105 protein-coding genes, 4 tRNA genes, 1 other RNA gene and 1 riboswitch (1 of these 111 running past the window's edge) are annotated in these 113,552 nt (G+C 62.3%); of the genes, 64 read left to right on the forward strand and 46 right to left on the reverse strand.

Annotated features, from left to right (window positions below):
* Nucleotides 1-192 precede the first annotated feature (192 nt).
* Nucleotides 193-789: a hypothetical protein gene (locus PQR40_RS05340; RefSeq protein ID WP_408508569.1), complete on the reverse strand. Its 597-nt coding sequence runs from the start codon at nt 787-789 to the stop codon at nt 193-195.
* Between the two features lie 248 nt (nt 790-1,037).
* On the opposite strand from PQR40_RS05340, the gene PQR40_RS05345 reads away from it, so the two are divergent.
* The 3 genes from PQR40_RS05345 to PQR40_RS05355 all read left to right on the forward strand — a co-directional run bounded on the left by PQR40_RS05345 (nt 1,038) and on the right by PQR40_RS05355 (nt 3,168).
* A complete protein-coding gene (locus PQR40_RS05345) occupies nt 1,038-2,258 on the forward strand; it encodes a Bcr/CflA family multidrug efflux MFS transporter (RefSeq protein WP_408333765.1) in 1,221 nt (406 codons plus the stop codon).
* 201 nt (nt 2,259-2,459) lie between these two features.
* A complete protein-coding gene (locus PQR40_RS05350; RefSeq protein ID WP_054037416.1) occupies nt 2,460-2,690 on the forward strand; it encodes a hypothetical protein in 231 nt (76 codons plus the stop codon).
* Nucleotides 2,691-2,763: 73 nt separating this feature from the next.
* Complete coding sequence (locus PQR40_RS05355) at nt 2,764-3,168, forward strand: RidA family protein (protein WP_408394160.1); 405 nt, start codon at nt 2,764-2,766, stop codon at nt 3,166-3,168.
* 27 nt (nt 3,169-3,195) lie between these two features.
* Here PQR40_RS05355 and PQR40_RS05360 read toward each other — a convergent pair whose 3' ends face one another.
* The 6 genes from PQR40_RS05360 to rph form a co-directional block, all read right to left on the reverse strand.
* Nucleotides 3,196-3,654 carry a FapB/FapC family functional amyloid domain-containing protein gene (locus PQR40_RS05360; RefSeq protein ID WP_408333771.1) on the reverse strand — a complete coding sequence of 153 codons (459 nt, stop codon included), beginning with the start codon at nt 3,652-3,654 and terminating at the stop codon, nt 3,196-3,198.
* Between the two features lie 145 nt (nt 3,655-3,799).
* Nucleotides 3,800-3,973, reverse strand: a complete 174-nt coding sequence (locus PQR40_RS05365; protein ID WP_408222512.1) for a hypothetical protein — start codon at nt 3,971-3,973, stop codon at nt 3,800-3,802.
* Nucleotides 3,974-4,177: 204 nt separating this feature from the next.
* Nucleotides 4,178-4,267 (reverse strand) — tRNA-Ser (locus PQR40_RS05370).
* Nucleotides 4,268-4,322: 55 nt separating this feature from the next.
* Nucleotides 4,323-5,552: a radical SAM family heme chaperone HemW gene (hemW, locus tag PQR40_RS05375; protein ID WP_408222510.1), complete on the reverse strand. Its 1,230-nt coding sequence runs from the start codon at nt 5,550-5,552 to the stop codon at nt 4,323-4,325.
* Nucleotides 5,549-6,196 carry an RdgB/HAM1 family non-canonical purine NTP pyrophosphatase gene (gene rdgB, locus PQR40_RS05380; protein ID WP_408388507.1) on the reverse strand — a complete coding sequence of 216 codons (648 nt, stop codon included), beginning with the start codon at nt 6,194-6,196 and terminating at the stop codon, nt 5,549-5,551. The genes hemW and rdgB overlap by 4 nt, the downstream gene beginning before the upstream one ends.
* Nucleotides 6,189-6,929, reverse strand: a complete 741-nt coding sequence (gene rph / locus PQR40_RS05385; protein ID WP_408508570.1) for a ribonuclease PH — start codon at nt 6,927-6,929, stop codon at nt 6,189-6,191. Before rph ends, rdgB begins: the two co-directional genes overlap by 8 nt.
* 269 nt (nt 6,930-7,198) lie before the next feature.
* Between rph and PQR40_RS05390 the strand changes: the two genes are divergently transcribed.
* The 5 genes from PQR40_RS05390 to PQR40_RS05410 all read left to right on the forward strand — a co-directional run bounded on the left by PQR40_RS05390 (nt 7,199) and on the right by PQR40_RS05410 (nt 12,166).
* A complete protein-coding gene (locus tag PQR40_RS05390) occupies nt 7,199-8,122 on the forward strand; it encodes a YicC/YloC family endoribonuclease (protein ID WP_408222504.1) in 924 nt (307 codons plus the stop codon).
* 18 nt (nt 8,123-8,140) lie between these two features.
* Nucleotides 8,141-8,821 (forward strand): guanylate kinase, encoded by a 681-nt coding sequence (gmk, locus tag PQR40_RS05395; RefSeq protein WP_408206404.1) that lies wholly within the window; start codon nt 8,141-8,143, stop codon nt 8,819-8,821.
* Between the two features lie 60 nt (nt 8,822-8,881).
* Nucleotides 8,882-9,085: a DNA-directed RNA polymerase subunit omega gene (gene rpoZ / locus PQR40_RS05400; RefSeq protein ID WP_073427086.1), complete on the forward strand. Its 204-nt coding sequence runs from the start codon at nt 8,882-8,884 to the stop codon at nt 9,083-9,085.
* Between the two features lie 108 nt (nt 9,086-9,193).
* Nucleotides 9,194-11,548 carry a RelA/SpoT family protein gene (locus PQR40_RS05405; protein ID WP_408333777.1) on the forward strand — a complete coding sequence of 785 codons (2,355 nt, stop codon included), beginning with the start codon at nt 9,194-9,196 and terminating at the stop codon, nt 11,546-11,548.
* Nucleotides 11,549-11,677: 129 nt separating this feature from the next.
* The gene (locus PQR40_RS05410) at nt 11,678-12,166 is read left to right on the forward strand and encodes a phage protein NinX family protein (RefSeq protein WP_408222500.1); all 489 of its coding nucleotides are present in this window, start codon (nt 11,678-11,680) and stop codon (nt 12,164-12,166) included.
* Nucleotides 12,167-12,277: 111 nt separating this feature from the next.
* On the opposite strand, the gene PQR40_RS05415 is transcribed toward PQR40_RS05410, so the two are convergent.
* Together PQR40_RS05415 and PQR40_RS05420 are read right to left on the reverse strand one after the other, a co-directional pair.
* Nucleotides 12,278-12,354 (reverse strand) — tRNA-Arg (locus PQR40_RS05415).
* Between the two features lie 79 nt (nt 12,355-12,433).
* Nucleotides 12,434-12,510 (reverse strand) — tRNA-Arg (locus tag PQR40_RS05420).
* Between the two features lie 120 nt (nt 12,511-12,630).
* Here PQR40_RS05420 and greB point away from each other — a divergent pair.
* Nucleotides 12,631-13,200 carry a transcription elongation factor GreB gene (gene greB / locus PQR40_RS05425; RefSeq protein ID WP_408508571.1) on the forward strand — a complete coding sequence of 190 codons (570 nt, stop codon included), beginning with the start codon at nt 12,631-12,633 and terminating at the stop codon, nt 13,198-13,200.
* Nucleotides 13,201-13,363: 163 nt separating this feature from the next.
* Here the strand turns inward: greB and PQR40_RS05430 are convergent, their stop codons facing one another.
* Both PQR40_RS05430 and PQR40_RS05435 read right to left on the reverse strand, forming a co-directional pair.
* Complete coding sequence (locus tag PQR40_RS05430) at nt 13,364-14,509, reverse strand: porin (RefSeq protein ID WP_408222496.1); 1,146 nt, start codon at nt 14,507-14,509, stop codon at nt 13,364-13,366.
* A 531-nt stretch (nt 14,510-15,040) separates the two neighbouring features.
* The gene (locus PQR40_RS05435; protein WP_408333780.1) at nt 15,041-15,292 is read right to left on the reverse strand and encodes a hypothetical protein; all 252 of its coding nucleotides are present in this window, start codon (nt 15,290-15,292) and stop codon (nt 15,041-15,043) included.
* A gap of 438 nt (nt 15,293-15,730) precedes the next feature.
* Between PQR40_RS05435 and PQR40_RS05440 the strand changes: the two genes are divergently transcribed.
* Nucleotides 15,731-15,934, forward strand: coding sequence for a cold-shock protein (locus PQR40_RS05440; RefSeq protein ID WP_054037310.1), 204 nt, complete (start codon nt 15,731-15,733; stop codon nt 15,932-15,934).
* 352 nt (nt 15,935-16,286) lie between these two features.
* Complete coding sequence (locus PQR40_RS05445; protein WP_408222492.1) at nt 16,287-17,441, forward strand: exonuclease domain-containing protein; 1,155 nt, start codon at nt 16,287-16,289, stop codon at nt 17,439-17,441.
* A gap of 111 nt (nt 17,442-17,552) precedes the next feature.
* Here the strand turns inward: PQR40_RS05445 and PQR40_RS05450 are convergent, their stop codons facing one another.
* From PQR40_RS05450 to PQR40_RS05460, 3 genes are all read right to left on the reverse strand, one after another.
* Nucleotides 17,553-18,149 (reverse strand): chorismate mutase, encoded by a 597-nt coding sequence (locus PQR40_RS05450; protein ID WP_408222490.1) that lies wholly within the window; start codon nt 18,147-18,149, stop codon nt 17,553-17,555.
* A gap of 288 nt (nt 18,150-18,437) precedes the next feature.
* Nucleotides 18,438-18,587, reverse strand: a complete 150-nt coding sequence (locus PQR40_RS05455; protein ID WP_028200145.1) for a hypothetical protein — start codon at nt 18,585-18,587, stop codon at nt 18,438-18,440.
* Nucleotides 18,588-19,092: 505 nt separating this feature from the next.
* Nucleotides 19,093-20,208, reverse strand: coding sequence for an aldo/keto reductase (locus PQR40_RS05460; protein ID WP_408508572.1), 1,116 nt, complete (start codon nt 20,206-20,208; stop codon nt 19,093-19,095).
* A gap of 127 nt (nt 20,209-20,335) precedes the next feature.
* Here PQR40_RS05460 and PQR40_RS05465 point away from each other — a divergent pair, with 127 nt between their 5' ends.
* The gene (locus PQR40_RS05465) at nt 20,336-21,247 is read left to right on the forward strand and encodes a LysR family transcriptional regulator (protein ID WP_408333789.1); all 912 of its coding nucleotides are present in this window, start codon (nt 20,336-20,338) and stop codon (nt 21,245-21,247) included.
* A gap of 21 nt (nt 21,248-21,268) precedes the next feature.
* Here the strand turns inward: PQR40_RS05465 and PQR40_RS05470 are convergent, their stop codons facing one another.
* Nucleotides 21,269-21,400: a hypothetical protein gene (locus tag PQR40_RS05470; RefSeq protein ID WP_408333792.1), complete on the reverse strand. Its 132-nt coding sequence runs from the start codon at nt 21,398-21,400 to the stop codon at nt 21,269-21,271.
* 159 nt (nt 21,401-21,559) lie between these two features.
* Between PQR40_RS05470 and PQR40_RS05475 the strand changes: the two genes are divergently transcribed.
* Nucleotides 21,560-21,760 carry a hypothetical protein gene (locus PQR40_RS05475; RefSeq protein ID WP_408508573.1) on the forward strand — a complete coding sequence of 67 codons (201 nt, stop codon included), beginning with the start codon at nt 21,560-21,562 and terminating at the stop codon, nt 21,758-21,760.
* Nucleotides 21,761-21,947: 187 nt separating this feature from the next.
* Here the strand turns inward: PQR40_RS05475 and PQR40_RS05480 are convergent.
* The 5 genes from PQR40_RS05480 to pepN all read right to left on the reverse strand — a co-directional run bounded on the left by PQR40_RS05480 (nt 21,948) and on the right by pepN (nt 26,874).
* Nucleotides 21,948-22,023, reverse strand: a tRNA-Thr gene (locus PQR40_RS05480).
* 55 nt (nt 22,024-22,078) lie between these two features.
* Nucleotides 22,079-23,095 carry a class 1 fructose-bisphosphatase gene (locus PQR40_RS05485; RefSeq protein ID WP_408222480.1) on the reverse strand — a complete coding sequence of 339 codons (1,017 nt, stop codon included), beginning with the start codon at nt 23,093-23,095 and terminating at the stop codon, nt 22,079-22,081.
* 120 nt (nt 23,096-23,215) lie between these two features.
* Nucleotides 23,216-23,671, reverse strand: a complete 456-nt coding sequence (locus PQR40_RS05490; RefSeq protein WP_408334094.1) for a HigA family addiction module antitoxin — start codon at nt 23,669-23,671, stop codon at nt 23,216-23,218.
* Nucleotides 23,672-23,687: 16 nt separating this feature from the next.
* Complete coding sequence (locus PQR40_RS05495) at nt 23,688-23,969, reverse strand: type II toxin-antitoxin system RelE/ParE family toxin (RefSeq protein ID WP_408388511.1); 282 nt, start codon at nt 23,967-23,969, stop codon at nt 23,688-23,690.
* Between the two features lie 208 nt (nt 23,970-24,177).
* Entirely contained in the window at nt 24,178-26,874 is a 2,697-nt protein-coding gene (gene pepN, locus PQR40_RS05500; protein WP_408508574.1) for an aminopeptidase N, read from the reverse strand.
* A 216-nt stretch (nt 26,875-27,090) separates the two neighbouring features.
* Between pepN and PQR40_RS05505 the strand changes: the two genes are divergently transcribed.
* A complete protein-coding gene (locus tag PQR40_RS05505; RefSeq protein ID WP_408508575.1) occupies nt 27,091-27,798 on the forward strand; it encodes a DUF4136 domain-containing protein in 708 nt (235 codons plus the stop codon).
* 125 nt (nt 27,799-27,923) lie between these two features.
* On the opposite strand, the gene PQR40_RS05510 is transcribed toward PQR40_RS05505, so the two are convergent.
* Nucleotides 27,924-28,496: a TMEM165/GDT1 family protein gene (locus PQR40_RS05510; protein ID WP_408222473.1), complete on the reverse strand. Its 573-nt coding sequence runs from the start codon at nt 28,494-28,496 to the stop codon at nt 27,924-27,926.
* An 11-nt stretch (nt 28,497-28,507) separates the two neighbouring features.
* Nucleotides 28,508-28,725, reverse strand: a riboswitch (yybP-ykoY riboswitch).
* 593 nt (nt 28,726-29,318) lie between these two features.
* Between PQR40_RS05510 and PQR40_RS05515 the strand changes: the two genes are divergently transcribed.
* The 18 genes from PQR40_RS05515 to PQR40_RS05600 are packed head-to-tail and all read left to right on the forward strand — an operon-like array spanning nt 29,319 to nt 46,466.
* On the forward strand, nt 29,319-30,053 hold the full coding sequence (locus PQR40_RS05515) for a beta-ketoacyl synthase chain length factor (protein ID WP_408508576.1): 735 nt from the start codon (nt 29,319-29,321) through the stop codon (nt 30,051-30,053).
* Nucleotides 30,037-30,831, forward strand: coding sequence for a lysophospholipid acyltransferase family protein (locus PQR40_RS05520; RefSeq protein ID WP_408333801.1), 795 nt, complete (start codon nt 30,037-30,039; stop codon nt 30,829-30,831). The genes PQR40_RS05515 and PQR40_RS05520 overlap by 17 nt, the downstream gene beginning before the upstream one ends.
* Nucleotides 30,806-31,105, forward strand: a complete 300-nt coding sequence (apeE, locus tag PQR40_RS05525) for an ApeE family acyl carrier protein (protein ID WP_408222468.1) — start codon at nt 30,806-30,808, stop codon at nt 31,103-31,105. Before PQR40_RS05520 ends, apeE begins: the two co-directional genes overlap by 26 nt.
* 2 nt (nt 31,106-31,107) lie before the next feature.
* The gene (locus PQR40_RS05530) at nt 31,108-31,359 is read left to right on the forward strand and encodes an acyl carrier protein (RefSeq protein WP_020069032.1); all 252 of its coding nucleotides are present in this window, start codon (nt 31,108-31,110) and stop codon (nt 31,357-31,359) included.
* On the forward strand, nt 31,359-32,021 hold the full coding sequence (locus PQR40_RS05535; protein WP_408222466.1) for a COG4648 family protein: 663 nt from the start codon (nt 31,359-31,361) through the stop codon (nt 32,019-32,021). The genes PQR40_RS05530 and PQR40_RS05535 overlap by 1 nt, the downstream gene beginning before the upstream one ends.
* A complete protein-coding gene (locus PQR40_RS05540; RefSeq protein ID WP_408508577.1) occupies nt 32,018-33,730 on the forward strand; it encodes an ApeI family dehydratase in 1,713 nt (570 codons plus the stop codon). The genes PQR40_RS05535 and PQR40_RS05540 overlap by 4 nt, the downstream gene beginning before the upstream one ends.
* On the forward strand, nt 33,730-35,499 hold the full coding sequence (locus tag PQR40_RS05545) for a glycosyltransferase family 2 protein (protein ID WP_408508665.1): 1,770 nt from the start codon (nt 33,730-33,732) through the stop codon (nt 35,497-35,499). Before PQR40_RS05540 ends, PQR40_RS05545 begins: the two co-directional genes overlap by 1 nt.
* The gene (locus tag PQR40_RS05550) at nt 35,486-37,093 is read left to right on the forward strand and encodes an HAL/PAL/TAL family ammonia-lyase (RefSeq protein WP_408508578.1); all 1,608 of its coding nucleotides are present in this window, start codon (nt 35,486-35,488) and stop codon (nt 37,091-37,093) included. Before PQR40_RS05545 ends, PQR40_RS05550 begins: the two co-directional genes overlap by 14 nt.
* Complete coding sequence (locus PQR40_RS05555; RefSeq protein ID WP_408508579.1) at nt 37,090-37,521, forward strand: acyl-CoA thioesterase; 432 nt, start codon at nt 37,090-37,092, stop codon at nt 37,519-37,521. Before PQR40_RS05550 ends, PQR40_RS05555 begins: the two co-directional genes overlap by 4 nt.
* On the forward strand, nt 37,509-38,195 hold the full coding sequence (gene apeL / locus PQR40_RS05560) for an ApeL family LolA-like protein (RefSeq protein WP_408508580.1): 687 nt from the start codon (nt 37,509-37,511) through the stop codon (nt 38,193-38,195). Before PQR40_RS05555 ends, apeL begins: the two co-directional genes overlap by 13 nt.
* On the forward strand, nt 38,195-40,660 hold the full coding sequence (gene apeM, locus PQR40_RS05565) for an ApeM family transporter (RefSeq protein ID WP_408508581.1): 2,466 nt from the start codon (nt 38,195-38,197) through the stop codon (nt 40,658-40,660). Before apeL ends, apeM begins: the two co-directional genes overlap by 1 nt.
* Nucleotides 40,657-41,841 carry a beta-ketoacyl-[acyl-carrier-protein] synthase family protein gene (locus PQR40_RS05570; protein ID WP_408388526.1) on the forward strand — a complete coding sequence of 395 codons (1,185 nt, stop codon included), beginning with the start codon at nt 40,657-40,659 and terminating at the stop codon, nt 41,839-41,841. The genes apeM and PQR40_RS05570 overlap by 4 nt, the downstream gene beginning before the upstream one ends.
* A gap of 8 nt (nt 41,842-41,849) precedes the next feature.
* Nucleotides 41,850-42,335 carry a hotdog family protein gene (locus PQR40_RS05575; RefSeq protein ID WP_408222454.1) on the forward strand — a complete coding sequence of 162 codons (486 nt, stop codon included), beginning with the start codon at nt 41,850-41,852 and terminating at the stop codon, nt 42,333-42,335.
* The gene (locus PQR40_RS05580) at nt 42,332-43,057 is read left to right on the forward strand and encodes a 3-ketoacyl-ACP reductase FabG2 (RefSeq protein ID WP_408222452.1); all 726 of its coding nucleotides are present in this window, start codon (nt 42,332-42,334) and stop codon (nt 43,055-43,057) included. Before PQR40_RS05575 ends, PQR40_RS05580 begins: the two co-directional genes overlap by 4 nt.
* On the forward strand, nt 43,057-44,283 hold the full coding sequence (locus PQR40_RS05585; RefSeq protein ID WP_408388528.1) for a beta-ketoacyl-ACP synthase: 1,227 nt from the start codon (nt 43,057-43,059) through the stop codon (nt 44,281-44,283). Before PQR40_RS05580 ends, PQR40_RS05585 begins: the two co-directional genes overlap by 1 nt.
* Nucleotides 44,280-45,509, forward strand: coding sequence for a beta-ketoacyl-[acyl-carrier-protein] synthase family protein (locus tag PQR40_RS05590; RefSeq protein WP_408508582.1), 1,230 nt, complete (start codon nt 44,280-44,282; stop codon nt 45,507-45,509). Before PQR40_RS05585 ends, PQR40_RS05590 begins: the two co-directional genes overlap by 4 nt.
* Before the next feature lie 37 nt (nt 45,510-45,546).
* Nucleotides 45,547-45,969: a signal peptidase gene (locus tag PQR40_RS05595; protein ID WP_408222446.1), complete on the forward strand. Its 423-nt coding sequence runs from the start codon at nt 45,547-45,549 to the stop codon at nt 45,967-45,969.
* Nucleotides 45,970-46,022: 53 nt separating this feature from the next.
* The gene (locus PQR40_RS05600) at nt 46,023-46,466 is read left to right on the forward strand and encodes an excinuclease ABC subunit A (protein WP_408222444.1); all 444 of its coding nucleotides are present in this window, start codon (nt 46,023-46,025) and stop codon (nt 46,464-46,466) included.
* A gap of 63 nt (nt 46,467-46,529) precedes the next feature.
* Here the strand turns inward: PQR40_RS05600 and PQR40_RS05605 are convergent, their stop codons facing one another.
* A complete protein-coding gene (locus PQR40_RS05605) occupies nt 46,530-47,258 on the reverse strand; it encodes a class I SAM-dependent methyltransferase (RefSeq protein ID WP_408508583.1) in 729 nt (242 codons plus the stop codon).
* 106 nt (nt 47,259-47,364) lie between these two features.
* Here PQR40_RS05605 and PQR40_RS05610 point away from each other — a divergent pair, with 106 nt between their 5' ends.
* Complete coding sequence (locus PQR40_RS05610) at nt 47,365-48,618, forward strand: NAD(P)/FAD-dependent oxidoreductase (RefSeq protein WP_408508584.1); 1,254 nt, start codon at nt 47,365-47,367, stop codon at nt 48,616-48,618.
* Nucleotides 48,619-48,723: 105 nt separating this feature from the next.
* Here PQR40_RS05610 and guaD read toward each other — a convergent pair whose 3' ends face one another.
* The 10 genes from guaD to PQR40_RS05660 all read right to left on the reverse strand — a co-directional run bounded on the left by guaD (nt 48,724) and on the right by PQR40_RS05660 (nt 61,935).
* A complete protein-coding gene (gene guaD / locus PQR40_RS05615; RefSeq protein ID WP_408222438.1) occupies nt 48,724-50,088 on the reverse strand; it encodes a guanine deaminase in 1,365 nt (454 codons plus the stop codon).
* Nucleotides 50,089-50,193: 105 nt separating this feature from the next.
* A complete protein-coding gene (locus tag PQR40_RS05620; RefSeq protein WP_408508585.1) occupies nt 50,194-51,246 on the reverse strand; it encodes an adenosine deaminase in 1,053 nt (350 codons plus the stop codon).
* A gap of 96 nt (nt 51,247-51,342) precedes the next feature.
* Nucleotides 51,343-52,356 (reverse strand): xanthine dehydrogenase accessory protein XdhC, encoded by a 1,014-nt coding sequence (gene xdhC / locus PQR40_RS05625; RefSeq protein WP_408388534.1) that lies wholly within the window; start codon nt 52,354-52,356, stop codon nt 51,343-51,345.
* Nucleotides 52,357-52,448: 92 nt separating this feature from the next.
* Entirely contained in the window at nt 52,449-54,884 is a 2,436-nt protein-coding gene (xdhB, locus tag PQR40_RS05630; protein WP_408508586.1) for a xanthine dehydrogenase molybdopterin binding subunit, read from the reverse strand.
* Nucleotides 54,884-56,431 carry a xanthine dehydrogenase small subunit gene (gene xdhA / locus PQR40_RS05635; RefSeq protein ID WP_408508587.1) on the reverse strand — a complete coding sequence of 516 codons (1,548 nt, stop codon included), beginning with the start codon at nt 56,429-56,431 and terminating at the stop codon, nt 54,884-54,886. Before xdhA ends, xdhB begins: the two co-directional genes overlap by 1 nt.
* Nucleotides 56,432-56,926: 495 nt before the next feature.
* Complete coding sequence (locus PQR40_RS05640; RefSeq protein ID WP_153134790.1) at nt 56,927-57,436, reverse strand: disulfide bond formation protein B; 510 nt, start codon at nt 57,434-57,436, stop codon at nt 56,927-56,929.
* Between the two features lie 121 nt (nt 57,437-57,557).
* Nucleotides 57,558-58,937, reverse strand: coding sequence for an amidase (locus tag PQR40_RS05645; protein WP_408508666.1), 1,380 nt, complete (start codon nt 58,935-58,937; stop codon nt 57,558-57,560).
* A 125-nt stretch (nt 58,938-59,062) separates the two neighbouring features.
* Nucleotides 59,063-59,743, reverse strand: a complete 681-nt coding sequence (locus PQR40_RS05650) for a GntR family transcriptional regulator (RefSeq protein WP_408333848.1) — start codon at nt 59,741-59,743, stop codon at nt 59,063-59,065.
* Between the two features lie 142 nt (nt 59,744-59,885).
* A complete protein-coding gene (locus PQR40_RS05655; protein ID WP_408508588.1) occupies nt 59,886-61,238 on the reverse strand; it encodes an MFS transporter in 1,353 nt (450 codons plus the stop codon).
* A gap of 7 nt (nt 61,239-61,245) precedes the next feature.
* Entirely contained in the window at nt 61,246-61,935 is a 690-nt protein-coding gene (locus PQR40_RS05660) for a DUF2848 domain-containing protein (RefSeq protein ID WP_408222424.1), read from the reverse strand.
* Nucleotides 61,936-62,144: 209 nt separating this feature from the next.
* Here PQR40_RS05660 and PQR40_RS05665 point away from each other — a divergent pair, with 209 nt between their 5' ends.
* The 3 genes from PQR40_RS05665 (at nt 62,145) to PQR40_RS05675 (ending at nt 66,696) form a co-directional block, all read left to right on the forward strand.
* On the forward strand, nt 62,145-63,902 hold the full coding sequence (locus tag PQR40_RS05665; RefSeq protein ID WP_408388542.1) for a cation:proton antiporter: 1,758 nt from the start codon (nt 62,145-62,147) through the stop codon (nt 63,900-63,902).
* Between the two features lie 128 nt (nt 63,903-64,030).
* Nucleotides 64,031-65,554 carry a gamma-glutamyl-gamma-aminobutyrate hydrolase family protein gene (locus tag PQR40_RS05670; protein ID WP_408508589.1) on the forward strand — a complete coding sequence of 508 codons (1,524 nt, stop codon included), beginning with the start codon at nt 64,031-64,033 and terminating at the stop codon, nt 65,552-65,554.
* 425 nt (nt 65,555-65,979) lie between these two features.
* On the forward strand, nt 65,980-66,696 hold the full coding sequence (locus tag PQR40_RS05675; protein WP_408333857.1) for a DUF2968 domain-containing protein: 717 nt from the start codon (nt 65,980-65,982) through the stop codon (nt 66,694-66,696).
* Between the two features lie 73 nt (nt 66,697-66,769).
* Here PQR40_RS05675 and PQR40_RS05680 read toward each other — a convergent pair whose 3' ends face one another.
* The gene (locus PQR40_RS05680; RefSeq protein WP_408508590.1) at nt 66,770-67,951 is read right to left on the reverse strand and encodes a hypothetical protein; all 1,182 of its coding nucleotides are present in this window, start codon (nt 67,949-67,951) and stop codon (nt 66,770-66,772) included.
* 279 nt (nt 67,952-68,230) lie between these two features.
* Nucleotides 68,231-68,755, reverse strand: coding sequence for a GNAT family N-acetyltransferase (locus PQR40_RS05685; RefSeq protein WP_408334101.1), 525 nt, complete (start codon nt 68,753-68,755; stop codon nt 68,231-68,233).
* Between the two features lie 307 nt (nt 68,756-69,062).
* On the opposite strand from PQR40_RS05685, the gene PQR40_RS05690 reads away from it, so the two are divergent.
* The gene (locus PQR40_RS05690) at nt 69,063-70,364 is read left to right on the forward strand and encodes an MFS transporter (RefSeq protein WP_408508591.1); all 1,302 of its coding nucleotides are present in this window, start codon (nt 69,063-69,065) and stop codon (nt 70,362-70,364) included.
* 123 nt (nt 70,365-70,487) lie between these two features.
* Here the strand turns inward: PQR40_RS05690 and PQR40_RS05695 are convergent, their stop codons facing one another.
* A complete protein-coding gene (locus tag PQR40_RS05695) occupies nt 70,488-72,335 on the reverse strand; it encodes a tetratricopeptide repeat protein (protein ID WP_408508592.1) in 1,848 nt (615 codons plus the stop codon).
* 140 nt (nt 72,336-72,475) lie between these two features.
* On the opposite strand from PQR40_RS05695, the gene PQR40_RS05700 reads away from it, so the two are divergent.
* The 3 genes from PQR40_RS05700 (at nt 72,476) to PQR40_RS05710 (ending at nt 75,920) form a co-directional block, all read left to right on the forward strand.
* Nucleotides 72,476-72,823 carry an ArsR/SmtB family transcription factor gene (locus PQR40_RS05700; protein WP_408222409.1) on the forward strand — a complete coding sequence of 116 codons (348 nt, stop codon included), beginning with the start codon at nt 72,476-72,478 and terminating at the stop codon, nt 72,821-72,823.
* A complete protein-coding gene (locus PQR40_RS05705) occupies nt 72,820-74,127 on the forward strand; it encodes a cation diffusion facilitator family transporter (RefSeq protein ID WP_408508593.1) in 1,308 nt (435 codons plus the stop codon). Before PQR40_RS05700 ends, PQR40_RS05705 begins: the two co-directional genes overlap by 4 nt.
* 68 nt (nt 74,128-74,195) lie before the next feature.
* Nucleotides 74,196-75,920, forward strand: a complete 1,725-nt coding sequence (locus tag PQR40_RS05710; RefSeq protein WP_408508594.1) for an FAD-dependent monooxygenase — start codon at nt 74,196-74,198, stop codon at nt 75,918-75,920.
* Between the two features lie 109 nt (nt 75,921-76,029).
* Here PQR40_RS05710 and PQR40_RS05715 read toward each other — a convergent pair whose 3' ends face one another.
* The 4 genes from PQR40_RS05715 to PQR40_RS05730 are packed head-to-tail and all read right to left on the reverse strand — an operon-like array spanning nt 76,030 to nt 81,306.
* A complete protein-coding gene (locus PQR40_RS05715) occupies nt 76,030-76,281 on the reverse strand; it encodes a formate dehydrogenase subunit delta (RefSeq protein WP_408222403.1) in 252 nt (83 codons plus the stop codon).
* Between the two features lie 8 nt (nt 76,282-76,289).
* Nucleotides 76,290-79,238: a formate dehydrogenase subunit alpha gene (gene fdhF / locus PQR40_RS05720; protein ID WP_408508595.1), complete on the reverse strand. Its 2,949-nt coding sequence runs from the start codon at nt 79,236-79,238 to the stop codon at nt 76,290-76,292.
* Between the two features lie 14 nt (nt 79,239-79,252).
* Complete coding sequence (locus PQR40_RS05725; protein WP_408508596.1) at nt 79,253-80,824, reverse strand: formate dehydrogenase beta subunit; 1,572 nt, start codon at nt 80,822-80,824, stop codon at nt 79,253-79,255.
* Nucleotides 80,821-81,306, reverse strand: coding sequence for an NAD(P)H-dependent oxidoreductase subunit E (locus tag PQR40_RS05730; protein ID WP_408222397.1), 486 nt, complete (start codon nt 81,304-81,306; stop codon nt 80,821-80,823). Before PQR40_RS05730 ends, PQR40_RS05725 begins: the two co-directional genes overlap by 4 nt.
* A gap of 133 nt (nt 81,307-81,439) precedes the next feature.
* Between PQR40_RS05730 and PQR40_RS05735 the strand changes: the two genes are divergently transcribed.
* The gene (locus tag PQR40_RS05735; protein ID WP_408222395.1) at nt 81,440-82,519 is read left to right on the forward strand and encodes a substrate-binding domain-containing protein; all 1,080 of its coding nucleotides are present in this window, start codon (nt 81,440-81,442) and stop codon (nt 82,517-82,519) included.
* A 109-nt stretch (nt 82,520-82,628) separates the two neighbouring features.
* The gene (locus tag PQR40_RS05740; protein WP_408222393.1) at nt 82,629-82,895 is read left to right on the forward strand and encodes a hypothetical protein; all 267 of its coding nucleotides are present in this window, start codon (nt 82,629-82,631) and stop codon (nt 82,893-82,895) included.
* A gap of 128 nt (nt 82,896-83,023) precedes the next feature.
* Here PQR40_RS05740 and PQR40_RS05745 read toward each other — a convergent pair whose 3' ends face one another.
* From PQR40_RS05745 to ompA, 5 genes are all read right to left on the reverse strand, one after another.
* On the reverse strand, nt 83,024-83,392 hold the full coding sequence (locus PQR40_RS05745) for a COG4315 family predicted lipoprotein (RefSeq protein ID WP_408508597.1): 369 nt from the start codon (nt 83,390-83,392) through the stop codon (nt 83,024-83,026).
* A gap of 246 nt (nt 83,393-83,638) precedes the next feature.
* Nucleotides 83,639-84,008, reverse strand: a transfer-messenger RNA (tmRNA) gene (ssrA, locus tag PQR40_RS05750).
* A 174-nt stretch (nt 84,009-84,182) separates the two neighbouring features.
* The gene (locus tag PQR40_RS05755; protein WP_408222377.1) at nt 84,183-84,896 is read right to left on the reverse strand and encodes an HAD-IA family hydrolase; all 714 of its coding nucleotides are present in this window, start codon (nt 84,894-84,896) and stop codon (nt 84,183-84,185) included.
* 32 nt (nt 84,897-84,928) lie between these two features.
* A complete protein-coding gene (gene ubiG / locus PQR40_RS05760; protein WP_408222375.1) occupies nt 84,929-85,627 on the reverse strand; it encodes a bifunctional 2-polyprenyl-6-hydroxyphenol methylase/3-demethylubiquinol 3-O-methyltransferase UbiG in 699 nt (232 codons plus the stop codon).
* 221 nt (nt 85,628-85,848) lie between these two features.
* The gene (gene ompA, locus PQR40_RS05765) at nt 85,849-86,496 is read right to left on the reverse strand and encodes an outer membrane protein OmpA (protein WP_028200089.1); all 648 of its coding nucleotides are present in this window, start codon (nt 86,494-86,496) and stop codon (nt 85,849-85,851) included.
* Between the two features lie 488 nt (nt 86,497-86,984).
* Here ompA and gyrA point away from each other — a divergent pair, with 488 nt between their 5' ends.
* The 17 genes from gyrA to cysM all read left to right on the forward strand — a co-directional run bounded on the left by gyrA (nt 86,985) and on the right by cysM (nt 106,617).
* On the forward strand, nt 86,985-89,621 hold the full coding sequence (gyrA, locus tag PQR40_RS05770; protein WP_459251788.1) for a DNA gyrase subunit A: 2,637 nt from the start codon (nt 86,985-86,987) through the stop codon (nt 89,619-89,621).
* A 121-nt stretch (nt 89,622-89,742) separates the two neighbouring features.
* Nucleotides 89,743-90,345: a DUF2059 domain-containing protein gene (locus PQR40_RS05775; protein WP_054037403.1), complete on the forward strand. Its 603-nt coding sequence runs from the start codon at nt 89,743-89,745 to the stop codon at nt 90,343-90,345.
* A 313-nt stretch (nt 90,346-90,658) separates the two neighbouring features.
* A complete protein-coding gene (serC, locus tag PQR40_RS05780) occupies nt 90,659-91,741 on the forward strand; it encodes a 3-phosphoserine/phosphohydroxythreonine transaminase (protein ID WP_408222373.1) in 1,083 nt (360 codons plus the stop codon).
* Nucleotides 91,742-91,819: 78 nt separating this feature from the next.
* A complete protein-coding gene (gene pheA, locus PQR40_RS05785) occupies nt 91,820-92,902 on the forward strand; it encodes a prephenate dehydratase (RefSeq protein WP_408222371.1) in 1,083 nt (360 codons plus the stop codon).
* A 64-nt stretch (nt 92,903-92,966) separates the two neighbouring features.
* Nucleotides 92,967-94,079, forward strand: a complete 1,113-nt coding sequence (gene hisC / locus PQR40_RS05790; protein WP_408222369.1) for a histidinol-phosphate transaminase — start codon at nt 92,967-92,969, stop codon at nt 94,077-94,079.
* Between the two features lie 51 nt (nt 94,080-94,130).
* The gene (locus PQR40_RS05795) at nt 94,131-95,072 is read left to right on the forward strand and encodes a prephenate dehydrogenase (protein WP_408333880.1); all 942 of its coding nucleotides are present in this window, start codon (nt 94,131-94,133) and stop codon (nt 95,070-95,072) included.
* 18 nt (nt 95,073-95,090) lie between these two features.
* Nucleotides 95,091-96,395 carry a 3-phosphoshikimate 1-carboxyvinyltransferase gene (gene aroA / locus PQR40_RS05800; protein ID WP_408222365.1) on the forward strand — a complete coding sequence of 435 codons (1,305 nt, stop codon included), beginning with the start codon at nt 95,091-95,093 and terminating at the stop codon, nt 96,393-96,395.
* Nucleotides 96,396-96,430: 35 nt separating this feature from the next.
* Nucleotides 96,431-97,117: a (d)CMP kinase gene (gene cmk, locus PQR40_RS05805; protein ID WP_408222363.1), complete on the forward strand. Its 687-nt coding sequence runs from the start codon at nt 96,431-96,433 to the stop codon at nt 97,115-97,117.
* A 163-nt stretch (nt 97,118-97,280) separates the two neighbouring features.
* Nucleotides 97,281-99,014 (forward strand): 30S ribosomal protein S1, encoded by a 1,734-nt coding sequence (rpsA, locus tag PQR40_RS05810; RefSeq protein ID WP_408222361.1) that lies wholly within the window; start codon nt 97,281-97,283, stop codon nt 99,012-99,014.
* Between the two features lie 127 nt (nt 99,015-99,141).
* Nucleotides 99,142-99,468, forward strand: coding sequence for an integration host factor subunit beta (locus tag PQR40_RS05815; RefSeq protein WP_028200079.1), 327 nt, complete (start codon nt 99,142-99,144; stop codon nt 99,466-99,468).
* Between the two features lie 379 nt (nt 99,469-99,847).
* A complete protein-coding gene (locus tag PQR40_RS05820; RefSeq protein WP_074282569.1) occupies nt 99,848-100,141 on the forward strand; it encodes a LapA family protein in 294 nt (97 codons plus the stop codon).
* Nucleotides 100,142-100,210: 69 nt separating this feature from the next.
* Nucleotides 100,211-101,386, forward strand: coding sequence for a lipopolysaccharide assembly protein LapB (gene lapB / locus PQR40_RS05825; protein WP_408222359.1), 1,176 nt, complete (start codon nt 100,211-100,213; stop codon nt 101,384-101,386).
* Between the two features lie 126 nt (nt 101,387-101,512).
* Nucleotides 101,513-102,928 carry a UDP-glucose dehydrogenase family protein gene (locus tag PQR40_RS05830; RefSeq protein WP_408333889.1) on the forward strand — a complete coding sequence of 472 codons (1,416 nt, stop codon included), beginning with the start codon at nt 101,513-101,515 and terminating at the stop codon, nt 102,926-102,928.
* Complete coding sequence (rfaE1, locus tag PQR40_RS05835; protein ID WP_408222355.1) at nt 102,882-103,889, forward strand: D-glycero-beta-D-manno-heptose-7-phosphate kinase; 1,008 nt, start codon at nt 102,882-102,884, stop codon at nt 103,887-103,889. The genes PQR40_RS05830 and rfaE1 overlap by 47 nt, the downstream gene beginning before the upstream one ends.
* 98 nt (nt 103,890-103,987) lie before the next feature.
* Nucleotides 103,988-104,980 (forward strand): ADP-glyceromanno-heptose 6-epimerase, encoded by a 993-nt coding sequence (gene rfaD, locus PQR40_RS05840; protein WP_408222353.1) that lies wholly within the window; start codon nt 103,988-103,990, stop codon nt 104,978-104,980.
* Between the two features lie 77 nt (nt 104,981-105,057).
* On the forward strand, nt 105,058-105,441 hold the full coding sequence (locus PQR40_RS05845) for a ComEA family DNA-binding protein (RefSeq protein ID WP_408222351.1): 384 nt from the start codon (nt 105,058-105,060) through the stop codon (nt 105,439-105,441).
* A 273-nt stretch (nt 105,442-105,714) separates the two neighbouring features.
* On the forward strand, nt 105,715-106,617 hold the full coding sequence (gene cysM, locus PQR40_RS05850) for a cysteine synthase CysM (protein WP_408222349.1): 903 nt from the start codon (nt 105,715-105,717) through the stop codon (nt 106,615-106,617).
* Nucleotides 106,618-106,748: 131 nt separating this feature from the next.
* Here the strand turns inward: cysM and mltB are convergent, their stop codons facing one another.
* Nucleotides 106,749-107,936 (reverse strand): lytic murein transglycosylase B, encoded by a 1,188-nt coding sequence (gene mltB, locus PQR40_RS05855; RefSeq protein WP_408222347.1) that lies wholly within the window; start codon nt 107,934-107,936, stop codon nt 106,749-106,751.
* A 244-nt stretch (nt 107,937-108,180) separates the two neighbouring features.
* On the opposite strand from mltB, the gene PQR40_RS05860 reads away from it, so the two are divergent.
* Both PQR40_RS05860 and PQR40_RS05865 read left to right on the forward strand, forming a co-directional pair.
* Nucleotides 108,181-109,104 (forward strand): histone deacetylase family protein, encoded by a 924-nt coding sequence (locus PQR40_RS05860; protein WP_408222345.1) that lies wholly within the window; start codon nt 108,181-108,183, stop codon nt 109,102-109,104.
* A gap of 78 nt (nt 109,105-109,182) precedes the next feature.
* On the forward strand, nt 109,183-109,983 hold the full coding sequence (locus PQR40_RS05865) for an enoyl-CoA hydratase (RefSeq protein WP_408333900.1): 801 nt from the start codon (nt 109,183-109,185) through the stop codon (nt 109,981-109,983).
* A 148-nt stretch (nt 109,984-110,131) separates the two neighbouring features.
* Here the strand turns inward: PQR40_RS05865 and PQR40_RS05870 are convergent, their stop codons facing one another.
* Nucleotides 110,132-111,058, reverse strand: coding sequence for an alpha/beta hydrolase (locus PQR40_RS05870; RefSeq protein ID WP_408508598.1), 927 nt, complete (start codon nt 111,056-111,058; stop codon nt 110,132-110,134).
* A 251-nt stretch (nt 111,059-111,309) separates the two neighbouring features.
* Here PQR40_RS05870 and PQR40_RS05875 point away from each other — a divergent pair, with 251 nt between their 5' ends.
* The 3 genes in view from PQR40_RS05875 to PQR40_RS05885 are tightly spaced (at most 25 nt apart) and all read left to right on the forward strand, a layout consistent with a single transcriptional unit that may run on beyond the window.
* Nucleotides 111,310-112,344: a methionine ABC transporter ATP-binding protein gene (locus PQR40_RS05875; protein WP_408508599.1), complete on the forward strand. Its 1,035-nt coding sequence runs from the start codon at nt 111,310-111,312 to the stop codon at nt 112,342-112,344.
* The gene (locus PQR40_RS05880; RefSeq protein ID WP_054037200.1) at nt 112,334-112,987 is read left to right on the forward strand and encodes a methionine ABC transporter permease; all 654 of its coding nucleotides are present in this window, start codon (nt 112,334-112,336) and stop codon (nt 112,985-112,987) included. The genes PQR40_RS05875 and PQR40_RS05880 overlap by 11 nt, the downstream gene beginning before the upstream one ends.
* A gap of 25 nt (nt 112,988-113,012) precedes the next feature.
* Nucleotides 113,013-113,552 carry the 5' portion of a MetQ/NlpA family ABC transporter substrate-binding protein gene (locus PQR40_RS05885; RefSeq protein ID WP_408222337.1) on the forward strand. Its footprint extends 261 nt past the window's final position, so only the first 540 of its 801 coding nucleotides appear in the window; its start codon is at nt 113,013-113,015; its stop codon lies beyond the right edge, outside the window.

A 113,552-nucleotide genomic window follows, 5' to 3' on the forward strand; every position in this document is an offset into this window, starting at 1 on the left:
ATGCCGCAAAGAAAAGATAGGCAAAAGAAAGCGGCTCAAACCGCTAACTCTTAAGCGGGTCCCTCGCGCAGCCACGGTAGTGGTGCATCTGGAATCTGTGTTTTCGCACACTCCGCCCTGGTGACAAGGGCGTCATACTTCCAGCGGCGCTACGCGCGCTGCGGCGGTATTTCATCAACCCCCGGCCGGCGCTTAGACCTTGTGCGCGTCTTTTGCTGCTGGTTTCTTCGTCGCAGGCTTCGTCCTCGTCCTCGTGTGACCTTCTGCCGCGGTTTCTTCCGCTGCCGCCTTGTGGGCCGTTACCTTGCTGGAGCGAATGGGGCCTCTCGGGGCGTCAAGCTTCGGTGGCTTGCGCTTGCCGGTGAGCTCTGCCCAGCGCTTTTCGAGCGCGCCTTCGGCGATCGGCTTGATCACGGTGCCCGAGCTCTGGGCGTCCCATGTCTGCACCGAAAACGGATGCGTGCGCAACATCTCGCGTGGAATCACCACGCCCTCGTGCGCGTCGACCACCCAGTCGTACACGAAGTCGATGCACAACCGGTAACCGCGTTTCGTCGCGGGATCCGGGACCTCGTACGGCGCGCGCGTCACGTAGCCGGAGCCGAAAATGCCCTTCGGTTCCTGTGCGACGCGGTGCAGGAACACGCGGTCGCCCGGCAGGATGCTGCGGGCAAATCCGCAACCCCAGACGTCAGCCACCGCTACGCCTGCGGCGACCCGCTTCGCTACGTCCGGCAACTCGGGCCACGGCCATTTCTTGGGGCTCCAGATCAACAGGAAGGCAGTCATGGCAGGGTCGGGCAGGGCAGTGTGGAAGGGCGCAGCGGACAGGTTGGTGTCACGCCAGGAAGCGTTCTCGCGGCAGCTTAACCGATCGGCGGCGCGCTTGTCGCGGCGCCTCAGTGATCCGCGGCTACGCATGCCTGGACGCAACGGATGGTTTAACCGTCGCGTACAATTGGGGCCGTCATTTGCTGCTTTCCCCGTTTCACCGCGTTTCGCTGCCGATGACGGCGCGGCGCCTCATCTGGATTCCCATGTCTCACGTCACCAGAAGCCGGCCCGATGGCCGGCTGATTCTGTTGCTCGGTGCGCTTGCCGCATGCGGGCCGATTTCCATCGATATGTATCTGCCGAGCCTGCCGACGATCGCGCAGGCATTCGCCATCAGCACCGGCGCCGCGCAAACCACGCTTACGAGCTTCATGTTCGGCTTTTCGATCGGCATGCTGCTCTATGGTCCGCTGTCGGATACCTATGGCCGCCGCCCTGTGTTGCTCGGCGGCATCATCATGTACGCGCTGGCCAGCGTGGCATGTGCGCTGTCGTTTTCGATCGGCTCGCTGGTGACGTTTCGTTTCGTGCAGGCGCTCGGTGCGGGCGCGGCCTCGGTGCTGGCGCGCGCGATTGCCCGCGACGCGCACGGGCCGACCGATGCCGCGCGCGTGCTGTCGATGCTCGCCATCGTCACGTCGATCGGGCCGTTGCTCGCGCCGCTAATCGGCGGCCAGTTGCTGTTGCTTGGCGGCTGGCGCGTCGTTTTTATTGTGCTGACGCTATTCGGTACAGTGTGCGCGGTGACCGCGTTCCTCAAGGTGCCGGAAACGTGGCCGCGTGAAAAGCGTGCGCATTCGGCGCTGCTGAAATCGTTCGGTGCCTATGGCAAGTTGTTGCGCGATCCGGTCGCGTGGGGGCACATGCTGTGCGGCGGTATGGCGTTCGCGTCGATGTTCGCGTATATCACCGCGACGCCGTTCGTGTACATCGAATATTTCCATGTATCGGCACAGCATTATGGCTTTTTGTTCGCGCTGAATATCGTCGGCATCATGTTCGGTAACTTCATGAATACGCGGCTCGTCGGACGGCTCGGTTCGCTGCCGATCATTTCGTTTGCCGCGACCGTGAGTTGCATCGCGTCCTTGTTCGTCTGTCTCGTTTCGCTGACGGGGTGGGGCGGGTTGTGGTCGATCGTATTCGGATTGTTCTTCGTGGTCGGGGTCGTGGGGTTGTTGTCCGCTAACTGCACGACCGATCTGATGCATCGGTATCCGATGAATGCCGGCGCTGCGGCTGCCGTGTTCGGCGCTGTGCAGCTTGCGCTCGGCGCGCTGTCGAGTCTCGCGGTTGGGCTCTGGCAGGATGGCTCGCCCAAGGGCATGGGCGTCGTCGTGGGTGTCGCGGGCATGCTGTGTTATGTCGGCCGGATTCTGGTTGTCAAATGGCATGGAATGAAGGTGCCCGTCGCGGCCGCTTGAAGCTGCGCGAGGCGTATTTGCCGCTGAATGGTGCATACAGTGCGGTTGGTTGCCCGGCGTGGAGCGCGCGGCACACCCGCTTGCATGCTTCGCGCTAACTAACTCACGCGACTACGGAAAACACCAGGTGTTGCGTGCGCGCGACCGTGCGTTTCAATTTGCATTGCTATGATGGAGTTACTGTTCCTCGGAGCGGCAATCATGGCGATCAGAGATTTGATGAACGGCGAGCGGCAACATGCAGCTTTCGCCGAAGCGCAGAAGCTGGCAGACAGCGGCGCCTATCACGATTACACAGACATCGAATACGTCTTGCGCTTTGATTACGGTTTGTCTGATGTATCGGCGCTGCTCGACAGCCAGTTGATGCATCGCGACCTGAATCGCCGTTGCGCCGACGCGCGCGAGAAGCTGGACGCGCTTAGCGTGTGATGCGTCTCACGCGTATGGCACCATGCGCGTCATTACCCGCCACGTAGGCGCGATCCCCTTTGGAGTTTCACTCATGGCTGTTAGCCAGCACGATCCGCGTCTGCCGCACATGGACAATCCAGCTGCTTTGGCAAAGCCGGGCGGCCACTACAGTCACGTCGCGATTGCGAATGGTTTTGTTTTCGTCTCGGGACAGTTGCCGATCAACGCGCAGGGCGAGAAGCTCGCTGAAGCCTCGTTCGAGGTCCAGGCAGAACAGGTGCTGGCCAACCTGCAGGCTGCGCTCGAAGGCGTTGGCAGCAGCATTGCGCAACTGGTGCAGGTGCGCGTCTATATCGCCGATGTCGAACATTGGGGGAGCTTCAACCGGATCTACGCGGGTTGGGCAGGCGAAGCGCGGCCGGCGCGGGCCGTCGTGCCGGTTCCACATCTGCATTACGGCTTGAAGGTCGAGGTCGAGGCGACCGCGCTGATTTAAGTCGTGGCGGTGTCGAGGCGTTTCGACTCAGTGAATGATGAGCCCGTTGAGCTGGGCATTGCCCACCCCGGACGCGATATTCACACCGACGTTGCCGCTCGCCGCCGTCAGCGAGCCGGCACCGAGTTTGGCGGAGGCGCTGCCCGTCACTTGCGCGGCGGTATGCACATTCTGTTGCGAGACGATCGCGGCTTGCGATGTGGTGACGAGGGCGATCTGGTTGGCCTGCGCATTCAGGGCACCGGCTGAGAGATTCACGCCGATGTTGCCGCTTGCGCCTCTGAGCGCATTTGCTCCTACGATAGCGGCGGACGCACCAGCTTTTGCGCTGCCGCCGACGTCCTGCAGATTGGACAACCGGGCTGAGCCGAACACTGCCGCGCTGTCGTCGTCGGACAGCGCCGTTGGTGTGCCTGCAAGCGCGGACGACACGCCCGTGCTCGCGGCAACCCAAATCAGTGCAACGGCTAAAGTGCGGAATTTCATGAGCAACTCCCTGGCGTGCTGAAGGCACAGATAGTCTTGATATCGACCATGGGAGCGAGATGTTGAGGGAGGGGTTCCCCTTAATGCGGGTGGTGCCGAGATATTGACTGATACAAACTTGGCCAAGGGCGAGCTTGGCCCGAAATTACCACCTGCCGCGGCCGCCGTAATAACCGCCCACACCAACACCCACGCTGACGCTCGGGGCGGCGTAGTAGCCGGGGGCATATCCGTATGCCGGTGCGTAGCCATAGGGCGGCGCGACGATACATCCGGAAAGACCCACTGCGAAACCTATCGTTAACAGTAATTTGAGCATGGTTCCTCCCTCTTCACGAGTTGGAGGCGCCGGAAGCCGTATTCGTTCGGCCTGCCTTGTGACGGCAAATTACGAAGCCTCGGTTTAATCGGGCTTTATTTACAGTTGCTTACCCGTTCGACACTTTGGGCATTCGCCGATTGGCGGGTTCTTTGATGGCCAGAAATGAAAAACGGGCCGAAAGGCCCGTATTCATTGATTGTCTGGCGGAGGCGGTGAGATTCGAACTCACGGAAGGATCACTCCTTCGCCGGTTTTCAAGACCGGTGCCTTAAACCGCTCGGCCACACCTCCAAGCCCTAAATTGTAACCTGAAAAATCCTTGTTGCGGCGCTCAGCGGGTCTGTAATCACTGCGGATCTTTCAGAAACAGCGCCTGCAGATCATTCAGGAAGGCCTGGCCAAGTGGCGTCGGCGCGATCTTTTCGTGGTCGCGCGTAATCAGCTTGCGCCGTTCCGCCTCCTGCAAAGCCGGCTCGATGGAGGTCATCGACATCCCCGTGCGCTCGATGAATCGGTGCACTGGAAACCCTTCCACCAGCCGCAGCGCGTTCAGCATGAACTCGAACGGTAGATCGCGGGTCCCGACCTCATTCTCTTCCTGCACTGCCGTGCCGGCCAATGCCCGCTCGATGAAGGTGGTCGGGTGCTTGTAGCGCACCTGACGCAGCACGCGGTTCGGAAACGACAGTTTGGTATGCGCGCCCGCGCCGATGCCGAGATAGTCGCCGAAGCGCCAGTAGTTCAGATTGTGCTTGCTCTGCCGATGCGGCTGCGCATACGCGGACACCTCGTAGCGTTCATAACCGGCGGCCGTGGTGCGTTCGTGAATCCAGTCCTGCATGTCGGCCGAAGCATCGTCGTCGGGGAGCGCAGGCGGGAATTTCGCAAACAGCGTGTTCGGTTCGAGTGTGAGGTGGTATAGCGACAAATGCGGCGGCGCGAACGACAACGCCGTTTCCACGTCAGCCTGACATTGCGCGAGCGTCTGCTGAGGCAGCGCGAACATCAGATCGAGGTTGAAGTTGTCGAAGGTGGTCGCGGCCACTTCGACCGCGTGGCGTGCTTGTGCCGAGTCGTGAATCCGGCCGAGCGCCTTCAGATGCGCTTCATTGAAACTCTGGATACCCACCGACAGGCGATTCACGCCGCTTGCACGAAACTGCGCGAACTTGTCGGCTTCGAAGGTGCCCGGGTTGGCTTCGAGCGTGATTTCCGCGTCGGCGTCGAGCGGCAGCAGCGCGCGCACGTCGGACAACATGCGGTCTAGCCCCGCCGCCGACAGCAAGCTGGGTGTGCCGCCGCCGATGAACACCGTGTGCACCTGGCGGCCCCACACGAGCGGCAGCGCCAATTCGAGGTCAGCGCGCAGCGCGTCGAGATATTCAGTCTCCGGGAACGTATCGCCTTTCCATTCATGCGAGTTGAAGTCGCAGTACGGGCACTTGCGCACGCACCACGGAAAGTGCACATACAACGCCAACGGCGGCAATGACGTCAGGCGAATGCTGCCTGGCGACGTGAATGCCTTGATGACGCCGTTGCCGATATCGGCCGGCGCCGGTTTGATCGGAATCACGCTTCCTCCGTCAAGCGCGCGAGCAGTTGGCGCAAAGCAATCGCGCGGTGGCTGCTGGCGTTCTTCACCGCCGGTTCGAGTTCCGCGGCACTTGCATTCAGCGACGGCAGGAAGAAGTACGGGTCATAGCCGAAGCCGTGCTCGCCGCGTGGTGCGTCCAGCATTTCGCCGTGCCAGCGACCTTCGGCGATCAGTGGTTCGGGATCGTCCGCATGACGCACGAGCGCCAGCACGCAGTAGTAATACGCGCGACGATCGGTTTCACCCTGCAAGGCTGAAACGAGCTGTGCATTGTTCGCCGCGTCGCTCCTTTCACCCCCTGCACGCTGCGCGTAGCGCGCCGAATAAACGCCCGGCGCGCCGCGCAGAACACGCACGCACAGACCGGAATCGTCGGCGAGCGCGGGCAGGCCAGTGAGCTTCGCCGCGTGACGTGCCTTGGTCAGCGCGTTTTCGACGAAAGTCGGATAGGGCTCTTCCGCCTCCGGCACGTTGAGCTCGCCCTGCGGAATCAGGTCGATGCCGGCCGCACCGAGCAGTGCGGCGAACTCGCGCAGCTTGCCCGCGTTGTTCGACGCCAGCACGACCTTCTTCAATGGCGAACCGGACGCCGCAGCGCCATTGCCCTGGCGAATCTCACTCACTCTTTTGCTCCAACGCTTCTTTCTGCTTCGCGATCAGCGTGTTGATGCCGTCGCTCGCCAGATCGAGCAGCGAATTCATTTCATCGCGCGAGAAAGGCACGCCTTCGGCCGTGCCCTGAATTTCGACGAAACCGCCCGCGCCCGTCATCACCACGTTCATGTCGGTGTCGCATTGCGAATCTTCGTCGTAGTCGAGATCCAGCACCGGAAGGCCGTTGTACACGCCGACCGAAATCGCCGCTACGTAGTCGCTGATCGGCGAGGTTTCGATGCGGCCCGTAGCCAGCAGTTTGGCTACCGCGTCATGGGCGGCCACGAACGCGCCGGTGATGCTGGCCGTGCGCGTACCGCCGTCGGCCTGGATCACGTCGCAATCGATATGCAGCGTGCGCGCGCCGAGTTTCTCGAGATCGAACACCGAGCGCAGTGCGCGGCCGATCAGACGCTGGATTTCCTGAGTGCGGCCGGTTTGCTTGCCGCGCGCGGCTTCGCGGTCGCTGCGGGTATGCGTGGCGCGCGGCAGCATGCCGTATTCGGCGGTCAGCCAGCCCTGGCCGCGGTCGCGCAGGAACGACGGCACGCTTTCGGCGATGCTCGCCGTGCAGATGACCTTGGTGTCGCCGAATTCGACCAGCACCGAGCCCTCCGCATGCTTGGTGTAGTGGCGCGTGATGCGCACGTCGCGCAGCTGATTGGCCTGGCGGCCGCTGGGGCGTTGGGTGTTGTTGGTCATGTTGGGATCGGTCTGGAAGAAAAGCAGGAGGGAAAGCGCAATTTTACCGCCGATCGCGTTGGGCGCGGGACAGCCTGTCCGTCGGACGGCTGCCCGCATGTGGCGGGGCTCTGCGCGGGATAGCATTTCGCGGGTGGCGGCGCCCGTGCAAAGCGGTCCCGTCGGTAAAAATGGGATAATGCGGATTCTCCGCCCCGCGTCTCGTACACGCCGGGCGATTCAACTCTCCGGCCATCGTCAAACGCATGGCCACAATCGCGAGAAATACGATGATCTACAGCATGACTGGCTATGCGAGCGCCACGCGCGAACTCGTCGCGGCCTCGGGCACAGGTGGCGTCAGCGTATCGGTCGAACTGCGCACGGTGAACTCGCGCTTTCTCGATCTGAATTTCCGGATGCCGGAAGACGTGCGCGTTTGCGAGCCGACCCTGCGCGAAATGCTGATGAACAAGCTCTCGCGCGGCAAGGTCGACATTCGTATCAATCTGCAACGCAGTGAGCAGTCGGCTAACGCGGGCTCGGTCAATCGCGATGCGCTTGCGCAACTGGCCCTGCTCGAACGCACCGTACTCTCGACGTTCCCGGAAGCCGGGCGCCTGCGTACCGGCGAAATTCTGCGCTGGCCGGGCGTGCTGGCCGAAACCGGCGTGGCGCCGGAAGTGCTGCGCGACGCGGTGCTCGCGTGCGGCAAGCAGGCGATTGTCGATCTGATCGACGTGCGCGCCCGCGAAGGTGCGCAACTGGCAACGATGCTGCTCGCCAACGTCACCGAGATGGAAGCGATCGTCACGAAGATCACGCCGCTCGTGCCGGAACTGATCGCGAAGCATCAGCAGAAGATCGTCGAACGTTTGCAGGAAGCGCTCGGCATCGCAGCGCCGGATACGGCAGCGACGATCGTCTCGCGCGAAGAAATCAACGAACGGATTCGCCAGGAAGTGACGATGTACGGCATCCGCATCGACATCGCCGAAGAACTGACGCGCCTCACGGCTCACCTGAACGAAACGCGTCATGTGATCGAGAAGGGCGGCAAGGTCGGCAAGCGGCTCGACTTCATGATGCAGGAACTGAATCGCGAAGCGAACACGCTCGGCTCGAAGGCCGCCGCAAAGGAACTGGCCGATTCGTCGATGACCCTGAAGCTGCTCATCGAGCAGATGCGCGAACAAGTACAGAATCTGGAGTAAGGCAGGAGCCTCGATAACATGACCGACCACACACGCGAAACCAGCGCACCGCGCAACCCCTACGCCGGTGCTTATCCCGGCAACCTGTTCATGGTGGTCGCGCCTTCGGGCGCGGGCAAGTCGACGCTCGTGAATGCGCTGCTCGCCGGCGACGACGCGATCCGTCTGTCGATTTCGTACACGACGCGCCCGCCGCGTCCGAAGGAGCAGGACGGCGAGCACTATCACTTCACGACGGTCGACGATTTCCTGACGCGTCACGCGGCTGGCGAGTTTCTGGAAAGCGCGGAAGTGCACGGCAACTATTACTCGACTTCGCGCGTGTGGATCGAGGAGCAGATGAAGAGCGGGCACGACGTGCTGCTTGAAATCGACTGGCAGGGCGCGCAACAGGTGAAGAAACAGTTTCACAACGCGGTTGAGATCTTCATTTTGCCGCCGTCTCTGGATGCGCTCGAAGAGCGTTTGAAAAAGCGCGGCCAGGACGAACCGAACGTGATTACACGCCGTCTGCTGGCCGCCGGCAGCGAGATGGCGCACGCGGCCGAAGCGGAGTACGTCGTGATTAACGACAACTTCGAACGCGCGCTCGGTGAACTGCGGTGCCTCGTGGCCGCGACGCGTTCGCGCTTCGCCTCGCAATACGCGCGCCACACGCAGCTTTTCGTGCAGCTCGGCATTCACCTGCCACACGCGTGAGCGCGGCGGTGTGTCGAGCACATAAGGTAGAATAAGCAACATACTGAGAAGGAATCCAACATGGCCCGCATTACCGTCGAAGACTGTCTCAAACAGATCCCGAACCGTTTCGAACTCGCGCTTGCCGCAACCTATCGCGCGCGTCAGCTCGCGCAAGGCCACACGCCGAAGATCGAAAGCCGCGACAAGCCCACGGTTGTCGCGTTGCGTGAAATCGCAGCTGGCATGGTTGGCGTCGAAATGTTGAAGAAGGTGCCTGTTTAAGGCGCACTGCTCCGTTTTCGATTGCCCGCATTTGCCACACGTATTTGCCACATGTAATTGCATCAACGTGCAGACCGGTGTCCAACCCTAACCGCTACGGAGGCGAAATTGAGTGCTACCCCGCCCACCGCCACGGAAGTGGAACACGACACTGACTCGCCCTCGTCTGCACGGAAGTACATCGACGCGGTCCTCGAACAGTCGTTTCGCCATCTCTTCGGGCCGACCGTCACGCCGGAGCAACCGCGCCGGCATGACGTCGTTTCGATCGCCAAGCTGACATCCGTTCTGGCCGGCTATTTGCAGCCGGAAGAGATCAAGGACATCAAGGCGGCGTTCCATTTCAGCGACGAAGCCCACCTCGGCCAGTATCGCCAGAGCGGCGAGCCCTACATCACGCATCCTGTCGCCGTCGCCGAAATCTGCGCCGGCTGGAATCTCGACGCCCAGGCGATGATGGCGGCGCTGCTGCATGACGTGATGGAAGACCAGGGGGTGACCAAGGCCGAACTCGCCGAGCGATTCGGCGCCAAGGTCGCGGAACTGGTCGACGGGTTGTCGAAGCTGGACAAGATGGAGTTTCGCAATCGCGAAGAGGCGCAAGCGGAAAACTTCCGCAAGATGCTGCTCGCCATGGCGCGCGACGTCCGTGTGATTCTGGTGAAGCTCGCCGACCGGCTGCACAACATGCGCACGCTGGGTGCGGTGCCGCATGAGAAGCGCCGTCGCGTGGCGCGCGAAACGCTGGACATCTACGCACCGATCGCGCACCGGCTCGGCCTGAACAATACCTATCGCGAACTGCAGGACCTGAGCTTCGCGAACTTCAACCCGCATCGCTACGCCACGCTCGAAAAAGCCGTCAAGGCCGCGCGCGGCAACCGGCGTGAAGTGGTCGGCAAGATTCTGGAGTCGGTGCAGCGCGCGATTGTCGACGCGAAGCTCGACGCCGAAGTCACCGGCCGTGAGAAAACCATCTTCAGTATCTACAAGAAGATGCGCGACAAGCAGTTGTCGTTCTCGCAGGTTCTGGATGTATACGGGTTCCGCGTGGTGGTTGAGAGCGCGCTGGAGTGCTACACCTGCATCGGCGCGCTGCACGCGCTCTACAAGCCGGTGCCGGGCAAGTTCAAGGATTACATCGCGATCCCGAAGGTCAACGGCTATCAGTCGCTGCACACCACGCTGGTCGGCCCGTTCGGCGCGCCGATCGAGTTCCAGGTGCGCACGCGCAAGATGCACGAGATCGCTGAGGCGGGCGTGGCCGCGCACTGGCTGTACAAGAACGGCGGCGCCGATCTGAACGACGTGCAGAAGCGTGCGCATCAGTGGCTGAAGTCGCTGCTCGACATTCAGAGCGAAGCGGGCGATTCGAGCGAATTCCTGGAACACGTCAAGATCGATCTGTTCCCGGATGCGGTCTACGTGTTCACGCCGAAGTCGAAGATCATGGCGTTGCCGCGCGGCGCCACCGCACTCGACTTCGCGTATTCGATCCACAGCGACCTGGGCAACCAGTGTGTCGCGGTGAAGATCAACAACGAACTGCTGCCGCTGCGCACCGAGTTGAAGAGCGGCGATATCGTCGAAGTGATCACGGCGCCGTATTCGAAGCCGAATCCGGCCTGGCTCGGTTTCGTGCGTACCGGCAAGGCACGTTCGGCGATCCGCCATTATCTGAAGACGATGCGTTTGAACGAGTCTGTTCAGCTCGGCGAGCGCCTGGTCGACCAGGCGCTGAAGGGCTACGGGCTGGCGCTGTCAGACGTGACGCCGGAAGCCTGGGAAAAGCTCGTACAGTGGACGGGCAACAAGAACGGTCAGGAAATCTTCGCGGATATCGGGCTGGGCCGGCGCGTCGCGGCGGTCATGGCCAAGCGTATTGAAGTATTGATGAGCGGGCGCGATGCCGACGACGATGGCTCGCGTGACGGCACAACGTCGCATGCGCCGCCAGTCGTCATCACCGGCACCGAAGGGATGTCGGTTCAGTTGTCCGCCTGCTGCCGTCCGATTCCGGGCGACGACATCATGGGCTACATCGGTATCGGCCTCGGCATGGCAATCCACACCACGGATTGCCGCGTCGCACAGCGTATCCACCGGCGCGATCCGGGGCGCTGGATCGATGTGGCGTGGGCGCCGCAGCCGGGACGTCTGTTCGACGTCGCGGTGAAGGTGCTGGTCAAGAACACCAAGGGTGTATTCGCCCGCGTGGCTGCCGACATTACATCGGCGGATGCGAACATCGTCCACATTGCGATGGACGAAGATCTCTCGCAGGAATCCACGGTGCTGCGCTTCGTGATCCAGGTGAGTGATCGTGTCCATCTCGCCAATGTCATGCGCCGCGTGCGTACGAATCCGGACGTGATGCGTATTGCGCGCGAGCGGCCGAGCGAGGAAGGGCATCACCGTCACGACGGCGGGATGCGGATCGACCGCGAGCGGGCGGACTACTGATCTGACGGCTGGCTGAAGTCTGTTCAACGAGGGCGTCTGATCGCCTTTGGCGGTCTTCGGGCGGCACTCGTTGGAATTTGACGCACCCGCCCGCCAGCGAGTCTCACCTGAACTTCAGGGAGAACGCTTATGAACGTAGCTGATCTCACCGGCATGGCGCTCGACTATTGGGTAGCCCGCAGCCTGCACGACTTCGTGCGCGAAATCCACTTTACCGACAGCGGCGAAACCGTCTCGATCCGCGGCAGTGACCGTGGTCGCCCGTGGGACGGCCGTTTTACGCCGTCCACGTCATGGGAAGCGGCCGCCGCGGTGCTGGAGCGTGCGCAACGCTTGGAGGTGCGTGAGCGGACCGATCGTGGTGCGGCACATTGCATCGCAGAATTCGAAGGCGGCCATCGAACCGTGGAAGGGCGAGGAGACTCGTTGCGAACCGCACTGCTGCGGGCGTTCGTCGAAAGTCGCTTCGGCGATAGCGTGGGCGATGTGTTGCGCGAGGCGCAGGCGGTGACTGGCGAGCGAGCGGAGCCGATCGGCGAAGAATCGGTGGAAGGTTCGTTCGAGGATGTGCCAAGTCCCGACGGGCAAATCGGTGATATTCAGTCGGCACCGCGATAGTTGCGGTGACGCCTTCGGGCTGAGGGCTTGGCTTGGAGGGGGTAGCCGCTGTGAAGCAAAACGGCGACGTAAAAAACAAAGGGCCTTCCGATCGGAAGGCCCCTTTATAGATGGTGCGGCTGGCAGGATTCGAACCCACGACCCCTTGGTTCGTAGCCAAGTACTCTATCCATCTGAGCTACAGCCGCACGCTAAACTTGTGACGCTAAATTCAATGAAACCGGGGTAAAACATAAGGCCTCCCCGGAGGGAGGCCACTTGAATAAGTGGTGCGGCTGGCAGGATTTGAACCCACGACCCCTTGGTTCGTAGCCAAGTACTCTATCCAACTGAGCTACAGCCGCACGCAGAAACGAGATTATAGCAAAGGTTTCAAAAAAGGGAAGCGTGTAACTGCGATTTGTCCCATTGCTCCGATCGTGTACCCTTGATAGGCAGTCGCTTGCTGCAGTTACCGGACCATCATGAACAAGGCCTTTGTCAAAGAGTCGAGTGACGAGAATGACGACGATCTCGACGTCGCCCAACCCGAAATCCCCCCGGGTACGAAAAACTACATCACGCCCGCCGGTTACCGGCGTATGCGCGATGAACTGCTGCGTCTGATCGATGTCGATCGGCCGGAGGTCGTCAGACTGGTGTCGTGGGCAGCCTCGAACGGCGACCGCTCGGAAAACGGTGATTACATCTATGGCAAACGCCGTCTGCGAGAAATCGACCGGCGGATCCGCTTTCTGACCAAGCGCCTCGACATCGCCGAAGTGGTCGACAGCAGCAAACAGGAAAACGTCGGCCAGGTTTTCTTCGGCGCGGCCGTCGAATACGCAACGGAGGACGGCGAGGTGCATATCGTGACGATTGTCGGTGTCGATGAGGTCGATCTGGATGTCGGCCACGTGAGCTGGATCTCGCCGATTGCGCGGGCGCTGCTCAAAGCGAAAATCGGCGATACGGTGACGTTGCACACACCGGCCGGCCCACAGTCGATCGATATACTGGACGTCAAGTATCCGCTGCCTGACACCGGTGGCTAGGCCAATACATTAGCGTGTCGGGTGAGGCGGGCGAGGGCGCTCGTTCAGGCCGTTTCGATACAATCGTCGGCGCCTGAATTGCAACAGGCACGCGTGCTTTCGGTGAGGCATAAAAAAGGCGCCGCGAACGGCGCCTTCGATACTGCAGGTATTGCCAGCTGCTTTAGAAGCGGTGACGCAGACCTGCGGTCACAGCGATTTGCTTGTTGTTGTTCGAAGCGCCCAGACCGTTGATGTCGGCATCGACGATGGCGTTTTCGTTGACTTGCTGGTATTCGCCTTGCAGGTACACATCCGTACGCTTGGACAGCGCGTACGCCGTTTGCAAGTTGAACTGGTTCCAATGCGGACGCGTCCCGGCCAGGCTTGCGCGAGTGTACGTGTACGAACCGGCGATGCTCACTGCCGGCGTCAGAGCGTAGCGAGCGTTAGCTTCGATGTTCTGGAAGTGAGCGCTGCCGCCGCCGAATGCGATGCCGCCCGTTTGACCCGACGCGCCCGCGCCGATGCCGGCCAGACCCGACAGATTTGTTTGGGTGTACACGAGGCCGACGGTAGCCGGGCCGAACGCATAATTAGCACCTGCGCCCCACGTTTGCTGACGAGCAGCAAAGAATGTGTTGTCGCTCGACACTGCACCGCCCGAATTGAACGCCGCCGCCGCGCCTGTTGCGCCGTTGCTGTTCAGTTGCAGGTAGGCAGCGCCGAGGTTCAGGCCGCCCCAGTTGTACGATGCGCCCGCGCTGTAAGCACGATTGTTGGCGAAGCCGTCAGCCTGGTTTGAGAAGCCGTACATGCCGCCGAACTTGAAGCCACCGTAGTTCACGCTCTGGTACTTGACCGAGTTATTGACGCGGAACGAGTTGTTCAGGTTGTCGTTATCGAACGGGTGCGCGAACTGCGTGCCGCCGTATTGCGTGCCGGTTAGTGCCAGCGGACCCACGTAGTCGACCACGCTGTCGTATTGACGGCCGAGGGTCACGGCGCCGAACTGGTCGCTCGTCAGACCGACGAACGCTTGGCGGCCGAATTCACGGCCACCTTGCTTCAGCGTGCCGTCGTTGATGCCGAAGCCGTTTTCCAACGTGAAGATAGCCTTGAGGCCGCCACCGAGGTCCTCAGAACCACGCAAGCCCCAACGGCTGCCGTTCACCGAACCGCTCGTTTCTTGCCAGTTGCTGTGGCCATGCTGGTTATTCGTATAGGTGATGCCGGCGTCGATCAAGCCATACAGCGTGACGCTGCTCTGGGCATGTGCTGCCGTTGCAAAAACGCCCGTGAGGGCCGCGACCATGAGTGTCTTTTTCATCTTGTAACTCCGAGAGCGAGAATGGGCATTGAACCCAGGCTTAAGGAGACCTTCACGCGGGCGCTGCGAGAGGCGAAATCCGCATGAGAAGCGTGCTGTACTCCAGGCACGCCGGTTTCCGATTACGCCGAGTGTAGAGAGACGCTCGCAAAGTGGATGTTCCGAATTGCGCAATAAAGTATTACTGGATTTGAAACGATAGGCGAATGCCGTTTAAGCCTTGCTGATAAAGGCTCGTGGCGTTATTGCGAGGGAGTGGGAGAGGCGAGTCAATCGAATCGCGTTGTTCATTTGCTACAGTAATCGAGGCAAAAAAACAACACGATAAATCGTAACAAAGGATTGTTGTTGTAATGGAAATAGATGATTGTTGATTGTGCGAATAATCGATATCGTCTTAGCAGTTATACTGAAATCTCTGCTTTCCGAAGCAGACTTTTTCGTTGACGAAAAAGATCTCCAAACCTTTGTCGGCGCGACTTTCCAGTCGCGCTTTTTTTTGCCTGACGATTGCGGATTCGCGAACGTCAGTTAGTGCGCCGGCGCAACGTCGTCCACTTCGCCCCAATCGGTCGCCACCGAGACGCTCCAGTCTTCCATCACGTAGCGGCGTGCGTCCATGGGGGACGAGAGCAGATTTTGCCAGTGGTCCCCGTGCCACATAGGATCGAATTCGAAGACCGAAGGTGACGCCTCGGCTGGCGCGGATTGAACGGGAGCCGTCTTTTTTGCGTGCGACTGGGTGAGCCAGGCGATGACGCGGCGGAATTCATTGAACAGCATTGCAATCTCCTGACGCTATTACTTCTTGCTACCGATTTCCATCATGCTGCGATAGATGCGGCGCAACAACTCGGACAAACACTTACTAAAAACATTTCTTGTTACATATTCCGGCCGCGCGCTGAAATTTTTGCCGATACCGATCGAGTTTTAGATTTTTATTGAGTAATTTTGACTTGAAAGTATATTCAGTTTTCACTGAATATGGCGTCACGGTTTCGATTTGTTTGGCATCGACTTATCGCGCTGCATACTAAGCGAATATGAAAAATTCGCTTGACGTCGATTCTTCGTTCCCCGTATAACGGCAAGGCTGAATTTCAAATGCCGGATCTGATGCGTAGGGCATTTAAAAATGCTCGATCGCGGATGAAATGGCCATGAAACACAGCTTGAGGGCAATGCCCGATTTTGATAAATCATCGAGGAAACTGGAATATGGAAACTGGTATCGTCAAATGGTTCAACGATGCTAAGGGCTTTGGCTTCATTACATCCGATTCGGGTGGCGAAGACCTGTTCGCGCACTTTTCGGAGATCCGCACCGAAGGGTTCAAGTCGCTGAAGGAGAGTCAGCGCGTCTCGTTCGAGGTCAAGGCCGGCCCGAAGGGCAAGCAGGCGGCGAACATCCAGCCGTTGTAAGTCGCACGGCGCTGCGCTGCGTGTGCCGCTGGGCAATCTGATCGTCACAAAGCCTTCGCCAGATGCGAAGGCTTTTTTATTGCCATTCGTTTATTGACGCTGTGCCTGACGTTATTAACTACCTGGTTCGGATTAGTTAAGGGAAAGGGTGGAAGACAAAACAGTGAAGTTGGAATTTCAAATCGGTGTCGTAAAAACATAATAATTCGCGGTTTTACGGGCGGCTCATGGGGCGTGCGGGAATTCACTTTTTGTGTCGCCTGGCGACAAAGGCAAAGCAATGCTGGCGGGGTGCGCAGCGGCTAACTGGTGCATACTTGCCGCAAAGCCACGCGTCCAAAGTATCCCTTTCATGTCTGAACAGTTTTTGCCGGAACCGGCCCTAGATGTGCCGATCGTCTTCGTCGACCTTGAAACCACCGGCGGCTCGACCAGTGAGCATCGCATCACCGAAGTCGGTGTGGTTGAAATAGGACCTGCCGGCGTGTCGCGCTGGAGTAGCCTGGTCGACCCTCAGCAATCGATTCCTTCCTTCATTCAGCAACTCACCGGTATTACGAACGCGATGGTGCGGGGCGCACCAACGTTCGATGCCATCGCGCCTGCGTTATTCGAACGTCTGAAGGGCAAGCTGTTCGTCGCGCACAACGCCAGTTTCGACCGCGGCTTTCTGCGCGGGGAGTTTCGCCGGGCCGGAATCGCGTTCGATCCAGATGTGCTGTGCACCGTGCGCCTGTCGCGTGCATTGTTTCCCGCGGAGAAGCGCCACGGGCTCGACGCGTTGGTCGAACGTCATGGTCTTGTCCCGTCCGATCGTCACCGCGCGCTCGCCGATGCCGATCTGATCTGGCAGTTCTGGCAACGTCTGCATGGCGGTCTCGTGCCGCCGGACGTGTTGCAGGCGCAGATTGAGCGCACCACCCGGCGCTACCGGCTTGCGGGCGACATCACCGAAGATCTGCTCGATACCGCGCCGGCCGGATGCGGCGTCTATGCGTTCTACGGAGAAGGCGATTTGCCGTTGTATGTCGGGCGAAGCGTACGTGTGCGGCAGCGCTTGCGTTCCCATTTGACTGGTGAGCGGCGTTCGTCGAAGGATATGCGGCTCGCGCAGCAAGTGCGGCGTGTCGAGTGGCGCGCGACTGGCGGCGAGCTGGGCGCCATGCTCGCGGAGGCGCAGTGGATCGCGACGCTGCGCCCCGGCCATAACCGGGTGCCGCGCGTCACGAAGAGCGATCCCGTGGATGCACCCTGGCCGTTCGAAGGTCCGATCGTATTTGAGGAGCGCGAAGAAGCGTCGCACGCGCGCGCTTTTCATGTTGTCGACCGGTGGCGTTACCTCGGGCTCGCGCCTTCGCTCGCGCAGGCAGCGGCGCTGCATGCTTCGAGTGTGGCCGGGCCATTCGAGCTGTCGACGTATCGTCTTCTGCAGAGCCATCTTGCGCGCGGCTTGCGTGTGATGCCACTCAGCGTCTCGAACGGCACGCCTGCGCCGAGCCTGGCTTAATTAAGGGGTTTTACCCGGCCAGCGGCCGGCTGCTTGGGACGGGTTCAATCCAGGCCTGAGCACGGCAGACTGATGGGTGTTCCAAGCCGTCGATTCGATCGCACAGACCGATCAACCCGTTGCGCCGACTCCACCCGCTTCGCAAACGTGACCGAGAGCGCGTGTCAAGGCGCCCGAGCGGGTCGAGTCGTAGCGCGTCAGCGATTTCCAGTTAGCCAGCGATTGCGCCACGCGCGACGGACAATCCTGCGCCGTGCGCAGCGGTTGTACGCGCGCGAGTCCGGCGACAAGCGACTGCGTCAGCCTGTCCAACTGCGGCCTCGTGCTGGTGGCCAGGTCGGGCGCAGGGCCTTCGGGCGGCCGCGTGCTGCGCCAGGTGACAAATAGCGCGTTTTGCACGTCCTTGCTGGCGTCGATCTGATCCTGGAAGAAGGCGTGCGCAAACGCCGGATCGACGTTCGCGGCGACTGCGCGCTTTTCGACATCGGCGAGCAACGCGTTCTCGCGCGGCGTATCCGTGATCGCCTGATGGTTTGCCCACTTCCAGCGTGCAACGGGCTCCGCGAGGGCGAGGCGCTGCGAGGCCAGTGCTATCAGACTGGTCAGCGCGGTGTCGTCGCCGTCCGCGACGGCCGGGGCGGGCGCGAGCGCAAGTGCGGTGAACAACGCGAGCGCGCACAACGTTCCAAAGCGATACGAGCGATTCATGGAAGGCGGGAGTGGCCGGTAGGCCGCGGAAGAAAAACCAGAAGAATAGACGATGCGTGGCTCAAGCGGGCGCGTTGAGCGATCGGAAAACAAACTACCAGGGGATATTTAAAGACGCCCGTCGGAGACGCGCGCTATCAATGCGCCGGGCTGCGTAAGCCAGGCGCCGCGATCAGGCCGGCGTAACCCGCGCCGCGAAATCGGCAAAAGACAATCGTAGGGGCGCGTGAGAACATGCGCCGCGCGCCGGACGCGCGGACGCTGATGCTGCATCGCGCCACTGCACAATTACTTCGAGTCGCACGACTTGCGTTGTTCGTCGAAAAATGCGCGAACATGCTCAGGCAGTTCGGCACCCAGAAACTCGACGCCAGCGGGTTCCGGATCCGGACTAAAAACTTTATCCGGGGTCGGAATCTTCGGTGGTTTGGCATCCATGATCTCTCTCCTTTACAAACCGATTATCTGCCTCGGTCCCCGTTTTACACCAGTGTCTGATGCGGCTCACATGTTGTTTGTTGCTTTAACGGTACAGGCCGACATGGGAACAGAATGTTTGAATAGAATTTACCGGTTGACTGTGCACAACTGAATTCGCCGTAGCCAATCGAAACAGTCCCATATCCCCGCCGTTCCCTTCTCAGCCTTACCCAGCATACCTCAGCGGATTATCTCCGTTGCATCACGGTACCGCCTGTTCATTGGTGTTGATATGAACAAATCACTGCGATTTTTGTGCACTGCCGCATTGGCAGGATTTTCTCTGCGTTAGGCCGAACGTTCGTTAATTACCGATTGGTTTAGCACGTTCATTCAGCCCCCTAATTATTTGTAAACGAACGATTGCGCCACTTCGTTGACGAACGAGAATACTTTTCGACATATTTTTCGCAAGTAAAACGCGCCGCGCTCTGGACGAAGCGCGGCGCTCGCGGGGGGGGGGTTACGCGTTTGGCGCCGGAATTCTCACGGGTAGGGAGTAGGCCGCGGGTTTGTTGGCGACTTCGACTTGTCCGTGAATCCGCGCCTGATGGCCGTCGGCAAACATGTAGTACGGGAACGGACGGGCAGGTTCCGAGGCGGCGTCGAGCCGTGAGATCAACTCCGGCGCGAGCGTGAAATCGAGCGAGCCGAGCGACTCCTGTAACTGCTCCGGCCGGGTTGCGCCGACAATGATGCTCGACACGCCGCGCTTCTGATGCAACCAGTTAAGCGCGACTTGCGCCATCGGCCGCCCTGCCAGATTTGCAACGACCTCCAGTTCCGCGACGATGCGAAAGTTGCGCTCGGTCAGCTTGTCGAATCCCGGCGGCGGCGCACTGGCCATGCTCGCGAGGCGCCCGTTGCCGGAGGCATGGCTTGCCGCCGCGCCTTGCGAAGGACGGTATTTGCCCGACAGCATCCCCATGCCCAGCGGACTCCAGGGTACGAGCCCCATGCCCAGATTGGCGGCGAGATCGGCGAACTCGTTTTCGGCGTTGCGCTCGATCATCGAGTATTCGAGCTGCATCGCCGCGACCGGTTCGAAGCCGCGCCAGTCGGCAAGTGTCTGCGCGCGCCCGGCAAACCACGCGGGCGTATCCGACAGGCCGACGTAGCGGATCTTGCCAGCGCGCACCGCGTCGTCCATCGCGCGCATCACTTCGTCTACGGGCGTGACGCGATCCCACGTGTGCAGGTAATAGAGATCGATGTAGTCGGTGCCCAGACGCTTGAGCGAGCCGTCGAGCGCACGCAGCAAATTCTTGCGATGGTTGCCGCCCGCGTTCGGATTGCCGGTCTCGGCGTTGTAGCCGTATTTGGTGGCGATCACGACCCGGTCGCGTAGACCGCGCGCCGCAACGAATTTGCCGAGCCATTTTTCGCTGGTGCCTTCGGTGTACAGGTCGGCGGTATCGATGAAGTTGCCGCCGGTCTCCACATACAAGTCGAACAGACGTTGCGCTGATTGTTCGTCGGCACCCCAGCCCCATTCGGTACCGAAGGTCATCGTGCCGAGTGCGATCGGGCTCACGCGAAGGCCTGAGCGGCCGAGCAGGTTGTAGCGGTCCATCGTCATATCAGTCTCCTGGCGTGTCAGGCGGGAAGAATTGAATCGATGGAGCTATCGTGCGCCGATTTTTTACTTGGGAAAATGCCGTTTGTCTGCAAGGATTGTGAAGTGTGACTTAATAATGGAGGTCACGATGGACCCAGCCCAGTTGCCGGCGTTGATGGCGTTCGCGTGCGTGGCGCGCCACGGCAGCTTCACACACGCGGCCGCTGAAAACGGTGTGACGGCATCGGCGCTCTCGCAAAGCATCCGTTCGCTCGAGATGCAACTGAACGTGCGCCTGTTCAACCGGACCACCCGGCGTGTCGCTCTGACAGAGGCTGGCGCGCAGTTTCTCGCGCGCGTGCTGCCTGCGCTGGGTGATCTGGAGGCGGCCTTCGAGGCACTCGATGAAACCCGCGATCAGCCCGCCGGCACGCTGCGCATCAATTTGCCGAGGGTCGCGAGCGAGTTGCTGGTGCTGCCGCATCTGGTCGAGTTCACGCGCCGCTATCCGCAGATCCGTCTCGACCTGACACTCGACGATGGTTTCGCCGATATGGTCGGCGAAGGTTTCGACGCGGGTATCCGGCTCGGCGAACGGGTAGCGCAAGACATGGTGGCGGTACCGCTGGGTGGGGAGATCCGCATTGTCGTAGCCGGCTCGCCAGCATACTTCGAACGCTATCCAGCGCCGGTGACGCCTGCCGATCTCTCAGCTCACGATTGCCTGCATTACCGCTTCTCAACGAGCGGTGGCATCTATCGATGGGAGTTCGCACCGCCCGACGATCCGTCGCGCGTGTTTGAAGTCGAGACACGTGGGAGCCTCGTCACCAACGATCTGCACACGATGGTGCGGGCGGCGGAGCAGGGCGTGGGTCTCCTGCATGTGATCGACGATTACGTCGACGAACAACTCGAAGATGGCCGGTTGGTGCGTGTGCTGGACGCGTGGTGCCCGAGCTTTCCTGGTTTTTATCTGTACACGACGAGCCGTGCGCAGATGCCGTTCAAGTTGCGTGCGCTGATCGATTTCCTGAAGGAGAAGCGTGGGGTTCGGTAGACCTCGCGGGTTGCTTCGGCTTCATGCTGCGAGCCGTTGCCTCAGATAGGTCGTTGAGCGGCTCTCGTTGGTGCGCGCATCTTCAGTCGGCGGACCGCTCGCCACAGCAGAGCGATTGCGGATGGCGTCCATGTTGACGAACCGTATGCTCATTTCCTCACGCCAAAACATCGTCACCTGATGCCAGGTCGGTCAACGCGCGAGCCGCCGCCTATCATTGAAGAAGCTATCTGCGGCGCACGGTGCGGTGGATAACGGTCGCGCCAGGTCTGCCGCGGAAGATGGCTGTCTTAGCCCTTCTGAGAGTTCGCCATGGAAAACGCTGTCTATTGGAAAGGACGCCAGGTCGGAATCGAGTGTGCCGGCAGGATATTGTGGTTTGCGTCAGCACCGCAGGAAGCGATGTTGGCGTATGGCATGAAGCCGCCTGAGAACGTGATCGCTGAAGACGCTCTAGTTGTGCGCAATCTAGGCGTGACCGCGCGATCCGATCGATTGGATTTTGGCGATTGAGATGGGGCAACCGTGGTGGGTTAGTGCGGGCAGAGTTGGCGTTGAAGTAACGGCAGTCGGCGTTGACCGGGACGGAGGTAGTTGCGCCTCCGAGGATTTCAGAAAACAGGCGCAAGGATTAGCAGAAGGCAGGTAACAGAAAGCAAAAAGCCCAGTCACGAGGACTGGGCTTTTTGCTTGAATCTTGTGGTGCCGGAAAGAGGAATCGAACCCCCGACCTTCGCATTACGAATGCGCTGCTCTACCGTCTGAGCTATTCCGGCATCAGGAGAAACGAGATTATAGGGACTTTTTTAGGAACTTGGCAAGCCCTGGCGATTACTTTTTTGTTTCGAGATGGTAGCGGGTGACGCGGTCGACTTCGTTCTTCGAACCGAGGAATACCGCCACACGCTCGTGCAGGCTCTTCGGCTGGATGTCCAGAATACGCTTCTCGCCGTTGGTCGCGGCACCGCCCGCCTGCTCGACGATGAACGCCATCGGGTTCGCCTCGTACATCAGGCGGAGCTTGCCTGGCTTATCCGGCGTGCGCTTGTCCGCCGGATACATGAAGATGCCGCCGCGGTTCAAAATGCGGTGCACGTCGGCCACCATTGACGCGATCCAGCGCATGTTGAAGTCGCTCTGGCGCGAACCGTCGTTGCCGGCCTTCAACTCGCCGATGTATTTCTCGACCGGCGGATACCAGTGCCGCTCGTTCGAAGCGTTGATCGCGTATTCACGCGTTTCAACCGGAATGCGCATATCGCTTTGCGTGAGCACCCACGAACCCAGTTCGCGGTCGAGCGTGAAGCAATTCACGCCGTTGCCGGTGGTCAGCACCAGTACGGTTTGCGGGCCGTACACCGCATAACCTGCCGCAACCTGCTGGGTGCCGGGTTGCAGGAACGACTGTTCGGTGGGCTGCTGGCCGTCCGGGCAGCGCAGCACCGAGAAGATCGTGCCGATCGACACATTGACGTCGATGTTCGAGGAGCCGTCGAGCGGATCGAACACCAGCAGGTATTCGCCCTTCGGGTAATTGGCCGGGATCGGGAAGAACTGTTCCATTTCCTCGGACGCCATGCCCGCCAGGTTGCCACCCCATTCATTTGCTTCGAGCAGGATTTCGTTCGAGAGGATGTCGAGCTTCTTCTGCACTTCACCCTGGACATTCTCGCTGCCCGCCGTGCCGAGCGCGTCGCCCAGCGCGCCCTTGCTGACGTGGTAGCTGATCGCCTTGCACGCGCGCGCGACAACTTCGATCAAAAGGCGCAGGTCGGCCGGCAGGTTGTTGGTTTCGCGCTGCTGCTCGATCAGGTACTTCGTGAGAGTGGTACGACGTTGCAAAGCCATTGCTGTACTCCGGGGGCTTGAGGAATATCTCGATTTTAACCGCTCGCTGTGTCGGTTCCGTGCTTTTGAGGTGCAAGGGCGTGCGTTCGTCTTGCTGAGCGCTGTAAAGACCCATGAAATTCAGGCTTTGCGGCGAGCCTTAATAGCAGTGACGGTGCCGGCGAGGCGGGCGGCAAGCGCTGCGGCACGGGCGTGTTCGGCTGGGACTTTCGGCATTTTTGGCCGGTTCGCCTTGGGCATCGGCTCGATCTCGCGTTCGATCTGTTCGCCGGCGGCTGCGGTGGCGACGCGCAGGTCGTAGGCGATCTGCAGATTCAGCCAGAACGGCGCGCTCGCGCCAAAGTAGCGTGCGAGCCGCAGCGCGGTGTCAGCCGAGATGGCGCGCTTGCCACGCACGATGTCGTTGATGCGTGGCGCCGGCACGCGCAGCGCAAGTGCGAGCGCATTGACGGACATGCCGAGCGGCTCGAGGAACTCGTATCGCAGAATCTCTCCCGGATGGATCTCCGGGATGCTTTCGCCCGTGTCGATGTCGGTGAAATCGATGCTGTCCAGATCGGAGCGTTTGATGACCATGCCGGTCTCCCAATAATCAGTGATAGTCGACAATTTCGACATTCAGCGCTTCTCCGTCGACAAAATGAAAACAGATGCGCCACTGGGCGTTGATTCGAATGCTCCACTGCCCGCTGCGCTGACCTTGCAAGGCTTCGAGCCGGTTACCAGGCGGCGCATGCAGGTTGCGGATAGATCCGGCGGCATCGATCATTGACAGCTTGCGGCGTGCGAGCGCCTGCATGTGAAGCGGTAGCGAATGCACGAACTTGCCCTGAAAGATTGCCGCTGTAGCCTTGTCGCCGAATGTCGTGATCATGGGATGATATAACGCGATGCGTTAAACGTAAACCGTTAAATGAGTACGTTTACTTTCGCCCTGTCGAGCCGATACGAACAGTCGTCCAGTCGGCTAACGTTGACGTCCGCGCGTCGCCTCATGACGAAATTGATGGCGAAATTCAGGACGAAAAAAAGCCGGCAACGCGTGCCGGCTTTTCGATGCGCGAAGCGCTTTCAGATGAGCATCACGCCAACGCTTTTTCCACGATCTCGCGCACGTCGCGCGATTTCACCTGCGACGCCACTTTCTCCAGCGCCGCGCGCATGCCGTCACGCAGCGTCGGCGTAAAGCGGCGCCACAGTTCCAGCGAGCGGGCGAGGCGAGCGGCCACTTGCGGATTGATGGCGTCGAGCGCGATGACCTGATCAGCCCAGAACGCGTAGCCCGAGCCGTCTTCGGCGTGGAACTGCGCAGGGTTCGCCGCACAGAAACTGAAAATCAGCGAGCGCGCGCGGTTCGGGTTTTTCAGGTTGAATGCCGGGTGCGCCATGAGCCTGCGCACGATTTCAATCACCGGACGCTGTGCGCTGCCGCGTTGCGTGGCTTGTAAGGCAAACCATTTGTCGATGACAAGCGGTTCCTTTTCGAAGCGCCGGTAGAAGTCGTCCAGCGCCTGCTGCGCCTCCACGCTGCCGCCATTCGCCGCCGATGCATTGAGCAACGCCGAGAGCGCCGCCGAGCGGTCGGTCATGCTGTTGGCGGAGTCGTATTGCGCGGACGCGAGGCGCACGGTTTCAGCCGGATCGTCCAGTTCCGCGAGATACGACAACGCCAGGTTTTTCAACGCACGATGACCGGATGCCTCCGGCGTCGCCTCATAGGCACCTGGCGTGCGGTGCTTTTCGTACACGGCGAGCCAGTCTTTTCTGAGCGCATTCGCGAGGCGTTTGCGCACGAACTGCCGCGCGGCGTGTACGGCAGCCGGATTCGATTCGGCCATCTGTTCAGCCAGATAAGCTTCCGACGGCAGCATCAACGCCAGCTCGCGGAAAGCGGGCGAGAGCGTTTCGTCGGTCAGCACGCGGGCGAACGCCGCGACCACCGAGTCGTCGAGTTGTAGCGGCACGCCCGTGGCGGCGCGCCCGGCGAGTGTCAGCAGCTCGCGCGTGGCGAGCCGCTGGCCGGCTTCCCAGCGGTTGAACGGGTCGCTGTCGTGCGCGAGCAGGAACGCGAGCTGGTCGACCGGGTAGTCGTATTCGACGATCACCGGTGCGGAGAAATTGCGCAGCAGCGAGGGCAGCGGTTCCTGCGCGACGTTGACGAAGGTGAAGGTCTGTTCGGCCTGCGTGAATTCCAGCACGCGCGTGGTGGAGTCCGCAGCCCTGGTTTCGCCTTCCAGTTGCAGCGGCAGATCGCCGCCATCCTTGCCGATCAGACCGATCGCGAACGGAATCAGCAGCGGGCCCTTTTGCGTTTCGCGCGCGGCGGATACGCCTTCACCATAACCTTGCGTGAGCGTCACGCTGTAGCGTTGCTGCGCGGCGTCGTACTTCGTACGTACCGAGACGCGCGGCGTGCCGGCCTGGCTATACCAGCGCTCGAATTGCGCGAGATCTCGGCCGTTCGCATCAGCGAGCGCGTGACGGAAGTCGTCGCAGGTCACGGCTTGACCGTCGTGCCGCTTGAAGTACAGGTCCATGCCCTTGCGGAAGCCGTCACGGCCGAACAGTGTCTGATACATCCGTACGACTTCAGAGCCTTTTTCGTAGACCGTCATCGTGTAGAAGTTGTTGATCTCGACGTAGCTTTCCGGGCGCACCGGGTGTGCCATCGGCCCCGCGTCTTCGGCGAACTGCATCTGGCGCAGCACGCGCACGTCTTCGATACGTTTGGTGGCGCGTGCGGCTTCGTCCGTCGCGCCGCCCGCCATGTCGGCCGAGAACTCCTGATCGCGGAACACCGTCAGGCCTTCCTTCAGGCTCAGCTGGAACCAGTCGCGGCACGTCACGCGATTGCCGGTCCAGTTGTGGAAGTACTCGTGGCCGACCACCGCCTCGATGTTCGCGAAGTCGGTGTCCGTTGCCGTTTCGGGATTCGCCAGCACGTACTTCGTGTTGAAGATGTTGAGCCCCTTGTTCTCCATTGCGCCCATGTTGAAGTCGCTCACGGCGACGATCATGAAACGGTCCAGATCCAGTTCCAGCCCGAAGCGTTCCTCGTCCCAGCGGATCGAATGCTTCAGCGAATCCATCGCATGCTGCGTCTTGTCGAGATCGTGCGGTTCGACCCACACCTGCAGCAGCTTTTCCTTGCCCGAGCCGCTTTTTACGCGTTCTTCGAGTGCGACCAGCTTGCCCGCGACCAGCGCGAACAGATAGCTCGGCTTCCTGAACGGATCTTCCCAACGGGCGAAATGGCGGCCGTCCGGCAGATCGCCTTCTTCGAGCAGATTGCCGTTCGACAGCAGCACCGGGTAGTCGGCCTTGCTGGCGCGCAACGTGACCGTGAAGGTCGCCATTACGTCGGGACGGTCGAGGAAATAGGTGATACGGCGAAAGCCTTCCGCCTCGCACTGCGTGAAGAAGTTGCCGCCCGACACATACAGGCCCGACAGCGTGGTATTTTCCGCCGGATTGCAGATGCTGGTAAGCGTGAGCTCGAAGTTATCCGGCACGTTGTCGAGCGTGAGGCCGTGCTCGTGCGCATGCGCGTTGGCGAATGGGGCGCCGTCGATCGTGGCGCCGACGAACTCGAGTTGTTCGCCCATCAGTTCGAAATTCGAAGCTCGGGATGCGTCCGGGTTGCGGCGCACACGCATCGTGTTCCTGACGACGGTGCGTTCGGGGATCAGATCGAACTCCAGTGCGACGGTGTCGATCAGGAAGGCGGGCGGCGCGTAATCGGCGCGGCGGATCACATTGGGCGTTGCGGTATCGGCCATGGCGTTCTGTAGTGATGGGACTCGAGCCGTCACGCGTGCTTATGGCGCGCGAGCCGGGCTTGTCGAGCCATTGTACAAAGGCTCGGCGGATCGTGCGGAGCGAACTTTTTACCGAGTCGCCAGGTCAGCGTATTATCGGGCGCGCCACGCGCAGCAAAGCATGCGCGCAAACCAACCCGGTCAAGACTGGCGATAACAGGCAACCCGAGGTAGACCATGAAATTCGATCGATGGACCCGCCGCGCCACACTGCTGCTGGCCACGCTGACGGTGCTGCTGTCCGGCTGCACGACCTACGTGACCACTCAGGTCACGGCGTTCTCCGACTGGAGCGGCAATGACGCCACCCGTACGTATGCCTTTACGCGGGCAGCGGATCAGCAGAACAATCTCGAACTCACCACGTACGAGCGCCTGGTCGGCAACGAACTTGCCACGCACGCGTTCCGTCAGGTCGACACTTCCCAGGCGCGTTATCTGGTCGGACTGTCTTACGGGATTCGCTCGGACATGGTGACAGTCGCGCAGCCGGTGTATTACAACCCCTGGCCGGCGCCGTACTGGGGCCGGTCGTTCGATCCGTGGGGGCCGTGGGGTGCATGGGGTCCGTATCCGACTGCGTACGTGAATCAGAGCTACCCGATTTTCACGCACCTGCTCGGCGTGCGAATCACCGAGCGTGCTAGTGGCAAAGAGGTCTATAACGTGACGGCGCGCAACTCGGGTGGCGAGTCGTCGCTGGTGAGGGCCATGCCGTATCTGGCGCGCAGCGCGCTGGCCGATTTTCCGCTCGGCAACGGCGTGGTCCATACGGTGAAGATCCCTGTCGACAAGAACGGCGGAGCGTCGAACGAAGTCGCTACGACGGGCGCCGCGCCCGCGGCCGCACCGGCGGCAGCGTCGAGTGCGAAGGCCGTGCAGTAAACGCGAGCGGCGCGATCAACGTCATCCGCTGCGACGCAACAAAAAACGGCCCGGCAGGTCATCCCTGCCGGGCCGTTTTCATTCGCGCACAACGTGTGACGTGAGCGCTGCGTGAGTGATCTCGCTTAAACCCCGACGCCGAACAACGCCATCGTCCCCAGAATCACGAACATCACCGCGGCGATGGCGTGCACAGTTTTGGTCGGAAGCCGATGGGCGAAGCGGTCGCCGAGCAGGATCGCGGGCACGTTGGCGATCATCATGCCGAGCGTCGTGCCGGCCACCACGCCGAAGAAATCGTGAAAGCGCGCGGCGAGCGCCACGGTCGCAATCTGCGTCTTGTCGCCCATTTCGGCCAGGAAGAACGTCACGACGGTCGCGCCGAATACGCCGAAATGTGTGCGGCTGGTGTTAGCTTCTTCATCGTCGAGTTTGTCCGGTACGAGAATCCACAAGCCCATCGCAATGAACGACGCGGCGAGGGCCCACCGCATGATGGTCGGCGTGAGCAGCGTGCCGAGCCACGCGCCGAGTGCGCCGGCGCAGGCGTGATTGACGAGCGTAGCGGTCAGCACGCCCAGAATGATCGGCATCGGTTTGCGATAGCGGGCCGCGAGGACGAGCGAGAGCAGTTGCGTCTTGTCGCCGATCTCGGCGAGCGTGACCGCTCCGGTCGAAATGAGAAAAGCGTGATCCACGGTGTGTTGGTTCCCCGGGCCGAGATAAGAACGAGCGACGACCCACGACACCGCCGGGCCCTATTTCGGCGTGTGTGGATCATCAGTCTCGCCAGGCCAAAGGCTGCGGCTGCCATGGCCGTAAAGGCCAAGTTTGTTGACAGGCGCCCCCGCGAACCGCACGTTCGACGCACCCATATGACAGCGGTGCGGACATGCCGCGGGGCGGCTACTCCCCAATGAGGGACGGAGTATAGCAGGCGTGGCCGCGCGCCACCGCTACCCGTCAAAAATCGCGCTGCGGTAAGCGACCGTAAGTTGCGCGTGAGATTTGAACGACGCGCAGCGAATCACTCAGCAGATAGCGCCCGGCATATTGAAGTGTTCCGAAACGAAACACTTATTTCGAAAGTTAAATGAAAGTATCGGTGCGTGTTGGGGGAAGTCATTAACGTCCAGTCGGGCTGCGAAGCTCGCCGCAAGTGGCTTTGCGGGTCGATCACGCGCTGCGCAAGGGCCGCTGGGCCTGCATTTCGGTGTTGTCCAGTCAGCCGTCGTACGAGCGATACGGATACAGATGGATACGTCTTTTGTGGCTGATTTAATCCACAATCTTCAGTATGATTCCGGCGACCATAGGGAGCCTGAGACAATCCATCAGACCAATTGGCAAAGGCGCCTAAATAATCGGGGCCAAGTGCCGTTAAATCGCTGAACCCTATAAGAAGATTGGATTGACCCCCCGGCTGGAGACTGCTGTTCCGTGCGGCGCGTATGCTCTGACGGGTAGGTATTCCGTCAGGCGCTCTCAGCCTCTCCTCGCTTCTACGCGCGAACACCGATATGCCCGATCTGCACTGGACCATTCCGGTCGCTCGCTGGTCTAGCTGGCCTGCTGCCGCAACTGCTGCACCCGATATCGGTTTCATCGAGCCGATCGTGCGGCGTCGCCTGAGCACTTTGTCCAGAGTCGCCCTGAAGGTCGCGCATGATTGCGTGGCGCAAGACGAGGTGCGGGTCGTGTTTGCTTCACGCCACGGCGAATTGCGGCGCACTACGGACATTTTGCGCACCATCAGCGCGGGTGAACCGGTCTCGCCGACCGCCTTCAGTCTGTCGGTACTGAACGCAATGACGGGCGTGTTCGGCATCGCGCGCGGCGACCGTTCCGCTGCCAGCGCGATCTCGGCCGGCGCAGAGACGCTTGGCTATGCGCTGCTGGAGGCATATGCGCAATACGACACACAGCCCGGCTCGCCAGTGCTGCTGGTGTACGCTGATGAACCGGCCGATCCGGCGTATGGCACGATTGAAGACGAAGTGCAGGGTGGCGCGATCGCGATCCTGCTGAACGGTGAAGCGACTGCGGGGCAACTGGTTTGCACGTTGTCCGGCGCAGGTGGGCCGGACAACGTGCAGGGAGCAAGCCACACGGGCGAGGAAAGCGAGTCAGGCACGGAGGAAAGTTTCGCGAGCCAGAGCCAGGCACTGCTGCATTGTCTGGAAACGGGCCAGCCCGCCGTCTGGCAAAGCGCCGGCGCCGCATGGCATTGGAGGTTGCATGAACGCGCGATTTAATTACCTCTGGCGATTCTGCGCGACGGGCATGGCCTTCGTGGTGTTCGGCATCTGCGGTGTGCTGTTTTCGGTGCTGGTGTTCCCGTTTGCCTGGCTGTGGCCGCATCCGGCGTCGCGTCAGCGTGTGGTGACGACCGTGATTCACTGGTTCTTCCGCGCGCTGGTCGCAGTGTTGCGGCGCATCGGCGTAATGGAACTCGAAGTGTCGGGCGCGCAGGTATTGCGCGCCGGTGGCCCGGCGATCGTGGTTGCCAATCACCCGACGTACCTGGACGTGATGGTGCTGTTGTCGCTCACGCCGCGTGCCTGTTGCGTGGTGAAAAACGCGCACTGGGGCAACCCGTGTTTCTGGGGAATCGTGCGCTCGGCGGAATACGTGAGTAATGCCGATCCCTCGGAGCTCGTCGAAGCCGGCGCGCGGCAGCTCGCAGCAGGCTACACAATGATTATTTTCCCCGAAGGTACGCGCAGCCCGGCACCGAACCGCTTGCACGCCTTTTCACGCGGTTTCGCGCATATGGCGTTGAAGGTCGGCGCGCCGATCGTGCCGGTGTTGATGGATTGCGATCCGCCGGCGTTCACCAAGCAGATGCGCTGGTACGACGTGCCGGCGCGCGCTTTCCGGATACGCGTGAACGTGCTCGAGCCGCTTGGCGTCGAGCAACTTGCGGACCACGCCATTACACCGTCTCTCGCGGCGCGCAGCGTGACTAGCGCCATCGAAGCACATATTACTCAGCACCTGTTCGATTATGGATTCTTTAAAACTGGAAATTAAACAGCTTCTGATCGAAGCCCTCGATCTGGAAGACCTGAGTCCGGCCGATATCGACGACGACGCACCGTTGTTCGATACCGACGGCATCGGCCTCGACTCGATCGACGCGCTCGAGATCGGCATCGTGCTGCGCAAACAATACCAACTGACCATTGCAGCGAACGACGAACGCACCCGCGAACATTTCCGCTCAATCAGCACGCTGGCCGCACTGGTCGCGAGTCAACGCGAAACGGCGCATGCTGTGAACGAAACCACAAAAAAAGGGGATTAATCGTGTCCGAGGCAGAGATTCTTGAGCGCATACGCGCCATCTTCAAAGAGAACTTCGCGATCGAGCCGGAGCGCGTGACACCCGACGCGCATCTCTTCGAAGACCTCGATCTCGACAGCATCGACGCCGTCGACCTCGCGATCAAGCTGCAGGAAATGACCGGCCGCCGCATCAAGCCGGAAGAATTCAAGTCGGTGCGCACGGTCGGTGACGTGATCGGTGCGGTCGAATCCCTGCTGGCGGCACAAGGCTGATGCCATTCGTGCGCTCGCGAATGCAAGCGGCGGCGAGCCCACCCGCCGGGGCATCGTCCGGCAGTGAGCGCCATTGGGCCAAAGCGGTGGTGCAGGTCCTGCTAAAACTCGCGTATCCCGCGTTGATTCTGTGTGCCTGGCGCTGGGACACGCCGCGCTACGTCGGCTGCATGCTGTTTGCGATTCTGTGGTTGCAGCGCTGGGCCGGCAGCGGTCCGGTCGCGACCTCGCTGCGCCGGCTCTCCTCGATCGACTGGACCGTGGTCGGCTTGCTGAGCTGCGCCTCGGCGGCGATCGTGTTCACCAACAGCGAACTGCTGTTGCGCCTCTATCCGTCGCTCGTCAATCTGGGCCTGTTGATCGCGTTCGGCGCGACGCTCGTGCGCGGGCCATCGATGATCGAAAAATTCGCACGGCTGGGCAATCCGAATCTGCCGCCGGGCGCCGTGCGCCATACGTGGCGCGTGACCCAGGTGTGGTGCGTATTCTTCGCGCTGAACGGCGCGTTTTCCGCGTATACGGCGCTGTACTGGAGCCGTGCAAGCTGGTCGCTCTATAACGGTGCGATCGCCTACGGATTGATCGGCGTGCTGCTGGTGGCCGAGGTCATCTGGCGTTACCTGGTGGTGCTGCCGCGAGCCGCGCGTTCGGAGGCGGCATGATCGCCTTGCATGATCTGCTGTCGGCGGACCCGGAGGTTTCCGTCGTGAATGCGCCGGTATGTCGCGACGGCGCGACGGTGCTCGATCGCGCTGCGTTTCGCGCGCGTGTCTCGACGCTGGTCTCGCTGGTGCAACCGCAGGCCGCGCGCCGCTACGCGTTGTGTATCGATGATCCGTTCGATTTCGCCTGCGCGCTGTTTGCGTTGTTCGCGTGCGGCAAGGAGCCGGTGATTCCGGCCAATGCGACACCGGGCTATCTCGCCGATCTTGCTAATGCGTATGACGCCGTGCTGACCGATGCCGACCTGCCGCAAGTTGTGCGAGATGCCTGCGCCGCTGCCGACGTCGCACACGCGCGAGACACCTCATACACGATCGATCCGCAAGCCCCGTTGACGCTCTACACGTCGGGTAGCAGCGGCACCCCCAAGCCGATCCGCAAGACCCTCGCGCAATTCAACGCCGAAGTGCACACGCTCGAAAGGCAGTGGGGCGCGCTGGTCGGCGATGCGACGATGCTCGCGAGCGTGCCGCATCATCACATCTACGGTCTGCTGTTTCGCGTGTTGTGGCCGCTCGCCGCGGGCCGCGCATTCGACCGGGTGATCAGCATCGAGCCTTTGCATTTGCAAACGCAGATCGAGCAGTGCGGCGCGACGGTGGTCGTCTCGACGCCCGCGCAATTGTCGCGTTGGCCCGCGTTGCCGGGTTTCGCCGCGTTGATGCCGGCGCCGCGCGCATTCTTTTCTTCAGGCGGCCCGCTCGCCCTGGAAGCCGCGCGGGAATACGCCGCCGCTTATGGTGCCGCGCCGCTCGAAATCTACGGCAGTACGGAAACAGGCGGCATCGCGTGGCGTCGCCAGGACCAGAGCGATGCGTGGCAACCGGTGGGCGGTATCGAAGTACGCCGCGACGAAGAGGGCGCACTGAACGTTCGCTCGCCGCATCTCGACCACACCGGCTGGCATCGCACCGACGACAAAATCGCTTTCGACGCCGATGGCCGCTTTCGCCTGCAAGGCCGCCTCGATCGCGTGCTCAAGCTGGACGGCAAGCGCGTGTCGCTGCCGGAGCTCGAAGCGCGTCTTGCGTTGCATCCGTATGTCGCGCAAGCGGCGATTGTGCCGCTGGAAGGCGCGTCGCGTGAGCGCGTCGGCGCCGTGGTGGCGCTGACCGAAGCGGGCAGCGAGGCATTGCGTGAGGAAGGCCGCGTGCATCTCGCGCAAACCCTGCGCCGTCATCTCGCTGCGTATTTCGATGCAGTGGTGCTACCGCGTCATTGGCGTTTTCGCCTCACATTGCCGTTCGACGCGCGCGGCAAACTGCCGGTGGCTGCCGTGGCGGCGGCTTTCGAGCCGCGCGCGGACGGCGTGGAAGTGCTCGCCGAAACGCGCAATGCCGACACGCTGCACTACGAACTGCGCGTGCCGCCGACGCTCGCGCATTTCGCCGGCCATTTTCCCGGTCTGCCGATTCTGCCGGGCGTCATCCAGGTGCACTGGGCAATGCGTCTGGCCGCCGAACACGTGCCGGCCGTGCGCGCGCTGGCATCGATCGACCGGCTCAAGTTCATGGCGCCGGTGTCGCCCGGCGCAGTGCTGAATCTCACGCTCGCCCACGACGCCTCGCGTAGGCGAGTGCAGTTCGCGTACCGGCTGAACGGGCGTGAATGCGCATCCGGCGTGATCGTGTATCGGGAGCCTGCATGATGAGCGTCGTCCCGTGCATCGTCATTCCGATTTACAACCACAAGGACGCGATCGGCGCGACCGTCGCCCATCTCGTGGTGCACGGCTTGCCGATCCTTGTCGTCGACGACGGCAGCGATGAGGCGACCCAGCAGGTGCTCGCTGCGCTGGCGCAACGGTACGTGGGTCAGCTCGAACTGCTGCGTTTGCCGGTCAACGGCGGCAAGGGCGCGGCCGTGATGGCGGGCCTGCGCGCCGCACGCGCTGCGGGGTACACGCACGCAGTGCAGATCGATGCGGATGGCCAGCACGACGCGGCGGACGTGCCGCGTTTCATCGAGGCCGCGCAAACCGAACCGGGCGCGGTGATCCTCGGCCGCCCGGTCTACGACGAGAGCGTGCCGAAATCGCGCCTCTATGGCCGTTATCTGACGCACGTGTGGGTATGGATCGAAACGCTTTCGCTGACGATTCGCGATTCGATGTGCGGTTTCCGTCTCTATCCGCTTGCGCTGGCTTGCGAGCTGATCGACAGCGTGCAACTGCCGACACGCATGGACTTCGACATCGAAATTCTCGTGCGTCTCTACTGGCGTCGCGCCGCGTTCCGCTCGATTCCGACGCGCGTGACCTATGCAACCGATGGCGTGTCGCATTTCGACGTGCTGTGGGACAACGTGCGCATCAGCCGCAGCCATACGCGGCTCGTGTTCGGCATGCTGTGGCGTCTGCCGATGCTGCTCGCGCATAAAGTGATGCCACGCCGCCCGGCCGCCGCAAGTCAGCCAGGGAAGCAGGGCGCACAGGATGAACCGGGCAGGCAGGCGGAACACAGCGTACAGCGCCCGCAGGACTGGTGGCGGATCGCCGAACGCGGCAGCCATCTGGGCATGTCGTTGCTCGCGCTCAGTTGCAAGCTGTTTGGCCGCCGTTTCACCGCGCTCTGGCTGCATCCGATCGTCGCGTATTTTCTGCTGACGGGCCGCGCCGCGCGCGAGGCGTCGAGCAACTACTTCACGCATCTCGGTGAAGCCGCACCGCACGGCGATACGCCGCGTCCGGGCTGGCTATCCGCCTATCGTCACATGCTGGCGTTCGCGCAATCGGGCTTCGACAAGCTCGCGGCATGGTCGGGCCGCGTCAATAATGCCGACGTCAAATTCGAAGATCCTTCGGCATTCGAAGCGTTGGTGGCGAGCGGCAAAGGTGCGCTCGTGATCGGCGCGCATCTCGGCAATCTGGAAATGACCCGCGCGCTCGCCGCGCAAGGCGGCTACGCGAAAGTCACCGCGGTGGTCTACACCGATCACGCCAGGCGCTTCAATAACGTGCTGGCTTCGGCCAATAGCCAGTTCGCGCGGCATCTGCTCGAAGTCAGCGACTTCGGACCTGAGACCGCGATGATGATGCAGGAGCGTGTCGATGCGGGCGAACTGCTGGTGATCGTCGGCGACCGCGTACCGGCACACGAAGCGGGCCGTACGACGGAAGCCCAATTTCTCGGTTCGACTGCGCCGTTCGCACAAGGTCCCTACGTGCTCGCTCATGCGTTGGGCTGCCCGGTCTATCTGTTCTTCTGCCTGAAAGAGCACGACGGTTATCGTCTGTATTTCGAGCCCTTCGCCGATCGCATCGAATTGCCGCGCCGCGAGCGCGCACAGCATCTTGCCGCGTGGGCGCAGCGTTACGCGGCGCGGCTCGAACACTATTGCCGCAAGGCACCTTATCAATGGTTCAATTTCTTCGATTTCTGGGCCAGCCCCAAGCGAGGCGCAAATGGCCGAACATGATCTGATCGAAACGCCGAACCTCAGCGCAAAAGAGAACACCGGCGCAAACGCCGCGGCGGTGACGGTTGGCGGCCGCAGGCTGACGATCGAAGAGGTCGTCGCGATCGCGCATCACCGCGCGCCGGTTGCGTTGAGCGCCGATCCGGCGTGGCGCGCGCGCATCCAGCGCGGCGCGGATTTTCTGCGCCGGCATCTGGCGGCGGGTGCGACTGTGTACGGTGTCAACACCGGCTATGGCGACGCGTGCGTGGTCGACGTGCCTCCGGAACTCGTCGAAGCGTTGCCATTGCAACTGACGCGTTACCACGGCTGCGGCATGGGCCAGCATCTCGACGACGCACAAACACTCGCGGTGATCGCCGCGCGACTCAACTCGCTGGCCTATGGTTTTTCCGGCGTGCGCCCCGTGTTGCTCGAACGTCTTGCCGACCTGATCAATCATCGCGTGTTGCCGCGCATCCCGTCGGAAGGCTCGGTCGGTGCAAGCGGCGATCTGACGCCGCTCTCGTACGTGGCCGCCGCGCTTGCCGGCGAACGCGATGTGATGTTCGGCGGCGCCCTGCGCAACGTACGCGAGGTTTGGACCGAACTCGGTCATGCGCCATTGACGCTCGCACCGAAAGAAGGCCTCGCGCTGATGAACGGCACCGCGGTGATGACCGGCCTCGCCTGTCTCGCGTTTGCGCGTGCCGATCATCTCACGCGCCTCACCGCGCGTCTCACGGCGCTCTCTACCGTGGCACTCGACGGCCGCGCTGCGCACTTCGACGCAATGCTATTCGAAGTGAAACCGCACGCAGGCCAGGCAGAAGCGGCAGCGTGGATTCGCGACGATCTGACTGGGCGCGAGGATACGCCGGGGCATCGTCTGCAAGACCGCTATTCGATTCGTTGTGCGCCGCATGTAATCGGCGTTGTGCGCGATGCCTTGTCGTGGGTGCGCCGCGATGTCGAGAACGAACTGAACAGCGCGAACGACAACCCGTTGATCGATCCCGACAACGAGCGCGTGCTGCACGGCGGCAACTTCTACGGCGGCCATATTGCGTTCGCGATGGACTCGCTGAAGGTTGCGGTCGCCAATCTTGCGGATCTGATGGACCGGCAACTCGCGCTTCTAGTCGACGTGAATTTCAACAATGGCTTGCCGCGCAATCTGTCGGGCGCCGCGCCCGCGCGTGCCGCGATCAATCACGGCTTCAAGGCCGTGCAGATTTCATCGTCAGCATGGACGGCCGAAGCGTTGAAGAACACGATGCCCGCGAGCGTCTTCTCGCGTTCGACCGAGGCGCACAATCAGGACAAGGTCAGCATGGGCACGATTGCCGCGCGCGACTGTTTGCGCGTGCTGGAGTTGACCGAACAGGTCGCCGCCGCGCATACACTGGCGACGGTGCAAGCCGCGCATTTGCGCCTGAAGATCGACAGCGCCACGCCGGTCCCCGCGCCGCTGCAAGCCTTCATCGACAGCGTGAGCGCGCAGTCGCCGTTCGTCGACGAAGACCGTGCTCTGGAAAGCGACCTGCGTGCGCTGACCGCGCGCATCGCCGCGTGCAATTTACTGGACGACTATCGCGGAGGCTCGAACGCATGACCGGCTCCCCTAAAGTGCTGACGGCCAGCGCGACGGTCGAAGTGCCGTTTCACGACGTCGACGCGATGAACGTGTGCTGGCATGGCAACTATCTGAAGTACTTCGAGATTGGCCGCGCGGCGCTCTTGCGCACCTTCGATTACGACTACCGCGAGATGCAGGTTTCGGGTTACCTGTGGCCGATCGTCGAGGCGCATCTGAAGTATGTGCGTCCGGCTACCTACGGTCAGGCGCTCGAAGTGCGCGCGCAACTGCTCGAACACGAAAACCGCCTGAAAATAGGCTATGAGATTGTCGATTGCGCAACTGGCACGCGGCTGACGAAGGGCTACACGATCCAGGTCGCCGTCGATGCCGCGACCCAGGAATTGCAGTTCGTGTCTCCGCCGGTCGTATTCGAAAAGCTGGAGCGCGTATGGGGACAATGAACTTGCGCGGTGTGGCAGCGAGCGCGTTGCTCGCACTAGGTACGGTCAGCGTTATAAGCGCATTGAGCCTATCAGGCGCGGCAGCGTCTGCGGCAGAAGCCGCGCAGTCCACCGATAACCCGGCACTCGTCTCGCAGATCGCCTCGCACCTCGCACAAGCCAAGGGCGTCCGCGCGCAATTCACGCAAACGCAAACGCTCGCCGCGATGAAGCAGCCGCTCGTCAGCACGGGTTCACTGCTGTTCTTCCGCGATCGTGGCGTGATCTGGCAGATCGACACGCCGTATAAAGCCACCTACGTCATCACCGACGCGGGCGTCACCGAAGTCAACGCAAACGGCCAGCGCGTGACGGCTCACAGTGCCCAGGGCACACGCGGCGTCGCGCAGGTCTCGAAGATGATGCGCGCGATGCTCGGCGGCGATCTGTCGGCGCTGTACTCGCAATTCGACGTCGGGGCCGAAGGCAGTGTCGCGCAGTGGCGTATGCAACTCACGCCGAACCAGCCACAGATCGCCCAGTCGATCAAAGGTTTGCAGATGAATGGCGGCGACTACCTGCAAAGCTTGCGCATCACGCTCGCGAACGGCGACGTCACGAAGCTCGACTTTGCGAAAAGCGCGGCCGTGACCGAACCGACGCCGGCTGAACGCAGCTTGCTCGGAGCGCCGTAATGCAGGTGCTGCAACAGCGGTCCGCGAAACAGGCGTGGGGTATGCGCGTCGCGTGGCTGCTGCTCGCGCTCGCCGCGGCGCTGTATTGCGGTTGGCGTTTCGCGGGACCGTCGCCGCTGCAAACCAATCTGCTGGCTTTGCTCCCCGCCACCGAAGCGGATCCGGTCGCCGAAAAGGCGGTCGATACGCTGGCGAGCGCGCTTGGCGACCGCACCGTTTTTCTGGTCACGAGCAACGATGATGCGCACGCCAGGGCGGCAGCGAAACAACTCGGCGCGTCATTGCAGAAGAGTGGGGCGTTCGGCTCAGTGACGGCGGAATTGCCGCCGTTCGATCTGTCGCAGATTGCGGCGCTGTACATGCCGTATCGCTTCGGTTTGCTGGCGCCTGCTGACCGCGCGACTCTCTCGCAGAGCACTGCTTCAAGCGCGGTGTTGCACGACGCCCCGCAGGATGTCCCCGGCCCCGAAGGAAATGCCCTTGGGGGACTGCATGACGCGCTCGCGCAGCGTATCTACAGCCCGTTACGCGGCGGCCTGACCACACCACTCGCCGACGATCCGTTCGGCTGGCTCGAACACTGGCTTGGTGGCCTGCCGCTCGCCACGTCGAATCTCGAACTCGAAGACAACATGCTGGTGTCGCATCGCGGCACCGCGACCAGCGTACTGATCGTCGCCACGCTGCCGGGCTCGGCCTACGAATCGAAAACCCAGCACGCCGTGCTTGTCGCGCTCGCACAAGGCGAAAGCGCGTTGAAGCAGGCGTTCCCCGATGTGTCGGTGGCGAGAACCGGCGCGGTGTTCTACGCGGAATCGGCTCGCAGTGCGTCGGAGCATGAGGTGCACCTGATCGGCGTCGCGTCGCTGTGCGGGATTGCGTTGCTGATGATGTGGGTGTTCCGCTCGCCGCGTCTGTTGCTGCTCGGTTTCGTTTCGACGGCGCTGGGCATCGTCTGCGCGCTCGCGGTGACCATGCTGGTGTTTGGCCAGTTGCATCTGTTGACGCTGGTGTTCGGCGCGAGCCTGATCGGCGAAGCGGTCGATTATTCGATCCAGTATTTCGTGGTGTATCTCGGCGCGGGCAGCGATTGGGATTCGCGCCGTGGAGCGCGTGCGGTACGTCCTGCCTTGACGGTTGCGCTTGCCACCAGCCTGCTCGGCTACGCGATCCTCACATGGGTACCGTTCCCCGCGCTCAAGCAGATTGCTTGCTTCGCGATTGCCGGCATTACGACGGCGTTTGCCTCCGTACTCTGGTTGTTGCCGGCATTGCTCACGCGCGCGCCGAAGCGCAGCCCACAGCGCGTATTCGCCGGGGCGGCGCGTGTGCTGACCGTCTGGCATCGCACGATCGGCGGCAAGCGCGCATGGTTCGTCGCGGCGCTGTTGCTGATCGTGGCGATTCCCGGTTGGTTGCGTCTGACGAGCGACGACGATATCCATCTGCTGATCCAGCGTGATCCTTCACTGGTCGCGCAGGAAGACAAGGTGCGCGCGGCCGTTGGCGTGGATAACAGCGCGCAGTTTTTTGTGGTGCGCGGCGAGACGCCGGAGATCGTTTTGCAGCGCGCGGAAGCATTGGGCACGAAACTGGATGGCTTGAACGGCACGGCGAACAAGGTCGGCAGCTATCAATCGGTGGCGCAATTCGTGCCGTCCGCGAAACAGCAGAACGAAGATCGTGCGTTGCTTGCACAGCACGTGTTCAAGGATCCCGCGGCATTGCGCGCCACGCTGCTGCAGGCGGGCTTTAAGGACGAAGTCGCCGATGCCTGGCTTGCTGCGTACGCGAAACCGCAGCCGCCGCTCACGGTCGACACGTGGCTCGCCGCGCCGTGGTCGCAACCGTACAAACATCTGTGGCTGGGTGTGGTCGATTCGGCGACCCAAGCCTATGCCGCGGTCGTCATCCCGCAGGGCGTCACACCACAGAACGAGCCCACGCTGATCGCCACCGCGCAGGCGGTGTCCGGCGTCGTCTTTGTCGACAAGGCGGCGAGCGTTTCGAAGCTTTTCGGTGCGTATCGCGTGGATAGCGGCTGGTGGCTCGGCGGTGCGCTGGCGCTCGTGCTCGTCCTGCTGATGCTGCGGTACGGTGTGCGTGGCGGCATCGCCGTGACGCTGCCGGTGCTGCTCGCGGTCGGTGTCACGCTTGCTGTGTTCGGCTACGTTCACGTGCCGCTCAATCTTTTCAACTGGCTCGCGCTGATGCTGGTGCTCGGCGTTGGCGCAAACTATGCGGTATTTCTGCGCGAAGGCTGCTTGCGTGCGGACGCCGATCTCGGCGCGGTATGGACCGGTGTGCTGCTGTCGGCGGCGACCACGCTGCTGTCGTTCGGCATGCTCGGCATGAGCGCAATGCCTGCGCTAAAGAGTTTCGGCGCCACGCTCGCGCTCGGCATTGCGGTATCGGTGCTGCTCGCGCCGATCGGCATGCCATCGGAATCAAGGAGGGCCGCATGAAGGCGCCATCAGTTTATTTGCACGCGCTCGGCATGATCAATGCGCTCGGCGGCGACCTCGATGCCATCGTCCCGGCGCTTGTCGCCGGTCACGCCCCCGGTATGGCGAACGCGCACACGGGCATTGGCGAGGCGTTTGTGGGCAGTGTGCTCGCGCCGCTGGATCTGGCGCCGGCCGCCGCGCTTGCGCGTTACGACTGCCGGAATAACCGCTTGCTGCTGGCCGCGCTGGCGCAGATCGCACCCGTGGTCGAAGCGGCGCGCGAGCGTTACGGCGCGCATCGGATTGGCGTGGTGCTCGGCACCAGCACGTCGGGAATCGAAGCGGCCGAAGCCGCGTTCGTCTATCAGGCGCAAGCGGGCGACCTGCCCGCCAACTTTAACTATCGGCAAATGGAGATCGGCACCGTCGCGCCGTTTGCCGCCGCCGCGCTCGGCGTGCAGGGCCCGGCGTTCACGATCTCGACTGCTTGCACCTCGAGCGCGAAGGCTTTTGCGTCGGCCCGCCGGTTGCTGCAATTGCGACTGTGCGATGCGGTGGTGGTGGGTGGCGTCGATTCGCTGTGCGAGTTGACGGTGCAGGGTTTCGCATCGCTCGAATCGACCAGCGGCGAGCGGTCCAATCCAATGAGCCGCAATCGTTGCGGGATCAACGTCGGTGAAGGTGCCGCCGTGTTCCTGATGAGTCGCGATGAAGCGGCGGTGAGACTCGCGGGTGTCGGCGAATCGAGCGACGCGCATCATATTTCCTCGCCTGATCCGCTCGGTGTGGGCGGCGAACTTGCGCTGGACGCGGCGTTGGCCGATGCGGGGATCGGGTCTGAGGCGATCGGCTACGTGAATCTGCACGCCACCGCCACGCGCAAGAACGACGAGATGGAAGCGAAGCTGATGGCGCGCGTATTCCCCGAAGGCGTGGCGACGAGCGGCACCAAGCCGCTGACCGGGCACCAGCTTGGCGCTGCGGGCGCCACCGAACTTGCCTTCGCCTGGCTGACACTGGCGCGCGAAAACGTGCCGCTGCCGCGTCATCTGTGGGACGGCGAGGCCGATCCCGCGTTGCCGATGCTCGACCTGGTCGAAAGCGAACGCTTTCTGCCACGCGGCGCCGGGCCGCAGTACGTAATGAGCAACTCGTTTGCGTTCGGCGGCAGCAATGTCAGCCTGATCCTCGGACGGTGACGCGCGTGATGACCCAGACGCTCTCCACTCAGGACCTCGCCCTGCAACCGATCGAAGCGATCATCCCGCATCGTGGCACGATGCTGCTGATCGATGCCGTGAACACCTTTAGCGAAGACGCACTGAGCGCTCGAGCAACCGTACGCGCCGACGCGTGGTATGCCGACGCCGACGGCGCGATGCCTGCATGGATCGGCATCGAGCTGATGGCACAAGCCATCGCCGCGCATGTCGCGCTACTGGCCATGCGCGGTGGCGGTAGGGCGCGTCCCGGTGTGCTGCTCGGCTCGCGCAGCTACAAAGCTTTGCAACCGTCGTTCGCAAGCGGCGCCCAGTTGCTGATCCACGCAACGGAATTACTGCGCAGCGAAGAAGGCCACGGCGCCTACGAATGCACGATTCATCACGGCGATGTGTGTTGCGCCGAGGCGGTCATCAAGGTCTTTCAGCCGCGTGATTTTCAGTCATTCATTGAAGGGAGTTTCAGTTCATGAGCCGGCGTGTTCTCGTTACCGGCGCAAGCCGCGGCATCGGCCGCGCGATTGCGTACAAGTTGGCTGCCGATGGCTTCGCGGTGTCCGTGCATTGCCGCACGGGCCGCACCGAAGCCGAAGCAGTCGCAACGGGCATCGCCGCGCAAGGTGGCATGGCGCGCGTGCTGCAGTTCGACGTACGTGAGCGCGCCGTGTGCCGCCAGGTGCTCGAGGCGGATGTCGCCGCGAACGGTCCGTACTACGGCATTGTGTGCAGTGCGGGCGTGACCCGCGACGCCGCGTTCCCCGCCCTTACCGAAGAAGACTGGGACATCGTGATCGAAACCGGTCTGGACTCGTTCTACAACGTCGTCCATCCGTTGACCATGCCGATGGTGCGTGCGCGCAAAGGCGGGCGCATCGTCACGATCGCGTCGGTCTCCGGCGTGATCGGTAATCGCGGCCAGGTCAACTACAGCGCGGCGAAGGCCGGCCTGATCGGCGCGACCAAGGCGCTCGCCGTGGAACTGGCGACGCGCAACATCACCGTCAATTGCGTGGCGCCGGGTTTGATCGAAACTGGCATGCTCGACGACATGCCGCTCGAGCAGGTATTGAAGACGGTGCCGATGAACCGCGTCGGCCAGCCTGCCGAGGTGGCGTCCGTGGTCAGCTTCCTGATGTCGGATGCGGCTTCGTATGTCACGCGTCAGGTGATTGGCGTCAATGGTGGGATGGTGTGATGAAACGCGTCGTCATTACCGGCATGGGGGGCGTCACGGCGTTCGGCGATAGCTGGGACGTGATCGAAACGCACCTGAAGATCGGCGTGAACGCGGTGCGCCGGATGCCCGAGTGGGATTATTTCGAGTCGCTGCATACGCGGCTCGCATGTCCGTTGCCAGGCTTCACGATGCCCGCGCATTATCCGCGCAAGAAAACCCGTTCGATGGGACCGGTGTCGATGTATTCGGTACGCGCAAGCGAACTGGCGCTCGCCGACGCGGGCCTCGCCGACGACGTAACCATCAAGGACGGCCGCATGGGCGTCGCCTACGGTTCCTCGTCGGGCTCGGTACAACCGATTCGCGCGTTCGGCACGATGCTCGAAACCGGCTCGATGAGCGACGTCACGTCGAACAGCTACGTACAGATGATGCCGCACACCACGGCCGTCAATGTCAGCCTGTTCTGGGACCTGAAAGGACGGATTATCCCGACCTCGTGTGCGTGTGCATCGGGCAGTCAGGCGATCGGCTACGCGTATGAAGCGATCCAGGCCGGCAAGCAGACGCTGATGCTGGCAGGCGGTGCGGAAGAAATGTCGGGTCCCGCGGTTGCCGTGTTCGATACGCTGTACGCGACCAGCACGCGCAACGACGAGCCGCATCTGACGCCCCGTCCTTTCGATGCCGCGCGCGACGGCCTTGTGGTCGGCGAAGGCGCGGCCACACTGGTGCTCGAAGAATATGAACATGCCGTGGCGCGCGGTGCGCGGATCCATGCGGAGATCGTCGGTTTCGGCTGTAACTCGGACGGCGCGCACATGACGCAGCCGACCGCCGAAACGATGGCGTTTGCCATGCGGCTCGCGCTGAAGGATGCGCAACTGCAGCCTGAAGCGATCGCCTATGTTAACGCGCACGGCACTTCCACGGACCGTGGCGACATTGCCGAAAGCCATGCGACTGCGCAGACCTTCGGCGCGCGCATGCCGATCAGTTCGCTCAAGAGCTATGTCGGCCATACGCTCGGCGCGTGCGGTGCGCTGGAAGCGTGGTGGACCATCGAGATGATGAAGCGCAACTGGTATGCGCCGACCTTGAATCTGGAGAACGTCGATCCGGCCTGCGCGCCGCTCGATTACATCGTCGGCACGGGCCGTGAGATCGACGCCGAATATGTGATGAGCAACAACTTTGCATTCGGCGGCATCAACACGTCGCTGATTTTCAGGCGCGTTCGATGAGCTTCGCGCTGCAGCGCGTGGTCGTCACCGGCATGGGGCTCGTGTCGTGTCTCGGCAATACGCTCGACGAAGTGTCCGCCGCGCTGCGCGCGGGCCGCTCGCGCATCGAGCGCATCGACGCGTGGCGCGAGCGTGGTTTCGGTTCGCAGGTGGCCGGCGTGGCGTCGGTTGCGCAGGAGCCGCCGTTCGAGCGCAAGCTTGAGCGCTTCATGGGCGATACCGCGCGCTTTGCGTGTCACGCCGCGCGTAAAGCAATCGACGATGCCGGGCTCAATCCCACCGCGTTGCGCTCGCCGCGCGCTGGCACGGTGATCGGCTCGGGCGTCGGCACGCTGTCGAGTTACGACGCGGCCGTGGCGATTGCAAATGCCAGGGGCGTCGACAAAGTGCCGCCATATACGGTTCCGCAAGCAATGAGCAGTACCGCGTCCGCCAATGTCGCGCAGGTGTTCGGACTTGAAGGCGTGAGCTACTCGCCGTCGTCGGCATGTACGACGTCGGCGCTTGCCATCGGCCAGGCGATGCAACTGATTCAGACCGGCCGCCAGCAGATCGTGCTCGCCGGTGGCAGCGAGTCGCTACACGACAACGTGACATTGATGTTCGACTCGATGGGCGCGCTGTCGCGCAACTTCAACGACACGCCACAGCACGCTTCGCGTCCCTACGATATGGCGCGCGACGGCTTCGTGATTGCCTCGGGCGGCGGTGTGCTGGTGCTCGAATCGCTCGATCACGCGTTGGCGCGTGGCGCCCGCATTTACGCGGAACTGACCGGTTTCGGCGACTGCACGGACAGTGCGGGTATGGTCACGCCGAGCGCGGCCGGCATCGCGCGAGCGATGCGCGGCGCACTCGGCGACGCGGGCAGGCGTCCGGACTACATCAACACGCACGCACCGTCGACGCCGCTTGGCGATGTCGAGGAGTTGCGCGCATTGAGCGACGTATTCGGCGGTAAAGTACCCGCGTTCTCGTCGACTAAAGGCATGACCGGGCATCCGCTCGGGGCATGCGGCGCGCATGAGGCGATCTACACGTTGCTGATGATGCGCGACGGTTTCATCGCGGGTACGGCGGGCATCGAGACGCCGGAGCCGGGCGTCGACAAAATGCCGCTCGTGCGCACGACGCGTGACGCAAGCATCCGCACGGCAATGTCGATTTCATTCGGGTTCGGCGGCAGTTGCGCCAGCCTGATATTCGAAGGGTGGCAGGGCGGTTGAACCGGCCGCGATTGTTAACGAAACGAGGGCGATAAAAATGAAAAAACGTTTTGTACTGGGCGCGCTGGCAGTGGTCGTGCTGACGCAGGCTGGGTGCGCCACGGACGTGAAGTCGCTGCCGCTCGCCGCCGCCGGCGGCCAGTCGCGTGGGGGCGTGCCGGTGTATTTCGGCCAGCAGAGCCACCCTGCGGTGAAGAGTCAATTGGGCGGCGTCTCCTATTCCGTGCGGATCGCGCGCAAGGTGTTGAGCCCCGACGACGCATGTCATGAGGCTCTCGCCGAAGCCGTGGAGAAGTTGCGCGCGGCAGCCCGCGAACGCAATGCCAACGCCGTGATCGATGTATCGACGCGCTTTCATAGCACCGAGACCAACTCGTCGACAGACTTCACGTGCGGTGTGAGTCCCAGTGCTGCCGCAATTGCGGTGAGCGGGCAACTCGTTGTGCTGGACGCGAACTAGGTTGAATTGAACATAGAACTCACTAGAGCAACAAAAACCACCAAGGAGTCTCAATGAAACGCAATGTGCTGTTTGCCGCGCTGCTCGCTTCGCTCGCCATGCTGAGCGCTACACAGGCTTTTGCCCGCGACACGGTTGCCAACTATCCGGTCGCGCCGGCGCTGCAGAGCGAACCAGGCAAGGTTGGTGACGACATCGCGCTGTATTTCGCGGGTCAACCGCATCCGTCTGTCACCAAGACGATGGGTGAATTCGCGACCAACAAGAAGACCAACGCTTTCGGCAAGAGCGATCTGGACGCGTGCCAGCACGTGTTCCTTTCGGCCGTGATCGAATTGCAGGAGCGCGCGCGCAAGGAAGGCGGCAATGCGGTGATCAACATCAAGAGCAACTACAAGAACGAAGTGCGCGAGAGCGCGACGGAGTTCACGTGTGGTGCGGGTGCGGTGATCGCGGGCGTGGCGTTAAAGGGTGATGTCGTGACGCTGCGCAAGTAGTCACACAGATAAGCGCGCTGTGATGCGTGTCAGGGCGGTAGCATGCCACCACCCTGACGAGTTTCAATCTGCCTTGAGCGCCGCGACATTGACCAGCGTTTCACGACGCTTGCCAGGTTGCTGACGGTACAGGCCGAGACGTTCGAGCAGGCCGAAGTCTTTCGCGCGGCTCCACCAGAGGTACGGCAGCGAAACGTTGCGCTGCTCGAAGCGGAAACCGCCGCGGCGGATCATGTCGAGGTAGCCGTCGGCGCTTTTCTGCACGTGCATTGGATGGCGGAACAGCAAGCGGATCACCCACGATTTGATGTACGCGTCGGTGGATTCGGCGAACAGCAGGATGCCGCCTGGTTTGAGCACGCGGCGGAATTCGGCAAGCGCGCGGTCCTGTTCGACAAGATGGTGGAAGGTTTGATGGCAGAACACGATGTCGGCGCTGGCATCGGGCAACGGTAATTTCGCGCAGTCGCCGTGCAGCAGTTCGATATCGGCGAGCTTGTCGCGGCAGGCGTTGGCTGCATTGGCCGCGAGCGCCAGCGACGGTTCGTGAAAATCGATGCCGACAATGCGGCGGGGCTTGAACGCGTCGGCGAGCAGGCGAAACGAAATGCCTTGCCCACAGCCGACGTCGACGATCACCGGCGCAGCGGGCAAGGGCGCGTCGATCAGGCGTTTGAGGTCGTTGATCGCGACCCGCAGAACATGATGTTCCCACGTGTAGGTACGCAGGAACCAGATCCCGAAGGCCGTTTCCGGCACGAAAGGCACGCTGGATGTTTCGGATGACAACACGCTGGGCTCCCAGACGAAATATTGTTCTTGCCGTGACGCGTAATTGTAACGAAAAGTAAGGATGCAGCGTAACGCTGTTAAGAGCAAGCAAACGATTGAGGCAACCTTGAGTACACATTCGTCAAAGCGCGTAAACGTCGACGTGGCGATCATCGGTGCGGGTCCGGCGGGCGCGGTTGCGGCGGCGCTGTTGCGTCGGGCGGGCCGCTCGGTGCTGGTACTGGAGCGCCAGCATTTTCCGCGCTTCTCGATCGGCGAAAGTCTGCTGCCGCAAAGCATGACGTACCTCGAAGAGGCCGGCATGCTGCAGGCGGTGGTCGAAGCGGGTTTCCAGTACAAGAACGGCGCGCATTTCGTTTACCGCGGCCAGTCGTCGGCGTTCGACTTTCGCGACAAACATTCGCCGGGTTGGGGCACCACGTACCAGGTGGAGCGTGCGGTATTCGACGATATTCTGATTCGCTGCGCGGCAGAGCAGGGCGCCGACGTGCGTTTCGGCCACACAGTCCGCGCAATGCAAACCGGTGAAAACGGCAACAAGCCGGTGCTCGACGTAGTCGACGATGCGGACAACGTGTATGAAGTCGAAGCGCGCTTCGTGTTCGACGCAAGCGGCTTTGGCCGCGTGCTGCCGCGCTTGCTGAACCTGGAAGCGCCCACGCGCATGCCGACCCGTGCCGCGATCTTCACGCATGTGCAGGACGGCATTCCGGCCGGTGCGACCGACCGCAACAAGATCTGCGTGGCGACGCACCCGGAGCGCCGCGACGTATGGTTCTGGATGATTCCGCTGGCGGGCGGCCGCTCGTCGGTGGGTTGCGTCGCCGAGGCCAGTTTTCTCGACGTGCCGGAAGCCGGGCGCGACGCGAAACTCCGTGCGTTGATCCAGCAGGAGCCGACACTCGGGCCGTTGATCGGTAACGCGCCGTTCCTGATGCCGGTGCGTCACATCGGCGGCTACGCGGCGAACGTCGAGCGTTTGCACGGATCGGGCTACGCGTTGCTCGGCAATGCGGGCGAATTTCTCGATCCGGTGTTCTCGTCCGGCGTGACGATCGCGCTGCGTTCCGCGCATCTCGCGGTGCACACGTTGAACCGGCAACTGGATGGCGAGCCGATCGACTGGTCGGCCGATTACGACGTGCCGTTGCGTAAGGGGATCGATACGTTCCGCGCTTTCGTCGAGCGCTGGTACACGGGCGAGCTGCAGGACATCATTTTCTACCCGGACCAGACGCCGTTGATTCGCCGCATGATCAGCGCGGTGCTGGCGGGTTACGCGTGGGATGAATCGAATCCCTATGTCGCCGATCCGGTGCGGCGGCTGAATGCGCTGCACGACGTGTGCACCCACCTTTGATCGGGCTGCACGGCATGAGCAAATGAAAACGGCGCTTCTTGAAAGAAGCGCCGTTTTCTATTCAACCGCCTGAATCACCAATCAGGAGTCAGATCGGAAATCCAGTCAAGCCGCGATCTTCGCGACGCGCGACGCATGTTGACGCACGTCGTCGCGACGATGCACGCGCTTGCCCGCCGCATACGTTTCGTAGATCGCGCGGTCGTCGCCGAGCAGCGCGAACGCGAACAGCAGTTCTTCGAGCGATTCGGTGCGCGCGGTACGGCGCGCGAGAAGCGGTGTGGCTTGCGGATCGAGCACGACGAAGTCGGCTTCCGACTTCGGCTTCAACGTGCCGACCTTGTCGGCCAGATCGAGCGCTTCGGCCGCGCCCGCAGTGGCGAGGTAGAACATGCGCGTGGCCGTCAGATGATGGCCGGTCAGACGCGCGACCTTGTGCGCTTCGTTCATGGTTTGCAGCATTGAGAATGACGTGCCGCCGCCGACGTCCGTTGCCAGCGCGATCGGCATGCCGGCTTCGTCGGCCTTGTCGAAGTCGAACAGGCCGCTCCCGAGGAACAGGTTCGAAGTCGGGCAGTGCGAGGCGACCGTGCCGGTTTGCGCCATGCGCTTGCGGTCCTCCTCGTCGAGGTAGATGCAATGGCCGTACACCGCACGGCGGCGCAGCAGACCGTAGTGATCGTAGATGTCCAGATAGCTGCGGTGGCCCGGGAACAGATCGGCGACCCATTTCACTTCGTCGGTATTCTCGGCGACGTGGCTCTGGATGAAGATGTCCGGATGCTTGCCCGCCAGCACGCCGCACGCTTCGAGTTGCGCTTCGGTCGAAGTCGGTGCGAAACGCGGCGTGAGCGCGTACATCTGGCGGCCACGGTTGTGCCAGCGGCCGATCAGCTCGGCGCTGTCGTCATAGCCCGATTGCGCGGTGTCGCGCAGGAACTCGGGGCAATTGCGGTCCATCAGCACCTTGCCGGCCACCATGCGCAGATTGCGTGCTTCGCTTTCGGTGAAGAGCGCGTCGGCCGATTCCTTGTGGACCGTGCAATACACGAGCGCCGTGGTCGTACCGCAAGCCAGCAGTTCCTCGACGAAGAAGCTCGCCGTATCGCGTGCATACGCCGGATCGGTGAAGCGGCGCTCGGTCGGGAACGTGTACGTGTCGAGCCACGGCAAGAGCCCCGGCGCCGGCGACGCGATCATGTCGGTTTGCGGATAGTGAATGTGCGTATCGATGAAACCCGGCACGATCAGCTTGTCGCGCATCTCCTGCACCTGGGTGCCCGGCGCGAGTTGCGACGCGAGCGCGGCATAGGCGCCCGCTGCGACGACATGGCCGTCTTCGACGATCAGCAAACCGTCCTCGTTAAAGACAGCCGCGTTGGGCGATTGCGCAGGATCGCCGTTGAAGGTCAGCAGTTGTGCGCGGAATGCTGATTGGGCGGGTTTGGCTGATTGTGCCGAGTGAGTCATGAAAAACCGTCTCCGTATTTGTGAGGAGCAAAACAGCGCGGACGGCGACTTGATTCTGGCTCTGAAACAAACCCATGCCGCCGTCGGCTGTCATTCGTTGGCCCGTCAATGCGGGCCGCTTGGGTACCAGTACGCGTCGAGCTTTGCGATCAGTTCGCTGCGTTGCCCGGGCGTGACGAACGACGCTTCGAAGCTGTTGCGGATGATCGTGTAGACCTCGGCATCGTTGAGCTTCAACGCGTCGATAGTGGCGAAATAGTTGGCGTTCACATAACCGCCGAAATAAGCAGGATCGTCGGAATTTACCGTGACGGCGACGCCGCGATCGAGCAGGTCCTTGAGCGTGTGCCTGGTCATGTCGTCGAACACGCAGAGCTTCAGATTCGACAGGGGGCACACGGTCAGCGCGACGCGCGTGTCGGCGAGGCGTGTGACCAGGGCCGGATCTTCGATGCTGCGCACGCCGTGGTCGACGCGATCCACTTTCAGCAGATCGAGCGCTTCGTAGATATACGACGGCGGGCCTTCTTCACCCGCATGCGCGACCAGTTTCAGACCGAGCGCGCGTGCCTGGGCGAATACGCGTTCGAACTTTGAAGGCGGATGGCCACGTTCTGACGAATCGAGACCCACGCCGATCAGGCGATGCTTGTACTGCTCGAACAGCGGCCGTGCTTCTTCGAGCGTGGCGAGCGCATCTTCTTCCGATAGATGGCGCAGGAAACACAGAATCAGCTTGCTCGACATGCCGCGCTGTTCCGCATCGGCCAACGCGCGATCAATGCCGGCAACGACAGTTGCGATCGGCACGCCACGTTCAGTGTGCGTCTGCGGATCGAAGAAGATTTCGCTGTGAATTACGTTGTCGGCGAGGCAGCGTTCGACATATGCCGTCGTCATGTCGTAGAAGTCCTGCTCGTGCAGCAGCACACTTGCGCCGGCGTAGTAGATGTCGAGGAACGATTGCAGATCGGTGAATGCGTACGCGGCGCGCAAGGCTTCGATCGAGTCGTAGGCAAGCTTCACGCCGTTGCGCTCGGCGAGCGCGAAGATCAGTTCGGGTTCGAGCGAGCCTTCGATATGAATGTGCAGCTCGGCCTTTGGCGCGCGAGCGGTTTTCTCGATGAGGGATGTTGGGGTAGCGGTCGTTGTATTCATGGTCGGTCAGGAGTTCGTTGGAGTCGGTTCGCGCCGGATGCAGGCTGCAGGACAGGACGCAATCGCTGTGGGGCGGCAGGTCGATTGTGCGGCAAATCAGACCGTCTGCGCCGCATGCGCGCCCGCATTCGCCTCCACAGCCTGCAACACCTGGGCGGCCGCCGAGATCGCAATGATCTCCGGCGACTTGTCGACGATACCGTCGACACCAAGCGGACACTTCATCCGCGCAATCTGCGACGGATCGATGCCACGCGCGGCCAGCCGATGTTCGAACTGCTTGCGCTTGCTATGCGAGCCGATCATGCCGAAGAACGCGAAATCGCCGCGCCGCAGAATGCGCTCGGCCAACTCGAGATCGAGCGCGTGGTTATGCGTCATCACGATGAAGTACGTGTGCGGCGCGGCCTGGTCGATGGCTTCATCAGGCGCGTCGTTCGGATCGATCTTCACGTTCGGTGCATGCAAGGTTTCCGCGGGTGGAAACTGCGCGTCGCGCTCGTCGACCCAGCGCACGGTGCAAGGCAGCGTGGCGAGCACGCGAACCAGCGCGGCGCCCACGTGACCGGCGCCGAACAGCACGACCTGGAAATCGCCTGGCGCGATGGTTTCGGTGAGCAGCGCGCCGCTGTCGTCGAAACCGGCGCCGTCCCACAGCAGGCAGTCGGAGGCATCCACACCCGGTTCAGGGTCGGACAGCATCACCGCATCCGGTGCGGGGCCGAATGATACGCTACGTACCGTCGAAAGACCCGCGGCCACGCGTTTCGCGAGCGACGTGATCCAGCCGAGGTCGCCGATGTCGAGGCGCTCAAAGGCGAGAATCACGGCGCCGCCGCAGCATTGACCGAGACTGGGGCCAAGCGCGAAGCGTTCGAGGCGGCGCATATGCGGTGAGCGCATGCCGTCGCGCAGCACCTGGCGTGCGGTCTCGATGGCTTTCCATTCGAGGTGTCCGCCACCGATCGTGTGCTTGGCCGAATCGCGTGTGACGATCATCTTGGTGCCGGCTTCACGGGGCGCCGAACCTTCGACGCGCGCGACCGTCACCAGCACGGCGGCGTCGCCGTGCGCGAGCAGTTGTTGCAGGTCAGGTAGCCAGGCTTGCATCCGGCGGTTCTCCATACGTGGCCGCGCGGGGTGTCCGTGCGGCCGGTTGAGCGCGGCGCGGCGCGTTCGTGTCGCGCCTTGCTTGAAGTTGCTTAAATGATAGGGGTTGCGGTTGTGATCGTTATGGCCGCTTCCGTCGATTGTCCGGCTGAGTGTTCCGTTGTTGTCACGGGCGATTGCAACGCGTCCAGCGCATCGAGAATCGCCTCGGGCGTCGCCGGCGCGCGCAACTGTGGCGCATTTTCCGCGTCCGGCACCGCAGCCGCGATCGCATCGCGAATCGCGAGGAACACCGAGAACGGCAGCAGCAGCGGTGGCTCGCCCACGGCCTTCGAATGAAACACGGTCGGCTCGGCGTTCTGATTCTGATATAGCTGCACGTTGAACGCCGCGGGGGTATCGCTGACGGCGGGAATCTTGTACGTCGACGGCGCGTGCGTCATCAGGCGGCCATCGCGGTTCCACCACAATTCTTCCGTGGTGAGCCAACCCATGCCCTGGATAAAGCCGCCTTCCACCTGGCCGATATCGATCGCCGGATTGATCGACTGGCCGGCGTCGTGCAACACGTCCGCGCGCACCAGTTTCCATTCGCCCGTCAGCGTGTCGATCACCACTTCCGACACCGCCGCGCCGTACGCAAAGTAGTAAAACGGATGACCGGTCAGCGTTTTCGCATCCCAGTGCACTTTCGGCGTCGTATAGAAACCGTCCGACCACAACTGCACGCGCGCCAGATACGCTGCGGCGACCAATTGCTCGAACGGCATTGCACCGCCGTTCACCGACACTTCACTGTTGGCGAATTCCACCGCGTCGGCGGTACCGCCAAGTTGCTTCGCGGCGAGTTTGGCGAGCCTTGCGCGAATGGTCCTGGCAGCGGCTTCGGCGGCTTTGCCGTTCAGGTCGCTGCCGGTGGAGGCGGCGGTCGCCGAGGTGTTGGCGATCTTCGACGTATCGGTTGCTGTCACGCGCACGCGCGATAGCGGTAAGCCGAGCTGGTTCGCGACGACTTGCGCGACCTTCGTATTGAGCCCCTGGCCCATTTCGGTGCCGCCGTGATTGACGAGTACCGAACCGTCTTTGTACACGTGCACCAGTGCGCCAGCCTGATTCAGAAACGGCACGTTGAACGAGATGCCGAACTTCACCGGCGAGAACGCGAGGCCGCGTTTGAGCACCGGACTTTTCGCATTGAAGGCGGCGATTGCTTCGCGGCGCGCGCGGTACTCGCTGGTTTCAAGCAATTCGTCGGTGAGCGGCGCGATGATGTTGTCTTCGACGCGTTGTCCGTACGGCGTCGTGTCGCGCTCGCCGATACCGTAGTAGTTGGCGAGCCGCACATCGAGCGGATCGCACTTCAATTGACGTGCGATGCTGTCGAGCATCACTTCCATCACCAGCGCGCCTTGCGGGCCGCCGAAGCCGCGAAACGCGGTGTTCGATTGCGTATTCGTCTTGCAGCACAGCGCGACGATGTCGACGTCGGACAGGTAGTACGCGTTGTCGAAGTGGCAGACGGCACGTGTCGCGACCGCGCCCGACAGGTCGGCGGAATAGCCGGCTCTCAAGGCGATTTCGACGCGTGCGCCGAGAATGCGGCCGCTATCGTCGAAGCCTGCTTCGTACGCGTAGACCGCGTCGTGGCGCTTGCCGGTGATCATGAAATCGTCGTCACGATCGGCGCGCAGTTTGACCGGGCGGCGCAGCAGCTTCGCCGCCAACGACGCCACGCACGCGAACACCGCCGATTGCGATTCCTTGCCGCCGAAGCCGCCACCCATGCGCCGGCATTCGCACACGACGTTGTGCGCCGGCCAGCCGAGCATATGCGCGACAACCTGCTGCATTTCGCTCGGATGCTGCGTCGAACTGTAGACGAGCATGCCGTCCATTTCCTTCGGCATGGCGTACGCGATCTGGCCTTCGAGATAAAACTGTTCCTGGCCGCCCACTTCGAACGTGCCGCTGATTTTGTGCGGTGCGGCTGCGATCTTCGCGTCGGGCTCGCCACGTTTCAGATGCAGCGGCGGCAGGACGAACTGCTTATTGGCTTTCGCTTCAGCGGGTGTGAGGATGACCTCGAGCGGTTCATATCGCACAACGTCATCGCTTTTCGCCAGCGCAGCGGCGCGGCGGGCGAGTTCATGACTTTCGGCGATTACCGCGAAAACCGGTTGGCCGAGATACAGCACTTCGTCTATGGCGAGAATCGGATCGTCGTGCAGCACCGGGCCGCAATTGTTCTCACCCGGGATGTCTTCAGCGGTCAATACGGCGATCACGCCAGGTGCTTTCCTTACCGCGTCCAGGTCGAGCGACACGATCCGCGCGTGTGCGTGCCGCGAGAGTCCAAGCGCTGCGTGCAGCGTGCCTTGCAATTCGGGGATGTCGTCGGTGTAGGTGGCTTCACCGCTCACATGCAGCGCGGCCGATTCGTGCGGCAAGGAGACGCCGATCGCCGTCTCGCTCTCCTGAGCGGCGGCGTGCTTTGCAGCATGTTCGACGAAAGCATCGGTCCGGTTCATCACGACGACTCCTTCGCAACGACCACGTCCGGCGCGTCGGCTTCGTACGCGAACGCATTCACGTCGAAAAGGGCGAGCGGCGCGTCATCGCGCGTTTCGAGATGGAAGCGCCACAGCAGATTGCGCGCCACCTTCAGTCGATAGGCGCTCGAGGCGCGCATGTCGGTGAGCGGCTGGTAATCGGCGACGAGTGCGTTCATGGCCTGCCGCGCGGTGCTTTCGTCCCATATTGCGCCGTTTAGCGCAGCTTCGGTTTGGGCGGCGCGTTTAGGCGTCGCGGCCATACCGCCGAACGCGATGCGGGCCTCCCTGATCGCGCCGTTTTCGCCGATGTGCAGCGCGAACGCGGCGCAAACCGCGGAGATGTCCTGATCGTAGCGCTTCGATACTTTGTACGTGCGGAAACGCAGATCGCGCGCCGGACGTGGCACGCGCAGCGCCGCGACGAATTCACCGGTCGCGAGCGCGGTCTTCTGGTAGCCGAGATAGAAGGCGTCGAGCGCAAGCGCGCGGGTTTTGGTGTCGTGGCGCAGCACGACTTCAGCGCCAAGTGCGAGCAGCGCCGGCATCGAATCGCCAATCGGCGAGCCGTTCGCGACGTTGCCGCCGAGCGTGCCGGCGTTGCGGATCGGCAGCGACGCGAAGCGCGTCCACAGTTCGGCCAGTTCGGGATAGTCGGCGGCGAGTGCCACGTAGGCATCTTCGAGCGTGACGGCGGCGCCGATCGTCAGCGTTTGCGCATCGCGTTCGATCGTCTTCAATTCGGCGACGTTGCCGATGTACAGGATGTCGCCGAGGTCGCGGAACTGCTTGGTGACCCATAGCCCGACGTCGGTGCTGCCGGCCAGCAGGCGCGCTTGAGGATGCTCCGCGCGCAGTTTGGCGAACGCAGCGAGCGTGACCGGCGCATGGAAGGTGGGCGAGCCGAATTCGGCTCCGCGCGTATCGGGCGCGCTGTATTCGAAGGTGTCGCGGCGCTGGATCTCGCGCAGCTTGCCGGCGACCGCCTTGCGGTCCAGCGTCACACGCGGGTATTGCGGGTAGTCGAACATCTTCTGCGATGCGTCGACGATTGGCCGGTAGCCGGTGCAGCGGCATAGGTTACCGGACAGCGCGGCATTGATTTCATCGCGGGTGGGCAGGCCGGCGGCGGCCGGCTGGTTTTCGTACAACGCCCACATCGACATCACAAAGCCGGGCGTGCAGAAACCGCACTGCGAGCCGTGGCAATCGACCATGGCCTGTTGTACGGGGTGCAGGGCGCCGTCGGCGGCGCGCAGGTCTTCGACGGTGAAGAGGGCTTTGCCGTCCAGCGTCGGCAGGAACTGAATACAGGCGTTGACCGCTTTCAACGCGACGCCGCCTTGCGCATCCAGTTCGCCGATGACCACGGTGCAGGCGCCGCAGTCGCCTTCCGCGCAGCCTTCCTTGGTGCCCGTGCAATGCAAATCTTCGCGCAGGTGCTGAAGCACGGTGCGCGACGCCGGGATGCCCGCGACCTCACGGACGGACCCCTGGTGATAAAAGCGGATGGTTTGCGTTGTCATGGCGAATTCGAAAGACAGTGCGGACCGGGCGCGCGTTACGCATGGGGTCGCGCCAAAGCCGGCCTCGCGCACGTAGATCGCCATCCAGGTCCGAGGTTAGCACTACCTCGTCTCGAAAATATTTCCCAACTCGCATGAAGCTTATTCGGAAGCGGTCATGAGATAAGTACGATTCGCGCCAAGGCGGGAAGTTGCGTGAGGCGAGGCGGATTGGGGAAAACGAGGCGGGGCGGGGGACTTGGCGGGCCCGTGGGCGCTACTTGCGGTGCACAAGGCGTCGCAAGAGGGGCGCGCCTATGACTCGGTATTGACGCACGCCATTAGCGTGTTCCTGTCGCAAAAACGATGCGCAGCGCTTGCTGGCAGGCCACCTGAGGGTTGGCACAGTCGAATCCGTGGGGCCGGCGCCGATGCGAAAACGCCGGCCTTCGAGCCGCCGTGACAGACGGTGCAAAGGCCGGCGCGAGACCAGTTACCTTAATTGGAACAGTTCGATCAGGCGAACCGGCGGCGATTCTTAGCCAGGCTCAGCGCCAGCGGCACGAAAGCCACCACGAAAGCGACCAGCGACCAGGTGGGCAGCGAGAGGCCCAGAATCGGCGGATAGGCCGTTTCGCAGAGGCCGGCGACCTTGAAGACACCGGGCAGCCAGTGCGCGGGCGGCAAGCTGTCGACCACCGGCTGCAACGCGTCGAAACCGCAACTGAAGCCCGGATTCGCCTGGACATACACGTGCCGTGCGGCCGTTACGATGCCGCCCAGTGCCGACAGGGCCGCCAGCACTTCCAGCAGACGCACGCCGCGCCAACTGTTGAAGCGCGCGCCGAGGAACGCAAAAATCGCGATCAGCAGGAAGAAATAGCGCTGGATGATGCACAGCGGACACGGGTCTTCGTGTAGCCCGTATTGCAGATACAGCGCGCCGGCGACGAGGCCGACGCAGATCAGGCCAAGCAGAACCAGCAGGGAGCGCTCGCGGCGCAGCATCGCATTGTCGTTATTCATGGATCGTGTGGCTGTCTGGAAACGGAAAGGGCGGGTGCCCGCGATTCTAGCGCGAACCCCCGCCCTGGCGCTTATCGCGCTTTTAAGTCGCAATCCCGCTCAGTGTCTGCTCGGGTCCCGATCAGCGAATTGCTTTGAGCACCGCTTCGGCGCCGCGGCCGATTGCCAGTAAGGCGTCGTCGGCGTGGGGGGCGCCTGCCAGCATCAGGCCGACCGGCGCGTCGCCACGTAGATGGCAGGGCAGCGACAGTGCGCAGGTGTCGAGGAAGTTGAACGCGCTCGGATTGCGCAGGATCAACGCGTTGGTGCGGCCAAATGCGTCGTCGTCGTGGATCAGATCGGCCACGCGCGGCGGCACCACCGGCACGGTGGGCGCGACAACCGCGTCGAAACGCTGCCACAGCGTGCGCGCGGCTTCGTCGAGCATGGCCTGGCGTTCGGCAAGCAGGTCCAGATAGTCGGCGGCGCTGGCGGGTTGGCCCTTCAGGATGCGTACCAGCACGCGTGGATCGTACTGCTCGCGGTGCTTCTCCAGCAGCGGACGGTGCCATGCATACGCTTCGATCGGCGAAAAGCCGAAGCGGTTGATCTCGTGCAGACGGTCGAGCGGCGCGAAGCGTACTTCGGTGACGATCGCGCCGGCCGCTTCCAGATGCTTGAGCGCCGTGTCGATCGCGGCGGCGACTGCCGGTTCGACGCCGTCGGTAACGAAATTAGTCAATACGCCCAGGCGCACGCCTTCGAGCGGCCGGGCCGCCGGGATGCGCGGCTCGAGCCCGGCCAGCATCCGGTCGACCAGCGCGCAGCAGGCCACCGAGACGCCGATTGGTCCGAACGAGTCGAGCGTCGGCGAGAGCGGCACGCCGCCTTGCTTCGGGATGCGGTCGGCGGTCGGCTTGAAGCCGGTCAGGCCGCACAGCGCTGCCGGGATGCGGATCGAGCCGCCGGTGTCGGTGCCGAGCGCGATGGCCGCCATGCCGTCCGCGACCGACGCCGCCGCGCCCGACGACGAACCGCCCGAAATCCGCTCGTCGCCCTTCACTCCGCGCTGATACGGCGACAGCGGATGCCCGTAGTGGGGGTTCAAGCCGAGTCCGGAAAACGCAAACTCGCTCATGTTGGTGCGCCCGACGATGACCGCGCCCGCCCGTTTCAGGCGCGCGACCGCGACCGCGTCCGCCTTGGCGGCGGGCGCATCGGCCAGCACCACGGAACCGGCACGAGTCGGCTGGCCCTCGATATCGAACAGATCTTTGACCGACACCGGAATCCCGGCGAGCGGCGAGAGGACGGTGCCGGCGGCGCGCAGGCGGTCGTGCGCGTCGGCGGCGGCGCGGGCGCTGTCGGCGTCGACGTGCATGAAGGCGACCGCGCCCTGACCAGCCGGATCGGCGATCCGTTCGAGCGCGGTTTCAACGAGCGCGCGACTCGTGGTGCGGCCGGCGGCGAGGTCGGCGGCAAGCTGGGCTAGCGGCGGGAAGGGCGTGAATTCAGTGGCCATGGTGTCGGGAAACATCCGGTTGAACTGCGTGAAGCCGGTTGGGGTCGCGGTTGTGGTCGCCGCGGTTGATGTCGATTAATTCGTTCAATTAATGCGTTCAATTAGCGGCATCCGATCAGCTTCGATCAGATGCGATTGAAGAGCGTCGCGCGGAACGCTTCGATATGCTTTTGCACCGATTGCCGGGCGCCTTCGGCATCGCGCTCGCGCAGCAGGCGAAACAATTCCAGATGTTCTTCGTGGACGTCTTCGAGATGATGCGGCTCGGACAGCGAAATGAACCAGAAACGCAGCGAGCGTTCATGCAATCCGCGCAGGATGTCGGCCAGCACCGGGTTGCGTGACGCGGCCGAAATCGCCAGATGAAACTCGCGGTCGATATCCATCATGCCTTCGATATCGTGCGCGGCGACGCAAATCTCCGAGCGGTCGAGCAAGGCCTGCATCGCGTCGAAATCGTGTTGCTGCGCGTGGCGCGCGGCCAGTTCGACGCAGTAGCTTTCGTTGACGAGCCGCACGTCGATGATCGCGAGCACGTCGTCGAGCGAAACCGGACGGACCATGATGCCCTTTCTCGGCATGATGGTGAGCATGCCTTCGTGCACCAGCCGGTGCAGCGCCTGATGAACCGGGGTTCTGCCGATACCGGTCAGCACCATCAATTCCGCTTCGTTGAGCACCTCGCTCGGCCGCAAGCGCATCGTGATGATCTCGCGCTTGACGAAGGCATAAGCCTGCTCGGCGAGACTTGCCGTGGCGGTCTCGCGAGGGGCACTGGAACGGCGGGCAGTCTGCAAAAGCGTCATGTGAAGAGGGAGGCGGGCGATGTCGTCCGCATTGTAGAGCAAGGTTTTACGAGGACGGCGCCTGGTGAGCGGTTGCTCACCGGCGCCGTTTGCGCATGAGGCGCCGTCCTCGTGTCACAGCCATCGCGGCAATCATCGCGTATCAGGCGCTGCTCGGCGTCGCCGCCGCGGCATGCTGCACCTTGACGCGCGGCATCATCAGCGTGACCAGGCCGCCGACGATCAACGCCCCCGCGATCAGCACCAAGCCGAAGGTCACGCTATGCGTCGCATCCTTGACGATGCCGAGCACATACGGGCTCACATAGCCGGCCAGATTCGCAATCGAGTTGATCACGGCGATGCCGGCAACCGCCGCGGTGCCTTGCAGGAACGTGGTGGACATCGACCAGAAGATGCCGAAGCCCGCCAGAATGCCGATATACGCAATCGACAGACCGGTGACGGCGAGCGGAATCGAATTGGTCACCGAGGCGCTGCCGAGCAGGCCCGCCGCGCCGATGAAGCAGCACACGGCATAGTGCCAGCGCCGTTCGCCCGTAATATCCGACGAGCGGCCGATCAGGATCATGCCGATGCCCGCCGCAAGGTAGGGAATCGCGGTGACGAAGCCGTTCGTGACGAGATTCGTGACGCCGAGGTCCTTGACGATCTGCGGCAGCCAGAACGAGAAGCCCGCATTGCCGGTGACGAGGCAGAAGTAGATCAGCGTCAGCAGCCAGAAGCGGCTTGAGCGCAACGCGACTCCAAGGCTATGCTCTGCGCCGGCGGCGGCTGCCGCAGTGTTTTCGCGCGAGAGGCGGGTGAGGATCACACGCTTTTCGTCGTCGGTGAGCCAGGCGGCTTCGGCGGGCGTGTTGCGCAAGACGGCGAGCGCCCAGAAGCCGGCGAGGATCGACGGAATGCCTTCTATCAGGAACATCCACTGCCAGCCGCGCAAGCCGTGCGCCTCATGCAACGCCGACATCAGAAAGCCCGACAACGGTGCGCCGATAATGCCTGCCACTGGAATCGCCGCCATGAACACGGCGACCATCCGCGCGCGCCGGTCGGACGGAAACCAGAAGGTCAGATACAACACCACGCCCGGCACCAGACCGGCCTCGGCGACGCCGAGGAAAAAGCGCAGCACGTAGAACATCGTTTCCGAGTGCACGAACATCATGAGACACGACAGCAGGCCCCACAGCATCGTGATGCGGGCGATAGTGGCGCGTGCGCCGAACTTCTTCAGCAGCAGATTGCTCGGCACTTCGAACACGAAATAGCCGAAGAAAAAGATCCCCGCGCCGAGTCCGTACGCCGCGTTCGAAAGGCCGAGGTCGCCGGTGAACTGCAGCTTCGCGTAACCGATGTTGACGCGGTCCAGGTACGACAACACGTAGACGAGAAACAGGAACGGCATGATGCGCCAGGTGATCTTGCGCAGGGCAGCGGCTTCGAGCCACGCGTCGGAAGACGCGTCGGCGTTGGCGGATAGCGGAGGGGAACTCATGGGTGCCTCATTCGACGATAGGTAACGCGTGCACGCGGTAGGCGTGGCGCAGCGTGCGGTTCAGGATGGGGTCGTGCAGTTCGAGTTCCAGAGCGTCGCCGTCGGCCATCCCGACGATACCGCCTTGTACGGCCAGCGTGCCGCAGAACATCGCGGCGCCTTCTGCCACGGGCGCGCGTTCCAGCAGATCGGCGGCCGGCAGCAGTGAAGCGACGCTGCCTTGCTGATAGACGCGCCGCTCGCCGTTGTTTGTCACAGCGAATGCGCGCAGTTCAAGCTGGTCCCAGTGGCCCGCCACGTCGTCGAAACGCCAGGCGTCGCGTGCGACCGGCTTCGGGCAGACCTGTTTCGATACGGTGACGCCGTAGGCCTCGACTTCGCGGTCAGTATGGTCGGAGCCGACGGTGACGAGCAGCCCCGTCTTCGAGCGCACCAGCACGCACTCGGCTTCACCGCTGGACTTCACGCCGACTACGTCGATCTGCCCAGCCTGCGTCAGCAGCTCGGCACCGAGGCGGTAGAAGCAGGGCGTGGTGGACGGCCGCTTCACGCCGAGTTCGGCCAGTTCGGCGATGTGATGCTCGATCGCCGCCTGGTCGCGCCCGGCCCAGCCGGCGATCGTCAGACGATTCACTTCGACGATATCGGCGTGGCTGTTGCCGGAACGATCTACAACATTGAAGGACACCTGCTGCATCACTCGACTCCCAAGAAAATATGCGACAAATATTATTGTGATATTTCACAGATGTCCAGCACGTCAAAAAAGTTTCGGATGGAGCGGCCTGCTGTGCGCCTTGTGACCCGGCCAATCCCAAGCCCTTTCGACGTTTGCGCGATTCGGTGCGTCGCGCGGGTGCGTTACACTGCGTTTTTGAGACATTACTTTTTGTAAGGGACGCATCCATGCATCATGGCATCGGCTTCATTCAGGATCTGGCGGTCGTGATGGCGCTCGCCGGCGTCGTCACCGTGCTGTTCCATCGCCTGAAACAGCCGGTGGTGCTGGGTTACATCGCCGCGGGCGTGATCATTGGGCCGTACACGCCGCCGTTCCAGCTGATTCACGACGAGCAGACCATCCAGACGCTCGGCGAACTCGGTGTGGTGTTCCTGATGTTTTCCCTCGGGCTCGAATTCAGCCTGCGCAAGCTCTTCAAGGTCGGCGCGACGGCGATCGTCGCGGCGCTCTCCGAAATCGTGCTGATGCTATGGATCGGCTACGAGATTGGCAGCGCGTTCGGTTGGAGTTCGATGGACTCGTTGTTCCTCGGCGCGATTCTGGCGATCTCGTCGACCACCATCATCGTCAAGGCGCTCTCCGAGTTGGGTCTGAAGCGCGAGAGCTTCGCGCAACTGGTGTTCGGGATTCTGATCGTCGAGGACATTCTCGCCATTGCGATGCTGGTGCTGCTCTCAGGCATTGCGCAGACGGGGCAGTTGAGCGCGGGTGTCGCCGTTGTGACGCTCGGCAAACTGCTGCTCTTCATGACGGTGTCGCTGGTGGTCGGCATTCTGGTTGTGCCGCGCGCGTTGAACTACGTGGCACGCGCGAAAAGCGACGAAATGCTGCTGGTGTCGGTGCTTGGCTTTTGTTTCGGCTTCTGTCTGCTGGTGGTGAAGCTTGATTACAGCATTGCGCTCGGCGCGTTCCTGATCGGCGCGATCATGGCGGAGTCGCGTCATCTGCATCGGATCGAGCACCTGATCGCGCCGCTGCGCGACGCCTTTTCCGCGATCTTCTTCGTGACAATTGGCCTGATGCTGAACCCGGCCGTGCTTGTCGACTACGCATGGCCGATCGCGGTGATTACGGTGGCCGTGATTGTGGGCAAGATCGTTTCCTGCGGGCTGGGTACGTTTCTCGCCGGCAAGGACGGTCGTACGGCGATGCGGGTCGGCATGACCGTCTCGCAGATTGGTGAGTTCTCGTTCATCATCGCCTCGCTCGGTCTGACCTTGAAGGTCACTAGCGCGTTTCTGTATCCGATCGCGGTGGCCGTCTCCGCCTTGACCACGCTTTTCACGCCTTACCTGATTCGCGCCGCCGATCCACTGACGCAGCGCCTCGGCCAGGCGATGCCGCGCACGCTGGCTAACGGGTTCAGCATGTACGGGCAGTGGCTGCGCAGTTTGAGCACCGGAACCGGTGAGCCGACGCTGTTCAGCATGACGCGGCGGATCGTTTTGCAGATCGCCATCAATCTGGCTTTGGTCGCGGCGATCTTCCTGACTGTGTCGTATAGCGCGCCTTACACCAGCACCTTGCTCGCACACTGGATGAATTCCGAGCCGATGCAGCGCGTAGTGCTGTGGAGCATCGCGCTGGTGCTGTCGATGCCGTTCCTGGTGGCGGTTTATCGCAAGACCAAGTCGCTCGCGCTGTTGCTCGCCGAGGTGAGCGTGCAGCCGGCGACGGCGGGGCGCTTAACCAGCGCGATCCGTTACGCGATCTCCGACCTGGTGCCGGTGGTTTCGATGGTCGGCGTGTTCTTGCTGGTCGCCGCGCTCTCCGGCGGCATCTTGCCGCCTACGGGCCTCCTGACCGTGGTGCTGGTTTGCGCCGCGTTGCTGCTGGCGCTGGTCTGGCGCTGGTGCGTGAAAATCCACGCGGCGATGCAGATCGCCCTGCGCGAAACTTTCGAGGAACAGCCGGATCCGTAAGTTAGACGGGCCTGCGCCCTAACCCGCAACAATGTGAGCAATTGTGTGCGGGTTTGCGGGGCTTGCCGCGCTAGCGGATAATCAGGGCATATTCATTCGTTCGCGTGGAAGGCGCCTGTCTGACTGTCATGAGCGAAAATAAACCTGAAAACGCCGGCAAGCCCGGCAGCCCATCGTCGCCTTCGGCGACGCCAACGTCCTCAACGCCCTCAACGACGTCCGGCGCAGCCCCTGGCGCGTCGAAGTCCGACGCCACGCCGCCTGAGCCGGCGGCTTCGCTACCGCACTCTCACGAAGACTCCGTCCAGTCCCCGATCAGGGAGACGGTGACGCCGCCTGCGGCTTCGACTGCCTCGCCGGCTGCCGAGGAGGCCGCCGTGAGGTCGTCGACCGACAACCCCGGGAGTGCGTCTACCGTCACCCCCGCCGATCCGCAAACGGCGCGTCAACGCGACGCAGCCGAAGCACGCAGTTCGGCGGCTGCGTCGACCGCGCAGCAGGAGGCCGCAGTCCGCGAGCACGCGGCACGCAAGGCGGGATCTGCCGTCAGGAGTCCAACTTCACGTCCGGCTACGCTCGAAAGCAGCGAACCGCTCGCTGACGAATTGAGCACAGCGGCTGACGAAGCGGCGCTAACGGAAAAGGCGGAAAAAGCGGAAAAGCCGGAAGCCGCCGCCGGCCGCCCGGCCGGTTCACCGCCGCCGGGTTTCGGCGCCGCGCCTGATTTCAGTGCATCGAACCCGCCGCCGCCGAACGCGCTGCCGCCGTCGCCGCCACGTTATCTGAAACAAAGCGATTCGGCATGGACCGTGTTCGGCCGCATCATCGCGGCGCGCGCGCGTCAGTTGTTCGATCGCGCCGGTCAGCGGATCACGCAGCGTACGTTGCGCATCGGCGTGTCGGCGCGCATCTTCCACCCGGAGCCGGGCGCGAAGGGCCTACGGGGCAAGACACTGCAATACCTCGAGGAATCGATCGCGCACTGGGTGATGTCGCGCGACGTGCTGGTGTTCATGATTCCGACGGTTGGCCATCAGGGCATGCTGCATCCGAGCAATATCCGTTTGCGCGACTATGCGAAGCATCTCGACGGTCTGCTGCTGCAAGGCGGCGCGGACGTCTCGCCGCAGTCGTACGCGGAACAGGCGACGAGCCCCGAGTGGCCGGGCGACCGCGTGCGTGACATGTACGAACTCGAACTGCTGCATGAGTTCATCGAGTCGGGCAAACCGGTGCTCGGCGTGTGCCGCGGCTGCCAGTTGATCAACGTGGCGTTCGGCGGCACCCTGTACCAGGACATCGCCACCGATGTGCCGACTGCAGGCGCGCACGTCAACGAGAACTACGATCAGCATCGGCACAGCATTCATTTCCCGGACGGCTCGACGCTGGCCAATATGTTTCCGGGCCGCCGCGAAGCGATCGTCAACTCGATTCACCATCAGGCGGTCAAGACGATCGGCCGCGATCTGAATATCGAGGCGGTGTCGGCTTCGGACGGCATCATTGAGGCCGTCCGCTACCGGCGTGCGCCGTTCGTGATGGGCGTGCAGTGGCATCCGGAGTTTCATCGCGCGGGCGGTCCGGAGTTGCTCGATTGCACGCCGTTGCTCGATACGTTCCTGCGGGTGGCGCGCGAAACGCGGTTCTGAGGCCGCGTCTTTAAGCCGGGCTTTCGAGTCCGGCCTTTCAAGTCCGATTTTTTTCGGGTGCATGCTGTTGTGCATGGGTTCGCGCAACGCTTAAGCCGGCGCGCTTTGGGTGGATGTTTTCTCCCGCGCCGGCTTTCCCTTCGTGTTCGTTCTGCTATGGTCCTATCTCCATATCGTCGCGCTGCTTGATGTTGGATTCATGTGAATGCCATGCAGATTGGGAAACGTCCGCATGAGTCAAATTGTTGCGTTTTTGTCTTATCTGAAATCTTTTATTTCTCGACTGGCGCGTCCATCCAGCCAAATCGTTCGTTATCGATTTATCTCAATTTAAAGTCCGTCTGTGCGACATCTGAATGCTTCGCTTAACGGCTAATCCGCGCGATAATCTGCGGCTGTTTTGGATTTGCATGGAGCATGCACGTATGAAGTACCCCTTAATTGTACGGCGCGCCATGCTGCTCGCGGCCTCGTGTGCGCTGTTGCAGCATGGTGGCTTCGTGCTGGCAGCGCAAGGCGACGAGGCCGCACCGCTGGTCGGCACGCGGCCGGCCATGAACACGCTAACGCCGCAACCGGTTGCCGCCGCGCTGCGCAGCGCGGCATCAAACACGCCGGTTACCGCCGGTGAGGCACAAGGTAACGTCGCCGAACTGATGCAGATGATTCACGACGCCAGGCTGAGCGAATTGCGCACCACGTATAACGGCAGTTACGGCGCGAGTCTGTTCTTCTATCCGCAGGAGATGACGTATTACGTCGCGCTCTTTCAGGACAAGCATTTCTGGCGCGTGATCAAGTCGGAGGATGTCGGCCGGGCGGAAGCGGTTTATGCCGGCTTCGTCCAGCAGACGGCGCAACTGGCGGACGTCGAGATTCGCCGCACGCAGTTGCAGGCGCAGAAGGCATATATCGAAGACATCATCGCGTTGTCGGAAGATCGCGCGAAACGCTTGCAGGCCGATCTCGACGTTGCGCGTACGCAGCAGGCCAAGGTCAACGACTACCAGCGGCAGACGCAAGGCGAGGCGGTTGCGCTGCACGCGGAAAAGGAAAAGGCGCAGGCGCAGTTGCGTCAGGTGCAGGGCGAAGTGATGCAGTTGCAGCGGCAAACCGAGTTTGGATTGCCAACGCAGAAGTAGGCGCGTGAGCATAAAAAAACCCGGCCATTCATGGCCGGGTTTTTTACGACTTGATTTTGCGACAACGAGGCGCTTACTTCGCGAACTGATCGGGAACCTCGGTTACGCGGCGTTGCGACATGTGGTCGATCCATTCTGTGCCACCCATGCCAGGCGAATTAAGCGACGAAGCAGGGCGCGACGGCGGCGCAATATTGCGCAGGTGTGTGCTGGCTGACGTGGTTATCGACGCGTATTCGTCGGTGCCGAGCTGCGACGGCGCGATTGGCGAGTAAGGACCCGCCGACGATGGCGTCGGTGACGTTCGTTGTGCGGTCGCCGGCACTGCAATCTGCGGCACTTCGTAGTTCGTTGGCGACATGTTTGGCGGCCGCGTCGCGATGGTGGTCTGCGAACTGCGGTCGCTTCTTTCGTACAGGCTCGTGGGGCCTTTGCGTTGCTTATCCTGGCGTCGCGATACATTGGTGCCGGTTGCAGCATGTGCCGGCCTTGCCTTGACTGGAGTGACGATTTCCGTGGCGGGGCTTGCCGTGATATCGCGTAACGGAACCGTGGCTGGTGCGTTCGGCAAAATTTCAGGCGATGCGGGTACAGAGGCGCGTGCGGATCCAGGCGCGCCTGCCGCATGCACGGGCGACGACGCGGCGCTCGGCGCAAGCCCCGCTGCACGGTTGTTAGCGGTTGGGTGTGGATTAACGGCGGCATCAGGCGAGAGGCGATTCGCCAACTGCGCCTGCTGGCGGAGTGGGATCTGGCCCGCTGGCTTGACATCGCTAACTGAGTGACGCTGCGCCAGATGACCAGATGCAATCCAGGCAAGCATCGCGGCGCCGCCGAGTGCACAGGCGCCGCCCGCCAGCGCGCCCCAATGCATTGACCCGCCGCGCGGCGATGCCGGAGCGGCGGGCATGCTAACCGGCGAGAAAGGCGCGGTTTCTGCGGCTGTTCGCAAAGATTCGTCGACCGGTGCGTCGAACACGGTTGTCGAGGTAGCCGGCGGGATGAAACCTGTGGACGCAGCGGGCGGCTTGCGCAACGATTCCCACTGGCAGAGCGCGCGGATGGTTTCCGCATTGAGACAAAAGGTACGTAACACGGCCGCATAGAGCGCTTTGAGTTCCGCCCGTAAGCTAGGTCCAGGCGGCAGCAGCGCCCAATCGCGGCCGAATGGCGCGGGCAGCAGGCGACAGAGCGGCGACAGGCTCGGCAGCGCCATGGAGCCTTCGATGAGGGTGAGGGGAATAGTGGTTGACATCGGTTTCTTCGCAGCGCCTCGTAAAGGGGCCGCGGACTGGCGGCTCAGGGGGCTCTGGCTTCTGGGCGATGCGTGTGAAACGCGGTCGCAACGCCGTGTGAAAACGGCGTACTCAGGTCGAGCACGCCGCCGCATAAGTGGTCACTGTGAAGCCATCGGGGTGCTGAAGATGATGCCTGGAAGTAGCTGAACTAACGATCGGATTGTTCCGAAAAAGAAGCGCCGTTCCGTCCTGAGTCGGATTCGCTTTGGACGGCGATCAAACCAGGCATGCCTGTTTCATCGATCCAGCCGGTACACATAGCGCAATGCAGTAATATCCACGCCGCCCATATGATCCGGTTCTGCGCCGACGAACTGCCAGCCTTGTCTTTCATAAAAGCCGATCGCCGGTGTGTTGCCTTCGAGCACGTAAAGGTACAACTGCGTCTCTCCTTGCGCGCGAGCCCAGTCTTCGGCTGCACGCATCAACAGCTTGCCTGCGCCAATGCCCTGGTGCGCAGGCAGCGCGTGCAGGTTGTCGAGCAGCACGCCCCACGCGGACTCCGGTTGCCGTTCGACACAGACGAAACCGACCGGCTCGCCCGCGAGCTCGGCGATCAGGATGATGCGGCGCTCGCCGCCGGGTGCGCGCAGGCGTGCTTCCCAATAGGCGGCGCGCTCCCGCGTCACTTCGCCGTCGAGGAATGCGTCGGGCAACAGGCCGCGATAGGTAGCCTGCCAGCTGGTGCTATGGATCGAGGCGATCAGCGCTGCATCCGCAAGGGTCGCAGGGCGCAGCGAAAGTACGCGGGAGGTTTGCATCGGGATGGTGTTCAACGGGAATTGCCTGTCTGCGAAAAGTTTACCGCAAGGATGAACCGGCGTTGTCTGTAATGAAACTGTATGGAATACGCGACAGTGCCATGAACGGTAACATTACGTGTTGCGGGCTCCGGGTGTTTCACAACGTTTACCCTGATACCGCCTGAATGCGTTCAGCATGAAAATGCAGCGCCCCCGGCGCGTTCCAAATTAAGCTGCCTGTGGCATCCGCTTGCCGAACGCAGTGGATCGTTTCAACTGCCTGAGCGCCGCCTGTCTGCGTGGCGACGGGCTTACAGAGAATGTCATGTCTACTGCGTCACACGCCGCTTCCTCATCCCAGGAATCCAAGGTCAAGACAGTTTTCCGCGTCGTCAGCGGCAACTTTCTTGAGATGTACGACTTCATGGTCTACGGCTATTACGCGTCCGCGATTGCCAAGACCTATTTCCCAAGTGGCAACGAATTCGCTTCGCTGATGCTGTCGCTGTCGGTATTCGGCGCAGGTTTCCTGATGCGGCCGCTTGGCGCCATCGTGCTGGGTGCCTACATCGACCATCACGGCCGGCGCAAAGGCCTGATCCTTACGCTTGGGCTGATGGCGCTCGGCACGCTCACGGTCGCCGCGATTCCCGGCTACGCGACCATCGGTGTGCTGGCCCCGGCGCTCGTGCTGTTTGGCCGACTGCTGCAAGGCTTCTCCGCAGGGGTCGAACTGGGCGGCGTGTCGGTCTACCTGTCGGAGATCGCAACCAAGGGCAACAAGGGCTTCTATTGCGCGTGGCAGTCGGGTAGCCAGCAGGTTGCCGTGGTGTTCGCCGCGCTGATTGGCGTGTTCCTGAACAAGTTGTTGCCGGCCGACCAGATGACGGCCTGGGGTTGGCGCGTGCCGTTCCTGATCGGCTGCCTGATCGTGCCGTTCCTGTTCATGATTCGCCGTTCGTTGCAGGAAACCGAGGAATTCAAGGCGCGCAAGCATCATCCGAGCATGGGCGAGATCATGAAGACGATGGCCGCGAACTGGGGCATCGTGCTGGGCGGTATGGGCATGGTCATCATGACCACCGTGTCGTTCTACATGATCACGGCCTACACGCCGACCTTCGGCAAGGAAGTGCTGAAACTCTCGTCGATCGATACGCTCGTCGTCACCGTCTGTATCGGTTTGTCGAACCTGGTCTGGCTGCCGCTCGCGGGCGCATTGTCGGACCGCATCGGCCGCCGTCCGGTATTGCTGGCCTTCACGATCCTGACGATCGTCACCGCGTACCCGGCGCTGCAATGGCTGGTCGCTGAGCCGTCGTTCGTTCGCCTGCTGGTGGTCGAGCTGTGGTTGTCTTTCCTGTACGGCAGCTACAACGGTGCGATGGTAGTGGCGTTGACCGAAGTGATGCCGGTCGAGGTTCGGACCGCGGGTTTCTCGCTGGCCTACAGCCTTGCTACGACGATCGGCGGCTTCACGCCGGCCATCTCGACACTGCTGATTCACACCACGGGCAACAAGGCCGCGCCTGGCCTGTTCCTGGGCGTGGCGGCGATCTGCGGGTTGATCGCGACGCTCGTGCTGTATCGCACGCCGGAGTCGCGCGATCAGTATCGAACGGCTTAAGGGTAAGGTTCACCGCTCGTCCGGATAAACCATCCGGACAAACAAAAACCCCCGGGCTCTCACGAGCGCGGGGTTTTTTGTTGGACGTTGCGTCGGCAATGGATTTCGCTGGGTCTGGCCCAGTTAGCCGCGGCGCAATTCGTTCGCCACCGCCTCCACCACATCGCCCCACGCGCCGGGTTGCGGCTGGCGCAGCAGCGTTACGCCCGGATACCACGGACTGCGCGTCTCGCCGACGAACCAGCGCCAATCCGCAGCGAACGGCAGCATCAGCCACAGCGGCTTTTTCAGTGCGCCGGTGAGGTGAGCGATCGACGTATCGATCGACACAACCGCGTCGAGCCGCTCGATGATTGCCGCAGTATCCGCAAAATCGCCGATTCGTTTACCCATGCGATGAATCGACGCCGCGTGTGGATGCGCGTCGAGCGCCGCATGTTCCTCGGCGCTCAGTTCAGGTTGCAACACGATCCAGTCGATCCCTTCAAGCGCGAACAGCGGAGCGAGCGCGGCGAGCGGCATCGAACGGGTTTCGTTCTGCTGGATACGTCCTGACCACGCAATGCCGATCTTGCGCTTCGCGTGACCGCCGAGCGAACCGCGCCATTTGCGGCCGTAAGCCGGCGGCGCGCTGAGGTAGGGCGTGCGGGCGGGAATCGTATCGTAGGTTGTGCCGAGCGCGAGCGGCAAACTCAGCAGCGGGCATTGCAGATCCGCCGCTGGACGCGGTGCGCCCTGGGCGATCAGCGTCACACGCCAGGCTTGCGCGGCCGGTGCAAGCAGCGGCAGCAGTTGCGGCTGCACTTCAAGTACCACGCGCGCCGCACGCTGCGCGGCCATTGGCACGAAGCGCACAAATTGCAACGTATCGCCGAAACCCTGCTCGGCATGGACAAGGAGCGTGCGTTGTTCGATTGGCTCGCCGTGCCAGCGCGGCAATGTCTGGATGACCGGCTGCGCGGTGATCTGCAGTCGCCATTCGTATTCCGGCAGCCCACGCGTGAAATCGCGCAACGCAAGCCATGCAAGCGCGCGGTTCATGTGCGCGGACGCGAGATCGGGGCGCAAGCGCAACGCCTGATCGAATGCCCGCACGGCGGCGGCGTGCGCGTTCAGCGCCTGGTGTGCCGTGCCGAGACTCAGCCAGGCGAGCGCGAATTGCGGATCGAGGCCGACCGCCCGCTCGAGATACGGCAGCGCTTGCGCATGGCGTCCCAGCGCCGCGAGCGCGTTGCCGAGCCCGAAAATGGTGGGCGGCAGGTTCGGCTGCAAGGCGAACGCCGCCTGGAAAGAGGCGACCGCTTCTTCGTGGCGGTCAGTGGCGTCGAACGTGTTGGCGAGGTTGAAGTGCGCGGCGACGAAACGTGGTTCGGCGGCCAGCGCCGCCTGAAAGCACGGAATCGCCTCGTCCGCGCGGTCAAGTGCGTTCAGCGACATGCCCATGTTGTTGAGCGCGCCCGCATGACCGGGGCGTAATTCGAGCGCGCGCTGGAACGACGTGATCGCATCCGTATGACGGCCGAGCGCATGCAATGCGTTGCCGAGATTGTTGTGCGACGAGGCGTCGTTCGGTTGCAGGCGCAACGATTTCTCGAACGCGTCGGCGGCGTCTTCGTGGCGGCCGACCGATGCGTACGCATTGCCCAGATTGTAGTGCGCCATCGGGAAGGACGGCGCAAGCGTAAGCGCATTGCGGAACTGTTCGATGGCGTCGTCGATCTTGCCCAGCGCCTTCAGTGCGTTGCCGAGGTTCAGTTGCAGCGCGGCGTCTTCCGGGCGCAGGTTCACCGCGCGCCGTACAAGCTCGGCGGCTTCGGCGTGCTGGCCCTGCTGGTGGCGCAGGACGCCCAGCAGGTGCAATGCATCGACGTGCACGGGATTGCCGTCGAGCGTCGCGCGGTAGCCGCGTTCGGCGTCGTCGAGACGGCCGTCACGATGCGCCGCGAAAGCGCGGTCAAATACTTGTTGCATGACGGAGGGAAGGCATTTCGGGTGGGGCGGACGCCGCATTTTCCCACACTCGCCGGGTCGCCCTCAGATTTGACCTGTTGTTTCGATATCTATAACATGTGAACATCTGTTCACATGTATGCATGATGATGCCACTTGCCATGGATTCCGCGATATCGCCTGTCAGTTTTGAGGACCGCCCGGTGGAGACGATCGTGCCGCTGGCCGACCTGTTTCGCCTGCTTGGCGATCCAACGCGTTTGCGCATCGTGCTCGCGTGCGTCGACGAGCGCCGCGCGGTCGGTGCGATTGCGGAGGGACTGGGCTTGTCGTCGTCGCTGGTGAGCCACCATCTGCGGCTGTTGCGCGCGGCGCGGATCGTGCGCGCGGAGCGGCAGGGCAAGCAGGTGTTCTATCTTGCCGCCGATCGTCACATCAGCGCGATGCTGGCCGGTATGCTCGAGCATGTGGCCGAGCCGGCCGGCGAATTTCCTCTGGACCCGTCATGAAGAAACCCACTACGCCGAACCGGCCCGCTGAAGAACGCGAGGACGACCACGCGCCGGTCTGGCTCGATGGGGAATTCGACGGGACCGACGGCGAAGATGCGCAGGCCGAGGGGAAAGAGCGCGGTGCTGATGGTCAAGTCGGGCATCGCCATGATGTGGCTCGTCCCGATGCTGGCGATGCGTATGAGAGCAGTGCGGGGGAACACGGAGCGCTCGGGCGAGATTCACACGATGACGATGCGGACCACGGCCACGAGCATGGTCACGACCACGACCACGACCACGACCATGATCACAGCCACGGCGTTGGCGGCCACAAAGGCCATAGCCATGGCGACCACGATCACAGTAGCCACGACCAACACGACCACGATAGCCACGCCAGCCACAACCACAGCCACGCCGGCCATCACCATGCCCACGCACCCGTTGCAGGCCACGGCCGTGCCTTCGCACTCGCCGTCGCACTGAATGTAGCAATCGTGCTGGTTCAAGCCGTCTACGGCGTGATCGCGCATTCCACCGCGCTGCTCGCCGACGCGGGCCACAATCTCTCAGACGTGCTCGGCTTGCTGCTCGCCTGGGGCGCAACCTGGCTCGCCACGCGCCGTCCGTCGGCACGCTATACATTCGGCTACGGCAGTTCGTCGATCCTGGCGTCGCTCGCCAACGCCGGGTTGTTGCTCTTCGCATGCGGCGTGATCGTCGCCGAGGCAATCGGACGCCTGATGAGCCCGGCACCGGTTGCGGGACTCGTGGTGTTCGTCGTCGCGACGGTCGGCGTGGTCGTGAACGGCTTCTCGGCGTGGCTCTTCATGCGCGGCCAGAAGGAAGACCTGAACATACGCGGCGCATTCCTGCATATGGCCGCGGACGCCGGCATCTCGGCCGCGGTCGCGATCAGCGGTCTCGTGATTCTCTATACCAACTGGACGTGGCTCGACCCGGTGATGAGCCTGCTGGTGGTCGCGGTGGTGGTGGCCGGCACGTGGGGCCTGCTGCGCGATTCGGTGCGCATGGCGCTCGACGCCGTGCCGCCCGGCGTCGACCTGCAGCATATCCGCGACTATCTCGCCGGACAGCCCGGCGTCACCGACGTGCACGACCTGCACGTCTGGGCGCTGTCGACTACCGGCAATGCGCTCAGCGCGCATCTGGTGATGCCGGCAGGCCATCCCGGTGACGAGTCGATCGACGGCATCGTCATCACACTGCGCGAACGTTTTTCGATGCAGCACGCCACACTGCAAGTCGACCTCGGCACCACGGTGCATCAATGCGCGCTGGATCATCCGCACGATTGATGCGGCGCACCGTTGAGCGGACTATCGGCGGCGTACACTAGAACGTACTGTGGTCTCCGGAGTTCCGCATGGACGCTGCCGCACACGATGCGTCGCCGGTGCTGATCGTTGGGGCGGGGCCGACCGGGCTCGCCGCGGCAATGAGTCTGGCGCGTGCCCACATCCCCGTGCGTCTGATCGACAAAGCGCTGCAACCGAACCCGTATTCGCGGGCCATCGGCATTCAGGCGCGCACGCTCGAACTGTTTGAACAACACCGGCTGATCGAGCCGTTTCTCGAACTCGGCCATCGCGCGCGCATCGCCAATCTTTTTTCCAATGGCATGCGTCTCGCACGCCTCGATTTCGATCCGCTGCATACGCGCTATCCGTATCTGCTGTTTCTCGATCAATCCGTGACCGAACGTCTGCTGACGGAACATCTCGCGACGCTCGGCGTGACGGTCGAACGCGGCGTTGAGCTGGCGATGTTCTCGCAGGGCTCCGCCAGTATTCAGGCGACGTTGCGTCGCGCGGATGGCCATACGGAGACCCTGCGCCCGTCGTACATGATCGCCGCTGACGGTGCGCATAGCACGATCCGTCACCGGCTCGGTTTGAACTTTGTGGGCAACACTTTCGAGCAGACGTTCCTGCTTGCCGATCTGCGTGCCGAAACCGATTGGCCCGAAGACGAATTCCATATCTTCGCTTCAGGCGAGGGTCTCGTCGCGCTGTTTCCGATGGGCCATGGCCGCCATCGTCTGATCGCGGATCATCCCGTCGCACCGACCACGGTTCCGGAGGCGGCCACGCCGGCAGTGCTCGGTGAACCGTCGCTCAACCAGGTTTCGCCGCCGTCGCTGGACGAATGCAAGGCACTGATTGCCCAGCGTGTGCGGGAACGCGTTGAGGTATCGGACCTGGCATGGTCGTCGTATTTTCATCTGAACAGCAGAATGGTGGAGAGACTGCGTGTCGGCCGCATCTTTCTCGCGGGCGACGCCGCTCACGTCCACAGTCCTGCCGGCGCACAAGGGATGAACACGGGTATTCAGGAAGCGTTCAATCTCGGCTGGAAGCTCGCACGCGTTTTGAACGGCGCGGCGCCTGACCGCCTGCTCGATACGTACCACCAGGAACGGCATCCGATCGAGCGCGACGTGCTGCGGCAAACCGGCTTCATCACGCATATGGCCGAGGCCGATCATGGACCGCTGAAGCTGCTGCGCGAGCGCGTGATGCCGGTGCTGGCCGCGCTCGGTCCGTTGCGCGATGCGGCGCGGATGACCATCAGCGAGTTGTCGATCCAGTATCGACGCAGTCCGCTGACGTTCGAGCGCGTTCTCGACGGCGGTCCGCGTGCCGGCGAGCGGGCGCCGGATGCGCTGGTGCATGTGCTGGATGGGCCACTTGGCCGCGCGCCGGGCGTCGGTTGTATTTTCGATCTGCACGATCCGGCGTTCTTCTCATTGTTCCTGCTGGTCCAGCCGCTGCCCGTCGACGAAACGCCGCTCGATCCTGCCGCGAAGCATGCGCTGCCGCCGGACCCGGAACTGGAACGCCTGGCTGCGGAAGTCGAGAAGTTGCTGCCGGGTGCGGTGCGCATCTGGCGCGTGACCGATACGAGCGGCGAGGGCGCGCCGGCGCTGTCCGAATCGTATGGGCGCACACGGCCGTCGTTCTATCTGGTGCGGCCGGACGGCTACATCAGCGCGCGCGGGCGCACCGGCTCCGATCTGCATGGCTTGCTGCGGCATTGCGAAGCGTGGTTCGCGGTGGGTGGGGTGATACCGGAGCAGGCGGCCCTGTGAGGCTGCTAACTGAAATGGCCGTCCGGGGTGGACCGTGAGGCGATCGTGTAAAGGCGGCCCGTGGCATGAGCCGCCTTGCGCACAGCAGATGCTGGGTGAACCGCGCCGTCTATACCGTAGAAAGTGCAGCCGGCGTGAGCCCGTCACGATGCTTGACGAGCGCTTCCCTGACAATGCTCGACATCTCGATGCCGCTCGCATCCGGCTCATCGAGCGCAGCCAGCAAAGCGCGTCGCATACGCGGCTCCCAGAAGCGACGGATATGATCGGCGATGCCGGCGAGCGCTTCTTCGCGGTCCGGCATCGAATCGAAAAAGTCGCCGATCCGGTTCGCCATGTCGATCAGATTCTGATTGTCCATGGTTCGCCTCACTTACCCGACGTTGCGTTGGTCAACTCGCGATGCTTCAGAAGATCGAGTTGTTCCGTGTTGAAGCGCGAATAGTCCTTCTGCCATTGCGACGGTTGTTCGACCGGCATCACCTGCACCGCGGTCACCTTGTACTCAGGACAGTTGGTGGCCCAGTCCGAGCTATCGGTGGTGATCACGTTCGCACCCGATTCGGGGAAGTGGAATGTCGTATAGACGACGCCCGGTTGCATCCGCTCGGTCACTTTCGCGCGCAACACGGTTTGTCCCGCGCGCGATTCGATGCCGACCCAGTCGTCGGTCTTGATGCCGCGTTCCTCCGCATCGTGCGGATGCAGTTCCAGCCGGTCTTCATCATGCCAGCGGGAATTCTCGGTGCGGCGCGTTTGCGCGCCGACGTTGTACTGCGACAGGATACGGCCGGTCGTGAGCAGCAGCGGGAACTTACGCGTGACTTTTTCAGGCGTCGCGATGAACTTCGTAATCACGAACTTGCCCTTGCCGCGCACGAAGGCGTCGATGTGCATGGTCGGCGTACCGTCGGGTGCATTCTCGTTGCACGGCCACTGGATGCTGCCGAGTTCGTCGAGCTTCCTGTAGGACACGCCGTGGAAAGTCGGCGTGAGACGCGCGATCTCGTCCATGATCTGCGACGGATGCGTGTAGTCCATTTCATAGCCGAGCGCGCGAGAGAGCATCACCGTGACTTCCCAGTCGGCATATCCCGGAACTGGCGGCATCACCTTGCGCACGCGCGAGATGCGGCGCTCCGCGTTGGTGAAGGTGCCGTCCTTTTCGAGGAAGGACGAACCGGGCAGCAGCACATGCGCGTACTTCGCGGTCTCGTTGAGGAAAATGTCCTGAACGACGATGCATTCCATCGACGACAGTGCCGCCGCCACATGGTGCGTGTTGGGATCGGACTGCACAATGTCTTCGCCCTGGCAGTACAGGCCCATGAAGGTGCCGTGCACCGCAGCGTCGAACATGTTCGGAATGCGCAGGCCCGGTTCGGGCTGGAGCGTGACGTTCCATGCCTCTTCGAACAACGCGCGCGTGATTGAATCGCTGATGTGACGATAGCCCGGCAGCTCGTGCGGGAACGAGCCCATGTCGCACGAACCCTGTACGTTGTTCTGGCCGCGCAGCGGATTCACGCCGACCCCTTCGCGGCCAATGTTGCCGGTCGCCATCGCCAGATTCGCGATGCCCATCACCATTGTCGAACCTTGCGCGTGTTCGGTGACGCCGAGGCCGTAGTAGATCGCGGCGTTGCCGCCCGTGGCGTAGACGCGTGCGGCCTCGCGAATGGATGCAGCGGGCACGCCGGTGAGTTGTTCCGTTGCTTCCGGCGCATTCTCGGGCAGGGCCACGAATGCACGCCATTGCTCGAACGCGCGCGTTTCGCAGCGCTCGGCGATGAACGCTTCGTTCAGCAGCCCCTCGGTCACGATCACATGCGCGAGCGCATTGACCACCGCGACGTTGGTGCCCGGACGCAATTGCAAGTGCTGCGACGCCTTCACGTGCGGTGTATCGACGATATCAATGCGGCGCGGATCGACGACGATCAGCTTCGCGCCTTCGCGGATGCGGCGCTTCATGCGTGAGCCGAACACCGGGTGGCCGTCGGTCGGATTCGCGCCGATCACCATGATCACGTCGGCCTTATCGACCGATGCGAAGGTCTGTGTGCCAGCTGATTCGCCGAGTGTGGTCTTCAGGCCATAGCCGGTCGGCGAATGGCACACGCGCGCACAGGTGTCGACATTGTTGTTGCCGAATGCGGCGCGCACGAGCTTCTGTACGAGATACGTTTCCTCGTTCGTGCAACGCGACGACGTAATGCCGCCGATCGAATCGCGGCCATGCTTTGCCTGAATGCGGCGGAATTCCGACGCCGCGTAACTGAGCGCTTCTTCCCAGCTGACTTCGCGCCACGGATCGGTGATCTTCGCGCGGATCATCGGCTTGGTGATGCGGTCCTTGTGCGTCGCATAGCCCCATGCGAAGCGGCCCTTCACGCACGCGTGGCCTTCGTTCGCCTGGCCGTTCTTGTGCGGCACCATCCGTACGACCTGGTTGCCCTTCATCTCGGCCTTGAGTGAGCAGCCGACGCCGCAATACGCGCAGGTGGTCACGACCGAATGTTCGGCCTGGCCGAGCATGATGACGGTCTTTTCCTGCAAGGTCGCGGTCGGGCACGCGGCGACGCACGCGCCGCATGACACGCATTCCGATTCCATGAACGGCTGGTTTTCGCTTGCAGCGACGCGCGATTCGAAACCGCGTCCGGCGATCGTCAGCGCAAAGGTGCCTTGCGTTTCTTCGCACGCGCGTACGCAGCGATTGCAGACGATGCACTTCGACGGGTCGTACGTGAAGTACGGATTCGATTCGTCTTTCTTGTCCTTCAAGTGGTTTGCGCCATCGAAGCCGTAGCGTACTTCGCGCAAGCCGGTAACGCCCGCCATGTCCTGCAACTCGCAGTCGCCGTTGGCGGGGCAGGTCAGGCAGTCGAGCGGGTGATCGGAGATGTACAGCTCCATCACGTTACGGCGCAGCGATTGCAGACGATCGGTTTGCGTGCGGACCTTCATGCCGGCTTCGACGGGTGTCGTGCACGAAGCGGGATAGCCGCGCTTGCCTTCGATCTCGACCAGACATAAACGGCATGAGCCGAACGGCTCGAGCGAATCGGTCGCGCAGAGCTTCGGCACATTGACGCCGGCTTCGACGGCGGCGCGCATCACGGAAGTGCCGGCCGGAACCGTCACCGCCTGGCCGTCGATTTCCAGCGTGACGTCGACGTCCGCATGACGCGCGGGTGTGCCGTAGTCGGTATCGTCAAAGAACGAACGGGGCGCAGGTTGTTGCGCTTGCGCTTGTGATTTGCACGCGCAATTGCCAGAGCCGCAGCCACCGGCGGGGGAGAGCATGTCGGACATGTGAGGCTCCTGGGTCAGGCCGCAGCCGCTTTGGGCGCGTGGTCGTGCACGTTATCGAGACCGAAGTCTTCGGGAAAATGGTCGAGCGCGGACAGTACCGGGAACGGCGTCATGCCGCCCATCGCGCAGAGCGAGCCGGACACCATCGTGTCGCACAGATCGCGCAGCAACTGTACTTGCCGCGTGGACGTATCGCCGTTGCGGATCCGTCCGATCACTTCGACGCCGCGCGTCGAGCCGATCCGGCACGGCGTGCATTTGCCGCACGATTCGAGCGCGCAGAAGTGCATTGCGTACTGCGCGAGTTCGGCGAGATTGGACGTGTCGTCATGCACGACAATGCCGCCGTGGCCGACCACCGCGCCGACGGCCGCGTACGCTTCATAGTCCATGGGGATGTCCCACTGGCTTTCCGGCAGATAGGTGCCGAGCGGGCCGCCGACCTGCACTGCGCGCGCCGGGCGTCCGCTTGCCGTGCCGCCGCCGTAGTCGTAAAGCAGTTCACGCAGCGTGACGCCGAATGCCAGTTCGACCAGGCCGCCTTGCTTCACATTGCCGGCAAGCTGGAACGGCAGCGTGCCGCGCGAACGGCCCATGCCGAAGTCTTTATAGAAAGCAGCACCGCGCGCGAAGATGATGGGCACCGTCGCGAGCGTGATGACGTTGTTGATCACGGTCGGCTGGCCGTAGAGGCCGACTAGCGCCGGCACGGGCGGCTTTGCGCGCACGATGCCGCGTTTGCCTTCGAGCGATTCGAGCAGCGCGGTTTCCTCGCCGCAGACATAAGCGCCTGCGCCTTTCGCCACGAACAGCTCGAAGCGATGCGCCGCCGAGCCAAGCACGCTGTCGCCGAGCCAGCCGGCGGCGCGTGCTTTGGCGATTGCCGCTTCGAGCGTTGCGATCGAGTGCGGATATTCGCTGCGCACGTAGATATAGCCGACCGTCGCGCCGGTCACGACGCCCGCAATGATCATCCCTTCGATCAGCACGTACGGATCGCTTTCCATGACGAGGCGGTCGGAGAAGGTGCCGGAGTCGCCTTCGTCCGCATTGCACACGATATATTTCTGCGCCGCCTGGGCGCCGCGTACCGTGCGCCATTTGATGCCGGCGGGGAAGGCCGCGCCGCCGCGACCGCGCAGGCCGGATTCGATCAGCGCTTCACAGGCGTCGTCGCCGTCTGTCTGCAACGCCTGCTTGAGACCTTCGAGGCCGCCGTGGGTAACGTAATCGTCGACAGAAAGCGGATCGGTGATGCCAATGCGCGCGAAGGTCAGGCGCTGCTGCTGCTTCAGATACGGTATTTCATCGACCACACCGACACGCTGCGCGTGCTCGCCGCCGGTGATAAAGCCGGCGTCGAATAGTGCTGCAACGTCGCTCTCTTCGACATTCGCATAGCCGACGCGGCCTTCGGCCGTCGCTACTTCGACGAGCGGTTCCAGCCACAGCAAACCGCGCGAACCGTTGCGGACCAGTTCGATTTCAATGCCGCGGCGCGTGGCTTCAGCTTCGATCGCTTGAGCCAGTGCATCCGCGCCAAGCGCCAATGCCGACGAATCACAGGGAACGTAGATGCGCGTCATGCGGCGACCTCCACGCATGTGCTGGCGGCCGCGAACAACGCGTCGAACTTTTGCGGCGTGACCTTGGCGTGCAAGGTGCCGTTGACCATCATCGCCGGTGACAGGGCGCATTGGCCGAGGCAATACACCGATTCCAGCTCGACCGTCGCGCCATGCCGATGCTCCGCATCAAAACGGCAGCCGGTGTGCGACTCGATATGCTGCGCGAGCGCCTCGGTGCCCATGCTGCGGCATGCCTCGGCACGGCAAAGCTGCACCGTAACGGGCGCCGCGGGCTGCGTGCGGAAGTGGTGATAGTAGGTGATGACGCCGTGCACTTCCGCGCGCGACAGGTTCATGGCGCGCGCGAGAGGCGCAACCGTGTCGGGCGGTACGTAGCCGAGTTCGTCCTGAATGGCATGCAGTACCGCTAGCAGCGACATGCCCGGCTGCGCGTGACGCTGCACGAGCTGATCCGGTGCGGCGGCGATGGAATCGTCCAAGTGGGGCTCCTCCAAAGTCATATATGCACTTGTCATTCATAATGCGTGCACTTATGCTTCGTATATTCGATATGGGATAGCTGAACAATAGGCGGGTGATACGCCTCGTGCAATAGGAAAGCATTGAACATATATGATCAGAATCGAGTGTCAGGCGCAGCTGGTTGTGAAGGGCCCGGATGGCCGCGAGGCAAGCCTGTCGGACGTGGTGCCGCTGCTCGCGCTGGTGGACGAATCCGGCAGCATCGCGCAGGCGGCGACGCTTAAGGGTTTGTCCTACCGTCATGCGTGGGGTTTGTTGCGCAGCATTGAGGAGCGTTTGGGTGGCGCGCTGATCGCGAAGGAGCGTGGGCGCGGCTCGGTGCTGTCCGAACTCGGTCAAGCCGTGTTGCGCGCGCAGCGTTTGTGCGGTGAGCGGCTCGACGGCAATATGCAGGCGCTTGCAAGCGAAGTCGCAAGCGACCTGAACCGCTGGCTCGCGCCACCCGCCGACGACGTGCGGATCTACGCGTCGCACGGTTACGCCGTGGCGGCATTGGTGACGGCGCTGGTCGCGCATGATCAGCCGGTCGACATCAAATACCGCGACAGCGCGGACGCAGTTAGCGCGCTCGCCCGTGGCGAATGTGATCTGGCCGGCTTCCACTTGCCGCTAGGCGAGTTTCGCGCGGCGTGCGCCGATACGTATCGGCGCTGGCTCGATCCGCAGCGTCATGTGCTCGTGCACCTGACGAGGCGTAAGCAGGGTCTCTTTCTCGGCAAGGGCAATCCAAAAGGAATCGACGGCTTGAGCGACCTTGCGCGCGACGACATTCGCTTCGTCAATCGTCAGCCTGGTTCCGGCACGCGCATGCTGCTCGATCTCGCGCTACGAAAAGTCGGAGTCGATCCGGACCGGGTCAACGGTTATGCGTCGACGGAACTCACACATTCGGCGATTGCGGCGTTCGTGGCGAGTGGCATGGCGGATGTGGGTTTCGGCGTGGAGCCGGCGGCGCATCACTTCGGGCTCGACTTCATACCGATCGTAGAGGAGGACTATTACTTCGCCTGCGACCGCGCCCGGTTGGAGCGCACGCCGCTTGCAATGGTGATCGGCTTGCTGCGCGGCGCGGCGTTCCGGCACAACGTCGATCAGCTCGAAGGTTATGATCCGCGCGACTGCGGCAAGCTGCTCGATCTCGACGTGGGGCTTGGCTTAAGCACGGTGTAAGCGACTGTAAACAAAATGATGCCGTTGCCGCTGCGCGGGGCGTTTGTTTGGGATAATCTCTAACCTTCCGCTTACGCCTTAACCGCGCGCTGTGCCGCGCTGAATCGATATGAAAGCTCTTCTTCACGCATGTGCTGCGGCAGCGACGGCCGGTGTGCTTCTCGCCACCGCTTCGGTTGCCTTCGCACAGAATTCGCCGGGTGTGCCGGGCGGTATCCTGCAAGATCAGTTCCGTCTTGCCGAACATCCCCAGATGCCGTTTGCGGCGTCAGCGCCCTCGGACAAATACCAGTCCAACAAAAAGTCAGCCATGCGCAAGCGCGGCGACAACGGCGATCCGAACGGTTGTAATCTGCAATGTCCTAAAGACGAATAAGCGCGAGTCAGCGCTTTCGTGTTCGTTTGTGAAACGCCGGCATGCTGCCGGCGTTTTTCGTTTGGGCGTTTGCTTGTGCTTTTTTATCGAGCTTGTCGGCTTTAGCCTCGTCGCTCAGCGGCTATCGGTCATGGCTTCGCCGTGTGCCACATATCCTTGAAGCCGTCTCCCTTCATTTCTCCCGCCTGCTTGTCTGCTGCGTAGCGATACAGCGGATGGCCTTTGTATGCCCATTGCTGTTTGCCGTCCGCGGAAGGGATCAGCGTCCATTCGCCTGACGGCTTGTCCGATGAGCTCGCCATGGCCGCCGGCCAGTTGCTCATGCAACCGCCGGTGCAGGCGCTCACGCCGGGCGTGGTGTCTTTGTCGAAGGTATAGAGCGTCATGCCGTCCGCGCTGACGAAGCGTCCGTCGACGATCTTTGGGGCTTCGGCAAAGGCAGTCTGTTGTAGTGCGAGGAGAGTCAGCGTGGAGAGGCAGAAGAGAGTCTTGCGCATGATGTCGGCTCCTGATTTTGGTGTTGGTCTCGCGCGGGACGCGGCATGCGGGTGCGCGCGGGGAATGAACGCTTGAACGGACGCGTTTATTCCGCTTGTCTTCGCGCGGCATTGATACCCGTCAGCAAAAAAGCCCGCTCGATGAGCAGGCTTTCTGTTGTCCAGGTAGCCAACAAAAAACCCGCAAGCAGCAGGCCGCTTACGGGTTTTGAGTGCGTCTTGATGGTGCAGCTTGAAACGATGTTCTGGTGGAGGCGGCGGGAATCGAACCCGCGTCCAGAAGCACTCTACGACTAGTTCTACATACTTAGTTCTGTCATTTGATTTAACCACCATGACGCGGACGAACACGCTGCATGACGGCGATTCACTAGGTTTTCGACCTTGGCGTCGTGACGCCGCCAAGACTTAACTGACGTATATGACCTCTGTCGGTATTGCTACCGGTCTTGCGACTCTAGCCCGTCAGTGAACTAGGCAGAGGACGGCGGCCCTTAGGCTGCCAGTGCGAACGTTTCGTCGTTTGCAGTTACGTTTTCCCCATTGATTAACGAGGTGACGGGTCCTCGGTATGCCCTAGCCGCTTCGCGACCCCTGTCGAAACCAGGTCGCCCCCGCGGTTTGTTGGCCCAAACGTCTGGGCCAGCGTAGATTTTACAATAGTTTGACGGCCGCGTCCTGGCTGATTGCCTTGTTGCCGTGCCGGCTTCCTGCCGGGGCACGGTGGAGTGCCAGGACGGCGCATGTGTTGCTTGCGCCGCGTTTGCCGTGTTCACTGCACTGTATGTGTTCAGCCGATATCGCGCAGCAGCTTCTGCAATTCAGCGGGCGACTGCACGACATGCTGCGCGTGCCATTGCGCCGGTGGAATGTCGTTGCCGCAGTAGCCGTAGGCGGCCGCTATGGTCTTCATGCCGGCCGCGAAACCCGCTTGCACGTCGCGCAGGTCGTCGCCGACGTAGACGATACGCTCCGGCAACACATCCAGCTCGCGCGCGGCATGCAACAAGGGGGCCGGGTGCGGCTTTGAATGTGGGGTCGTGTCGCCGCTCACCACGCAGCCCGCGCGCTCTTCGAGGCCGAGTTGTGCGATCAGCGGCTCGGTGAGCCTTGCCACCTTGTTCGTTACGATGCCCCAGCGCACGCCCCTTGCGTCCAGATCGTCGAGCAATTCGGCGATACCGGGAAACAGCGTGGTCTCGATGCACAAGTCTGCTTCGTAGTTGGCGAGAAACTCCTCGCGCATCGACGCGAACTCGTGATGCTCAGGGCCGATTCCGAAGGCCCCGCCGATCAGTCCGCGCGCGCCCGCGGACGCGAGCGGCCGCAGGTCTTCGAGCGGCACCATATCGAGGCTGCGATCATGACGCATTTTGTTGACGGCGGCCGCCAGGTCGGGCGCGGTGTCAGCCAGCGTGCCGTCGAGGTCGAACAGGACAGCCTGGCAAAGACCAAGTGCGTCGTCAGTGTCTTCGCGCTGCGGCAGGGGCGTGGGATCGCTCATTGATTGATTGGGTCCGGGCAGGTCGGGGCGGATCAGACGTCGCGGCGGCAGGCGAGCATGTAGTTCACGCTCGTGTCGGCGGACAGCGCGAAATGCTTGCTGAGCGGGTTATAAACGATGCCTTTGATGTCGACTGTATGCAGATCGGCGGTGCGCACGAAGCCCGCCAATTCCGACGGACGGATGAAGCGTGCGTAGTCGTGCGTACCTTTGGGCAGCATCCGCGCTATATATTCCGCGCCGATCACCGCGAACAGATACGACTTCACGTTGCGGTTCAGTGTGGAGAAAAACACCCAGCCACCCGGTTTCACCAGTGTCTTGCAGGCCGCGACAATGGCGGCCGGTTCGGGCACGTGCTCGAGCATTTCCATGCAGGTGACGACGTCGTAAGTACCCGGTTCGCGGGCGGCGAGCGCCTCGGCAGCGATTTCTTCGTAATTAACGGTTACGCCACTTTCAAGGCTGTGAAGATCGGCCACGCCGAGTGCCTGGCTCGACAGATCGATTCCCTTCACGTGCGCGCCCAATCCTGCCATCGATTCCGACAGAATGCCGCCGCCGCAGCCGATATCCAGTACGGTTTTGCCGGCGAGATGCGCGTGCGCGTCGATCCAGCTCAGGCGGATCGGATTGAGTTCATGCAGCGGTTTGAATTCGGCATTCGGGTCCCACCAACGATGCGCGAGGTCGCTGAATTTCTGCAGTTCGTGGGGATCGGCGTTGGTCATAGCGGAAGCTGCCTCGATGAGAGCGTTGAGCGGGCGCTCGAGGATAAACCCTGAGTATATAGGCCGCGAGACAGGGCGGCAAAATGCCGCACAACGGCTGGCTAGTCCTGTTCTGCCAAGCGGGCGGGTGATGCTCGGAGGAGAAAGCGAGCCGCATCCGCCGCGTTGGCATAAAAAAAGCCCCGCCGAAGCGGGGCTTTGATACTGCGGTAATTTGTAGCTTACTGCTTCGAAGTACCGACAACTTCGACTTCCACGCGGCGATCCGGTGCGAGGCAGGCGATGAGTTGCTTGTGGTTCTTCTGGTTGCAACCGGTCGTGACCGGGTTGCGCTTGCCCTTGCCTTCCGTATAGATACGGTTGGACTCGATGCCCTTGCTGACGAGGTATGCCTTCACAGCTTGAGCACGGCGCAGCGACAGACGGTCGTTGTACTTGTCCGAACCGATACGGTCCGTGTAACCCGTTGCGACGACGACTTCGAGGTTCAGCGCGCCGATCTTCGATGCCAGATCGTCCAGCTTTTCCTTGCCAGCCGGCTTCAGGATAGCCTTGTCGAAGTCGAACAGAGCATCAGCTTGATACGTAATCTTTTGGCTCGTGATAGCCGGTGCAGGTGCGACCGGAGCCGGCGGGGTCGGAGCCTGGGCAACCAGGGCGCCATCGCACTTAGCGTTGGCCGTTGCCGGCGTCCAGAATGCATCGCGCCAGCAAAGCTCGTTCGTGCCGTTCATCCACACGTATTCGCCGGTACCATTCACCCAGTTGTCGTTCGTGGCTTGTCGCGACGCCGGCACCGACTGCGCCATGGCGGATGCAGCCATAACTGCGGTAGCTGCAATGAACGCGAGCTTTGAAAGTTTATTCATATTTCTCCTCTCGAAATTGAGATTACCGCAGGTTTACTGCGAGCCTGTTGACGAAGACAAGTCATACATTGCTCGAAGTATAACATCGGTGTAGAACAAAAAACGTGCTGTGTAGACTTCGAGCAGTGTCTAACTCTTTGTGCGTTGGCATTTTGCCATATCGTTCCCTTCCAACGATAAAAAAATCTGCCCCCGATCAAATCGCCCTCCAATTGTGGTGCATGCGCAACAGAAGCAATCCGCTGAAGGCACCGCCAGTCATGGCTGAGCGGCGGATTGCCTCACGCACAAATCGAGCCTGCTCCGGTTCGATAGTGGGGCGTTCAGGCGCCGCTCCCGCACGCCTGCTAATAGGTATACGTACCCCCGCCGGGGACGGATGCGCGGCATGTTAGAATCGCGTGATGCGTTGCGCCTGCAATGCTTACGCGAAGGCGCGGCGTAGTGAGGTTATCGCCGTCGCCTTGGCACGTAAAAGATACGGATAAATGGATCAATTCGCCAAAGAGACTCTGCCAATCTCCCTAGAGGAGGAAATGCGCCGTTCGTATCTCGATTACGCGATGAGCGTGATCGTGGGGCGTGCGCTTCCCGATGTTCGCGATGGCCTGAAGCCGGTGCACCGGCGCGTGCTGTACGCGATGCACGAACTGAACAACGACTGGAACCGGGCTTACAAGAAATCAGCGCGTATTGTCGGCGACGTCATCGGTAAATATCACCCGCACGGCGACACGGCTGTCTACGACACCATCGTCCGGATGGCGCAGAATTTCTCGCTCCGCTATATGCTGGTGGACGGTCAGGGCAACTTCGGTTCGGTCGACGGCGACAACGCCGCGGCGATGCGGTACACCGAAATCCGCATGGCAAAGATCGGCCACGAACTGCTGGCCGACATCGACAAGGAAACGGTCGACTTCACGCCGAACTACGACGGTAGCGAAAACGAGCCGGCCATCCTGCCGGCGCGTATTCCCAATCTGCTGATCAATGGCTCGTCCGGTATTGCGGTCGGCATGGCGACCAACATCCCGCCGCACAACCTGAATGAGGTTGTCGACGCATGTCAGCACCTGCTGAAAAATCCGGAAGCCACGATCGACGAACTGATCGAGATCATCCCGGCACCTGATTTCCCGACCGCCGGCATCATCTACGGCGTGGCCGGCGTGCGCGACGGCTATCGCACGGGCCGCGGCCGCGTGTTGATGCGCGCGCTTACGCACTTCGAGGAAATCGACCGCGGTCAGCGCATGTCGATCATCGTCGACGAATTGCCGTACCAGGTGAACAAGCGTTCGCTTCTGGAGCGCATCGCCGAGCTGGTCAACGAGAAGAAGCTCGAAGGCATCTCCGACATCCGCGACGAATCCGACAAGAGCGGCATGCGCGTCGTGATCGAGCTGAAGCGCGGCGAAGTGCCGGAAGTGGTTCTCAATAATCTGTACAAGGCGACCCAGCTTCAAGACACCTTCGGCATGAACATGGTCGCGCTGGTCGACGGCCAGCCGAAGCTGCTGAACCTGAAGGAAATGCTGTCGTGCTTCCTGTCGCATCGCCGGGAAGTGCTGACGCGGCGCACTGTATACGAACTGCGTAAGGCACGTGAACGCGGTCACGTGCTCGAAGGGCTGGCAGTCGCGCTCGCCAACATCGACGAATTCATCGCGCTCATCAAGGCCGCGCCCACGCCGCCGATCGCCAAGCAGGAATTGATGGCGCGTCCGTGGGATTCGTCGCTGGTACGCGAAATGTTGTCGCGCGCCGAGACGGAAAACGCGTCGGCCGGTGGTCGTGAGGCTTATCGCCCGGAGGGTTTGAACCCGTCCTTCGGCATGCAGTCCGACGGCCTCTACCGCTTGTCCGACACCCAGGCTCAGGAAATCTTGCAGATGCGTCTGCAACGCCTGACGGGTCTGGAGCAGGACAAGATCATCGGCGAGTACCGCGAAGTGATGGCGCAAATCGCCGACCTGCTGGACATTCTGGCTCGCCCGGAACGCATTACGGCGATCATCGTCGACGAACTGACGTCGATCAAAGCCGAATTCGGCGACGCACGCCGCTCGAAGATCGAGCTGAATGCAACCGAGCTGAACACCGAAGACCTGATCACGCCGCAAGAGATGGTCGTGACCATGTCGCACGCCGGCTATGTGAAATCGCAGCCGCTGTCCGAATATAGTGCGCAGAAGCGGGGTGGTCGCGGCAAACAGGCCACGGCGATGAAAGAAGACGACTGGATCGACACGCTGTTCATCGCGAACACGCACGATCACATTCTGTGCTTCTCGAATCGTGGTCGCGTCTACAGCGTGAAGGTCTACGAAGTGCCGCAAGGCTCGCGGAACTCACGCGGCCGTCCGATCATCAATATTTTCCCGCTTCAGGACGGCGAGAAGATTACGGTTGTCTTGCCGGTAAAGGAATTCTCGGCTGACAAATTCGTCTTTATGGGCACCGCGTTAGGAACTGTAAAAAAGACGCCGTTAGAAGCCTTTGGCCGCGTGTTGCGCAAGGGTATTATTGCGGTCGGTCTGGATGACGGCGACTACCTGATCGGCGCCGCCATTACGGACGGCCAGCATGACGTAATGCTGTTCTCGGATTCCGGCAAGGCAGTGCGTTTCGACGAAAACGACGTCCGTCCGATGGGCCGTGAGGCGCGTGGTGTGCGCGGCATGCAGCTTGAAGACGGTCAGAGTGTGATCGCATTGCTGGTGGCTGGCGACGAACAGCAGTCGGTGTTGACCGCAACCGAGAACGGCTACGGCAAGCGCACGCCCATCACCGAGTACACGCGTCACGGGCGCGGTACGAAGGGAATGATCGCGATCCAGACGTCGGAACGGAACGGCAAGGTCGTCGCCGCCACGCTGGTGGATCAGGAAGCGCAGATCATGTTGATCACCAATACGGGCGTGCTGATTCGTACGCGCGTATCGGAAATTCGAGAAATGGGACGCGCAACCCAAGGTGTTACACTCATCAGCCTTGACGAAGGGACCAAGCTTTCAGGTCTGCAACAGGTTGCTGAGGCGGAAGCGGATGTAGATGTGGAAGGCGACACCGAAGGTCCTGCCGAAGGCGACAACGGCGGTGAAGACGGTGGTGCGGCCTGATTCGCGTCGGCAGTTCAGTCTCAGTTATTGGTTGAAAGCTGCGCAGGGAACAATGGCGTGTCGGGCCGATACGCATCCCGCGCTGTTCGCAGTTCAAGTTAATTTCTCTTAGGGAGTAATGATGCAAAAACGATTCAAACAACTGATGTTGCTGGCTGCTCTCGTGCCGACCTTCGCCATGGCTCAAGCGCTTCAGAGCCCGGCCCCGGCGGCTCCGGCTGCTGCCGCTGCACCGGTTGATCCGGCCAAGCAGGCTGCAATCAAGGACCTGCTGGACGCAATCGATGCACAGAAGCTCGTCGGCGCAATTGGCAACAGCGCCCAGATGCAAGCCAAGCAACTGGTCCCGGCTATCCTGTCGGACGCCCTGAGCGAAAACAAGACGATGACGGACAAGCAGAAGCAGGCTTCCGTCCCGACGCTGCAAAAGAATGCAGTGCCGAAGCTGGTTGACGGCGCAGGCCAGGTGTTTGCAACGGATTCCTTCCGTCAAGACGCCATGCAAGCTCAGTACGACGCTTACGCGAAGTACTACAGCACGTCGGAAATCAAGGATCTGACCGCGTTCTACAAGAGCCCGACCGGCCGCAAGTTCATCCAGGTCCAGGACCAGGTTGGCCGCGACGTTGTGAACGGCTTGATGCAAAAGTACATGCCGCAATCGATCAAGGCAACGCGTGACCAGGCTGACAAGGAAGTCGCTTCGGTCAAGCCGGCTAAGTAAGCCAGCTAGTTAAGCCAAAAGGTCGAAAGGCTGCGCTGACATCGCGCTAGCCGCCGCTCGGCAAGCTATACGGCGTGCCGGGTTTGGCGGGTTGGGGGCGACAATGCGATAATGGCCGTTTGCGCACACGCGCAGACGGCCATTTTCTTTTTGGGCGCGAAATTGTTGCCAAACGCGTCGTTAAACTCGCGTTGTCGAGTGCGCGTCGTTAACTTTGCAGCGGCTGCCGTTGTAGCGGCTGCCTTGCGATTGCAAACTTCGCCGATTTTTGCGCGATCTGTTCGTTTTTCGCGCCAGCTTCCAGGATCTCACGATGCGCGTTTTTAATTTCTCCGCCGGCCCCGCTGCCATGCCCGAAGAAGTGCTGCGTCAGGCAGCCGACGAGATGCTCGATTGGCAGGGCAGTGGCATGAGCGTGATGGAAATGAGCCATCGCGGTAAAGAATTCATGTCGATCCACGAGGAAGCGCTCGTCGATCTGCGCGAACTGCTCGAGGTGCCTGCCAGCCACCGCATCCTGTTTCTGCAAGGCGGTGGCCTGGGCGAAAACGCAATTGTGCCGATGAATCTGATGGGCGCGAAACCGCGCGCGGATTTCGTCGTGACCGGTTCGTGGTCGCAGAAGTCGCTCAAGGAAGCGCAAAAATACGGCACCGTGCATCTGGCGGCGAGCGGCCAGACGGCAGAGGGTTTCACCCGTGCACCGGCGCGCTCCGAATGGCAACTGTCTGACGATCCGGCTTACGTGCATCTGTGCACCAACGAGACCATTCACGGCGTCGAGACGTTCGAGATTCCCGATCTCGGCGATATTCCGCTGGTGGCGGACGCTTCGTCGCACATCCTGTCGCGTCCGATGGACATCGCCAAATACGGCGTGTTGTTCGGTGGCGCGCAGAAGAACATCGGCATGGCGGGCGTGACGGTTGTGATCGTGCGCGAAGACATGCTGGATCGCGCGCAGTTGATCTGCCCGTCGGCGTTCGAATGGAAAACCGTCGCCGAGAATAATTCGATGTACAACACGCCGCCCACGTATGCGATTTACGTTGCCGGGCTGGTGTTCAAGTGGTTGAAGAAGCAGGGCGGCCTTGCCGCGATGGAAGCGCGTAACCTCGAAAAATCGAAGCTGTTGTACGACGCGATCGATTCGAGCAGCTTCTATCTGAACAAGGTCGAGCATGGCTCGCGCTCGCGGATGAACGTACCGTTTTTCCTCACCGACGAGTCGCGCAACGATGATTTCCTGGCCGGCGCGAAAGCCCGGGGAATGGTGCAGCTAAAGGGCCACAAGTCCGTCGGCGGCATGCGGGCGTCGATTTATAACGCCGTCCCGCTCGAAGGCGTCAAAGCGCTTGTCGAATACATGAAGGAATTCGAACAGCGCAGCGCCTGATCGTCTTAGGAATTCAGGCGCGCGCATCCTTTCCAGCACGCATTTGTGCAGCAGCTACCGGCAGGGCCGTTTTCACGCATGGACGACGAACTCAATACCCGACTCAAACCCCTTCGCGAACGCATCGACGCGCTCGACGCGCAGTTGATCGCGCTTCTCAATCAGCGTGCCGCGGTGGCGCTCGAAGTGGGTGAAGTCAAGAAGCATTTCAACGCGCCGGTGTTCCGCCCGGAACGCGAGCAGCAGGTGATCGCGCGCTTGCAGGATATGAGCGATGGCCCATTGGCCAGCGAACATATCAGTGCGATCTGGCGCGAGATCATGGCCGCGAGCCGCGCGCTCGAAAAGACCATCAAAGCCGCGTATCTCGGCCCGGTCGGCACGTATAGCGAACAGGCCATGCACGAGTACTTCGGTCAGTCGATCGAAGGTCTGCCGTGCCCGTCGATCGACGAAGTATTTCGCTCGGTCGAAGCAGGCGCAGCCGAATTCGGCGTTGTGCCGGTTGAGAATTCGACCGAAGGCGCGGTGTCGCGCACGCTCGATCTGCTGCTGCAAACCCAGCTCACGATCGGCGGCGAACTGGCCTTGCCGATTCACCACAATCTCCTGACGCTGAACGGCGGCCTCACCGGCGTGAAGCGGGTGTGCGCGCACGCGCAGGCGTTAGCTCAGTGCCAGCGCTGGCTCGCGACGAACGCGCCGCATCTCGAGCGCCAGGCAGTGTCGAGCAATGCCGAAGCTGCGCGCATGGCGGCGGAAGATCCGACTGTCGCAGCGATCGCCGGCGATCGCGCGGCGACCCACTACGGTCTCCAGGTTGCCTATGCCCTGATCCAGGACGACCCGCATAACCGCACGCGTTTCGTGATGATCGGCAAGGAGCGCACCGGCGTTAGCGGGCACGACCAGACGTCGTTGATCGTTTCGGTGGCGAACGAGCCGGGTGCCGTGTTCAAACTGTTGGAGCCGCTGGCGCGACACAGCGTATCGATGACCCGTTTCGAATCGCGTCCGGCGCGCGTCGGCACGTGGGAGTACTACTTCTACATCGACGTCGAAGGCCATCGCGACGAGCCGGCGGTCGCCGCCGCGCTCACCGAACTCGGCCAGAAGGCCGCGTTCCTGAAGATACTCGGCTCGTATCCACGCGCCCGTTGATGTCGGCTGAGGCGCGCGCCTGCCGCAGGTTCACTCACTACTAATTAGTCGTTCGGAGATTTTCATGACAACGTCCTTCGGTCCTTCCTATGTGCGCGCGATTGCGCCTTACATCGCCGGCAAGCCGATTTCGGAAGTGGCCCGTGAGTTTGGCCTCGACGAAGCGACGATCGTGAAGCTCGCCTCGAACGAAAATCCGCTCGGCATGCCGGAATCGGCGCAACGCGCCATGGCGCAAGCGGCCAGCGAACTCGGCCGCTATCCGGACGCGAATGCATTCGAACTGAAGGCGGCGCTGAGCGAGCGTTACGGCGTGCCGGCCGATTGGGTGACGCTTGGCAACGGCAGCAACGACATCCTCGAAATTGCCGCGCACGCGTTAGTCGAAAGGGGGCAGTCGATCGTTTACGCCCAGTATTCGTTCGCGGTCTACGCGCTCGCCACGCAAGGCGTGGGTGCGCGTGCGGTCGTCGTACCCGCCGTCAAATACGGCCACGATCTCGACGCGATGCTTGCCGCGATCACGGACGACACCCGGCTGATCTTTGTCGCGAACCCGAACAACCCGACCGGTACCTTTATCGAAGGCGCGAAGATCGAGGCGTTTCTCGACAAGGTGCCGCGCAACGTGGTCGTCGTGCTCGACGAGGCGTACACGGAATATCTGCCGGAAGAAAAGCGTTACGACTCGATCGCATGGGTGCGCCGTTATCCGAATCTGCTGGTGTCGCGCACGTTCTCGAAGGCGTTTGGACTCGCCGGCTTGCGTGTCGGCTTCGCAATCGCCCAGCAAGAGTTGACCGATCTGCTGAATCGTCTGCGTCAGCCGTTCAACGTGAACACGCTGGCGCAAGCCGCGGCGATCGCGGCGCTGAACGACACGGCGTTTCTGGAAAAGAGCGCGGCCTTGAATGCGCAAGGCTATCGCCGCCTGACCGAAGCGTTCGACAAACTCGGCCTCGAATTTGTGCCGTCGGACGGCAACTTCGTACTGGTGCGCGTCGGCAATGACGATGCAGCAGGCAACCGCGTCAACCTCGAGTTGCTCAAGCAGGGCGTGATTGTTCGCCCGGTTGGCAACTACGGTTTGCCGCAATGGCTGCGCATCACGATCGGTCTGCCGGAAGAAAACGAAGCGTTCCTCGCGGCGCTCGAAAAGACGCTCGCTACCGCGTAAGCGGATGACCTTGACCCGCGCGCCTCACTTTATGAATGGCGCGCTTTTTTTGTGATCGACGTGGCTGCGTTCTCTTTTAATAAGCTGGTGATTTTCGGTGTCGGCCTGATCGGCGGATCGCTCGCGCGCGCCTTGCGCGAGCGGGGCGAGGCGGCAGGCGCGCGAACGGTGATTGGTGTTGGGCGATCGTCCGCGTCGACGGCGCGCGCGTTGGAATTGGGTGTGATCGACGCAGTCGCGGCGTTGAACGACGACGTCGCATTGCGTGACGCGTTGTCCGGCGCCGATTTCGTGCTGCTTGCCGCACCCGTCGCGCAGACGCAACCGCTGCTCGAACGTATTGCACCGTTTCTCGACGCAAGCACGATCGTCACCGATGCCGGCAGCACCAAGTCCGACGTGGTTGCAGCGGCGCGCGCGGCGCTCGGCGCGCGCATCGCCCAGTTCGTGCCGGGGCATCCGATTGCCGGCCGTGAGGCGAGCGGCCCGGATGCGGCGTTGCCCGACCTGTATGTGAACCGCAACGTCGTGTTGTGTCCGCTGCCGGAAAACGCGCCGGAAGCGGTCGAGCGCGTTGCTGCGATGTGGCGCGCTACCGGCGCCTGTGTGCGAGACATGGCGCCCGAGCAGCATGACCGTGTGCTTGCGTCGGTCAGCCATTTGCCGCACGTTTTGTCTTTCGCGCTAGTCGAGCAGATTCTCAATTCGCCCGACGCCGCGCTGAAATTCTCATTCGCCGCCGGTGGTTTCCGTGACTTCACGCGCATCGCTGCGTCGAGCCCGGAGATGTGGCGCGACGTGTGCGTGGCGAATCGGGTTGCGTTGCTTGCCGAACTGGATGCGTACACGGCCGTGCTCGCGCGTTTGCGCGCCGCGATCGACGCCGCCGACGGCGCCGCGCTCGAAGCCGTGTTCGCGCGCTCGCGCGTCGCGCGCAGCGAATGGCAGGAACAGCGCACTGCCGGGGCCGCGCTCGGCGACGCCTCGAAATAACCGGAGCTGGACTCAATCATGGAATTCCTCGATCTCGGACCATTTTCTCGTGCGTCCGGCACGGTTCGTTTGCCGGGTTCGAAAAGCATTTCGAATCGTGTGCTGCTGCTCGCGGCGCTCGCCGAAGGCGAAACGACGATCACGAACCTGCTCGACTCCGACGACACCCGCGTGATGCTTGACGCGCTCGAAAAGCTCGGCGTGCGCCTGAAGCGCGAGGGCGACACTTGTGTCGTGACCGGTACGCGCGGCGCGTTTACAGCGCGCAAAGCCGATCTGTTCCTCGGCAATGCCGGCACGGCGGTGCGCCCGCTGACCGCGGCGCTCGCGGTGAATGGCGGCGACTATCGTATTCACGGTGTGCCCCGCATGCACGAACGACCGATCGGCGATCTGGTCGACGGCTTGCGGCAGATCGGCGCGAAGATCGACTACGAAGAGAATGACGGCTATCCGCCTCTGCGGATTCGCCCGGCGCAGATTCTGGCCGACGCGCCGATTCGCGTGCGCGGCGACGTGTCGAGCCAGTTCCTGACTTCGCTGCTGATGACGCTGCCGCTGCTGCGCACCGAAAGCGGCGTGACGACCGTGCAGGTGGACGGCGAGCTGATCTCGAAGCCCTACATCGAGATCACGATCAAGCTGATGGAGCGTTTTGGCATCAAGGTCGAGCGCCATGAATGGCATCGGTTCATTGTGCCGGCGGGGCAGCGCTATCAATCGCCGGGCGCCATCATGGTGGAAGGCGATGCGTCGTCGGCGTCGTATTTCCTGGCGGCGGGTGCGCTCGGCGGCGGGCCATTGCGGGTGGAGGGCGTCGGCCGGTCCAGCATCCAGGGCGACGTCGGCTTTGCCGATGCGCTCATCAAGATGGGCGCAAACCTGCAGATGGGCGAAGACTGGATCGAAGTGCGCGGTGTCGGCAACGACAACGGCAAGCTCGATCCGATCGACATGGACTTCAACCTGATTCCCGACGCCGCGATGACGATCGCCGTCGCCGCGCTGTTCGCGGACGGCACGACCACGCTGCGCAACATTGCCAGTTGGCGCGTCAAGGAAACCGACCGCATTGCGGCGATGGCTACCGAACTGCGCAAGGTCGGTGCGACGGTGCAGGAGGGTGAGGACTTTCTCGTCGTCACACCGCCTGAAAAACTGATTCCGAACGCCTCGGTCGACACCTACGACGATCACCGCATGGCGATGTGCTTCTCGCTCGTGAGCCTGGGCGGCGTGCCGATCCGGATCAACGACCCCAAGTGCGTCGGCAAGACATTCCCCGATTATTTCGAGCGCTTCACCGCGCTCGCTCAACCCTGATTCGCCCCCGAATCGACTGACGTGCGACTTTTTCGATGAAACCGACCCGTCCCTTTCACCAGACGCCCGTCATTACGATCGACGGCCCGAGTGCTTCCGGCAAAGGCACCGTGGCCGCGCTGGTTGCCGCGAGCCTCGGCTTTCACCTGCTGGATAGTGGAGCGTTGTACCGGCTCGCCGCGCTGGCCAGCATCCGCTATAAGGTCGACGCGGACGATGCGGACGCGCTTGTAAAGCTGATCGACGATCTGCACATCACTTTTCGCGAGGGGATGGCGCAGCTCGACGGTGCCGACGTATCCGCCGACATTCGCGCGGAAGAAGTCGGTAGCCGCGCCTCGGCGATCGCCGTGCATGTGCCCGTGCGAACCGCGCTGGTGGCCCGTCAGCGGGCTTTCCGCAAGGAGCCGGGGCTGGTCGCCGACGGCCGCGACATGGGCACGGTAATCTTTCAGGATGCCGTGCTGAAGGTGTTCATGACCGCCAGCGTCGAGGCCCGTGCGGCGCGCCGGCATAAGCAATTGATCCAAAAAGGATTTTCTGCTAATATAGATGACTTGCTCCGGGATTTGCGTGAGCGCGACGAGCGTGACAGTCAACGCGCGGCCGCGCCGCTCAAGCCCGCAGCGGATGCAAAGCTGCTTGATACCTCGGCATTGTCCATCGACCAGGCGGTCGAACAGGTGGTGCAGTGGTATGAAGCATTGGTCCCGCATGCCTGATGTCCGGGCAGTGTTTGAGTAGCGGGCGCAGTGGAGAGAAGTACCGTTGTCAGTAGGTGCTCCGCGTGTGTCGTGGAGCGTGTTTTAACCCCTTAACCCCGCGTGGCATTCGCATTCTTGCCGAAGTTGCTGACCGTCCGGCCAGCCGGGCACCGCGAGAACCATGCAAAATTTGATTTTTATGTCCGACCTGCAAACTTCCAACCCGAATACCGAATCTTTTGCGGCTCTGTTCGAAGAGTCGCTGACCAAGCAAGACATGCGCGCCGGCGAAGTGATTTCCGCCGAAGTCGTGCGTGTTGACCACAACTTCGTGGTCGTCAACGCTGGTCTCAAGTCCGAAGCCTACATCCCGCTCGAAGAGTTCCTGAACGACGCGGGCGAGGTAGAAGTGCAGGCGGGCGACTTCGTTTCCGTCGCGATCGACGCGCTGGAAAACGGCTATGGCGACACGATCCTGTCGCGCGACAAGGCGAAGCGTCTGGCTTCGTGGCTGTCGCTGGAAAAGGCTCTCGACAACAACGAACTCGTGACCGGCACGATCACGGGTAAGGTCAAGGGCGGCATGACCGTCATGGTCAACGGCATCCGCGCGTTCCTGCCGGGTTCGCTGGTTGACACGCGTCCGGTCAAGGACACGACCCCGTACGAAGGCAAGACGCTGGAATTCCGCGTCATCAAGCTCGACCGCAAGCGTAACAACGTCGTGCTGTCGCGCCGTGCTGTGATCGAAGCCACCCAGGGCGAAGAGCGCGCAAAGCTGCTCGAAACGCTGAAGGAAGGCGCGATTGTGGAAGGCGTGGTGAAGAACATCACCGATTACGGCGCGTTCGTGGACCTCGGCGGTATCGACGGCCTGCTGCACATCACCGACATCGCATGGCGTCGTGTGCGTCACCCGAGCGAAGTTCTGTCGGTTGGCCAGGAAGTTACCGCGAAGATCCTCAAGTTCGATCAAGAGAAGAACCGCGTTTCGCTGGGTATCAAGCAACTGGGCGACGATCCGTGGGAAGGCATCTCGCGCCGTTACCCGTCGGGCACGCGTCTGTTCGGTAAGGTCACCAACATCACCGACTACGGCGCATTCGTCGAAGTGGAATCGGGCATCGAAGGCCTGGTTCACGTGTCGGAAATGGACTGGACGAACAAGAACGTTGCACCGTCGAAGGTTGTTCAGCTGGGCGACGAAGTCGAAGTCATGGTTCTCGAAATCGACGAAGACCGCCGCCGTATCAGCCTCGGCATGAAGCAATGCAAGCCGAACCCGTGGGACGACTTCAGCCGCAACTTCAAGAAGGGCGACAAGCTGCAAGGCGCAATCAAGTCGATCACCGACTTCGGCGTCTTCATCGGTCTGCCGGGCGGCATCGACGGTCTGGTTCACCTGTCGGACCTGTCGTGGAGCGAAACGGGCGAAGAAGCAGTTCGCAAGTACAAGAAGGGCGACGAAGTGGAAGCGATTGTTCTCGGCATCGACGTCGAGAAGGAACGCATTTCGCTGGGTATCAAGCAGCTCGAAGGCGACCCGTTCAGCAACTTCGTTGCAATGAACGACAAGGGTTCGATCGTCGACGGCGTGGTCAAGACGGTAGATGCGAAGGGTGCTGTGGTTCAGTTGTCGGCGGAAGTCGAAGGCTACCTGCGCGCTTCGGAGTTGTCGCAAGACCGCGTGGAAGATGCACGCAACGTCCTGAAGGACGGCGACAAGGTCAATGCGATGATCATCAACATCGACCGCAAGTCGCGTGGCATCAACCTGTCGATCAAGGCCAAGGATTCGGCTGAGCAACAGGAAGCGATCCGCGGCCTGGCTTCGTCGGATTCGAACTCGGCTGCTACCGGCACGACGAACCTCGGCGCGCTGCTGAAGGCCAAGCTCGACGGCCAGAACCAGTAATTGAGGAACGCCCCCAAATCTGGCGCTTTGCGCCAGATCTCCCGCAAGGGGGAACCCCCCAAGGGACTTCCTTCGGGGCGCAAAATATGGGGGCGGCCCGGCGTTTTCTTGAGAGGTCTGCTGCAGTATGACCAAATCGGAATTGGTCGCCCAGCTGGCTACGCGATTCCCGCAGCTTGTACTTAAAGATGCGGATTTTGCGGTGAAGACGATGCTTGATGCGATGTCGGAGGCGCTTGCCAACGGCCATCGCATCGAAATTCGCGGCTTCGGCAGCTTCGGCCTTAATCGTCGTCCGTCCCGCGTAGGGCGTAATCCGAAGTCGGGCGAGAAGGTGCTGGTACCTGAGAAGTACGTACCGCATTTCAAGCCTGGCAAGGAATTGCGCGAGCGGGTAGATCGGCGTTCGGGCGAGCCGCTGAAGGCCGATGAGCCGGATGACGACGACCTGTAAATGCTTCGCTGTGCTGTTCGCGGCATGGCATTGGTAGCGTTAGCGGCCAAAGCCAGACGGCAAAAGACCAGAAAAAGCGCCTTCGGGCGCTTTTTTTTCGTCCGTAATCTTCGTTTATAGTCGTTGCCACCCGTGCTTTTCACCTGCAGGCACGACGCGGCAGCCTGGCCATGCGGCTGGCGCGTCCCCAAAATTCAAGCTGCCTGCTCACACACGCTCTTGCGGCAAGATAAACCTCACGTCAGTCCTCTATCAGCCAGTTCCTGCCCAGCCGCGAGGGCTTCAATTACAATACGGGTCACTTCGGCGCGGGCAACACCGTGGCGCGACGCGTCATCAAGCCGGCGTCACCCCGCAACTGCCGTCAAGAGACCTATTCATGAAATTTATCGTCTGGCTGATCCGTGTGCTGGTGTTCGTGCTCCTGCTGGTGCTCGCGCTTTCCAATACACAACCCGCTACGCTGAATTTCCTCGCTGGCTACGCGTGGTCGGCGCCTTTGATTCTGATCGGCCTCGCGTTCTTCGTGGTGGGGCTGCTGGCCGGACTGGTGTCGTCGATGCCGGCCATGGTGCGTCTGCGCATGGAGAATGGCCGGCTCAAGCGCGAGCTGCGTGTGGCGCGTGAAGCTCCGGTGGTGGTCGAACAGCCGCCTATGCCGCCGCTGATCTAAGTTGTCTTCTGCCATGCTTCTGAAGCGTGGCTTTCCGTTTCCGCTGTTCCGCACATTTGCATTGATCGCATGGATCTAGACTTCTGGTGGCTGCTTGTCATACCCGTCGCATTTGCGTTCGGCTGGATGGCCGCGCGCTACGACCTCAAGACGCTGCTGTCCGAAAGCGCCAACCTGCCGAGGTCGTACTTCCGCGGCCTGAATTTCCTGCTCAACGAGCAGCCGGACCAGGCGATCGATGCGTTTATCGAAGTCGTCAAACTCGACCCGGAAACGATCGAGTTGCATTTCGCGCTGGGCAATCTGTTCCGCCGCCGCGGTGAGACCGACCGCGCGATTCGCGTGCATCAGAACCTGCTGAGCCGCACCGATCTGCCCGTCACCGAGCGCGATCACGCGCTGTACGAGCTGGGCCAGGACTTCCTGAAGGCCGGTTTGCTCGATCGTGCCGAAGAGACCTTCCGTTCGCTCGAAACCGGCAATTACGCACTGGGCGCGCAGCGTGCGCTGCTGACCATCTACCAGATCGAGAAAGACTGGGTTAAATCGATCGATACCGCGCGCCACCTGGAAACCATGGGCGCCGAGTCGCTCGACAAGGAAATCGCGCAGTTCCATTGCGAACTCGCGCAGGAAGCGCTCCAGCAGAAAAATGCGGATGAGGCGCGCCGTCAGCTAGGCTTTGCGTTGAAGGCGAACCCGACCAACGTGCGCGCCACGATCCTGTTCGGCGACGTTGATGCGACAGCCGATGCGCAAGAGGCGGCTATCGTCCAGTGGCGGCGCGTCGAGGAACAGAATCCCGCCTATTTGCCGCTCGTCGCGGAAAAGCTGATGAAGGCCTATGAGGCGCTTGGCCGTCCGCAGGATGGCGCCGATCTGCTCACCACGTGGGTGGATCGCTATCCGTCGAACGATCTGCTCGACGTGACCTATCAGCACATTGCGGCGGTACGTGGGCCCGATGCCGCGCATGCGCTGGCGCGCTCGCAGATGCAGAAGTCGCCGAATCTGGCGGGCATGACGCGTCTTCTGGAAGCCCAGGAAGCCGTCGCGGAAGAGCCGCGGCGCAGCGAGCTTGAATTGATGCGTACGCTGATTCGCCAGCGCACCAAAAATCTGCCACGGTATACGTGCCAGAATTGTGGTTTCAGGGCACGGCTGTTCTACTGGCAGTGCCCGGGTTGCAGCGGTTGGGAAACCTATGCGCCGCGTCGCGTCGAACCGATTACGGCGTCGAACTGATAGCGAATGCAATCGTGTAGCCGCGCCGCAACGACGGCGGCCCGTCGGGCAAATTAAGCCGGACGGGATCATGACGGCCTTGTTCACTACGAGAAACCCTCACCGGAACCCTCTACCGGAAAGCGTATGAAAATCACCATTATCGGCACGGGTTATGTTGGCCTTGTCACCGGCGCGTGCCTCGCCGAAATCGGCCACGACGTCTTCTGTCTCGACGTCGATCCGCGCAAGATCGAAATCCTCAACAACGGTGGCGTGCCAATCCACGAGCCGGGGTTGCTGGAGATCATCGCCCGCACGCGCAAGGCGCGCCGCATCACGTTTTCGACGGATATCGAAGCGAGCGTGGCGCACGGTGAGGTGCAGTTCATCGCCGTTGGCACGCCGCCCGACGAAGACGGCTCGGCCGATCTGCAATATGTGCTCGAAGCGGCGCGCAACATCGGCCGCACAATGAATGGCTTCAAGGTGATCGTCGACAAATCGACAGTGCCGGTCGGCACCGCGCAACGCGTACGCGCCGTGGTCGAAGAGGAGTTGGCCAAACGCGGGCTCGCCAATAGCGAGCAGCACCGTTTCTCGGTGGTGTCCAACCCGGAGTTTCTGAAGGAAGGCGCGGCGGTGGACGACTTCATGCGCCCCGATCGCATCGTGCTCGGCAGCGACGAAGACGAAGCCGGCATGCGCGCGCGCGAACTGATGAAGCGTCTGTACGCGCCGTTCAACCGCAATCACGACCGCACGCTGTACATGGACGTGCGCTCGGCTGAATTCACGAAATACGCAGCCAATGCGATGCTCGCCACGCGCATCTCGTTCATGAACGAGATGTCGAATCTGGCGGATCGGGTTGGCGCAGATATCGAAGCGGTGCGCCGCGGCATCGGCTCGGACCCGCGCATCGGCTATCATTTCCTGTATGCCGGTTGCGGCTACGGTGGCTCGTGCTTCCCGAAGGACGTGCAGGCGCTGATCCGCACCGCCAGCGAAAGCGGCCACAATCTGCGCATTCTCGAAGCGGTCGAGGAAGTGAATTACAAGCAGAAAGACGTGCTGGTGCAAAAAATCACGGGCAAGCTCGGTGAAGACCTGAGCGGCCGCACGTTCGCCGTGTGGGGCCTCGCGTTCAAGCCGAATACCGACGACATGCGCGAGGCGCCGAGCCGTCGCGTGATCGCTGAATTGCTGGCGCGTGGCGCTCAGGTTCGTGCGTACGATCCGGTCGCGGTGGCCGAAGCGCGCCGCGTGTTCGCCATGGATCTGCACGATGCGCCGGAGCAGCAGGCGCGTCTCACGTTCACAAGCACCCAGGACGAAACGCTTACTGGCGCCGACGCGCTGGTGGTCGTCACCGAATGGAAGGAATTCAAGAGCCCGGATTTCGTGCACCTGAAATCAGTGCTGAAGTCACCGCTGATTTTCGACGGCCGCAATCTGTACGAACCGGACGCGATGACCGAGCTCGGCATCGACTATCACTCGATCGGACGACCTTATGCCCAGTCCTCTGAATTTTCGGCCGGTGGCGCCAGCAATGCCTGAGGCTGCCCAGTCCACGCCCGTGGCGGGCCTTACCGTGGTGCCGCGAGAACGCCTCGGCGCGGCGCGCGTGCTGGTGGTCGGCGATGTGATGCTCGATCGCTACTGGTTCGGCGACGTGAACCGTATTTCGCCGGAAGCGCCGGTGCCGGTCGTGCACGTGCAGCGCCAGGAAGACCGCCTCGGCGGCGCCGCGAACGTCGCGCGCAATGCGGTTGCGCTCGGTGCGCAAGCGGGTTTGCTGTGCGTGGTCGGTCATGACGAGCCCGGCGAGCGCATCGTGCAACTGCTCGGCGAGAGCGGGGTGGTGCCGCATCTGGAACGCGATCCGGATTTGCTCACCACCATCAAACTGCGCGTGCTGTCGCGTCAGCAGCAATTGCTGCGCGTCGATTTCGAAAACTCGCCGGCCCACGAAGTGCTGCTCGCGGGCCTCGCGCGTTTCGACGATCTGCTGCCGTCACATGACGTGATCCTGATGTCGGATTACGCGAAGGGCGGGCTCACGCACGTCACGCAGATGATTGCAAAGGCGCATGCGGCAGGCAAACCGGTGCTGGTCGATCCCAAGGGCGACGATTGGGAGCGCTATCGCGGCGCCACGCTGATCACGCCGAATCGCGCCGAGTTGCGCGAGGTGGTCGGCCAGTGGAAATCCGAAGAAGATCTGATCGCGCGCGTGACTAAACTTCGCGCTGATCTCGAGTTCAAGGCGTTGCTGCTGACGCGTTCGGAAGAGGGCATGACGCTCTTCTCCGACGACGGTATCCTGTACGCCTCGGCCGTTGCGCGCGAAGTGTATGATGTGTCGGGCGCGGGCGACACCGTGATCGCTACGCTCGCCGCCATGCTCGGCGCGGGTCTTACGCTGGTCGAGGCGGTCGGGCTCGCAAATCGCGCGGCCGGCATCGTGGTCGGCAAGCTCGGCACCGCCACAGTCAACTACGACGAACTTTTTCATTGATGCGAGCCGCCGGGTTCCTTGCTTTGCACGCTTCAGTTGCAGCGGCGCAAAAGAGGAATCCGCGAGGCATCAACTGAACTCTTTACCGCAGGATCATCATGACCCTCATCGTCACCGGCGCGGCCGGCTTTATTGGCAGCAATCTCGTGAAGGCGCTCAACGAGCGCGGTGAGCAACGCATCATCGCCGTCGACAATCTCACGCGCGCGGACAAATTCAAGAACCTGGTCGATTGCGAGATCGACGATTATCTCGACAAGACTGAATTTGTGGAGCGCTTCAGGCGCGGCGACTTCGGCAAAGTGCGTGCGATTTTCCACGAAGGCGCCTGCTCGGACACGATGGAAACCGACGGCCGCTACATGATGGAGAACAACTTCCGTTATAGCCGCGACGTGCTCGATGTCTGCCTCGCGCAGAACATCCAGTTTCTGTACGCGTCTTCGGCGGCCACGTATGGCGGCTCGAGCCGCTTCGTCGAGGAGCGCGAGGTCGAGCAACCGCTGAACGTGTACGGCTATTCGAAGTTTCTGTTCGATCAGGTGATTCGCCGCGTGCTGCCCACCGCGAAAAGCCAGATTGCCGGTTTCCGTTATTTCAACGTGTACGGGCCGCGCGAGACGCACAAGGCGCGCATGGCGTCGGTGGCGTTTCATAACTTCAACCAGTTCCGGGCGGAAGGCAAGGTCAAGCTGTTCGGTGAATACAACGGCTATGCCGCAGGCGAGCAGACCCGTGATTTCGTCTCCGTTGAAGACGTGGTCAAGGTGAACCTGTTCTTCTTCGACAATCCGGACAAGTCGGGCATCTTCAACCTGGGCAGTGGTCGTGCGCAGCCGTTTAACGACATTGCGAGCACGGTGGTCAATACGCTGCGTGCGTTGAACAATGAGCCGTCGTTGTCGCTCGCGGATCAGGTGCAACGCGGGCTGATCGAATACATTCCGTTTCCCGACGCATTGCGCGGCAAGTACCAGTGCTTCACGCAGGCGGATCAGTCGAAGCTGCGCGCTGCCGGCTACGATGCGCCGTTCCTGAGCGTGCAGGAAGGTGTCGATCGCTACGTACGTTGGCTATTCGGCCAGGTGTAAATCTTTCGGATACCTCTTTAAACTGGAATCTCCCGGTTGGTGATGGTCGCCAACCGGTTGTACGAGGGAGATTCCATATGTTTCGAAAAATTCTGGTTACCGCGGCCATGCTCGCCGCTTTCGGCCACGCGTATGCGGCGGTCGACGTCAACACGGCTAACGAAGATGCGCTGCGAGGCATCAAGGGCATCGGTCCTGCCAAAGCGAAAGCCATTCTCGAAGAGCGTACAGCGCATGGTCCGTTCAAGGACCCGTCCGATCTCGGCAAGCGCGTCAAAGGCATGGGCGGGCATACCGTCGAGCGCCTGCAGGCGGAGGGTCTCGCTGTCGGTCCGGCTGGCGCGGTTGCTAACACGCAGGCTGCGGCGTCTGCACAAACCAGGGGCGCGGCCGCTGCGGGCAATGGCGCCAACGCGGCCACTGCCGAAAAGAGCAACGCCACTGTGGCGGTGAAGAAATAGCCTGACGCGGGCCGTGCGCGCGAGGCGGGTCACCTCTGCGCGCCTGGTCCGTTACCGTCGTTCCCCTTCATGGTCGGAGTGGGTAAGAACACTCCTTCAGCTGTCATGCAGATGACTGGCTCCCGCGGTTCTCAGCTGCGGGCTTTTTGCGTTGGGCCGCAGGTAATGCGCGCCTGCATCCATGCGGGCAGAAGGGCCGTACGGCAGCCGCGCGCACGGTGGTTTAGAATCGACGGATTGAAGACTCCGCGCATCGACAGCTCCAGAACCGATATGGCTTACAAAACGATTGAAGACACGATCGGCAATACGCCGCTCGTGCAGCTTGTGCGGCTCCCCGACGACGAAATCCGCAGCCGCAATAACGTGATCCTTGCGAAGCTCGAGGGCAACAATCCCGCGGGTTCGGTGAAGGACCGCCCGGCGCTGTCGATGATCAAGAAAGCGGAAGCCCGCGGGCGCATCAAGCCGGGCGACACGCTGATCGAATCGACCAGTGGCAACACCGGCATCGCGTTGGCGATGGCGGCGGCGATCCGCGGCTACAAGATGGTGCTGATCATGCCGGAAGACCTGTCGGTGGAACGCCGTCAGAGCATGGCCGCCTATGGCGCGCAGATCGTGCTGACACCGGTGACGGGCGGCATGGAATACGCGCGCGATCTGGCCGAACAGATGCAGCGCGAAGGAAAGGGCATCATCCTCGATCAGTTCGCGAATCCGGACAATCCGGCCGCGCACGTCGAGACAACCGGCCCGGAAATCTGGCACGACACCGAAGGGCGCATCACGCACTTCGTCTCATCAATGGGCACGACCGGCACGATCATGGGCGTGTCCGCCTATCTGAAAGAACAGAATCAGGCAATCGAGATCATCGGCGCGCAGCCGGAAGAGGGTTCGCGCATTCCGGGCATCCGCAAATGGCCGGAAGCCTATCTGCCGAAGATTTTTGATCGTAGCCGCGTGGACCGCGTCGAGAACGTGAGCCAGGCCGCAGCCGAAGCGATGGCGCGGCGCATGGCCTCGGTCGAAGGGATCTTCGCCGGCATCTCGTCGGGCGGGGCCTGTGAGGTGGCGCTGCGCGTCGCGCGTCAGGTCGAGAACGCGACGATCGTGTTTATCGTCTGCGATCGGGGTGACCGGTATCTGTCCACGGGTGTGTTCCCGGCTTGATGGCGCTTCGGCGCATTGAGTGGCCCTCAATCTGAGTTGGCCAATAAAAAAGCGCCGGTTTAACCGGCGTTTTTTTGTGTCGCGTGCTACACGTTCGTGATGCCGCGAGTGTCTGACAACCGCCGCCCGGCCTATTGCGAGGCCGCGCTCGGCGCCGCCGCATTGCTGCTGGCATTCGCCGCGTCGCTCGCTTCCATCTGCGCTTTGATCCGCTGGCCCAATTGATAAACCGCGAGTGCGTAGAAGAAACTGCGGTTATAGCGCGTCAGCACGTAGAAGTTCTTCAAGCCCAGCATGTACTCGGTACCACGTCCTGGCGACGGCAGATCGACTACCGTCACCGGCGTGCCGGCTTCCGACGCGATGTCGATTCCCGGCTCGTTCAGCAGCAGTCCGGCGCGGAGCAATTGGTCCAGCGGCCAATGCGGCTCCGGCTTACCGTCTGCGGCCGCTTGCGCTACGCCCAGGCTGCCGGCGTCCGTGCCGATCTTCCACACCACCGGCCGGCCATTTTCCCAACCGTTCTGGCGCAGATAATTCGCTACGCTGCCGATCGCGTCCGCCTGGCTCGTGCGCAGATCGATCTGCTTGTTGCCGTCATAGCTCACCGCGTATTGCACGATGCTGCTCGGCAGGAACTGTGGAATCCCGATTGCTCCGGTGTAGGAGCCGAGCACGGTGGTCGGATCGATTTGCGAATCGCGCGTCCACACCAGGTAGTCTTCGAGATTTTTGCGGAAGGTCGCCTGGCGATCCGCGCGATTGGCGGTATTCGGATAGTCGAAGCTGAGCGTGGTCAGCGCGTCGAGCACGCGGAAGTTGCCCATGAAGCGCCCGTAAATCGTCTCCACGCCGATGATGCCGACGATCACTTCGGGCGGCACGCCGAACTCTTCGTAGGCGCGTTGCAGCGTGGCCTGGTTAGCGCGCCAGAAGCGCACGCCGGCGTTGATGCGCACCTGGTCGAGAAAGCGCGACTGATACACGCGCCAGTTCTTGATCGACGGCGAGGGTGACGGTGTGACGAGCTTGACCGCCGTGGCCGAATAGCTCACGCGTGCGAACAGGGCGTGCAGTGCGGCTTCATCGAAGTCGTAGCGCGCCGACATGTCGCTGATGAACGCGTCGACATTTGGGTTATTCGCGTAGCGCTGCGGAATGATCTCTTCTTCGAAGGTTTGCCCTTGCGGCACCGCCGGTTGGGGTTGGCTTTGCGCGAGCAGCAGCGGTGGCTGCTTACCGGCGCTTTGCGCCATCGCCGGACTGGTTGCCATGAACATGCACGATGCGACGGACAGTGCGGCGGCCACGGTCTTCATGCGTAGCCGGTTTCGTGCAGACAGAGCAAGCTTGACGGTCATAGTGAGCTAGGGGCGCAGTGCGAAAGAGACAGGGGGAAAACCGATCGGGGCAGTATACCCGACGCTTTCTGCAAAACTGTGCCCACGGCGTCACAGTCGCATCGTGTGGTAACTTGGCAAATGTTGGCGCGCCCCGTGCGCGCGCCCCTGGACGGAGACACGCCGCGCGCGCTTAGAAAGCGCCGCGCCGCAGACGAGAATCATGGCAACAGGCTTTTATTCCCACGCCGATTGTTTGCTGCACGATATGGGGCAATGGCATCCCGAATGCCCGGCGCGCCTGCAGGCAATCGAAGATCAACTGATCGCGAGCCGCATCGACTCGCTGATCGAGCGCGAGTCGCCGCCGCTCGCCGATGACGCCGCGCTGTTGCGCGTGCATACGCAAGCCCACGTTGATTACATCCGCAGCCGTTCGCCCGCGGAGGGTCTCGCCGAAATCGACCCCGACACGTCGATGAACCCGCACACCTTGCAGGCCGCGTTGCGCGCGGCCGGTGCCGCGGTGGCCGCGACCGACGCCGTGATCGAAGGCCGCTACGACAACGCGTTCTGCAGCGTGCGCCCGCCCGGCCACCATGCGGAGCCGGCGCGTGCGATGGGCTTCTGCTTCTTCAATAACGTCGCGATCGCCGCACGCCATGCGCTCGATGCGCACGGCATGCAGCGTGTGGCGATCGTCGACTTCGACGTTCATCACGGCAACGGCACGGAAGCGGCCTTTTCGGGTGATTCTCGTGTGCTGATGTGCAGCATCTTCCAGCATCCGTTCTATCCGTTTACCGGCGCCGACAATCAGGCGCCCAACATGTGCAACGTGCCGATGCCGGCGCGCTCGAAAGGCATGGCGGTGCGCGAGGTGGTCGATATGCTGTGGCTGCCGCGGTTGCATGAATTCAAGCCGGAGATGATCTTCATCTCGGCTGGCTTCGATGCGCATCGCGAGGACGATCTTGGCAACATGGGTCTCGTCGAGGACGACTACGCATGGATCACCGACCAGGTAGGCGAGATCGCGAAGCGCTATGCGCGCGGGCGGATCGTCAGCTGTCTCGAAGGCGGGTACAACCTGTCGGCGCTTGGGCGCAGCGTGGTCGCGCACGTGCGCGCGCTGGCCGGGATCTGAGCTGCCCCGCCACAAGAACTGCGCGGACGTCGCATGCGCGAACGCCGCGAACCGCATGCAATCAACGAGGACCGAGCCATGAATGCCGATGTGCGCAGCGCTTCACTGGTCGAGATCGACCACGACGCCTATGGTGTGCCGGGCGTCGTCCGATTGACGATGAACCGCCCAGATGCCTTCAACGCTCTCTCTGAAGCCCTGATCGACGAGTTGCAGTCGGCGCTGATGGAGCTGGTGGAGTCCGATGCGCGGGTGGTGGTCATCGCGGGCGCCGGTCGGGCGTTCTGTGCTGGACACGATCTGAAGGAAATGCGCGCGGCGCCGTCGCTGGCTTACTACCAGGCGTTGTTCGCGCGCTGCACGAAACTGATGTTGACGATCCAGCGTTTGCCGCAACCGGTGATCGCGCGCGTGCACGGTATCGCCACGGCGGCGGGCTGTCAGCTGGTCGCGATGTGCGATCTGGCGGTTGCAGCCGACACCGCGCGCTTTGCCGTTTCGGGCGTCAACCTGGGGCTCTTCTGCGCAACGCCTTCGGTGCCGTTGTCGCGCAATCTGTCGCGTAAGGCTGCGCTCGAAATGTTGCTGACCGGCGATTTCATCGACGCCGCGCAAGCGAGGCAGCAAGGCCTGGTGAATCGCATCGCTCCGGCAGACGCGCTCGACGCAGAGGTCGCGCGGCTCGCGAAAAGCATCTGTGCGAAGCCCGTCGAAGCCGTGAGTGCCGGCAAAGGGCTTTTCTATCGCCAGCTTGAAATGGGCATCGAAGCAGCGTATCAGCTCGCCGGACAGACCATGGCCTGCAACATGATGGACGACTCCGCGCTCGAAGGCGTGCAGGCCTTCATCGACAAACGACCGCCGGACTGGAAGCGTTAGCCGGACCAGGCCGTTCCTGGCAGGGCCCGCCCCCGCACCTACTCGTCTGACCGCCTGAGCTTCTAAATGCCCTCCGATGCTGAAACTTGGGGCGTCCGCGCGTCGATTCACTCAACCCGTTTGTCTATGTCGAAACGTCGTCTGCCGCTCAGGCTTTGGGCAGCCGCTTCCCGATCCAATCGATCAGCGCGCCGATCACCCGATCGCGATCGAGGTCGTTCATCGTCTCGTGATAGCTGTCTTCGTGCATCGTGAGCGTCTTGTCCGGCGAGCCGGCGTGCGCGCCGAAATCGCGGCTGCCGTCGGGTTCAGTGAGCTTGTCGGCCGTGCCGTGATACACCAGCAGCGGCACACGCAAACCCGCCCGGCCGCGTTCGATGCGCGCCATTGCCAACAACAACTCTGCGCCCGTGCGCGCCGGAATCGCGCCGTGATGTACCAGCGGATCGTTGCGATTGGCGTTCACCACGGGCTGAAGCCGCGACAACAAAGCCGCATCGATTTTCATCGCCGGGAAGGTCGGCCAGATTCGGCTGATCACCTGACTCACCTTAAGCATCCAGCGCGGCACATCGCGGCCGGGCGCGAGCGCGGGGCTAGACAGGATCAGACCGCTTAGTCGGCGCCCGCTCGCCTCGAGCCGTTCGATTGCGTAGAGCGCCGCGACCGCGCCTCCCATGCTGTGGCCCATCAGAAAGAGCGGTGCGCAACTGGTTGCCGCGTCATCGAGCAAGGCCTGGACGTCGAGCAGGTAGTCGTCGAAGCGCTCCACCCACACGCGTTGGCCGGGCGCATGCCCGTGTCCGCGCAAATCGATGGCAACGAGTTCAATGCCGGCCGGGGTCAGCCGATCCGCCAGCGCCGCGTAACGCCCGGCGTGCTCCGCGAGCCCGTGCACCAGCGCGACCGTGCCGCGCAATGGCGCTGTGGCGGGCCAGCGATACAGCGGCAGTTCGATGCCGTCGCTCGTCGTGACCGTCGAGCGCAGCGCGGCACCGCCTTTTGGGGCGTCCGCAGGGGCGTCCGCAGGCGCACCCGCAACGGAACGTACATTGCCGGATCGAGTTGTTTCCATAGCGGCCGTTTATCCTGAACGTGTCCTGATTCTGGTTCGCCCGATCATAGTCGCAGCGGGCGCGCAGGCGTGAGCCTCTCGCGCCGGGCGCACCTCTAATGCTTTGTGGTTATGAAAAGATCGTAATTGATTATTAAAGGGAATGACGGTGCTGCGGTAGAATTGCGGGCTCAAATCCCAATAAAAGCAACGGCGGCCGCTTGTCGGGAGCGCATAACGCTCGTTGGCAAACTCCGCCGTTTCGTTTTTCCATGATCGAAATACGCAATATCTCTCAGCGCTTTGCAGGACCCCGGGGCTGGGTCGAGGCGCTGCACAACGTCAATCTGTCGATTCCAGCGGGTGAGGTGTTCGGCATCATTGGCCGCAGCGGCGCGGGCAAGAGTACGCTCGTGCGCACCATCAACCTGCTGACGCGCCCGAGCGAAGGCAATATCGTCGTCAACGGCCGCGATCTGACAACGCTGCCCGCCGCGCAATTGCGCGAGGCGCGTCGCGAAATCGGCATGATCTTCCAGCACTTCAACCTGCTGTCGTCGCGCACGGTGTACGAGAACGTGGCGTTGCCGCTCGAGCTCGCCGGCATGAAGCGCGACGAGATCGAGGCGAACGTGCTGCCGTTGCTCGAACTGGTCGGCCTGTCGGCGCAGAAGGATCGTTATCCGGCACAGATCAGCGGCGGGCAGAAGCAGCGCGTCGGTATCGCGCGTGCGCTGGCGAGCAAACCCAAAGTGCTGCTCTCCGACGAAGCGACTTCGGCGCTCGATCCCGAGACCACGCGCTCGATTCTCGACCTCCTCAAGCGCATCAATCGCGAACTGAACCTGACCATCGTGCTCATCACGCACCAGATGGACGTGATCAAGCAGGTCTGCGACCGCGTCGCGGTGCTGGATGCGGGCCGCGTGGTTGAAGAGGGCAAGGTCATCGACGTGTTCCTGCAACCGCATCATGAAGTGACGCGTGCGCTGATCGGCGACGTGATCGCTCAGGAACTGCCGCCCGCCATGAAAGCGCGCGTGGCCGAACGCCTGAAGACGGGTAGCGGCCACTTGCTGCGCCTGGCGTTCACCGGCTCGGGTGTCGATCAGCCGATCCTGTCGGAAACGATTCGTCGCTACGAACTCGACTTCAACATCCTGCACGGCCAGATCGACGAAATCCAGGGTCAGGCGTTCGGCTCGCTCGCGGTGCTCGTAGGCGGTGAATCGGTGAAGGTGGCGCAGGCGCTGACGTATCTGCGCGAACAGGGCGTGGTGGTCGAGGATCTGTCGTATGTTGAGTGAAATGTTCGATATGTTCGTCCAGTCGTTCTGGGAAACGCTCGTGATGGTGGGCATCTCCGGACTGGTCGGCGCGGCGGTCGGTTTGCCGCTCGGCGTGCTGCTGTATCTGACGGACCGTCAGGGCGTGTTGCAGAACATTGCCGTGAATCGTGTGATGGGTGTGATCGTCAACGCCGTGCGCTCGACGCCGTTCATCATCCTGCTGGTCGCGGTGATTCCGTTCACGCGCCTCGTGGTGGGTTCGTCGATCGGCACGGCTGCGGCCGTGGTGCCGCTGACGATCGCCGCAGCGCCGTTTATCGCGCGTCTGGTTGAGACAGCGCTGCGTGAAGTCGATCGCGGTCTGATCGAAGCGGCGCAGGCGATGGGCGCCACCACCAGCCAGATCGTCTTCAAGGTGCTGTTGCCGGAGTCACTGCCGGGCGTGGTCGCCGGTTTGACGATTACCTTCGTGTCGCTGGTCGGCTATTCGGCGATGGCCGGTGCGATCGGTGGCGGCGGGCTCGGGGATCTGGGCATTCGTTACGGGTATCAGCGTTTCCTGCCGGAAGTGATGGTGACGGTCGTGGTCATTCTGATCGTCTTCGTGCAACTGGTGCAGTCGTTCGGGGATTGGCTCGTGCGTCGTTTGAGCCATAAATAAACAAGCGTCATCGGAAAAGTTCATCATGCAACGTCGTTTCATTCTCAAGCTGGCCGCCACGCTCGGCGCCGCGTCGCTGTTCGCTGCCGCCACCGCGGCTCACGCCGAAGACACGATCAAGGTCGGTGTCACCGGCGGCCCGCACGCGCAGATCATGGAAGTCGTGAAGACGGTCGCGGCAAAGAACGGTCTGAACATCAAGATCGTCGAGTTCTCCGACTACGTGCAGCCGAACGCGGCGCTTGCCGGCGGCGACCTGGAGGCGAACAGCTACCAGCATGACCCGTACTTGCAGGCGCAGGTGAAGGACCGCGGCTACAAACTGATCCGCATCGCCGATACCGTCACTTACCCGATGGGCATCTACTCAAAGAAAGTGAAGACGCTGGCTGAATTGCAGCCGGGCGCAAAGATCGCGGTACCGAACGATCCGACCAATGGCGGCCGGGCACTTCTGTTGCTGCAAAAGCAGGGTCTGCTGAAGCTGCGCGCGGACGCCGGCCTCAAGGCAACGCCGCTCGACATCGTCGACAACCCGAAGAAGCTGAAGATCGTCGAACTCGAC

Source organism: Paraburkholderia sediminicola (genome assembly GCF_046026855.1).
Classification (GTDB): domain Bacteria; phylum Pseudomonadota; class Gammaproteobacteria; order Burkholderiales; family Burkholderiaceae; genus Paraburkholderia; species Paraburkholderia sediminicola_A.

Coding starts and splice junctions, on each gene's coding strand:
- PQR40_RS05340 (WP_408508569.1), bottom strand. CDS start 789: ATGACTGCCTTCCTGTTGATCTGGAGCCCCAAGAAATGGCCGTGGCCC.
- PQR40_RS05345 (WP_408333765.1), top strand. CDS start 1,038: ATGTCTCACGTCACCAGAAGCCGGCCCGATGGCCGGCTGATTCTGTTG.
- PQR40_RS05350 (WP_054037416.1), top strand. CDS start 2,460: ATGGCGATCAGAGATTTGATGAACGGCGAGCGGCAACATGCAGCTTTC.
- PQR40_RS05355 (WP_408394160.1), top strand. CDS start 2,764: ATGGCTGTTAGCCAGCACGATCCGCGTCTGCCGCACATGGACAATCCA.
- PQR40_RS05360 (WP_408333771.1), bottom strand. CDS start 3,654: ATGAAATTCCGCACTTTAGCCGTTGCACTGATTTGGGTTGCCGCGAGC.
- PQR40_RS05365 (WP_408222512.1), bottom strand. CDS start 3,973: ATGCTCAAATTACTGTTAACGATAGGTTTCGCAGTGGGTCTTTCCGGA.
- rph (WP_408508570.1), bottom strand. CDS start 6,929: ATGACCAACAACACCCAACGCCCCAGCGGCCGCCAGGCCAATCAGCTG.
- PQR40_RS05390 (WP_408222504.1), top strand. CDS start 7,199: ATGATCTACAGCATGACTGGCTATGCGAGCGCCACGCGCGAACTCGTC.
- gmk (WP_408206404.1), top strand. CDS start 8,141: ATGACCGACCACACACGCGAAACCAGCGCACCGCGCAACCCCTACGCC.
- rpoZ (WP_073427086.1), top strand. CDS start 8,882: ATGGCCCGCATTACCGTCGAAGACTGTCTCAAACAGATCCCGAACCGT.
- PQR40_RS05410 (WP_408222500.1), top strand. CDS start 11,678: ATGAACGTAGCTGATCTCACCGGCATGGCGCTCGACTATTGGGTAGCC.
- greB (WP_408508571.1), top strand. CDS start 12,631: ATGAACAAGGCCTTTGTCAAAGAGTCGAGTGACGAGAATGACGACGAT.
- PQR40_RS05430 (WP_408222496.1), bottom strand. CDS start 14,509: ATGAAAAAGACACTCATGGTCGCGGCCCTCACGGGCGTTTTTGCAACG.
- PQR40_RS05435 (WP_408333780.1), bottom strand. CDS start 15,292: ATGCTGTTCAATGAATTCCGCCGCGTCATCGCCTGGCTCACCCAGTCG.
- PQR40_RS05440 (WP_054037310.1), top strand. CDS start 15,731: ATGGAAACTGGTATCGTCAAATGGTTCAACGATGCTAAGGGCTTTGGC.
- PQR40_RS05445 (WP_408222492.1), top strand. CDS start 16,287: ATGTCTGAACAGTTTTTGCCGGAACCGGCCCTAGATGTGCCGATCGTC.
- PQR40_RS05450 (WP_408222490.1), bottom strand. CDS start 18,149: ATGAATCGCTCGTATCGCTTTGGAACGTTGTGCGCGCTCGCGTTGTTC.
- PQR40_RS05455 (WP_028200145.1), bottom strand. CDS start 18,587: ATGGATGCCAAACCACCGAAGATTCCGACCCCGGATAAAGTTTTTAGT.
- PQR40_RS05460 (WP_408508572.1), bottom strand. CDS start 20,208: ATGACGATGGACCGCTACAACCTGCTCGGCCGCTCAGGCCTTCGCGTG.
- PQR40_RS05465 (WP_408333789.1), top strand. CDS start 20,336: ATGGACCCAGCCCAGTTGCCGGCGTTGATGGCGTTCGCGTGCGTGGCG.
- PQR40_RS05470 (WP_408333792.1), bottom strand. CDS start 21,400: ATGAGCATACGGTTCGTCAACATGGACGCCATCCGCAATCGCTCTGCT.
- PQR40_RS05475 (WP_408508573.1), top strand. CDS start 21,560: ATGGAAAACGCTGTCTATTGGAAAGGACGCCAGGTCGGAATCGAGTGT.
- PQR40_RS05485 (WP_408222480.1), bottom strand. CDS start 23,095: ATGGCTTTGCAACGTCGTACCACTCTCACGAAGTACCTGATCGAGCAG.
- PQR40_RS05490 (WP_408334094.1), bottom strand. CDS start 23,671: ATGGTCATCAAACGCTCCGATCTGGACAGCATCGATTTCACCGACATC.
- PQR40_RS05495 (WP_408388511.1), bottom strand. CDS start 23,969: ATGATCACGACATTCGGCGACAAGGCTACAGCGGCAATCTTTCAGGGC.
- pepN (WP_408508574.1), bottom strand. CDS start 26,874: ATGGCCGATACCGCAACGCCCAATGTGATCCGCCGCGCCGATTACGCG.
- PQR40_RS05505 (WP_408508575.1), top strand. CDS start 27,091: ATGAAATTCGATCGATGGACCCGCCGCGCCACACTGCTGCTGGCCACG.
- PQR40_RS05515 (WP_408508576.1), top strand. CDS start 29,319: ATGCCCGATCTGCACTGGACCATTCCGGTCGCTCGCTGGTCTAGCTGG.
- PQR40_RS05520 (WP_408333801.1), top strand. CDS start 30,037: ATGAACGCGCGATTTAATTACCTCTGGCGATTCTGCGCGACGGGCATG.
- apeE (WP_408222468.1), top strand. CDS start 30,806: ATGGATTCTTTAAAACTGGAAATTAAACAGCTTCTGATCGAAGCCCTC.
- PQR40_RS05535 (WP_408222466.1), top strand. CDS start 31,359: ATGCCATTCGTGCGCTCGCGAATGCAAGCGGCGGCGAGCCCACCCGCC.
- PQR40_RS05540 (WP_408508577.1), top strand. CDS start 32,018: ATGATCGCCTTGCATGATCTGCTGTCGGCGGACCCGGAGGTTTCCGTC.
- PQR40_RS05545 (WP_408508665.1), top strand. CDS start 33,730: ATGAGCGTCGTCCCGTGCATCGTCATTCCGATTTACAACCACAAGGAC.
- PQR40_RS05550 (WP_408508578.1), top strand. CDS start 35,486: ATGGCCGAACATGATCTGATCGAAACGCCGAACCTCAGCGCAAAAGAG.
- PQR40_RS05555 (WP_408508579.1), top strand. CDS start 37,090: ATGACCGGCTCCCCTAAAGTGCTGACGGCCAGCGCGACGGTCGAAGTG.
- apeL (WP_408508580.1), top strand. CDS start 37,509: ATGGGGACAATGAACTTGCGCGGTGTGGCAGCGAGCGCGTTGCTCGCA.
- apeM (WP_408508581.1), top strand. CDS start 38,195: ATGCAGGTGCTGCAACAGCGGTCCGCGAAACAGGCGTGGGGTATGCGC.
- PQR40_RS05570 (WP_408388526.1), top strand. CDS start 40,657: ATGAAGGCGCCATCAGTTTATTTGCACGCGCTCGGCATGATCAATGCG.
- PQR40_RS05575 (WP_408222454.1), top strand. CDS start 41,850: ATGACCCAGACGCTCTCCACTCAGGACCTCGCCCTGCAACCGATCGAA.
- PQR40_RS05580 (WP_408222452.1), top strand. CDS start 42,332: ATGAGCCGGCGTGTTCTCGTTACCGGCGCAAGCCGCGGCATCGGCCGC.
- PQR40_RS05585 (WP_408388528.1), top strand. CDS start 43,057: ATGAAACGCGTCGTCATTACCGGCATGGGGGGCGTCACGGCGTTCGGC.
- PQR40_RS05590 (WP_408508582.1), top strand. CDS start 44,280: ATGAGCTTCGCGCTGCAGCGCGTGGTCGTCACCGGCATGGGGCTCGTG.
- PQR40_RS05595 (WP_408222446.1), top strand. CDS start 45,547: ATGAAAAAACGTTTTGTACTGGGCGCGCTGGCAGTGGTCGTGCTGACG.
- PQR40_RS05600 (WP_408222444.1), top strand. CDS start 46,023: ATGAAACGCAATGTGCTGTTTGCCGCGCTGCTCGCTTCGCTCGCCATG.
- guaD (WP_408222438.1), bottom strand. CDS start 50,088: ATGACTCACTCGGCACAATCAGCCAAACCCGCCCAATCAGCATTCCGC.
- PQR40_RS05620 (WP_408508585.1), bottom strand. CDS start 51,246: ATGAATACAACGACCGCTACCCCAACATCCCTCATCGAGAAAACCGCT.
- xdhC (WP_408388534.1), bottom strand. CDS start 52,356: ATGCAAGCCTGGCTACCTGACCTGCAACAACTGCTCGCGCACGGCGAC.
- xdhB (WP_408508586.1), bottom strand. CDS start 54,884: ATGAACCGGACCGATGCTTTCGTCGAACATGCTGCAAAGCACGCCGCC.
- xdhA (WP_408508587.1), bottom strand. CDS start 56,431: ATGACAACGCAAACCATCCGCTTTTATCACCAGGGGTCCGTCCGTGAG.
- PQR40_RS05640 (WP_153134790.1), bottom strand. CDS start 57,436: ATGAATAACGACAATGCGATGCTGCGCCGCGAGCGCTCCCTGCTGGTT.
- PQR40_RS05645 (WP_408508666.1), bottom strand. CDS start 58,937: ATGGCCACTGAATTCACGCCCTTCCCGCCGCTAGCCCAGCTTGCCGCC.
- PQR40_RS05650 (WP_408333848.1), bottom strand. CDS start 59,743: ATGACGCTTTTGCAGACTGCCCGCCGTTCCAGTGCCCCTCGCGAGACC.
- PQR40_RS05655 (WP_408508588.1), bottom strand. CDS start 61,238: ATGAGTTCCCCTCCGCTATCCGCCAACGCCGACGCGTCTTCCGACGCG.
- PQR40_RS05660 (WP_408222424.1), bottom strand. CDS start 61,935: ATGCAGCAGGTGTCCTTCAATGTTGTAGATCGTTCCGGCAACAGCCAC.
- PQR40_RS05665 (WP_408388542.1), top strand. CDS start 62,145: ATGCATCATGGCATCGGCTTCATTCAGGATCTGGCGGTCGTGATGGCG.
- PQR40_RS05670 (WP_408508589.1), top strand. CDS start 64,031: ATGAGCGAAAATAAACCTGAAAACGCCGGCAAGCCCGGCAGCCCATCG.
- PQR40_RS05675 (WP_408333857.1), top strand. CDS start 65,980: ATGAAGTACCCCTTAATTGTACGGCGCGCCATGCTGCTCGCGGCCTCG.
- PQR40_RS05680 (WP_408508590.1), bottom strand. CDS start 67,951: ATGTCAACCACTATTCCCCTCACCCTCATCGAAGGCTCCATGGCGCTG.
- PQR40_RS05685 (WP_408334101.1), bottom strand. CDS start 68,755: ATGCAAACCTCCCGCGTACTTTCGCTGCGCCCTGCGACCCTTGCGGAT.
- PQR40_RS05690 (WP_408508591.1), top strand. CDS start 69,063: ATGTCTACTGCGTCACACGCCGCTTCCTCATCCCAGGAATCCAAGGTC.
- PQR40_RS05695 (WP_408508592.1), bottom strand. CDS start 72,335: ATGCAACAAGTATTTGACCGCGCTTTCGCGGCGCATCGTGACGGCCGT.
- PQR40_RS05700 (WP_408222409.1), top strand. CDS start 72,476: ATGGATTCCGCGATATCGCCTGTCAGTTTTGAGGACCGCCCGGTGGAG.
- PQR40_RS05705 (WP_408508593.1), top strand. CDS start 72,820: ATGAAGAAACCCACTACGCCGAACCGGCCCGCTGAAGAACGCGAGGAC.
- PQR40_RS05710 (WP_408508594.1), top strand. CDS start 74,196: ATGGACGCTGCCGCACACGATGCGTCGCCGGTGCTGATCGTTGGGGCG.
- PQR40_RS05715 (WP_408222403.1), bottom strand. CDS start 76,281: ATGGACAATCAGAATCTGATCGACATGGCGAACCGGATCGGCGACTTT.
- fdhF (WP_408508595.1), bottom strand. CDS start 79,238: ATGTCCGACATGCTCTCCCCCGCCGGTGGCTGCGGCTCTGGCAATTGC.
- PQR40_RS05725 (WP_408508596.1), bottom strand. CDS start 80,824: ATGACGCGCATCTACGTTCCCTGTGATTCGTCGGCATTGGCGCTTGGC.
- PQR40_RS05735 (WP_408222395.1), top strand. CDS start 81,440: ATGATCAGAATCGAGTGTCAGGCGCAGCTGGTTGTGAAGGGCCCGGAT.
- PQR40_RS05740 (WP_408222393.1), top strand. CDS start 82,629: ATGAAAGCTCTTCTTCACGCATGTGCTGCGGCAGCGACGGCCGGTGTG.
- PQR40_RS05745 (WP_408508597.1), bottom strand. CDS start 83,392: ATGCGCAAGACTCTCTTCTGCCTCTCCACGCTGACTCTCCTCGCACTA.
- PQR40_RS05755 (WP_408222377.1), bottom strand. CDS start 84,896: ATGAGCGATCCCACGCCCCTGCCGCAGCGCGAAGACACTGACGACGCA.
- ubiG (WP_408222375.1), bottom strand. CDS start 85,627: ATGACCAACGCCGATCCCCACGAACTGCAGAAATTCAGCGACCTCGCG.
- ompA (WP_028200089.1), bottom strand. CDS start 86,496: ATGAATAAACTTTCAAAGCTCGCGTTCATTGCAGCTACCGCAGTTATG.
- gyrA (WP_459251788.1), top strand. CDS start 86,985: ATGGATCAATTCGCCAAAGAGACTCTGCCAATCTCCCTAGAGGAGGAA.
- PQR40_RS05775 (WP_054037403.1), top strand. CDS start 89,743: ATGCAAAAACGATTCAAACAACTGATGTTGCTGGCTGCTCTCGTGCCG.
- serC (WP_408222373.1), top strand. CDS start 90,659: ATGCGCGTTTTTAATTTCTCCGCCGGCCCCGCTGCCATGCCCGAAGAA.
- pheA (WP_408222371.1), top strand. CDS start 91,820: ATGGACGACGAACTCAATACCCGACTCAAACCCCTTCGCGAACGCATC.
- hisC (WP_408222369.1), top strand. CDS start 92,967: ATGACAACGTCCTTCGGTCCTTCCTATGTGCGCGCGATTGCGCCTTAC.
- aroA (WP_408222365.1), top strand. CDS start 95,091: ATGGAATTCCTCGATCTCGGACCATTTTCTCGTGCGTCCGGCACGGTT.
- cmk (WP_408222363.1), top strand. CDS start 96,431: ATGAAACCGACCCGTCCCTTTCACCAGACGCCCGTCATTACGATCGAC.
- rpsA (WP_408222361.1), top strand. CDS start 97,281: ATGCAAAATTTGATTTTTATGTCCGACCTGCAAACTTCCAACCCGAAT.
- PQR40_RS05815 (WP_028200079.1), top strand. CDS start 99,142: ATGACCAAATCGGAATTGGTCGCCCAGCTGGCTACGCGATTCCCGCAG.
- PQR40_RS05820 (WP_074282569.1), top strand. CDS start 99,848: ATGAAATTTATCGTCTGGCTGATCCGTGTGCTGGTGTTCGTGCTCCTG.
- lapB (WP_408222359.1), top strand. CDS start 100,211: ATGGATCTAGACTTCTGGTGGCTGCTTGTCATACCCGTCGCATTTGCG.
- PQR40_RS05830 (WP_408333889.1), top strand. CDS start 101,513: ATGAAAATCACCATTATCGGCACGGGTTATGTTGGCCTTGTCACCGGC.
- rfaE1 (WP_408222355.1), top strand. CDS start 102,882: ATGCCCAGTCCTCTGAATTTTCGGCCGGTGGCGCCAGCAATGCCTGAG.
- rfaD (WP_408222353.1), top strand. CDS start 103,988: ATGACCCTCATCGTCACCGGCGCGGCCGGCTTTATTGGCAGCAATCTC.
- PQR40_RS05845 (WP_408222351.1), top strand. CDS start 105,058: ATGTTTCGAAAAATTCTGGTTACCGCGGCCATGCTCGCCGCTTTCGGC.
- cysM (WP_408222349.1), top strand. CDS start 105,715: ATGGCTTACAAAACGATTGAAGACACGATCGGCAATACGCCGCTCGTG.
- mltB (WP_408222347.1), bottom strand. CDS start 107,936: ATGAAGACCGTGGCCGCCGCACTGTCCGTCGCATCGTGCATGTTCATG.
- PQR40_RS05860 (WP_408222345.1), top strand. CDS start 108,181: ATGGCAACAGGCTTTTATTCCCACGCCGATTGTTTGCTGCACGATATG.
- PQR40_RS05865 (WP_408333900.1), top strand. CDS start 109,183: ATGAATGCCGATGTGCGCAGCGCTTCACTGGTCGAGATCGACCACGAC.
- PQR40_RS05870 (WP_408508598.1), bottom strand. CDS start 111,058: ATGGAAACAACTCGATCCGGCAATGTACGTTCCGTTGCGGGTGCGCCT.
- PQR40_RS05875 (WP_408508599.1), top strand. CDS start 111,310: ATGATCGAAATACGCAATATCTCTCAGCGCTTTGCAGGACCCCGGGGC.
- PQR40_RS05880 (WP_054037200.1), top strand. CDS start 112,334: ATGTTGAGTGAAATGTTCGATATGTTCGTCCAGTCGTTCTGGGAAACG.